The following is a 111037-nucleotide window of genomic DNA, read 5'->3' on the forward strand; positions in this document are numbered from 1 at the left end:
GGGGGCGGGGGGGCCCCGGGCGGGGGCGGCCGGCGGGCGCCCGGGGGGGGGCCCCCGCCGCCAACCCCCCCCGGGGGGGGGGGGGGGGCCCCGGGGGCCCCCCCCCCCGCCACCCGTCCGTCAGATGCCGAACGGCGCCGGGTAGCGGACCGTACCGGCGGGCAGCGGGAAGCGGGCAGCGGGTGGTCGGCGTCGAGGGCGGCCCGGACGGCGGCCGAGCCGGGAACTTCGCGGGCCGGCGCGATCGCTCAGGCCGGCGGCAGGCCGGGCGCGGTGGACTCCGGGCGGCGGTCGGTGGGGCGGGCCGGCGGGATGACCGGGGCGCGGAAGTCGCGCGGGCCGGTCCACAGGGCGGGGACGGCGTCGCCGCGGCGGGCCAGTTCGTAGGCCAGGGCCTCGTAGTTGACCCGCCAGCCGCGGAAGTGCCGCCAGGCGTCCTCGACCGGGCGTTCGCGCGGGAAGCCCGCCGCGGTGATCATCGCGACGGCGCCCAGGTACTCGGCGTAGCTGAGGCGGATCGGGGTGTCCGGGGCCGGGTCGGCGTCGAAGTCGATCCGCAGCGAGCGGCCGATGTCGCGCATCGCGGTGAAGCCGGCCCGGATCACCAGCCGGGCCTCGGGCGGGGCGGACTGCGGGCAGAGGGCGAGGTGGAGGGCGGCGGCGTCCATCACCGCGATCAGCCCGACCACCCAGCTGCGGTTGGGCTGGGGGGAGCGGAAGGCCAGCAGCACCGGGTAGTTGGAGTGGCTCTCGCCGATGTCGGCGGCCAGCCGCTCCCAGTCGCGGTAGAGCTGGGGGAGGGCGGTCTCGGTGTCGACCAGGGACTGCCGGGCGAGCAGCTCCGGGCCCCAGGCGGGTTCGCCGGCCCGGGACTGCAGCAGCGTCACCTCGGTCTCGCGCCGCTGGTAGGCCGCGTACAGGGTGGGCAGGTAGGCGATCTGCAGGGCGATCACCAGCGGGCCGCTGGCGGCGGCCATGAAGTCGATCGCGGACAGCTGGAGGCGCTCGCCGCTCGCGTAGCCGAGGGTGAAGAGGCTGGAGCCGGCCTCCCGGATGGAGATCGACCAGCTGAGCTCCGAGGTGCCGTGCAGCAGCAGGGTGTAGGCGAGCAGCATCCCGCTGAGCCAGACCGTGAGCATGCCGAGCAGCACCAGCGGGGCGAGCCAGGTCAGGGCGCGGTCCTGGGCCCGGTAGGTGCCGAAGGGGGTGGCCCACAGCCGCAGTACGGTGCGCAGCAGTGCCCAGAGCCGGAACACCAGGGCCGAGTAGAGCCCGCGGGGGACGACCAGGGTGCGCAGGATGCTGCCCACGACGAGCAGGAGCAGCAGCACGCCGATCAGGGTGTGGATCAACCTCATGGCGCCATTGTGGCGGTAGGCCGCCTGGGGTGCGGTGCGGAGCCCCCGGTCAGGGCGCGGATCTTCCGGGTGCGGTTCGGTTCCCCCGCCCGATATGAACATGATCACACCGATCTCGCCCGTCCAAAGGACGGCCGCTTCGGCATCTAACGGGGTGGAGGGGGCCGCCCCAGGAGATCGGAGACCGGATGCGCGCACAGCAGGGTGGGGAAGCCGAGGAGGAGAGGACCGGACGCCGGAGGTGGCGCCCGCTGCGGCGGATCGACTACCCGCGCCGCGGTCGGCGCGGGGTCCGGCGCTGGCTCCCCTCCTGGCGGCAGCTGCTCCTGACGACCGGTCTCGGGGCGGCGGTGCTGACCGGCCTGGCGGGCTGGTTCTACGCCACCACCCACGTCCCGGAGGACCTCAACGCCTTCGCCACCCAGCAGAGCAACGTCTACTACTGGGCGGACGGCACCGAGATGGCCCGGGTCGGCGAGACCAACCGGCAGGAGGTGCCGCTGAGCCAGGTGCCCGAGTCGGTCCAGTGGGCGGCGCTCTCCGCCGAGAACGAGACCTTCTACTCGGACCCGGGGGTCTCGCTCAGCGGCATCGGCCGCGCCGTCTACGAGATGGCCACGGGCGGCGACACCCAGGGCGGCTCGACCATCACCCAGCAGTACGTCAAGAACATCTACCTGAACCAGCGCCAGGACGTCTCCCGCAAACTCAGCGAGATGGTCATCGCGGTCAAGCTGGGCCGGCGGATGAGCAAGCAGGACATCCTGGCCGGCTATCTGAACACCAGCTGGTTCGGGCGCGGCAGTTACGGTATCGAGCGGGCCGCGGCCGCGTACTACGGCAAGGACGTGTCGCAGCTCGACCCCAGCGAAGGGGCCTTCCTGGCCGCCCTGTTGAAGGGCGCCGGGCAGTACGACCCGGCAGTGAGCGCGGAGAACCACGCGCGGGCCGTGGAGCGGTGGTCCTGGATCCTGGACCGGATGGTCGACACGGGCAAGCTCTCCGCCGCCGAGCGGGCCCGGTACACGGTCTTCCCCGAGCCGCGGACACCGCCCAGGGCGGCCGGGCTCGGCGGCCAGATCGGCTACCTGGTCGACCTGTCCAGGGGCTTCGTGGAGAGCCACAGCGACATCACCCCGGCCCAGTTCGACCTCGGCGGCTACCAGATCCGCACCACCTTCGACCGGGCGAAGGTCAACGCCCTGGCCGCGGCCGTGCAGGAGGCCACCAAGGGCCTCGACCCGGACCACCGCGAGGCCGACAAACTGCTCAAGGTCGGCGCCGCCTCGGTCGCCCTCGACGGGCGGATCGTCGCCCTCTACGGCGGCCCCGACTACCGCAAGCAGGGCTTCAACAACGCCAACACCTCGACCGTGCCGATGGGTTCGGCCTTCACCCCGCTGGTGTACGCGGCCGGGCTCGACCAGGGCGTGCAGCGCCGACGTGACGGCGGCCGGTCCCCGGTGACACCCGGCACCACGTACGACGGCGACAACGGCGTCAACGTGATGACCCCGGAGGGGCCGTACTGGGGGCGGGACGGGAAGATCGTGAAGACCGCCAACGACGGCAGGCGGAACTGGGGCCCGGTCAGCCTGCGCAGCGCGGTCGAGCAGTCCGTCAACGGGCCGATGATGCAGCTCGGCATGGACGTCGGCCTCGACCGGGTGCAGCAGACCGCGGCGGCCCTCGGCCTGCTCCCCGAGAGCCTGGGCGAGCTCGTCCCCGCCTTCGGCGTCGGCAACTCCACCCCGAGCGCGATCCGCGCCGCCGACGCCTACGCCGCCTTCGGATCCGGCGGCAGCCACACCGACCCGTACTCCGTGCTGGGCGTCACCCGCAACGGCGCGCCCGTCGACCTGCGGCTGCCCACCGCCGCCCGGGTGCTGCCCGCGGCCGTGGCGGCCGACGTGGACACCGCCCTCAAGGGCGCCGTCCGCAGCGGCAGCGCCCAGGCGCTGGCGGGCGCGGGCGCCGGCCTGGCGGCGAAGCCCGGCACCACCCCGGACCGCACCGCGGGGTGGACGGTCGGCTACAACGGGCAGCTGTCGACGGCGGTCACGGTCTTCCGGGCGGACCTCAAGGACATGAAGCTGCAGTCCCTGGAGGGGGTCGGCGGGGCCGCGCCGGACACCCCGGACTCGGAGCTGCCGGGGCGGATCTGGACGGCGTTCATGAAGACCGCCGGGCAGTAGCGGACGCCGTCGTCCACCCCGCCCACGGGCGGAGCTTCTCCGGGTTGCGGACCACCCAGATCCGGGACACCCGGCCGTCCGCGACGTCGAACGCGGCCACCGTCAGCACGACGCCGGCGCGCCGGGCCACCAGGCCCGGTGCGCCGTTGACCGAGCACTCCAGCAGTTCCATGCCCGGGGCCCGGTCGGCGACGGCCAGCATGTACTGGGCGATCAGCGCGCCGCCCGCCACCGGGCGCAGCACGGTGCCCACCAGGCCGCCGCCGTCGGCGGTCATCACGGCGGCCGGGTCGAGGACGGCGACCAGGGCGGCGATGTCCCGGCTCTGCCAGGCCTCCTTGACCCGCCGTACGGTGTCGGCCCGCGCGATCGGGGCGGCCTGGGCCGGGGCCGGGTCGATCCGGCGGCGGGCGGCGGAGGCCAGCTGCTTGCAGGCCGCCGGGGTGCGGTCGAGGACGGCCGCGATCTCGGCGAAGGGGTAGCGGAAGACGTCGTGCAGCACGAAGGCGACCCGCTCGGCCGGGGTCATCGACTCCAGGACGACCAGGAAGGCCATCTCCACCGACTCGTCCAGCACCACCTGGTCGGCGAGGTCGGGGTGAGCGCCGTGACCGGGCAGCGGTTCGGGCAGCCAGGCGCCGACGTAGCGCTCCCGCCGGGCCCGGGCCGAGCCCAGCACGTCCAGACAGATCCGGCCGGTGACGGTGGTCAGCCAGGCGCCGGGGGCCCGTACCTCCCGGCGCCGGTCGGGCGGCAGGGCGTACCAGCGCGCGTACGCCTCCTGCACGGCGTCCTCGGCCTCGGTCAGCGAGCCGAGCAACCGGTAGGCGACGTTGATCAGTTGGCCTCGCTCGCCGACCGTGCCGTCGGTGCCCGCCCCCGCTGCCGCCATGCGCTCGCCTTACCTTTCGTGGGCCCGCGTCGTCGGGCTTGGTGAGACCCTACCGAGCCACCGCCCCCGGGCGGAGAAGAGGACCGCGACATGGCCACCCCGACGACGACCGCGCCGCACGGATTCCCTTTCCTGCGGGCCGCGATCGCCCTGCAGACCCTGACCATCCTGCTCCAGGCCGTCTCCGCCGGACTGCTGCTGGCCACCTCCTACGGGGAGACGCTGCACAGCGCCGGCGCCCGGGTGATGTACGGGGCGTCGATGCTCTACCTGCTCGCGGCGGTGCTGGCGTGGAAGCCGGGCGGCGGAGCGGTGCGACCGGTGTGGGAGGCCTCCGGCTTCCTGGCGCTCACCTCGGTGCAGGTGGTGCTCGGTATTGCGCACGTCCCGGCGGTCCATCTGCCGCTGGGGGTGCTGATGTTCGGGCTGAGCCTGCTGGCGCTGGCCCGGCGGTGAGGGCGGGCGGCCTTCCCCGGGCGACGGAACGTCACTTCACCAGGCGGGACCAGTCGCCCGGCTGGCCGGGGTCGAGTTGGCGGAGCCTGTCGAGGACCTTCGGGTCCTGGGCGTCCAGCCAGTCGGCGACCTGGCGGAAGGAGACGCAGCGGACGCCGTCCTGGTGGCAGACGTTCTTCACCACGTCCTCGACGGCGTCCATGTAGATGCCGCCGTTCCAGTCCTCGAAGTGGTTGCCGATGAACAGCGGGGCGCGACTGCCGTTGTAGACCCGGTTGAAGCCGGCCAGGTAGCTGTCCCGGGCCTCCTTCTCCCAGTCGGCGAACTTCTTCGGGTCTCCCTTGGTGGTGTTGCCGGACTGGCCGGCCAGGAAGTTGAAGTCCATCGACAGGCCCTGGGAGGACCTGGCCGGGAAGGGCAGCAGCTGGAGCGGGAAGTTCCAGATGCCGCCCTGCTTGGTCGGCCAGACCTGGAACTCGCCCGGGGAGCTGGCGTCGTAGCGGAAGCCCGCGGCCTTCTCGGCCGGGAGCAGGTTCTTCTGCCCCTCCAGGCACGGCGCGCGGCCGCCGACCAGCTCCTTGGTGTAGTCGAAGGGCAGCGGCGGCAGGTTCTTGAAGCCGGTGTTGGTCTTCCAGTTGGTGACGAAGGAGACCGCCTGGTCGAGCTCGCTCCGCCACTCCTCGGTGCTCCACTCGCCCCCGCCCTTGGTGCCGCAGAAGTGCCCGTTGAAGTGGGTGCCGATCTCGTTGCCGTCCAGCCAGGCGAGGCGCAGCTGCTCCAGGGTGTCCTTGATGTGGGGGTCGGTCGCGTAGTCGATGGACGCGTCGCCCGGGTTGTGCCGGGGTGGGTGGTAGAGCGCGCGCTTGGACTTGGGCAGGGTGTAGAGGCCGCTCAGGAAGTACGTCATCTGGGCGTTGTTGTCCGCGCCCAGCTTGCGGAAGCGGGAGAACAGGTGGTCGTCGCCCTCCAGGGCGCCGTCCCAGGAGAAGACGACGAACTGCGGCGGCTTCTCACCCGGTTTCAGCTTCTCCGGCTTGGACTGCTTGGGCTGCGGGCCGGTGTAGGAGGTGGAGCCGTCCCCGAGCAGGTGGACCTGGCCGTCCCAGGTGGGCGTCGGGGTCGGGGCGGGCGCGGGCGCCGGGTCGGTGGGGCTCGCCTCCGGTGCGGTCGGGTCGGGATCGGGGGCGGCGGCGTTCGGTCTGCCCTCGGAGAAGGAGTCCCCCGTGGTGAGCGTGAGGGACGCGACGACCCCCACGGCCAACAGGACGACCGCACCGCGAGCAGTCCGCACGGATTCCCTTTCCTTCGGCCGACATCTTCGATCACACAGGGTTCTCCCTTGATCGATGACCGGAGCCGTCGGAAACGTTGCACGGGAGGTCGTACGAGTTTTCGGACGGGTATCCGGACGGCCGGCGGGCCTACTCCGCGGCGGGGTGCGGGCCGGCCGGTGCGGCGCCGCTGACGGCGGCCTCGTACAGGTTCTCGACGGCCGGGCCGAAGGCGGCGCTGTAGGAGACCTGGGGGGTGTTGCCGCCGGTGTGGTAGCCGCCGATCACGCCGATCACCGCCCAGCCGCCCGGCCACGGCACCAGCATCGGCCCGCCCGAGGTGCCGCCGGTGAAGGCGTCGCAGGCGATGCGCAGGAAGGTGCCCGGGTCGGCGGGGTCGTCGCTGGGCCAGCGGGTGGTCCGGCTGAGGCACTCCAGCGGCTGCTGCGAGCCGCCCGGGTAGCCGATCATCCGGACCCACGGGTGGACGTACCCCGTGCCGGTCAGCAGGCGCACCGCGCCCGCCGCGTCCTCCAGGCGCTGCCCGGCCTGGTTGGGCTCCGTCACCGCGAAGCCGAAGTCGTAGGCTGCGCCCGCGTGTTCGCCCCGGTCGTAGTACTCCTGGGCGACGTAGACGCCGTCGGCCCGGACCGGGAAGACGCCGAAGGGCGTGAGCCCGTCGTGGTACTGCGGCACGAACGCCAGGTGCCGCTTCGGGGCCCGGCCCGCGTACCCCTTGAGGCAGTGCCCCGCGCTCAGGGCCAGGTCGCGGCCCGGGCTGTGCACCACGGAGCCGCTGCAGGTGCGTCCGGTGCCGTCGGCGTCCGTCCAGAAGAACGCGCCGGCCTGGGGGATGCCGTCGAAGCTGTGGCTCGGCGGGATGAACTCGCCGGGCCGGGGCCCGTCCCCGGTGCCCGGGGCGGCGGGATCGGTGCGCTGGGGGAGTGCGGCCGCCAGGCGGGCCGGTGTCCAGTAGGCGCTCGACCCCCCGGGCTCCGGTGTCGCGGCGGAGGCGGCCGGGACGAGGCCGGCGCCCAGTGACAGCAGGGCGGTCGCGAGTGTCGCCGCCCGCCTGACGGCTTTCGTCCCGTACGCCATGGGGTCGTCCCTCTCTCGTCCGTGTGACGCCGTATCCGTCGGCACCTGGATTGAATTGTCGCGAACCCGTCAGCAGGTGGGGCCGGAACGGCGGCATTCAGCCCAGGCCCGGGCCGGGTGCCATTGACACGGGAGCGCCTCCCCTGAATGCTAAGCAAGCGCTTAGTCAACCTCCGTCGTCCCCGAGGAGCCGCCCGATGCCGCCGACCCCCGCCGACCCGCCCGGCCTGGACCTGGCCCGCCTCCGCGCCCACCTGGACCGGGAACTGCCCGGCACCGTCCGGGGCCCGCTGCGGGCCGAACTCATCGAGGGGGGCCGCTCCAACCTGACGTACGCGCTCACCGACGGCACCGGTCGCTGGGTGCTGCGCCGGCCGCCGCTGGGGCACGTGCTGGCGACCGCGCACGACATGGGGCGCGAGCACCGGGTGATGTCCGCGCTGCGGGACAGTGAGGTGCCCGTCCCGGGCATGCTGCTGATCGACCACGGCACCGAGGTGCTCGGCGCGCCCTGGTACCTGATGGAGCACGTCACCGGCGTCGCCCACCGGGACCGCAGGACCCTGGCCGGCCTCGGCGAGCAGCGGACGGCGGCGCTCGGCCGCCGCCTGGTCGAGACCCTCGCCGCCCTGCACCGGATCGACCCGGCCGCCGTCGGCCTCGGCGACTTCGGCCGGCCCGAGGGCTACCTGGAACGCCAGCTGCGCCGCTGGTCCACCCAGCTGGAGAAGTCCCGCAGCCGGGACCTCCCCGAGCTCGACCGGCTGCACGCCCTGCTCGCCGAGCGGCTCCCCGCCTCGCCCGCGCCCGCCCTGGTGCACGGCGACTACCGGCTCGACAACGTCCTGGTCGACGACGCCGACGCGATCACCGCCGTCCTCGACTGGGAGATGTCCACCCTCGGCGATCCGCTCACCGACATCGGCCTGCTGGTGATGTACACCGAGCTGGCCGGCGTCGGCGGCGGCATCATCCCCGACGCCATGACCGCCCCCGGCTTCCCCGCGGCCGACGGGATCGTCTCGTACTACGCCGAGCTGACCGGCCGCCAGGCCGCCGACCTGGACTGGTACGTGGCCTTCGCCTCGTTCAAGCTGGCCGCCGTCGCCGAGGGCATCCACTACCGCTTCCAGCAGGGCCGCACCCTGGGGGCGGGCTTCGAGCGCGCGGGCGAGATGGCCCCGATCCTCGCCCGGCACGGACTGACCACCCTCAAGGAGGGCTGAGCACCATGGACTTCGCCTACGACGCCCGGACGAACGAGCTCCGCGAGCAGCTGCTCGCCTTCATGGCCGAGCACGTCCACCCCGCCGAGCCCGTCCTCGCGCAGCAGTTGGCCGACCCCGACCGCGAACCCTGGAGCGTCCCGCCCGTCGTCGCCGACCTCCAGACGCAGGCCCGCAAGCAGGGCCTGTGGAACCTGTTCATCCCGGGGGAGCACGGGGCCGGGCTCACCAACCTCCAGTACGCCCCGCTCGCCGAGATCACCGGCCGCAGCATCCAGCTGGCCCCGCCCGCCCTCAACTGCGCCGCCCCCGACACCGGCAACATGGAACTCCTCGCCCAGTTCGGCAGCGCCGAGCAGCAGGAGCGCTGGCTGCGGCCGCTGCTGGACGGCGCGATCCGCTCCGCGTTCGCGATGACCGAGCCCGAGGTGGCCTCCTCGGACGCCACCAACATCGCCACCCGGATCGAGCGCGACGGCGACGAGTACGTGATCAACGGCCGCAAGTGGTACATCACCGGCGCGATGAACCCGGACTGCAAGGTCTTCATCGTGATGGGCAAGACCGATCCGGCCGCCGCCGCGCACCGCCAGCAGAGCATGGTGCTGGTGCCGCGCGACACCCCGGGCCTCACCGTCAAGCGCGGCATGACCGTCTTCGGCTACGACGACGCCGACCACGGCGGCCACGCCGAGGTGCTGTTCGAGGACGTCCGGGTGCCCGTCGAGAACCTGATCGGCGAGGAGGGCGGCGGCTTCGCCATCGCCCAGGCCCGGCTCGGCCCGGGCCGGATCCACCACTGCATGCGGGCCATCGGCCTCGCCGAGCGCGCGCTGGAGCTGATGTGCCGCCGGGCGAGCGAGCGGGTGGCCTTCGGCCGGCCGCTCGCCGAGCAGGGCGTGGTGCAGGACTGGATCGCCGAATCCCGGGTCCGCATCGAGCAGCTGCGGCTGCTGGTGCTCAAGACGGCCTGGCTGATGGACACCGTCGGCAACCGCGGCGCGCACACCGAGATCCAGGCCATCAAGATCGCCACCCCGCGCACGGTCGAGTGGATCCTCGACAAGGCCGTCCAGACCTACGGCGCCGCGGGCGTCAGCCAGGACACCCCGCTCGCCCAACTCTGGGCCGGCAACCGCACCCTGCGCCTGGCGGACGGCCCGGACGAGGTGCACAAGCGCTCGCTGGCCCGGCGGGAGCTCAAGCAGTACCGCTGAGCACCCGGTACGGACCCGGTCGGGCACCTCGGGCGACAGGACCCTGGGTCGCCCCGCCTGGCCCGTAAGGGTGTCATACCGGGGTAGTCAGGGGGACTTGGCTCCCCGGTATGACGGCTCCGCCGCGCCCCGCCCGTAGCGTCTGCCCTGTGACCGATCGGGACGAGGAGACTGGCATGGGCAGGCGGGGACGGGCCGTGGCGGCGGTGCTGTTGGCGGCGTCGGCGACACTCGGGGTGACGGGCGCGCCGGGCGCGGTGGCGGCGCCGGCGGTGGACGACGGGGGCGCTCGGCAGGCCACGGCCTGGCTGCCGCAGCCGACCGGGCCGTACCCGATCGGGACGACCTCGCTGCGGCTGACCGACGCCGGGCGGCAGGACCCCTGGAAGCCGGGCCGCGGGCGCGAGTTGATGGTCAGCCTGTGGTACCCGACCGCCCGCCCGGCCACCGGCGGGGAGCGCGTCCGCTACATGCAGCCGGCCGCCGGGGCGCACTTCGGCGGCGACACCGGGGTCGGTGAACTCAACTACCATGTGCGGCCCGGCAGTACGGACTGGTCGGGGATCCTCACCCACGCCCGCCGGGACGCCCCCGCCCGGCCCGGCGGCCCCCGCCCGGTGGTGCTGTACTCGCCCGGGCTGGGCGACCCGCGCACCTGGGGGACGGCCCTGGTGGAGGACCTCGCCTCGCGCGGCTACGTGGTCGTCACCGTCGACCACACCTACGAGGCCTCCGAAGTCGCCTTCCCCGACGGGGACCTGGCCACCTCGGTGTTCCCCGCCATGCTGCAACAGCCCGGTCTGGACGTCGGCGCCGTGCTGCGCAAGTCCCTGGCCGCCCGGGTGGCGGACACCCGCTTCGTCCTGGACGAACTCTCCGGGCTGCGCCGGGCCCCGGGCCTGCCGGCCGGCGTCGCCGCCTCGCTGGACCTGGACCGGATCGCCATGGTCGGCCACTCGGCGGGCGGCTTCACCGCCCTCCAGGCCATGCACGACGACCCGCGGATCGCCGCCGCGGTCAACCTGGACGGCCAACTGCACTTCCCCGGCCCCGACGGCCAGACCGGCGTCTTCCTGCCCGACTTCGTCGAGGACGGCCTGGACCGCCCGTTCCTGCTGATGGGCACCCGCAGCGAGGACTCCGGCAGCTACCGCGGCCAGCCGGGCTGGAACGCCCTGTGGCAGCACAGCACCGGCTGGCACGCCGACCTCACCCTGGAGGGCTCCCGGCACGGCTCCTACACCGACGCGCAGTCCCTGCTGCCGCAGCTCGCCCGCCAGGGCGCCGTCACCCCGGAGGTGCTGGCCGGGGACGTCGGCGACGTCCGCCCCGACCGGGCCGAGCTCGCCACCCGCTCCTACGTGGCGTCCTTCCTCGACCGATGGCTGCGCGGCCACGACGACCACCTGCTGGACGGCCCCTCGGCCCGCTTCCCGGAGATGACGTACGAGCGGTAGCCCGTGCCACGACACCTCGCCTCAGGAATGCAGGTGCGCCGCGACGTACGGAACGGCGATCTGGTCCACCCCGCGCGTGCGGCCGAAGGCCGGGTGGACGTTGACCTCGAAGACCACGCCGCCGCTCTCGGCGGCGAGGTCGACGCCGGCCAGCGGCAGGCCCAGGGACTTGGTCGCCTGGATCGCCAACTCGGCGAGACCCGGGGGGATTTCGTCGACCTCCAGCAGGGTGGAGACGGCGCCCCGGCACTCGTTGCACGGCGCATCCGGGTCCGCCTGGACGTGCTCCGTCGCGCGGACCACCCGGCCGCCGAGGACGACCACCCGGTACTGGTGGCGCCGCCCGTCGGCGGTGAAGTTCCGGGCGTCCCGGGCGATCAGCCAGGCTTCGTCGAGATCCGCGTAGTGTCGTGCGGCGGCGGCGAGTTGGGCGTGGGTGGTGACGTGGAAGACGTCGTCGCCGCCCATGCCGACGCACGGCCGGGCCCAGACGTCGCCGCCGAGCCGCTCGAAGGCCTCGACGGCGGCCTCCGGGCTCGGCCGGGAGAGCGTGATCGTCGGCATGTGCGCCACACCGTCGCGGGTGAAGCGCTCGACCGTGAGGTTCTTCTCGGTCGCCGCGCGCCAGGCCTCGACGTCGGTGCCGAGCGAGCGGACGCCGGCCGCGCGCAACTGCCGCTGGCAGTGGGCGAAGGCGGGGCGCCGGTGCGGCGGGATCTCGTAGACGACCACCGCGTCCGTGGTCACGACACGCCCTTCGGCCTCCAGCCGGACGGTACCGTGGCCCACGGCTTCGATCCGGCCGGTGGCGTCTCGGGAGCCATCCGTCATGAAGTGCCGCGCGTCCAGCAGGACGGGCTCGCGACCGGTCAGCCGCCGGGCGGCGGTGGCCATCGCGTCCCGGGTGCCCTCGGTCGAGCTGTGATCGGTCAGAAGAACGAGGTCTCGTCGGCCCATGGGGCCATCGAATCGGTGGGCGGCCGTCCCGGACAAGGACGCCTTGCGAGCCACCGGGTGTGGCGCTCTGGCCGAAACCGCCCCGTGCCGCCGTCGGTCGACGGTGAGCACCAGCTTGCCGACCGTCATGGAACCGAAGCAATGGCTTACCGAGTTGCGTTTTTAACCAGGTAACGATTTCATGGGTGGCATGAATCGGACAGTCATTCCTCCCGTGCTCGTCACCGGCGCGACGGGTCGGATCGGCCGCATCGTCGTCGACCGACTCCTCGAAGCGGGCGTGCCGGTCCGCGCCCTGACCCATCGCTCCGAGGCGGCGGCGCCACTGCCGGCGAAGGTCGAGGTCTTCGCCGGTGACCTGACCGTGCCCGAGTCGCTCGACCCGGCGCTGAAGGGCGCCGGTGCGGTCTTCCTGGTCTGGACCGCCCCGCCGCAGAGCGCCGCGGCTGTCATCGAGCGGCTGGCGGCCAACGTGCGGCGGGTCGTCTTCCTCTCCTCTCCGCATCAGACCCCGCACCCCTTCTTCCAGCAGCCCAATCCCATGGCGGCGCTGCACGCCGACATCGAGCGGCTCATCGCGGCCACCGGACTCGAGTCGTCGATCATCCGGCCGGGGATGCTCGCGTCGAACTCGCTGGCCTGGTGGGCGCCCGCGATCCGGCGCGGCGAGGTCGTCCGATGGCCTTACGGCGCCGCGCGGACGGCACCGGTCGACGACCGCGACGTGGCAGCCGTCGCGGCCCGGACACTCCACCAGGACGGGTACGCCGGAGGCGACTACGTCCTCACGGGCCCCGAGTCGCTGAGCCAGGCCGCACAGGTGGACGCCATCGGTGCCGCCCTGGGGCGCCGGATCGCGTTCGAGGAGATGACGCCGGACGAGTTTCGGAGCCTGTCGGAGGGCACGGCGCCCCGGCCGGTCGTCGAGATGCTGCTCGCCGCCTGGGCCGCCGCGGTCGGACCGCCCGCACACGTCACCACCGCGGTGGCCGACATCCTCGGGACGGCCCCGCGAACGTTCCGTCAGTGGGCCGCCGACCACGCCACCGCGTTCGCGCCGGGTTCGTGACCACCTCGACCGCGGCCGGCCGCGTCGTGCTTCGCTAGCGGATCTCCGAGCCGGGGTTGGCGTCGTCCCACTCCTGCCGGGAGGTGAGGATCGCGTCGTGGTGGTCGTACGACCAGTCGACCATCGCCCGCACCAGGTGGGTGAGGCTGTGGCCGAGCGGGGTCAGCTCGTACTCGACCTGTGGGGGGACGGTCGGGTGGACGGTCCGGGAGACCAGGCCGTCGCGCTCCAGCCGGCGCACCGTCAGGGTCAGCATCCGCTGCGAGATCCCCGGCAGGGCGCGCTGGAGTTCGCGGAACCGCCGTACGCCCTGGGCGAGTTCGACCACGGCGAGGACGGACCACTTGTCGCCGAGCCGGGTCAGCAGGTCGCGGATGCCGCAGTCGACGCCGTCGTCGCACCAGACCACCGGACGGGGGGTGGTTACCGCGGTGTGCCCTACTGACATGGAAGTGCCTCCTTACGCCGGACGCCCAGGCTACCGAGGATGGTCACGTCTTCAACGACCAGCCATCTGGAGGAGAAACATGCTGCTCGTCACCGGTGTCAACGGAGGTCTCGGCGCCCTCGTCCTGGAGCGCCTCGCTGGCCGTGCGGATGTCGTCGCCGGGAGCCGGACGCCCGAGAAGGTGCCGGGCGGTCAGCCCGTCCGCCTGGTGGACTTCGACCGGCCGGAGACCCTGGCCGAGGCCTTCGACGGGGTACGGACGCTGCTGCTGATCTCGGCGGGGGCCGCCGAGGACGACGTGGTGATCGCCCGGCACGGCGCGGCGATCGAGGCGGCCGAGAAGGCGGGCGTCGAGCACGTCGTCTACACCAGCCTCTCCGGCGACGGCGACCACCTGCCGTACGCGCTGGCGCACCGCTGGACGGAGCGGCGGCTGCGCGAGTCCGGCACGCTGCGTTGGACGGTGCTGCGCAACGGCCTCTACGCGGAGCTGCTGGCCGCGATCGCCGCGCCCGGTCCGGACGGGGTGATCACCGCGCCGCTGGGGGCGGGGAGGCTGGCGGCCGTGGCCCGGGCGGACCTGGCCGAGGTGGCGGTGAAGGTGGCGCTGGCGCCCGCCGGGCACGCGGGGCGGACGTACGAGCTGGTCGGGGAGCGGGCGGTGGGCGGCGCGGAGGTGGCGGAGGTGCTGGGCGCCGAGTACCGCCCGGGCGGGCTCGCGGAGGTCCGGACGGCGCTGGCGGCCTCGGACGCGCTGCGCGACTTCCAGGTGCCGATGACGGTGGGCACCTACTCGGCGATCGCGCACGGCTTCCTGGCCGGGCCGGGTGGGCCGGGCGACCTGGCGGCGCTGCTGGGCCGCCCGCCGCGCCCGGCGCTGGAGGTCATCGCGGGGCGTTAGGGGGCCTGCGGGGCCCGGTCGGCGGCGCGCTGGGCGTCGATCCGGGCGTGGGCGTCCGGCCAGGCGATCGGCAGCCGCTCGACCGGGGTGTCCCAGAAGGTGAAGGTGGACTCCCGCATGGTGGAGCGCAGCCCGGTCATGGTGCTGCGGTGGGGTTCGGCGGCGGCGAAGGCGTTCAGCGCCTCGCGGCTCTCCCAGGCGGAGAGCGTCCAGAAGGTCCGCCGGAGCGGCCGGGCGATCAGCGAGGCGCCCAACGCGCCCGGGGTGTTGCGGAGTTGGCGCCAGACGGCGAGCGAGCGGAGGAAGAACCGCGGGACGTCGGCGAGCGAGCGGACCTCGAAGCGGGAGGCCATCACGACCGCCCGGGTGCCGGGGGTGGGGGGATTCGGGGCGATCCAGGGCAGTGTGGGCACGGCTGAACTCTCCTCGTCGGCGGAGGGCGCCACATTGGGGAGCGGCACCAGGTGCTCGGGCTGGTGCTCGGGGCCCGGCCGGTGGACGAGGACGCCCCGGAACCCGAACCGGCGCCCGGCGCCGCCGAGGTGGACGCGCTGATCGACGCCCTCGGCTGGGAGGTCTCCGAGCACGCCCCCGCCCGGGCCGTGCTCGGCGAGACCCTGGAGACCCTGCGCTCGCTCGGCGCCGCACTCGACCCCGCCACCCTGCGCGGCTACGCCGAACTGGCCGAGCGGACCGCCGTCCTCGACCTCGACCAGCTCGACCCGGCCGCGGACCCGCTGGAACAGGCCGAGCGGGCCCTGCTGCGGACCGTCCTCCTGGAGCCGGCGTTGCTCGCGCTGCGGCGGCTGGCCCAGGAGAACGAGTCCGCCCGGCGCGGAGGTTGAGCCACCTGCGGTCGGACCGCCCGCCGTCGAGCTGCCCGCCGTCGGGGGCTACTCGCCCAGGACGGCGATCCGCCCGGTGCTGCGCCCGTCGGCCACCAGCTGCACGGCCGCCGCGGCCTCGGCCAGCGGGACCCGGGCGCTGACCAGCGGCCGGACCACGCCGTGCTCGGCGAGCTCGGTCAGCGCGTCGTGGGCGGCGCGCACGGCCCGCGGGTCGTGGGTGTTGTACAGGCCCCAGTGCAGGCCGAGGATCGAGTAGTTCTTCACCAGGGCGTGGTTCAGCGCCGGGGCCGGGATCTGCCCGGCGGCGAAGCCCACCACCACGATCCGGCCCTCGAAGGCCACGCACTTGGTGGAGCCGGTGTAGGCCTCCCCGCCGACCGGGTCGAAGACCACGTCCGCGCCGCGCCCGCCGGTGAACTCCTTGACGGCGGCGACGAAGTCCCCGGCCGGGCCGTCGGCCGTCCGGTCCACCACCAGGTCGGCGCCGAGCGCCCGGGCCGCCTCGGCCTTGGCCGGGCCGCCGACCACGGCGACCACCCGGGCCCCGGCGGCCCGGCCGAGCTGGACGGCCGCACTGCCGACCCCGCCCGCCGCGGCGTGCACCAGCAGGGTCTCGCCGGCCCGCAGCCGGGCCCGGCGGTGCAGGGCGAACCAGGCGGTCTGGTAGCCGATGTGCAGCGCCGCCGCCTCGGCGTCGTCCAGCGCCTCGGGCGCCGGGAACGCGGCGGCGGCGTCCAGCAGCGCGTACTCGGCGAAGGCGCCGTGCGGCAGTACCGGGTTGCCGATCAGCCGCTCGCCGCGCCGGGCGCCGTCCGCGACCTCGCCGCACAGCTCCACGCCCGGGGTGAACGGCAGCGGCGGGCGGACCTGGTACTGCCCCCGCACCATCAGCGCGTCCGGGAAGTTCACCGCCGCCGCCCGGACCCGGACCAGCAACTGCCCCGGGCCCGGCACCGGCCGGGCGGCGTCCTCGGCGAGCCGTAGCACCGCGGCCGGCTCGCCGAGCTCGGTGACCTGCCAGGCCCTCACAGCGCTCCACCCTTCTCCAGCCCCTGCTGGAGCCGGTTCACCCCGGCGAGCCAGCGGTCCGGCTCGGTGGCCCGGACGCGGTAGTACTCGGCGACCTCGGGGTGCGGCAGGATCAGGAAGCGGTCCTGGCGCAGCCCGTCCAGCGTCGCCTCGGCGACGTCCTCCGGATCCAGCGCGGTCGGCACCAGCAGCGCCTCGCCGACCGCGCCGGTGGAGGCCAGCATGTCGGTGCGCACCCCCTGGGGGCAGAGCGCGTGCACCCGGACACCGCGGTGGCGGTAGGTGGCGGAGAGCCACTCGGCGAAGGCGAGCGCGCCGTGCTTGCTGACCGCGTACGGGGCCGAGCCGAGCATGGTGAGCAGCCCGGCGGCCGAGACGGTGGCCAGGAAGCGGCCGTGGCCGCGCTCCAGCCAGCGGGGGAGCAGCAGGTCGGCGGCCCGTACGTGGGCCAGTACGTTGACCTCCCAGGCGCTCGCCCAGGCCGCCGCGGGGGCGTCGGCGCCGCCGATCGGGGCGACGCCCGCGTTGGCGCACCACACGTCGACCTCGCCGAGCTCCGCGCGGGCCCGGTCGACCAGGGCGGCGAGGCCCTCGGCGGAGGCGGCGTCCCCGGGGACGGCGGTGCCGCCGCACTCCTTCGCGACCGCGCGGGCGGCGTCGGCGTCCAGGTCGTTGACCACCACCCGGGCGCCGGCCGCGGCGAAGGCCCGGGCCAGGGCGGCGCCGATGCCCCGGCCGGCGCCGGTCACCACGACGCCCTGGCCGGTCAGGTCGCTGCCCGGGCCGGTCGGTGCGTTGAGCCCGTCCGCTGCGTTGAGCCCGTCCGGTCCGCCGAGCCCGGTCGGCGCGTCCGGCCCGCCGGTCACAGCCCACCGCCGAGGGTGACTCCGCCGTCCACCACCAGGGTCTGGCCGGTGATCCAGCCGGCCTCCGGGGAGAGCAGGAAGGCCACCGCGCCCGCGACGTCCTCGGGGACGCCGAGCCGGCCCAGCGGATAGGCCTTGACGACCTTCTCCTCGCGGCCCTCGTACAGCGCCTCGGCGAACTTGGTCTTCACCACGGCGGGGGCGACGGCGTTGACCCGGATGCCCTGCGGGCCCAGCTCGGCGCCGAGTTCGGTGGTGAGCCGGATCAGCGCGGCCTTGCTGACGCCGTACATGCCGATCCCGAGCGAGGAGCGGATGCCCGCGACGGAGGCGACGTTGACCACCGAGCCGCCGTGCTCGCCCATCCAGGCGGCGTGCGCCCGGCGGGTCCAGGCCAGCGGGCCGAGCACGTTGACGGCGAAGATCTTGGCGGCCGCGTCGGGGTCGGTGTCCAGGATCGGCCCGTAGATCGGGTTGATGCCGGTGTTGTTGACCAGGTGGTCGAGCCGTCCGAAGGCCTCCAGGGTGCGGGCGACCGCCTCCTCCTGGTGGGCCGGGTCGTCGGCCTTGCCGGCGACCGCGATCGCGTTGTCCGGGCCGCCCAGGTCGCGGACCGCCTCGGCGAGCGGCTCGGGGTTGCGGGCGGTGAGGCAGACCTTGGCGCCGCGGTCGACCAGTTCGCGGGCGATGCCGAGGCCGATGCCCCGGCTCGATCCGGTCACGACGGCCACCCGGCCCTTGAAGGAGTGCACCACGGAGGGTCCTGCCTTTCGGGTCTGCTCTACAGTGCTGACTAAGCGCTTGCTCAGCATGCTGTCGGTGCGAGAGCCTGTCAACAGTCCGGCGGCCGCAGCGGAGCGGCCGGCGGGAATGCCTGTACGACTCTCTGGGAGGATGGCGCCATGACCAGCACGCCCATCGCCGACCTCTGGCCGACCCTGCCCGGCGCCGACACCCGCCCCGAGGCGGCGTACCGGCTGCTCCAGGCGGCCGTCGAGTCGTTCGCGGAGCGCGGCTTCCACGCCACCACCACCCGGGACATCGCCACCGCGGCGGGCATGAGCCCCGCCGCGCTGTACATCCACTACCAGTCCAAGGCCGCCCTGCTCGCCGAGATCAGCCGGGCGGGACACGCCGCCACCCTCACCCTGGTCCGGGAGGCGGCGGCCGGGGAGGGCGGCCCGGCCGAGCGGATGCGCCGCGTGGTCGAGCAGTTCACCGCCTGGCACGCCCGGGCCCGGACGGTCGGCCGGGTGGTCAACTACGAGCTGCACGCCCTGCCCGAGGACGCCTACGCCGAGGTCGCGGCGCTGCGCCTGGACATCGAGCGCGAGGTCAGCGCGCTGATCGAGGCGGGGGTGGCGGCCGGGGAGTTCGAGGTCTCGGAGGTGCGCACGGCGGCCCGCGCGGTCACCTCGCTGGGCATCGACGTCTCCCGCTGGTACACCGAGCGCTCCTCCGGTACGCCCGAGGAACTCGGCCGCCGTTACGGCGAGTTGGTGCTGCGGATGCTCGGCGCCCGGGTCTGACCGGAGCGCCCCCGGGTGCCTTGCCCGCTCAGGACCCGTCGGCGTCCGCTCAGGGCCCGTCGGCGCCGTAGAAGCCGTCGAGGGGCGGCTCCGGCATCCCGTCCAGCAGGCGGTCCAGGCCGGTCAGCATCTCGGCCCGGTCGTCGAAGTCGGCGAAGCGGGGGACCAGCGCGCGCAGTCGCGGGTAGTCGGCCGCGGGCAGCCGGTGCAGGCCGAGGCGCAGCACCGGGTCCGGCTCGTCCGGGTTGTCGACCACCTGGCGCTTGTCCACCAGCAGGAAGCCCAGGTTCCAGGCCACGAAGGTGCGGTAGATCGTCAGCGCGGTGGTGTCGTCGAAACCGGCCCGGGCGAGCACCGACAGGATGTGCTCGGTGAGGGCGAGGGCCGGTGCCGGGCGGCGGGACACCGGGACGGCCAGCGGGCGGGTGGCGACCAGCGGCAGGATCTCGGGGTGGGCGTGCGCCACGACGGCGAAGGCCTGGGCGATTCGGCGCAGCTCCGTCCGCCAGCCGTTCTCGTGGCCGCTGCCGAGGCCGGTGCGCAGTTGGGTGTTGATCTCGGTGAAGTAGGCCTCGGTCAGGCCGTCCAGCAGGGCTTCCTTGCCGGGGGTGTAGCGGTACAGGGCCATCGACTCGACGCCGAGCTCCGCCGCCAGCCTGCGCATGGTCAGCGCGCCGAGCCCCTCGCGGTCCACCAGGGCGACGGCGGCGTCCAGCACCAGGGGGCGACTCAGGCGCCCGCGCTTCTCGGGGCCGTCCCGCTCAGCCATGTCCGCACTCCTCCGAGTCGGTGCCGGTGGGCCGTCGGCCGTGCCCGGGCGGCGGGGTCGGACGGGGGCCGGGGCCGGGCAGGTCGCAGGTTACGCAGCGGATACAGAACCAGGATACAAGGGACGAATACCCGGAAAACAGGCCTCGGCCGTGCCCCGCTCGGTCACGGAGCGCAACCAGTGTCCGGGTGCGGCCAGCTGTGGCCGGGTGGGGCGAGGGCGCGGCCGGGTGCGGCCGGGTGGGGCGAGGGCGCGGCCGGGGCGGGTCAGGGCAGCAGCCGGACGGCCAGCCAGCCCACCAGCGCGGCCGAGCCGAGGGCGGTCCACCGGCGGCCGCGGGTGCCGGCCAGGGTCCGGCCGAGCAGGGCGCCGCCGAGGGCCAGCAGCAGTTGCCAGCTCGCCGAGGCGGCGAACACGGCGAGGGGGAAGACGGTGCGGGCGAGCGGGCCCGCCGGGCTGCCGGGGCCGTCGCCCAGGATCAGAGCGGCGAAGTACAGCACCGTGAGCGGGTTGAGCAGGGTGATCCCGAGCAGGGTCAGGAAGGCCCGGCCAGGGCCGGGCGGGGTCGGCGCCGCGAGGGCGGCCGGGGTGCCGGGGGCGCGCAGGGCGGTGACGGCGGTGCGGACGGCCAGGGCGAGCAGCACGAGGGCGGAGGCGATCCGCAGCGGCGTGGCCACCGGCACCAGCAGGGGCGCGAGGCCGCTGCCGCCGAGGGTGGCCGGCACGGCGTACAGCCCGTCCGCGGCGGCCACGCCGAGGGCGGCGCAGGCCCCGGTGCGCAGCGAGGTCCGCGCGGTGAGCGCCACCAGGTAGGCCCCGACGGCCCCCACCGGCACGGCGACGCCCCACCCGGCGAGCAGCCCCGCGACCAGCGCGGCCCTCATGCGAGGGCGCGGTCGGGCCTCCGGGGGCGGCCGGGCTGCTGCTGACCGGCGGCCGGGCGGGCGGCGGCGGTCACGGGCAGCGGGCGGGCGGGTGCCGAGGTCATGGGTCGATGGTGGCGGGTGGGCACCGGGGGGTGCCAGTGGTTTCTCCCGTGCGGGCGGGTAGCGTGGGACACTCCGTGGACACTGTGTCGAGGAGCACCCCGATGAGCAGTCAGAACGACCACGTGCGCGAGCTGTTGGCCGAGGCCTGGCGGTCCTGGGCGGAACGCGGGGCGGCTCTCGGAGCCGCGGACTGGGACCGGCCGACCCGGCTGACCGAGTGGACCGTACGGGACCTGTACGCGCACGTGGCGCCGGTGCCGGAGATGTTCACCGGACTGCGCACGGCCGTCCTGGACGGACCGGCCGAACTGACCTGCGGGGCGGACGTCCTGCGGACCTTCAACCGGCCGGGCGGGCTCGCCCACACCGCCGCCGGACAGGTCGCCGAACTGGCCAGGGAGGCGGCCAGGGCGAGCGAACCGGCGGCGCTCATCGCCCGGTTCGGCACCGAGGGCCCGGAGGCCCTGGCCGGGCTCGCCGACCTGCCGTCGAGCACCGTGGTGGCGCACCCGCTGCTCGGCAGCGTCACGGTCGGGGCACTCGGCGAGGTGGCGCTGATGGAGGCGACCGTCCACCTGCTGGACCTGGTCGCGGCCGTCGGCGGCCCCGCGCCGGCCGAGCGGGCGCTGCGGTTCACCAGCGCGCTGCTGGCGGAGGTCGCCGACCCGGTGGCCTTCATCGAGGCGGCCTCGGGCCGCAGTTCGGAGCCGGTGCTGCCGGTCATCCGCTGACCCCGCCGGGGCGTTCGCGCTGGTCAGGCGTATGATCTGGCCCTAGGACGGATCAACTGGGGGGCGTTGATGGACAATCTGTGGAACCTGTGGTGGCTGCTGCCCATGGTGATCTACGGTGGCTCGGACCTGGCCCGCAAGGCGTTGAAGACCCGGCACAAGCGCAAGCTGGAGGTGCTGGAGGCGACCGAGCGGCAGCGGGTCGCCCTGGAGGCGGCCGGCCGCCCGCCCGAGCCGGTCTGCGGCTGCACCCACCACCTGGCCAAGCACGACAGGCAGGGCCGCTGCCACGAGGTGGTCGAGGCGCCCACCGCCTGGGACGCCGACCGGCGCCCGGTGAGTTACGAGCCGCGGCCCTGCAACTGCCAGCAGTACGTGGGTCCGGAACCGCTGGGCACGGTGTACGCGCCGGAGCTCACCGACCGCTGATGCCGCTGATGCGAGGCGGATCGGCGACCAGGGGCTCGGTGTCCGGGGGTTCGGCGACCGGGGGTTCGGTGTCCGGGAAGGGCTGCTCCGCCCAGATGACCTTGCCTTCGCGGACGTAGCGGGTGCCCCAGCGGTGAGCGAGCTGAGCGACCAGGAACAGTCCGCGCCCGCCTTCGTCGGTACTGGCGGCACGGCGCAGTCTCGGTGAGGTGCTGCTGCCGTCGGTGACCTCGCAGATCAGCGCGAGACTGCGAAGCCGTCGTACCTGGATGGGCGGCCCGCCGTAGCGAATGGCGTTGGTGGCCAGCTCACTGATGATCAGTTCGGTGGAGAACGACAGCTCCTCCAACCCCCAGTCGGCTAGCTGTCGTGCGACCGCGGCGCGGAGGCCGGCGACGGCCGCAGGGTCGGCGGGCAGGTCCCACTGCGCCACCTGTCCGCCGTCGAGCGAGCGGGTGCGGGCGACGAGCAGGGCGACATCGTCCCGCGGCTTGGCCGGGAGCAGGGCTTCGAGCAGGGTGCGGCACAGCTCCTCCGGGGTCCCCGCGGCGCGGGTGCGTGCGTCACGCACCGCGGCGAGCACGACCTCGGGGTCCTGAGAACCGTCGTGGACCAGGCCGTTGGTGAAGAGCACCAGTTCACTGCCCTCCTCGAGTTGGAGCTCGAGGGTCTCGAACGGTTGCCAGCCCAGTCCGAGCGGCGGCCCGGTCGGGACATCCGGGAGGTCGACCCGGCCGTCAGGCCGGACCAGTACGGGCGGTGGGTGGCCGGCGCTGGCGAGGGTGAGGTGCCGCGAGACCGGGTCGTACACGGCGTACAGACAGGTGGCGCCAGCAATCGTGTTCCCGGCGGGGGTACGCGCCTGCTGCTCGTGGTCCAGGCGTTCGACGAGGTCGTCGAGATGGGCCAGGACCTCCTCGACCGGCAGGTCGAGGTCAGAGAAGTTCCGTACCGCGGTGCAGAGCCGCCCCATCGTGGCGGACGCCTGCACTCCGCGACCGACCACGTCGCCCACCACGAGCGCCACCCGGGCGCCCGAGAGCGGGATCACGTCGAACCAGTCGCCGCCGGCGCCGCCGCGGGCAGGCACATAGCGGTGCGCGGCCTCGACGGCGTTCTGATCGGGCAGGTCGTGGGGCAGCAGGCTGGTCTGCAGAGCAAGGGCGGTGGCGTACTCCCGGGTGTAGCGCCGGGCGTTGTCGATGCTCACGGCCGCGCGACTGACGAGTTCCTCGGCGAGCAGCAGGTCGTCCTCCTCGAACGGAGGCGACTGCCCGGACCGGTAGAGGACGACGACGCCCAGGACGATGCCACGGGCGCGCAGGGGCACCGCGATGAGCGAGTGGATGCCTTCCGCACGAATCCGCTCGGTGCGGTCCGGATCCTGGGCGATCCACCCGGCCGCCGTGTAAAGGTCCTGCTCGAGGACCGACTCCTCCGAGGCCAGGCAGATCGCCTGCGGGGTGGACCGGCCGTACAGAATCGGCTCACCCACCTCGTACAGGTGCGGGGACGGCCGGATCCCGCTGAGCGCGACGCGGCGGACCGGCTCGCCGAGGCCTGGTGGCTCCTCGCCGCTGAGCACGGCGTCCGGGATGTCCACGGCGGCGAAGTCGGCGAACTTCGGGACCGCGACCTCGGTCAGGTCCTCGGCCGTGCGCGTCACGTCGAGGCTGGATCCGAGGCGCCCGGCATCACTCAGCAAGGACAGGCGCTGCCGGGAGAGCAGTGCCAGCCGTCCCACGCCCGGCTCCCCGATGGCGACCAGCCACGGCGGGGACTGAGGCGGTGGCGACGGCGCCGCGCTGAGGGTGGCCGCCGAAGGCGGCGACCGCCGCGCGGGGGGCTCCTGGCCCGGTCCTGAACCGTTGCCGTGCCCGATGATCGTCTCGGTGGCTCGCATCGCCGCGGAGTCCAGACAGCGCAGCGCACCGTCGGGCAGCACGGCCTCGACCGCGAACCCGGCAGGGCCGACCCCGTCATCCACCAGGCGGCAGAGCAGGGTCGCGACGCGATCCACAACACCGCGATCAACGGCGAGACGGCGACCGTCAAGTTCACCGGTACCGGCCTCCGTGTCCTCGGTGAACTCAACTCCGACCAGGGCCAGTTGGCCGTCACGCTGGACGGCGCCCCCGCCGGCACCGTCGACACCTCCACCTCCGGCCCCCGACCCGTCGCTCGTCTACTCCGGCAGCTGGTCCTACCTCACCGGCCGCGGCTACGGCGACTTCAACGACGACGTCCACTCCACCACCACCGACGGCGACTCGGTCACCGCGACCTTCAACGGCACCGGCGCCGACGTGGTCACCGAGACCAACAGCGACGAGGGCACCATGGACGTCTACGTCGACGGTCAGCCGCGCGGCAGCGTCAACGCCAACACCCCCACCCGCAACGCCCAGCAGCGGGTCTACACGATCGACGGGCTGCCCTACGGGGTGCACACCCTGAAACTGGTCAAGATCAGCGGCAGCTACCTGCTGGTCGACCGCCTCACCTACCGGTAGCGGAGTGCGCCATGGCTGTGCCGCCGCGGCCTGCGGCGGCACAGCCGTGTCCTCCCTGGAGCCGGCCGGTAGCCCTCGGCACCGGTCACCGCCGAGCGGAATGCCGTCCTTGCTGGTCGAGTTCGTGGCCCTGGCCGTCCTGGCCGCCTTGGCCGGACGGATCACCGGCCTCGGCGGCGGCCGGGGCCGCGACCCGGCGCGTTCCACCGCCGACCGGGAGGAGCCTCGGCCGTCGGCGTGCCGCCAGGTCCTCGATCCAGCCGAACAGCAGCACGGCCGCCAAGGTCCAGAGGAGCGTGCCCAGCAGCAGGACGGCATCGTTGACCGGGGCGGTGTCCAGCCCGACTTCGGCGAGCAGCAGGCCGGTGAAGAAGATGCCGGGGTTGTGCCAGAGGTAGATCGTGACCGCCCGGGCGTTGAGCAGGGAGACCAACCGGTCCAGCGCCGGAATCCGGCTCGGTGAGGACATCTTCGGCTGCCACCGCAGCAACAGCAGCACGAAGGCGAACGACCAGTAGGTGTTGGCCATGGGATCCGCGGTGAGATCGAAATTCGATTCCGCCCGATTGGTCCAGGCCAGCCAGCCGCCGACCACGAAGGCGGCCAGGGCGACCGGCACCACCAACCGCCACCTGAGCCGGCGCAGGGTGCCGTCGTGGTGGGCGAAACCGAGCAGCCAGCAGGCCAGGTAGCTGCAGAGATCGGTGATCGGCCCGGTGATCTCGTCGCTCATCCCGTACGAATTCAGACTGAACAGGTACACCAGCAGGAACGGCAGGGCGAGCATGACCACCGGGAGGCGGCGGAACAGCGGAAGCAGCACCGGCGACAGCAGTACCAACCACAGGTAGGTGCTGATGTACCACAGGACTCCGACGAATTCCTGGCCCCAGTCGCTGGCCGGTGGGGAATTCAGCGGAACAATCCAGAACAGCATTCTGGGGTCGGTCGCCGCCGTCCGGTCGTCCACCGTCCAGCCGTGGATCAGCATGACCGAGACGGCCACCGCACCGAGCACCCAGAACGACGGCAGCAGGCGGCGGAGACGGCGGCCGACCGTCACCAGCCCCGACTTGTCCATCGACGCGGCCATCAGGGAGCCGGCGAGGGCGAACATGATGCCCATCGACGGAAAGACGATCGTGAGCCAGCCCAGGTTCAATGCGTGATAGACGATCACCCGCACAATGGCCAGTGCACGAATCGTATCGATGTAGCGGTCCCGAATTGCTGTCACGGGGTGGTCTTCTCCGATCCGATGGGAGACGTGGTGGGGCGGGGAAGGCCCTCGTCGTCGGCGGTGCCAGGGGGGACCACTGTAGACATGGTTTCCACCCGCGCCGAAGCAACGGATTTCGCCGATGCGTGATGCCGGGTGACCTCATCAAAACCTCAGGATTGCCCTGAAAGAATCCCCGTCGGCAGCCGCACATTCGATCCGACCGGAATGGAAGGGAAACCGCCGTGCTCTCCGAGCCCCCGACGCCTGCGGAGTCCGCGGGGTCCGCGGAGTCCGCCACCGGCGCCGCCCGGCCGCGTGCGGAATCCGGACCCGCGCCGAGCCCTCGTCGGCGCCGCCGGCTCGCCGTGGTGCTCGACGTGGTCGTGGGTGCCGTCGTGGTCGCCGCGGCCACCGCCCTGATGCTCTCGCAGCGGAGCGGGCAGGCCGCTGGGACTCCGGCGGCCGGCCCGTCCGGCACCTGGATCGTCGGGCTCGCCGAGATCCCCCGTACGACGGACCGGGAGGAACGGGACCAGCAGGTCGCCGAGCTCCAGGAGCGAGTGCCCGGCGCTTCGCTCGTCGACAGCGACACCTGGGCCTCCCTGCCTCCGGACGCCTGGGTCGTCCGTGCGCCGGGGGAGTTCGCCGACGGCTTCGAGGCCCTCGCCTACTGCGACCGGCTCGGCTCCGACGAGTGCAGCGCCCGCTACCTCAGCCATGACGAGGACGACCAGGGCTACGTGTGCGAGGCGGCGCCCGCACCCGACCCGGAGGCCTGTCGCCACCCCGGTGACCGGACGGAGTCCGCACCCCGTTGAGCCGCTGTCAGGTGCGCCCGGAATCCTGATCCGCCGACGGCCGTCGACGGCCGTCGAGGGCCGTCAAGTCCGCCGGGAGCTCGGCTTCGTGACGTCCGTCGTACCTGGACGGCGGGCGGGCCCCGGCCGGTGCCCGGGGGAGGGGTGACCGGTCGGGGCCCGCAGGTCAGGGATGGTTCAGGAGGAGGCGGCGACGTGTTCGGCGGCCTGCTGCTCGGTCAGGTACTCCTCGCGGATCTCCTTGGGGCCGAAGGGCCACACCTTCTCGACGCGGGACCAGACCAGGTAGACGACGCCGCCGAGGGCGACCCAGCCGATGGACCACTCGATGGGGTGGATACCGGGGTTGGCCTTGTCGGCGTATCCGTAGATGGCCAGCCAGCCGATGCCGGCGATGACGCTCGGCAGGGGGTAGAGCAGCATCTTGTACGGGCGGGCCAGGTTCGGTTGCCGCTTCCGCAGTACGGTCACGGCGGCGATCTGGGCGAGCGCCTGGATGATCACCATGACCGTGGTCAGCAGGGTGATCAGGATGGTCAGGGGCGGGTGGTCGGCGGAGGTCCCGATGTGGCGGGCCAGGAGGTAGCCGGCGGTGGTGATGACGCCCATGGTGAGCAGGCCGGCGGTGGGGAAGTTGTGCCTGGGGTGGAGCTTGGCGAAGGAGCGGAAGAAGAGGCGGTCGCGGGCGGCGTCGTAGGGGACGCGGGAACCGCCGAGCAGGCCGGTGAAGACCGAGGCGAAGGCGGTGACGAGGATGAGGACGGTGATGATGTTGGCGGGGGTCTTGCCCAGGGTCTGTTCGAGGACGAGGGAGACCACCGACTGGGAGGCTTGGCTGTTGGGGTCGAGCATGTCCTTCCAGGGCACGACGCCGAGGACGCCGATTTGCAGCAGCAGGTAGATGAACATGACGCCGAGCACGGAGTAGACGATGGAGCGGGGGAGCACGCGGCCGGGGTTCTTGACCTCGGCGCCCATGTAGGCGGCGGTGTTGTACCCGAGGTAGTCGTAGATGCCGATGGTCAGGCCCGAGGCGAACCCGAGCCAGAAGGTGCCGCTGCCGAGCTCGATGGCGTGCTCGGGCCAGCTGAAGGCCATCGACGGGTGGAAGTGGGTGAAGGAGGCGAGGATCACGGCGGCCACGGAGACGAGCATCACGATCCACATGACGACCGTGACCTTGCCGATGTTCTCGACCTTGCGCCACAGCAGGAGGACCACCAGCGCGACGACGCCGACACCGACGAGGTCCCCTTGACCGGTGCTCATGTCGGGCCACAGGTAGCCGAGGTACTGGACCAGCCCCTGGACGCCGGTCGACATGATCAGCGGGATGAAGAGCATCGCCGTCCAGACGAACAGGAACGGCATCAGACGCCCGGTGCGGTACTGGAACGCCTCGCGGAGATAGACGTAGGTACCGCCGGAACCCGGGAGCGAGGCGCCCAGTTCGGCCCAGACGAGGCCGTCGACCAAGGCCAGGAGTGCGCCGGCGATCCAGCCGATGACGGCCTGGGGGCCACCGAAGGCAGCGACCATGAGGGGGATGGTCACGAACGGACCGCAGCCGACCATCTGGCTCATGTTGATGGCGGTGGCTTGGAACAGGCCGACCCGTCTGATGAGACCGGGGCCTTGCTGGGTGGTCAAAGGGTGCCTCCTGGGGGCTAGAGGTGGCGGTGTGGGAAAAGTAAAATTCCTTAACAGGATCGCGGTCAAGAGCGGAGCAGGTCACGGATCGGGTTCACTTCGGGACGCCGGTCTGGCGAGGGGCCGTGCGGTGAGGACCTCGGGTCCGGCGCGGCGATCGGCGGCGCGAACGGCGTCGGTGGCAGGAGGGGTGCGGTGCCACCGCGCGGTGACGGGCCTCTTCGGCGGATCGGTGGTGTGCCAGCGTTGTGGTGTCCCGGCGTTCTCGTGCGGCACCACCGCCCGCGCGGTTCAACTGTGCCCGGACTGCACGGAACCGGGCGGCCGGTCCGCTCGGAACCGGGGTACGGCGGACCCTGGTGCGGGTCCGCGGGGTCGGCCGTCGCCAGGTGGTCGGCCTTCGAACGACCGTACTCCGCCGACCGACCCGGACGGAACCCTCGAACCGCGTGGCAGCACGCGGGCCGCCGCTACTCCTCGAGCGGTTCCTGGGCGCGCTGCCACTTCTCGAAGACCAGCTCCCGCGTGATCTCCACCCCCATGGCCACCGCGCCGTGCAGCACGGCGCCGTCGCCGAGCTCCGAGGCCGCCAGGTTCAGCCGCAGCGGTGTGATGCGCGGCAGGGCCGCGCGGATCAGCGGGATCAGCAGGTCCGCGCTGCTACCGATGCCGCCGCCGAGGACCACGAGCTCCGGGTCGATGACCGCGGCGACCGAGGCGATGCCGTGGGCGAGGCGCTGCGCCTCCTCCGCGACGACGCTGCGGGCGAGTTCGTCGCCCGCCCGGGCCGCGTCGAACACCTGCTTCGCGGTGGTGACGTCCAGCAGGCCCTTGGCGTGGGCCATGGCGACCACGGCCCCGCCGGCGGCGGACTCCTCCAGGAGGGCGTGCCGGGTCCCGCCGGCCGAGCCCTCTCCCGTCGCGCTGCAGCACGGCAGGTAGCCGAGTTCGCCGGCGGCGCCGTGGGCACCGGGGAAGAGCTTCCCGTCGACCACGATGCCGCCGCCCACGCCGGCGCCGACCAGGAGGTACATGAACAGTCGCCGCCCCTGCCCGACGCCGCCCGCGTACTCGCCGAGCGCCGCGAGGTTGGCGTCGTTCACCAGGGTCAGGCCGGTGCCCAGCTCCGTCCGGAGGCGGTTGACGATGCCCGGCATTCCCCAGCCCGGGAGGCCCACCGCGTACCGGACCGCGTCGTGCTCGTCGACGGCGCCGGGCCCGCCGATGACCGTGTGGAGGACGCTCTCCGGGGGCACGTCCGCCTCGGCGGTGACCCTGCGGGCCAGGGCGATCACCTTGGACACCGCGCCGTGGGCGTCGCCGGAGTCGTTCGGCTCGTCATGACGGGCCAGGATCCGGCCGTCCAGGTCGGTCAGCGCCACGCGGACCCACCGGCGGCCGACGTGCACCCCCAGCCCGTGTCCGGCGCTCGGATCGGCCTCGTAGAGCACCGGGGAGCGGCCGCGGCCGGGCACGACGACCTTGCCCAGCTCGCGGACCAGGCCCGCGGACTGCAGGCGGCTCAGCGCGGTGGAGACGGTCGGCTTGGACAGCCCGGTGATCCGGGCGAGCTCGGCCCGGGAGGTGGCACCGTCGGTGCGGAGCCGATCGAGGAGGAGCCGCTCGTTGTTGGTTCGCAAGACGCTGCGGTTCCATGCGGCTTCCACGGTGGTCGGCGCTTCCTTTCGGCCGGGCGTTCGGGTGCGGAGGGTCTCGGGCGTCACCTGAGCCTATACGGTCGCGACCGGCGCCGACCGTCCGATGTGCGCCGATGTGCCAGGCCCGGCACGGCCGGTCGGCGCCCTGTCCGTGGCATTCGGATCCCTGCCCACGACATAGAGAACGGACCGTGACGGCGGGGTCACGGTCCGCGTGAGTCGTGCGAGGCCGCGTGGCGGGGTGTGGGCGGCGGCGGGGCGCAAAGTCGGTTCGGGTGGGCGTCTCATCTCCCCTTCGTGGGGCCGGACGCGGCCTCGATGGCGCCCTGGAGGAGGCGGGCGGAGGTGAGGGTCGGCCACGGGCAGTTCCAGCGGCGCCGCGCCGTGCAGCGCGGACCGGGAATGGCGATGTGCCAGCCGGTGGAGAGGACCAGGTGGCGGGAGCCGGTCGAGGAGCAGCTGCCGGGGGCGACGAGCCACAGGTGGGAGCCGTCCAGGAGGTCCTCGATGTAGCTGGTCTCGTGCCGTCCGAGGGCGGTGCGCACGGAGTGGGCCAGCGGCTGGGGGACCTTCACGGCGTCGAAGTCGACGCCGAGGGCGACCAGTCGCAGGCCGTACGGGTCGTCCGGGAGCCAGGGTTGGAGCGTGGCCGGCGGTGGATCCGTCCGAGGTGTCGGTGAGTTGAGGAACATGTGCGTCCTTCACGGCGGGCCGGCGCGGTGCCGCCCGTGGATCGATGGCCTCCTCGCGGGGCGGCGGTGGCGACGGTGGTGACGGTGGTGACGGTGGTGCGCGCCTTGGTAAAGGAGGTTTTCGTAAAAGAGATTTCTCATAGTGTGCACCCGTGGGAGCGTCCGTCAAGAGTTCGTGAAGGCGCCCGGCAAATGCTCCCGGCTCGGCCGGGCCCGTACGTGCCGCTGTGACCGGCCCGGGCGGCCGGGCCGGTCACAGCGGTGGAGCGGGGCAGCGGGTCAGCGGGTGCCGCGGGTTCCGCGGTCAGGAGGTGGGCTTGGCCGCGACGTTGCCGGTGGGGATGTTCCAGCCGGAGACGCGCAGGTTCGGGGTGGCGCCGTTGAGGTCGGAGGTGCGGACGGTGGCGGTCAGGGTGGTGGATTCGCCGGGCCAGAGGCTGACCTGGTTGTCGGACCAGGTCACCGGCAGCACGGGCTTGTCCTGGCCGTCGACGAGGTGGACGTCGGTGAGCAGGGCGGGGGTTTGGCCGGTGCCGGTGTTGGTGAGCGTGACGGTGACCTCGGTGGTGTCGCCCTTGCTCTTGCTGGTGGCCGTGGCGGAGACCTGGGCCTTGTCCTTGGCCAGCTGGTTCAGGCCGTCCAGCGACCCGTAGGACGTGGTGGGGTTGTTCGGCCAGTTGTAGTCGCCGACGACGTCCGGCTCGGTGGACAGCCAGTAGACGTTGCGGCTGACCTCCTTGCCGTCGGAGTCGGTGAGGGTCAGCTTGGCGAGGTAGGTGGTGTCCAGGTTCGGGATGTCCTTGGGGATTTCCTTGAGGGCGATGGCCTTGCCGCCGTCGCCGGGGACGGTGGGCACGTCGGAGTCCCGGTGGAACCGCTGGGTGCCGTCGATGTTGTAGAGGTCGACGTGAGCGGTGAGTCCCGGGGCGGCGTCGGTGCGCCGGTTGACCACGACGACGGAGCGGTTGTCGTAGGAGTACTGGATGTGGACGTCCTCGTTGGCCTTCTTGGCCCCGAAGTACGCGCCGCCCTGGTCGGAGTAGCGGTCGAAGAGCTGCCAGTGGAGGGACGTCCAGGGGGAGTTGAGCAGGAAGTAGATCTGGCCGGTGGAGGGGTTCTTCTCGTCGGTGAAGTTGCGGCCGTACGCCTCGAACTGGGCCCGCACCGCCTCGTACTGGGCGAGTTGGGCCTTGCGGACGTAGTCCTCGAGGCCGGTGAGCTTGCCGTAGCGCGCGGACAGCGCCGTGTTGAAGTCCTTCAGGGTCGAGAAGGACGTGTCCGGAGCCCGGTGGTACAGCACCGCCGAGGGGTCCGTCCACATGGACGTGAGTTCCTCGTCCTTCATCATCCGCTTGAGGGTGTCCATGGTGGGGATGCTCGCGCCGGCGCTCGTCTCGGAGTTGAAGCCCTCGGCACCCCCGTCCTTCTTGAGGTACCAGTACACCGGCGGCACCCACTCGTAGGGGCCGGTCATCTTCATGCCGCTCTCGTAGTCGAGGACGCTGTCCCGGTTGATGTCGCTGAGGACCGGAAGCGTCCAGTCCGCCGCGTTCAGGGCCTCCTTGTAGTCCGACGCCGACTCCGGCGTCGGGGCCTTGTCACTGCCGATGAGGAACGAGATCACGCTGGGGTTGTTGCGCAGGCGGGCCGCCACGGCGGCCATCGAGGCGCGGTTGATCTCGTGCTCGTGTGCGGTGTACGGGCCGGAGTCCTGGTCCTGCCACTTGTTGCAGCACTCCCAGCCCGGCAGCAGGAGCATGCCCGCCTTGTCGGCCATCTCGTAGTACTCGTCCGGTTCCAGGTGCCCTTCCAGCCGGATCGCGTTGATGCCCAGGTTGCGGGCGTAGGCGAACCGGTCGGAGACCTCCTGCGCGTTCCAGCGCCAGAGCAGGTCGGTCGAGTCGTTGGCACCCCTGATCAGGAGGGGGTGGCCGTTGATGATGTACGAGCGCGCCCCGTCCTGGTTCAGGGGGGCCTGGACGTCCCGGATGCCGAAGCTCTTGTGTGCCGTGTCCGTGACGGCGCCGTCGGTCCTCGCCGTCAGCTGGAGGTCGTACAGCGCCTGGTCGCCCATGCCGGCCGGCCACCAGATCCGCGGGTTGTCGATCTTGAGCTGCGAGGTGTCGTCAGGAGTGAACATGACCGGCTTGGAGGTGCGGGGGCCGAGCGTGAGGTCCTTGGCGAACGTCAGGTCGCCGATGCTGCCGGTGACGGTGGAGGTGACGGTGCGGTCGGTGTCGTTGCGCGCCGTGGCCTTGACGGTGACCCGGGCGGAGCTGAGGGAGGGCATGTCCACCGAGGTGATCACATGGGTGTCGGTCAGGGACACCGCGCCGGCGCGCCGGACGCTGATGTCGTAGACCAGGCCCATGTTGTTGTCCGGCGGGGCGGGGTTCCAGTCGATCCAGCCGGAGGTGAAGTCCTTCTTGGGGTCGTTCTGCCGGATCAGGAAGGCGACGGCATTGGGCCCCTGGCGGACCTGGTCCGTGATGTCCAGCTCGTGCGCGGTGTACATGCCCGCGATCTGGTCGGCGGTGGCGACCAGGGTGCCGTTGACGTACACGTCGGCGGCGGAGACGACACCGGTGACGTTCAGGTAGGTCCGGGCGGAGGTGTCGTTGACGGTGAACTCGGAGCGGTACCACCAGGGCACCTGGAACTGCTCCTTCGGAACCGCCTTCATGTTCTCGGAGTAGAACGGGTCCTTGTAGGTGCCGTCGGCCACGAGTGCGGCGAACACCGTGGAGCGGGAGCCGGCCGCGTGCCAGCCGGCCGGACGGTAGTCGGGGCTGGAGATGGCCTCACCGCTGTCCGGCACGTCGGCCGAGGACTCGATGGCGAAGCCCTTGAGGGCGGTGGACGAGCCGGGCGCGTCGGTGACGGTGGTGCTCGCGACCGCGGGCACGGCCGGGGTGGCCGCCCTCGCGTGCAGGGGCGGCCCTCCCACGGCCGCCGCGGCGACCATGATCCCCGCGACGAGCACGGCACTGCCGCGTCGCGTGAGTGCACTGGTCAAGGACATTGGAACCTCCTGGGATGTCAGGTGGGGGGCAGACTTCGCGGCTCCAACCGGACTGACGGGTCGGATGGCGGCACCGGTGCGGTCGTACGGATGGTGACCGGTGCTCCGGATCCGGTCCGGGTGTCGGTGGCCGGTCGAGGGTGGTGATCGACCGGGCTGGTGGGGCGGGTCCGACCCGCCCCGGGGAGGCGTCGTGGGGGACGCCGGGCCTCAGGACGTGTCGGGCCTCAGGGCGCGTCGGGGTCGTCGGCTAGGCCGGGGTGGGCTCCCCGTGCGCGCAGGTCGTCCAGGGCGAGGACGATCGCGCCGTGCAGGGAGGCGTCCCGGCGGAACCGGGCGACCTTGAGCTCGGTGGGGAAGGGCAGGGCGTCGGCCAGCAGGCGCTCGAGTGCGGGGAGGATCTCGGCGGCGGCGGACATCATTCCGCCGCCGAGGACGATGCGGGCGGGGTCGACGAGGGCGGCCATGTTGGCGAGCGCCGTCGCGAGGACGGTGAGTGTCCGGTGGGCCAGCGCCCGCGCGGCGGGGTCGGTGCTGCGGAAGAGGTCGCCGCCGGTGGCGGCCTCGCCGAGGAGTTCCTTGGCGCGTTCGGCCAGTTGCCTGCCGCCGAGGAGTTCTTCGAGCGGGGCGCGGCCGGTGGCGACGGCGTTCAGCGGTGCGTCGCCGGGGTTGACGTAGGCGATCTCGCCGGCCGCCTGGTTGGCGCCGTACACGATGCGTCCGCCGACGGCGAGCGCGGCGGCGAGGCCGGTGCCGAGGTTGATGTAGAGGCCGGGGTCGACGTCGCGCAGTTCGCCGAGGCGAAGCTCGGCGAGCGCGCCGGCCCGGACGTCGTTGGCGACGGGGACGGTCGGGACACCGAACTCCTCGGCGAGGCGCGCGGACAGGGCGAGCTCCTCCCAGCCGGGCAGGTTGGGGGTGAGCAGGATGCGGTGGGACTGGATGATGCCCGGTGCGACGGCGGCGTGGGCGGTGACCGGTGCGTCGAAGCGGGTCTCGGATTCGAGGGCCAGTTGCCGGACGGCCTCGGCGGCGCGCACGAGGGCCTGGTCGGGTCCTTGCTCGGCGAGTGTCGCCAGCCGCTTGCGGACGAGGATCGTCCCGTGCGGGTCGGCGAGGGCGAGTTCGGTCTTGGTGCCACCGAAGTCGACGCCGATGACCGTGTGGGCCGGTCGGGCGTCGGCCGTCCCGGGTGCCGGGCGGTGGTGGGTGTGGGGGTGCAACGGCGTCTCTGTCAGCATCCGAGGGGTTCTCTCGTGCGGGGCTCCGGGTCGGCTGCGGGCTGGCAGGCCGACCGAACCCGCTGTCCGGGGGCAGGAGGGGGCACCGAGGGTTCGGCTCGGGCCCAATAAGTTAAATTCCTTTATTCCATCGGGTCAAGGCCTGGCGCGGAGCCGGGTGATGCCTGCATGATGATGCTCATACCTGCTCTGATGCATTAGGAAATGCGCAAGTATGAGCAACCCTCCTCGACCGCCCATGGAGGCCGTCATGAGTCATGTCCAGCAGGAGATCGCCAGCCAGCCCGAGCACTGGCGCACGGCACTGGAGGCGAACACCGCCGACCTGCCGCTGGCGGGGGAGCGGGTGGCGGTGATCGGCTGCGGCACCTCGCTCTACATCGCCCAGGCCTACGCCTCGCTGCGCGAGACGGCCGGGCTCGGTGAGACCGATGCCTTCGCGGCCTCCGAGTACCCGGCCGCACGCCGGTACGACCGGGTGGTCGCCATCACCCGCTCCGGCACGACGACCGAGGTGCTCAGCGCCCTCGGCCGCGCCGACGGTGTGGCCACCGTCGCGATCACCGGGGACGTCGCCACGCCGATCAGCACGGCCGCCCGGTCGGTGGTGGACCTGGGGTTCGCCGACGAGAAGTCGGTGGTGCAGACCCGGTTCGCCACCACCGTGCTCGCCCTGCTCCGCGGCCACCTCGAGCTCGCCCCCGCCGATCTGCCCGCCAGCGGCGAGCGGGCGCTGGCCGAGCCGCTGCCGGAGGGCGCCGCCGACGCGACCCAGTTCACCTTCCTCGGTGCCGGCTGGACCGTCGGGCTCGCCCACGAGGCAGCGCTCAAGCTCCGTGAGGCATCAGGGAGTTGGACCGAGTCCTACCCCGCGATGGAGTACCGGCACGGTCCGATCAGCGTCACGGGGCCGGACAGTCTGGTGTGGTTCTTCGGCCGGCCCCCGGCCGGGCTCGTGGACCAGGTGCGCCGCACCGGCGCCCGGGTCTCGGTCAGCACCCTGGACCCGATGGCCGACCTGATCCGGGCCCAACGCCTCGCCGTCGAACTGGCCGGGCTGCGCGGTCTCGACCCCGACCGGCCGCGCAACCTCACCCGCTCGATCGTGCTGGCCCAGCCGTGACCGAGCCGGCCGGCCGGCGAGCCGTGCGTCCACCGGGCGGAAGGGGTCCGTCGTGATCCTCACCGTCACCCTCAACGCGGCGCTGGACGTCACCTACCACCTCGACCGGCTGCGCCCGCACCGGAGCAACCGGGTGTGTTCGGTGGTCCAGCGCGCCGGCGGCAAGGGGGTCAACGTCTCCCGCGTGCTGCACGCCCTGGGGCAGCCCACGGCCGTCACCGGCCTGGCCGGCGGTCCGACCGGCGAGGCGCTGCGCAGCGAGCTCGTATCGGCGGGTCTGGCCGACCGGTTGGTGTCGATCGCGGACGAGAGTCGCCGGACGGTGACGGTCGTGGACGAGCTGGCCGGTGACGCGACGGTCCTGCTCGAACCCGGGCCGCTGGTCAGCACGGGGGAGTGGGGCCGGTTCCTGGACCGGCTCGACACCCTGCTGCCCGCGGCGCGGGCGGTGGTGTTCTCCGGCAGTCTCCCCAGGGGAGTGCCGGCCGACGCCTACGCCGAGCTGGTCCTGCTCGCCCACACCCACGGTGTGCCGGCCGTGGTGGACGCGGACGGACCAGCCCTGCGGTCCTCGCTGGCGGCGAAGCCGGCGCTGGTCAAGCCCAACGCGGACGAACTCGCGGCGGTGACGGGGCTGCGGGATCCCGTCCGCGCCGCCCACGCCCTGCAGGGCGCGGGCGCGAAGTCGGTGGTCGCCTCGCTCGGGCCCGACGGCCTCGTCGCCGTGACACCGGACGGAAGTTGGCAGGCCCGCGTACCTGAGCGGCTGTTCGGGAACCCGACCGGGGCCGGGGACGCGGCCGTGGCCGCGCTCAGCGTCGGCCTGGTGACCGGCGCGTCCTGGCCGGACCGGTTGGCGGAGGCCGTCGCGCTCTCCGCCGCCGCCGTCGCCGCCCCGTTGGCCGGCGACTTCGACCCTGTCGTCCGCGCGGGTCTGCTACCGCTCGTGGAGATCCAACCCCTGAGGAGCCTGCTATGCCCCTGACCCCGACCGGTGACATCGTCGCGGCCGCGGTGTCCGCGAACCAGGGTGTCGGAGCGTTCAACGTCATCCAGCTCGAACACGCCGAGGCCATCGTTTTGGGTGCCGAGGAGGCCGGTTGCCCGGTGGTCCTCCAGCTCAGTGAGAACGCCGTCCGCTATCACGGGGCACTGGCCCCGGTGGGTGCCGCGGTCCTGGCGGTGGCCCGGGCGGCCGCCGTCCCGGTCGCGGTGCACCTGGACCATGCGACGGCGCCCGAACTGGTCGAGGAGGCCGTCCGGCTCGGTTTCACCTCCGTGATGTTCGATGCCTCGGTGCTGGAGTACGAGGAGAACGTCCGGGCCACGGCGGAGGTGGTGTCGCGCTGCCACGCGGTCGACGTCTGGGTGGAGGCGGAGCTGGGCGAGGTCGGCGGCAAGGACGGTGTGCACGCGCCGGGTGCGCGGACCGAACCCGGCGAAGCGGCCGCGTTCGTGGCCGCGACCGGCATCGACGCGCTCGCGGTCGCGGTCGGCACCTCGCACGCCATGGCCACCCGGGACGCCGAGCTCGACTTCGCCCTGATCGCCGAACTGCGCGCCGCCGTCCCGGTGCCGCTGGTGCTGCACGGCTCCTCCGGAGTGGCCGACGAGCACCTGACCCGCGCCGTCGAGTGCGGCATGACGAAGATCAACATCGCCACCCACCTCAACCAGGTCTTCACCGCTGCCGTCCGGCAGGCCCTCGCGGGGAGCGGCGAACTGGTCGATACCCGCCGCTACCTCGGCCCCGGCCGGGCGGCGACGGCCGCCGAGGTCGCCCGGCTGCTCCAGGTGTTGAAGGCCCCGGCGCTGACGGTCTAGACCATCAGGTGGTCGCTGCGTACGGGCAGCGGCCGGAGGGTTGACTTTCCATCATGCTCAAAGCTGATCGCGTGGTCCGGATCCTGTCGCACGTCACCGAGGCCGGGAGCGCGGATGTGCACGCGCTCTCGGAACTGCTCGAAGTCTCCGCCTCGACGATCCGCCGGGACCTCCAGGGGCTGCACGACCGGGGCCTGCTCCACCGCACCCGCGGTGGCGCGTTCACGGGGACGGTGACCCTCGAACGGTCGCTGCGGCAGCGGAGCGAGCACCGGCAGGAGGAGAAGCGGCGGATCGGCCTCGCGGCCGCCGAACTGGTTCCCGAGGGCGCGGTGGTCGGTCTGACGGGTGGGACCACCACGATCGAGCTGGCCCGTGCCCTGGCCGACCGCACCGGGATCACCGTGGTCACCAACGCCGTGAACATCGCCGCCGAACTGATCGTGCGCCCGGCGATCCGCCTGGTGGTCATCGGGGGCCTCGCCCGATCGGCGAGCTACGAGCTGGTCGGTCCGGCGGCGGACCGCATGCTCTCGCACTACCACCTCGACCTGTCGTTCATCGGGGTGGACGGCCTGACCGCCCAGGAGGGATGCACGACCCACGACGAGATGGAGGCCGAGGCCGACCGGGCGCTGCTCCGGAGGAGCCGGCGCTCGGTCGTCCTCGCGGACAGCACCAAGATCGGCAGGGTGACCTTCGCCTCGATCTGCCCGTTGTCCGAGGTCCACGCGCTGGTGACGGACGACGGGTTGGACGCCGACCGGGCGGGGGCCGTCGCGGGCTGCGGAGTGGAGATCATCCGCGCCTGACGGGCCGCCTGGGGCCGCCTGACGGGGCGCCTGACGGGACGTCCGCAGGCCGCTCCGGTGCGGCTCCCGGTGCCGCTCGCCAGACCACCGGACGCCCGGCGCCTGCCCGGCCGGTCCGCGGACGATCGACGCCGGCGCTCATCAGAACCTCAGGTTCTCCGTGGCACCCTGAGCGCGTGCGTGCCGTACGGCTCGCACCGGAGGGCGGGCTCCGGCGTGGGGCCCGGCCCACGGGCTGGCGCCGGTGCCGGTGGCAACGCTGCCGGCGCCACTGGGCGCGGACGGCCGTCCTACCGGTACCGGCCCGGACCGGGCGCCCCCTCCTGACCATTCGGACAGTGTGCGGAAGACGGGCAAGACCATGGCGGCGGATCAACGGCAGCAACTCCAGCGTGGGTACTTCCTCCAGGAGGCCGCGGCACTCCAGCGCGCCAACGCCGGCGGCAGCCGGTACCTGGCACGGATCGCCTTCCCCTCCGCCGAGGACTCGGACGGAGCCCCCCTCGCCCTGGTCACCACGGTGAGCCCGAAGGCGGGAGCGCCGGTGCTGCTGCCGACCACGGCGACCCGGCACGACCTGCATGTGGCCCTCGCCCGTGAAGGCGGATGGGCCGCCCCGGACCCGAGGCCGCTGACCCGGTTCCCGGTGACCGGGGAGGCGCCACCACTGCTGGTCTACGCCGACCTGCTCGAGGACATCGGCGACCTCCTGTTCACGCTCACCGGCTACCCCAGCGATGTCGGCCGCCCGGACGTGGTGGCCCGCCTGGATGCCGTCGGTCTCATCGGTGAGACCACCGCGGTGGTCGAGGTGTCCGCCCTCGGCGCGGTCCACCGGGTCAGCATCCCGCTGGACTCCGGAATCCCGTTGGTGGCCGTGCCGTTGGAGATCGCCGAGCACCTGCTGACGGTTGATCCGTCCGTCGACGGGGCTCCCGCCGTCGAGTGGGAGTACCCCGTCGGCTGATGCCGACGGGGTACGGACGTTCCCCGGGCGCGTCAGCCCGAGAAGTCCTGGGTCATCCAGACCCTTCCGGAGCCGTCCGGACGATTGAGATGCCGACGTGACGGAACGAGCAGTCGAGGATGTTCCGGCGGTGTCCGTCCTCGGGCGCCTTCTCGGCGAGCATGGCGTTCGTCAGGCCGACGGCCATCCCGCCGATCGTTCCCGGTGCGTCGGCCACCGGTCCGCCGCTGCCGATGTTCTCGCCGGTCGCCGGCCCGCGGGCGCCGAGGTGCGGCTCGCCCGGGCCGGCGCGGTCCACACCAGGAACACCGAGGGGATCGCCGTCTCCGACTCCGCCTTCGAGGAGGTGGGCCGCAACGGCGTCTTCCTGGACGGCTACAACAAGGGCGACGTGATCACCCGCAACCGGTTCAGCCGGTCGGGCGCCAGCGACGTACAGGTCGTCGGCTCCCGCAACGCCGTGCGCGATCCCTCCACCTGGTCCTCGATGGTCAATCCGCCCACCGACCTCAGCCCCGGACCGAAGAGCGAGGACTATCCGCGCGACATCACGGTCAGCTACAACAGCATGGCCGACATGGGCCGCTTCGAGAAGCAGAGTGCCGGCGTCAACATCTGCATGAGCAGTCGGGTCACCGTCTCGCACAACACCGTCCACGGCAGCCCGCGCTCCGGCGTGAACGTCAACGACGGCACCTGGGGCGGCCACCTCATCGAGTACAACGACGTCTTCGACTGCGTGAAGGAGACCTCGGACCACGGGCCGGTCAACGCCTGGGGCCGTGACCGCTACTGGCCCATCGCCGGGCCCAACCTCAATCCGGACGCCGGCTCCGACGCGTACCAGAGGCAGCTCTCCCAGCTCGACGTCGTCCAGCCGATCACCATCAGCAACAACCGGATCTGGCACAACAGTGAGTGGGCCGTCGACCTCGACGACGGCTCCACCAGACCAACACCGACGAGGGCCGGATCGACATCTCGATCGACGGGGTCTTCCGGAAGACCGTCGATGCCTACAGCGGCAGCCGCAGGTACCAGCAGACGGTCCACTCCGTCGGTGGCCTGACCCCGGGCCGGCACACGATCACGGGGGTGATGAGGAGCGGCGGCTACATGATCGTCGACGGGTTCACCGCCATCCCCTGATCCGCCGGGCGCGTCGCCCCCCGTCGGTGCCACCGGCGGGGGGTACCCGGCGCGCCGGTCAGCCGAGGGCCGAGCCCGCCGCGCCCAGGGTGCCGCGCAGCCACTGCTCGACCCCGCCGATGTGGACCGTCGTCCAGGCCTGGGCGAGGTCGGGCCGGCGTGCGGCGATGGCGTCGAGGATCGCCCGGTGCTGTTGGCGGGTGCGTTCGACGGCGCCCTCCTCCGTCAGGCCGCGCCAGATCCGGGCCCGCGCGGTCGGCCCGGAGATGCCGTCGAGGAGTGAGCCGAGCACCGCGTTCCCGGAGCCGGCCGCGAGCCTGCGGTGGAACTCCAGGTCGTTCTCGATCAGCTCGTCGAGCGAGGCGTCGTCGCTCAGGCTCGCCAGCACGGTGCCGAGCTCGGCGATGTCCTCGTCCGACATCGCGCGCGCGGCCATGGCCGCGGCCGCCGGTTCCAGGATGCGGCGGACCTCCAGGAACTCCAGCACCGTGTCGTCCTGGTGGAAGTCGACGACGAAGCCCAGGGCGTCCAGGAGCAGGTCGGGTGCCAGGCTCGTGACGTACGTGCCGTCGCCCTGGCGGACGTCGAGCACCCTGATCAGCGAGAGCGCCTTGACGGCCTCCCGCAGGGAGTTGCGCGAGAGGCCGAGCCGCTCGGCGAGGTCGGCCTCCTTCGGGAGCCTGGCGCCCGGGCTCAGCTCCCCGCTGACGATCATGGCCTTGATCTTCTCGATCGCCTCGTCGGTGACTGGCACAGCTCCGCCCCTCAAGTGGTCCGATGTCTCACCAGAATAGACCTGCCCCCGTTCGACGGGGCGGGTCGGTGGCTGCTCAGAGGCCGTAGACGCGGGCCGCGTTGTCGTGGAACACCGCCTGCTGCTCGGCGGGGGACAGTTCGCCCGTGAGGCGGTCGGCGATCCGCACGACCTCCGGGTAGCCGGCTTCCAGGGTGCACACCGGCCAGTCGGAGCCGAAGAGCAGCCGCTGCGGGCCGAAGGCGTCCAGGGCGGTGTCGGCGTAGGGCCTCAGGTCCTCGGTCCGCCAGCGCCCCGGGGCCGCCTCGGTGACCAGGCCGGAGAGCTTGCAGACGGTGTTCGGGAGGGCGGCCAGGCGGCGCAGGTCCGCGGCCCAGGGGGCGACCGCGCCGGTGGCGATCGGAGGTTTGCCGAGATGGTCGAGGACGAAGGTCAGACCGGTGAGGCCGGCGGCAGCGAGTACGGCGGCCGGCAGCTGGTGCGGCCTGAGCACGAGGTCGTAGGCGAGGCCGGCGGCGGCGACGGCGAGCAGGCCCCGGCGTACGTCCGGTCGGAGCAGCCAGCGGGGATCGGGCTCCTCCTGGACCTGGTGGCGGATGCCGACCAGCCGGTCGCCGCCCGGGAGCGCACGCAGCGCGGCGAGGGCGTCGGCGACGTCCGGGGCGGTGAGGTCGGTCCAGCCGACGACCCCGGCCACCAGGCCGCTGCCGGCAGCGAGGGCGAGCAGCTCGGGCGTCTCCTCGGGGACGCAGACGGTCTGGACGACGACGGTGCCGGCCACCCCGGCGGCGCGGGCCTCGGCGGCGAGGTCGTCCGCGGTGAAGGAGCGGGCGAGCGGAGCGAGGTCCTCGCCGGTGATCCAGGGCTGCGGTCGCACCGTCAGGTCCCAGACGTGGTGGTGCGCGTCGATGATCCGTGCGGGCGTCACAGCTCCCACACCACCGGGAGCCCGGCCTCGGCCCCGGTCGCCGAGTAGTCGTGGACGACGTCGAGGAGCTCGGCCATCCTCGCCTGCCAGGCGATGTTGACCGGGAGGTGTTCGAGTGCGGCGAGCAGGCGGGGGTAGTCCTCGCACTCGACGAGGTGGAACAGCTCGCAGCCGCTGCGCCAGATGCTCCAGGACGTGGCACCGGCTGCCCGGATGGCCGTGGTGAGCTCGGCCGGAACCTCGCGGTGGGCGGCCTCGTACTCCGCGATCCGGTCCTCGCGGACGCGGGTGTGCAGGGCGATCCTCATGGCTGCTCCGAACGGTCGGGGTGGGCGGAGTCGACGATGATGACGTCCAGGGTGCGGGGACCGTGGACTCCCTCCACCCGGTCGAGTTCGATGTCGCTGGTGGCGGACGGTCCCGAGATGAAGGTCAGGGGGAGGGCGGGGTCGAGGCGGGCGAGGGCGTCGGGGACGTCCTGGGCGATCTGCTCGGCGCGGATGACGCACAGGTGGTAGTCCGGGACGAGGCTGAGGGCGCGCCGGCCCTGGCCGGGGCCGGTGTCGAGGACGACCGTCCCGGTGACGGCGATCCCGACGGCGGCGAGTGTGATCGCGCCGTCCAGCGCGTCGAGGGCGGGGACGTCCAGCGGTTCCCGGTGCCACTCCCAGCCGCCGCTCGGCAGCGACTCGCTGGGGAAGCCGTCCGGCAGGGCCAGGCGCACGGCGCCGCGCCGGGTGAGGGCGAGGGCGATGGCGTCGCGCAGCCCGGCCCGGTCCGTGCGGGTGACGGTGGCGCGGTAGTCGGCGACCCGTCCGGCGAAGAGGGCGACGGTGTCCTGACCGGGCTCGACGTGGCTGAGGCGGTAGTTCCGCGGGACGGGCACGTCGGTCGGGAGCTCGTCGGCCGGTACGTCGGCGAGGGCGCCGCGGATGCGGCCGAGGATGGCGTCGCGGCTGCTCATCGGTCACCTTCCTTGTTCTTGCGCCACCAGGTACGGAAGGACTCGGCGGGCGGGGCCGGGGTGTCGCGGGTGTCGGACCAGCCGTGCAGCGGCCCGGGCAGGCGGCGGATGCGGCCGCCCCGGGCGAGGGCGCGGCCGCCGAGCGACCCGGCCTGCTGGGCGGCGGAGAGCAACCGCGGGGAGTCGAGTACGGCGGCCGCGGCCTTCATCGCCACCGCCTCGGCGGTGGGCAGGCGTTTCGCGGCCCGCTCGGCCTCGACGGCCTCGGCCCGTAGGTGGAGCAGCAGTTCAGGGATGTCGATCTTGACCGGGCAGGCGTCGTAGCAGGCCCCGCACAGGGTGGAGGCGAACGGCAGGGAGGCCGCCTGCCCGACTCCGACCAGCTGCGGGGTGAGGACGGCGCCGATCGGGCCGGGGTAGACGGAGCCGTAGGCGTGGCCGCCGGTGCGCTCGAAGACCGGGCAGACGTTGAGGCAGGCGGAGCAGCGGATGCAGGCGAGGGCCTGGCGGCCGACGGTGTCGGCGAGGGTGTCGGTCCGGCCGTTGTCGAGGAGCACCAGGTGGAACTCTGAGGGGCCGTCCCCGTCGGTCGTACCGGTCCAGGTGGAGGTGTAGGGGTTCATCCGCTCGCCGGTGGAGGAGCGGGGTAGCAGCTGGAGGAACACCTCGAGGTCGGACCAGGTGGGGACGACCTTCTCGATGCCCATCACGGTGATCAGGGTCTGCGGGAGGGTCAGGCACATCCGGCCGTTGCCCTCGGATTCGACGACGACGACCGTGCCGGTGTCGGCGACGGCGAAGTTGGCGCCGGAGACCGCGACCTTGGCGTTGAGGAACTTCTCCCGCAGGTGGCGGCGGGCCGCCTCGGCGAGCTCGTGCGGGTCGTCACGGAGCCCGTCGGGAGCCGGTCGGCCCCAGTCGCCCATCCGGGCGACGAACAGGTCGCGGATCTCGGTGCGGTTGCGGTGGATCGCGGGGACCAGGATGTGCGAGGGGCGGTCGTCGCCGAGCTGGACGATGAGCTCGGCGAGGTCGGTCTCGTACGCCGCGATCCCGGCTTCGGCGAGGTGTTCGTTGAGCCCGATCTCCTGGGTCGCCATGGACTTGACCTTCACCACCTCCCGCTCGCCGGTGGCCCGGACGAGTGCGGTGACGATGCGGTTGGCCTCGGCGGCGTCGGCGGCCCAGTGGACGGTGCCGCCTGCGGCGGTGACGGACCGCTCCAACTGCAGCAGGTACCGGTCGAGATGGCGCGAGGTGCGGGTCTTGATCGCGGCAGCCGCCGTCCGCAGCTCCTCCCAGTCGTCGAGCTCCGCGGCGACGGTGAGGCGCTTGTCGCGGATGGTGCCGGTGGCCCGTTTCAGGTTGGCGCGCAGCTGGGTGTCCTTGAGCGCGCTGCGGGCCGCGTCGGGGAAGGCGGGGGAGCCGAGCCACACGACGCCGCGGTCGGCGGGGTTGCGAGGGTGCGGGTCGCTCATCGCAGGGTCCCTTCGGTGGTGGCGAGGATCTCGGCCAGGTGCACGGTGCGCACCGTACTGCCTCGGCGGGAGAGTCCGCCGCCGATGTGCATCAGGCAGGAGTTGTCGGCCGCGCACAGCACCTCGGCGCCGGTCTCCAGGACGCCTGCGGCCTTGTCGGCGAGCATGGCGCCGGAGGTCTCGGCGTTCTTGACGGCGAAGGTGCCGCCGAAGCCGCAGCAGGAGTCGGCGGCCGGGAGGTCGACCAGGTCGATGTCCTGGACCGCGCGCAGCAGTCGCAGGGGGCGGTCGCCGAGCCGCAGTCCGCGCAGGGAGTGGCAGGTGGGGTGGTAGGTGACCCGGTGCGGGAAGCGGGCGCCGACGTCCGTGACGCCCAGGACGTCGGTCAGGAACTCGGTGAACTCGTGGACCCGGGGCACGAGTTCGGCCACCGTCCGGCGCAGGTCGGGGCGCCCGTACCGCTCGGCCAGCAGCGGGTGGTTGTCCCGGATCATGCCGGTGCAGGAGGCGGACGGGGTGACCACGGCGTCGTACTCGGCGAAGGTCCGCGCGAAGCGGGCGACGAGCGGGACGGCGTCCGGGCGGTAGCCGGTGTTGAAGTGCAGCTGTCCGCAGCAGGTCTGTTCCTGGGGGAACTCCACGGTGTGGCCGAGCCGTTCCAGGACGGTCACCACGGCCCGGCCGGTGTCGGGGAACATGGTGTCGGCGACGCAGGTGACGAACAGGGCGACGCGCATCAGCCCTCCTTCTCGGGTGTCGGGACGTCGACCGGGAGCAGTCCCCGTTCCTTGAGGTCCGCCCAGAGCGCGTCCGGGACGGGGTGGTCGAGCATAGTGGCGGCGTCCTCGACCTCGGCGGCGCTGCGGGTGCCGACCAGGACGCTCGTGACGCTCGGGTGCCCGAACGGGAAGCGCAGGGCGGCGGCCCGCAGCGGCACCCCGTGCCGCCCGCACGCCTCCTTCAACTGCAGGGCTCGACCGAGGAGTTCCGCGGACGCGGCGCGGTAGTCGAAGGTCGCGCCGGGTTTCGGGTCGGCGAGCAGGCCGGAGTTGAAGACGCCGCCGACCACCACGGCGACCTGCCGTTCCTCGGCCAGCGGCAGGAGTTCGACGAGTCCCCGTTGGTCGAGCAGGCTGTACCGGCCGGCCAGCAGCACCACGTCGAGGTCGGTGTCGCGGACGAAGCGGGCCGGCAGTTCGGTCTGGTTCATGCCGATGCCGATCGCGTGGAGCACGCCTTCGGCGCGCAGGCGTTCGAGTTCCGGGTAGGCCTGGTCAAGCGCCTGTTCGGCGTGGTCGTCGGGGTCGTGCAGGTAGGCGATGTCGATCCGGTCGAGGCCGAGCCGGTTCAGGCTGTCCTCGATCGAGCGGCGGACGCCCTCGGCGGTGAAGTCCCAGCGGCGCCGGTGGTCGGCGGGGACGGCGAAGCCGTTGGCGAGGTCGTCGCCGGCGGTGGGAACCGGGTCCAGCAGGCGGCCGACCTTGGTGGACAGCACGTACTCGTGCCGGGGGAGGCCGCGCAGTGCGTCGCCCAGGCGTCGTTCGGAGAGGCCGAGGCCGTAGTGCGGGGCGGTGTCGAAGTACCGGACGCCGCAGGCCCAGGCGGCGGCCACGGCCTCGGCGGCCTGCTCGTCGCCCACCGGTGTGAACAGGTTGCCGATCCCGGCGGCACCGAAGGCGAGCCGGCCGACTCGGACCGCCGTACGGCCGAGCGGGTGGAGGTTCACGCGGGGGGCTCCGGTCGCAGGCGCAGACCGGCCATGCCGCCGTCGACCGCGAGGGCGGTGCCGGTGACGCTGGCGGCGGCCGGGGAGGCGAGGTAGGCGATGGCGGCGGCGACCTCCTCGGCGGTGACCAGCCGTCCGGTGGGCTGGCGGGCGTTCAGGGCGGCGCGTTCGGCGGCCGGGTCGGCGGCCGCGTCGAGCAGTCGGCCGACCCAGGGGGTGTCGACGGTGCCGGGGTTGACGCAGTTGACCCGGATGCCCTCGCGGACGTGGTCGGCGGCCATGGCCAGGGTGAGCGACAGGACGGCGCCCTTGCTGGCGGAGTAGAGCGCGCGCTGCGGAAGCCCGGCGGTGGCGGCGATGGAACAGGTGTTGACCACCGAGGCGTGGGCGGAGCGGCGCAGGTGGGGCAGGGCGGCGCGGGTGGTGCGGACGATGCCGAGGACGTTGACGTCCAGGACGCGGTGCCACTGCTCGTCCGGGTTGTCCTCGACGGTTCCGGCGGCGCCGATGCCGGCGTTGTTGACCAGGATGTCGATCCCGCCGAGCGTCTCGGCCGCCGCCCGGACGGCCTCGCGTACGGAGCGGTCGTCGGCGACGTCGGCGGTGAAGCCGTGCAGCGGGGCGCGGGCGCCGCCGGGGTCGAGGTCGAGGACGGCGACGTCGGCGCCGAGTTCGCTGAGCAGTTGGGCGGTGGCGAGTCCGATGCCGGAGGCGCCCCCGGTGACCAGGGCGGTGAGCCCGTCGAGGTCGGTCGTCATGCGTCCTCCTCCGTGTCCGGTCCGGCCAGGTCGGCCGCCCAGAAGGTGCCGTCGGGGTAGCGGTAGGTGTCGAGGGCGGCCTGGTGCATCGCGGCGGAGAAGCCGGGTGCGGTGGGCGCGCGGTAGTGGCCGTCGGTGATGACCACCGGGTCGAGGAAGTGCTGGTGGAGGTGGTCGACGTACTCGATGACGCGGTCCTCGGTGGTGCCGGTGAGCGCCACGTAGTCGAACATGGACAGGTGCTGGACGAGTTCGCACAGGCCCACGCCGCCGGCGTGCGGGCAGACCGGGACGCCGAACTTGGCGGCGAGCAGCAGGATGGCGAGGTTCTCGTTGACGCCGCCGACCCGCGCCGAGTCCAGCTGGAGGACGTCGATGGCGCCGGCCTGGAGCAACTGCTTGAAGACGATGCGGTTCTGCACGTGCTCGCCGGTGGCGACCTTGACCGGGTGGACGCCGCGCCGGACGGTGGCGTGGCCGAGGACGTCGTCGGGGCTGGTGGGCTCCTCGATCCAGTAGGGGTCGAACTCGGCGAGGGCCTTGGTCCACTCGATGGCCTCGGCGACGTTCCAGCGCTGGTTGGCGTCGATGGCCATCCGGACGTCCGGGCCCACGGCCTCCCGGGCCGCGCGGCAGCGGCGGATGTCGTCCGCCAGGTCGGCGCCGACCTTCAGCTTGATCTGGGTGAAACCGTCGGCGACGGCCTGCTGGGCGAGCCGGGTGAGCTTCTCGTCGGAGTAGCCCAGCCAGCCGGGGGAGGTGGTGTACGCGGGGTAGCCGCGGTGCAGCAGTTCGGCCGCCCGCCCGACGGCCCCCTGCTTGCCCTTGGTCAGCAGTTCCAGGGCCTCGTCGGGCGTCAGCGCGTCCGTGAGGTAGCGGAAGTCGACCTGGGAGACCAGCCAGGCGGGGTCGGCGTCGGCGAGGAGCCGCCAGAGCGGCTTGCCCTCCCGCTTGGCCGTGAGGTCCCAGACGGCGTTGACGACGGCACCGATGGCCATGTGCATCACGCCCTTCTCGGGGCCCAGCCAGCGCAGTTGGCTGTCGCCGACGAGGTCGCGGGAGAGCGAGCCGGGGTCGGCGCACAGCTCGGCGACCGGACGTCCGAGGATGTGCGGTCGCAGCGCGTCGATGGCGGCCACCTGGACCTCGTTGCCGCGGCCGATGGTGAAGGTGAAGCCGTGGCCCTGGTGGCCGCCCGCGGAGGTCCGCAGGACGACGTAGGCGGCGGAGTAGTCGGGGTCGGGATTCATGGCGTCGGACCCGTCCAGCTCCCGGGAGGTGGGGAAGCGGATGTCGTAGGTGTCGACGGCGGTGATCCGCGCGGCGGTTGCGGACAACGAAGTGCCTTTCACGCGTTGACGAAGGTCTGACGCTGGGTGCCGAGGCCGTCGATGGACAGCTCGACGGTGTCGCCCGCGCGCAGATAGGGGGTGCCGGGCAGGCCCAGGGCCACGCCGGCCGGGGTGCCGGTGTTGATGACGTCGCCGGGGCGCAGCACCATGTACTGGCTCAGGTACCAGACGACGTACCCGACGTCGAAGATCATGTTCTTGGTGTTGCCGCGCTGGCGGGTCTCGCCGTTGACGGCGAGGCGCAGGCCCAGTGCCCGGGGATCGCCGGCCTCGTCCGGGGTGACCAGCCACGGCCCCAGCGGGTTGAAGGTCTCGCAGGACTTGCCGAGGTCCCACTGGGCGGAGTACTCCAGCTGGAACTCCCGCTCGGAGACGTCGTTGCTGATCGCGTACCCCGCGATGCACTCCGGGGCCTGCGCCGGGTCGGCGAGGTAGCGGGCCTCCCGGCCGATGACGACGGCGAGTTCCACCTCCCAGTCGGTCTTCACCGAACCGCGCGGGATCAGCACCGGGTCGTCGGGGCCGACCACGGTGGACGGGTCCTTCATGAAGACCACCGGGCGCTCGGGGACGGCGGCCCCGGTCTCCTCGGCGTGGTCGCGGTAGTTGAGGCCGATGCACACCACCTTGCCCGGCCGGGCGACGGGCGGACCGATCCGCCGGCCGGTCGGGTCGATGAACGGCAGCGCACCCGCGGCCAGTGCCTCCCGGACCCGGTCGAGTCCGCCGGAGGCGAGGAAGGGTCCGTCGATGTCGTCGGTCAGTTCCGAGAGGGCGTAGGCCTCGCCGTCCTCGCCGAGGACCGCCGGGACTTCCGCCCCCGGAGCGCCGATGCGCAGTAGCTTCATGCCGGGTCTCCTGTCGTCATTCCGGAGGTCGTCGCCCTCCACCGGCAATACATCGGATGAATCTGCCGGGCTCCGACCATACGAGCGGGAGTGGCGTCATCGCAAGGAGTCATCGGGCGCCGGTCGCGGCGCCGAGCCGCCAGCTCTGGCATATGTGCAGGTCAGAGTGCAGGTCACAGATCTTTTCCCTGCGGGTTGGAAACCTTGATGTTACGGTTCGGAATCATCCGAGGTCTTCTCTTGTCAGCCTGATGACAGCCTCGTAAGGTCCTCACTACCGCAAGCCATCCGATGACTGCGGGAGGTGTGATCCGCTCCTCCGTCGCGGACCGAACCGGTTTCCGCCCAGTCCCCAGGACGCCGGCATCCCAGCCAAGGAGATCAGCACCATGAAGCTTCGCTCCTCCAGAATCGCGGCCACGGCCGCCACCGTGGTCGTCCTGGCGGGGTTCGCCACGGCCTGCAACCGCGGCAGCGACGGGACTTCGTCCGCCTCGGGCGGCGGAAAGCCGGCGATCGGCGTCGACCTGCCCCGTGCGGACTCCGACTTCTGGAACTCCTACGCCCAGTACGTCAAGCAGGACGCCTCCTCCCAGGGCCTGAACACCCTGCCGGTCAGCAACTCGCAGAACGACGTGACCAAGCTGGTCGCCAACGTCCAGGTCTTCCAGAACACCGGCGCCAAGGCCGTCGTGATGGCACCGCAGGACACCGGGGCGATCGCCTCCACCCTCGAGCAGCTGTCCGCCAAGAAGATCCCGGTGGTCAGCGTCGACACCCGCCCCGACAAGGGCAACGTCTACATGGTGGTGCGCGCCGACAACAAGGCCTACGGCACCAAGGCGTGCGAGTTCCTGGGCAAGCAGCTCGGCGGCAAGGGCAAGGTGGCCGAACTGCAGGGCGCGCTGAGCTCCGTCAACGGGCGCGACCGCTCCGAGGCGTTCTCCGCCTGCATGAAGGAGAAGTTCCCCGGCATCGAGGTGATCGAGCTGGCCACCGAGTGGAAGGGGGACGTCGCCTCGGCGAAGCTCCAGTCCACGCTGGCCGCCAACGCCGACCTCGGCGGCATCTACCTGCAGGCCGGCGGAGTCTTCCTGCAGCCGACCCTGGCGCTGCTCCAGCAGAAGGGCCTGCTCAAGCCGGCCGGCCAGCCGGGCCACATCGCCATCATCTCCAACGACGGCATCCCGCAGGAGTTCGACGCCATCCGCAAGGGCGACATCGACGCGACCGTCTCCCAGCCCGCCGACCTCTACGCCAAGTACGCGCTGTTCTACGCGCAGGCCGGCGCCGAGGGCAAGACCTTCCAGCCCGGCCCGACCGACCACCAGTCCACCGTCATCCAGCTGCCCAACGGCCTCGAGGACCAACTGCCCGCGCCCCTCGTCACCAAGGACAACGTCGACGACAAGAGCCTCTGGGGCAACAGCGTCAGCAAGTAGTCCCCCGGACCCCGTTGAGCGGCGGCCGGCACGGTTCCCGAGCCGCCACTCCCGGACATCCCCCAGCGGAAAGGACCTCCCCCATGGCGGACGCCAGCCCCGTCCGGGGCCCCGTCGTCGAGGCCGACGGGATCAGCAAGCGCTTCGGCGCCACCGTAGCCCTCAGCGACGCGCGCATCTCGGTCGCGCCCGGCGAGTCGCACGCCCTCGTCGGCCGGAACGGCGCGGGCAAGTCCACCCTCGTGTCGATCCTCACCGGCCTGCAGAACCCCGACACCGGCACCCTGCGGTTCAACGGCGAACCGGCGCCGGCCCCCGGCGACACCGACGCCTGGCGCTCCAGGGTCGCCTGCGTCTACCAGCGCTCCATGATCATTCCCGCGCTGACCGTCGCCGAGAACCTGTTCTTGAACAGGCACAGCCTGAACAGGCTGGGCGGCTCCGCGCTGCGCCCGATCAGCTGGAAGCAGCTGCGCCACCGCGCCGCCGAACTGCTCGCCGAGTACGGCGTGGACGTCGACCCCACCGCGCGTGCCGAGGAACTGACCGTCGAGCAGCGCCAGTTCGTCGAGATCGCCCGGGCCCTGTCCTTCGGGGCCCGCTTCATCATCCTGGACGAGCCCACCGCCAAGCTGGACGCCCGCGGCATCGAGCGGCTCTTCGACAAGCTGCGCGCACTGCAGGAGCAGGGCGTCGCCTTCCTGTTCATCTCCCACCACCTCCAGGAGGTCTACGACCTCTGCGCCACCGTCACGGTCTACCGCGACGCCCGGCACATCACCACCGCACCGGTCGCCGAACTGGACCAGCAGGCACTGGTGGAGGCGATGACGGGCGAGCGGGCGGGCGGCACCGAACCCGCGTGGTCGGTGCAGGGGCGGAGGCGCCCGGACGTCGACCCGCTGCCGGCCGTCGACCCGCTGCTGGACGTCTCCGGCCTCACCCTGGCCGGCGCCTACGCGGACTTCTCCCTGACCGCGCACCCCGGAGAGGTCGTGGGGCTGGCCGGTGCGGCCGCGAGCGGCAACGTCCAACTCGGTGAGACCCTCGCCGGCCTGCACCGGCCCGCCAGCGGCACGGTCACCGTCGCAGGCCGTCCGGTCCGCACCGGGCGGGTCCACGCGGCCCTCGCGGCCGGCATCGGCTTCGTCCCCGAGGACCGGCACGTCCAGGGCATCATCCCCCAGCGCAGCGTCGCCGAGAACGCCACCCTGACCGTCACCGACCAGCTCGGCCCCTTCGGCACGGTACTGCCCGCACGCACCCGGGCGTTCGCCGAGCGGATGATCAGGGACCTGGACATCAAGACGCCCGGCGCCTCCGCCCCGGTGTCGGCCCTGTCCGGCGGCAACCAGCAGAAGGTCGTCATCGCCCGGGCGCTGGCCACCCAACCGCACGTCCTGGTCGCGATCCGGCCCACCAACGGCGTCGACATCAAGTCCAAGGAGTCCCTGCTCGGCACCGTGCGCGAGGTCGCCGAGGCCGGCAGGACCGCCCTGATCGTGTCCGACGAACTCGACGACCTGCGGGTCTGCGACCGGGTCCTGGCCATGTTCCACGGCCGCGTCGTCGCCGAGTTCGAGCACGGTTGGAGCGACGAACAGCTGGTCGCAGCCATGGAGGGCGTGTCCGGCCCGACCGATACGAAGGAACCCCATGCCTCCCACCACTGAGGTCCGCCCCCACGCGGCCACCGCCGTCGCCGGTGGCGCCGAGCGCCGATTCCAGCTCGCCCGCTACCGCGACCTCTCCCTGGTGCCGGTCCTGCTCGTGCTGGGCGTCATCGGCTTCATCGTCTCGCCCGCGTTCCTGACCTCCGACAACCTCCTCGGCGTCGGCCAGCAGGCCACCGAACTGAGCCTGCTGGTCCTCGCCGAGGCGCTCATCCTGATCGCCGGACGGATGGACCTCTCCCTGGAGTCCACCATCGGCGTCGCCCCGGTGATCGCCGTCTGGCTCGTCCTGCCCGACCACGGCGCCCGCTTCAACGGCCTCGGGCTGTTTCCCGAATGGACCGCCATCCCGCTGTGCCTGCTGGTCGGCGCGCTCATCGGCGCGATCAACGGCTTCCTGATCCTCAAGCTGCGCCTCAACGGCTTCATCGTCACCCTCGGCGCGCTCACCCTGCTGCGCGGCCTCCAAGTCGCCGTCTCCCAGGGCCAGTCCATCGTCAACGTGCCCGACTCCTTCCGCTACCTCGGCAGCGCGAGCTGGCTCGGCGTCCCGGCCGCGATCTGGATCTGCGCCCTGCTCTTCCTCGCCGGCGGCAGCGCGCTCGCCTGGCTGCGCCACGGCCGCGCCCTCTACGCGATCGGCGGCAACGCGGAGGCGGCCCGGGCGGCGGGCATCCGCGTCGACCGGATCGTCTGGGCCGTGCTGATCCTCGGCGGCCTGCTCGCGGCATTCGCCGGCATCCTCTACACCGGCCACTACGGCTCCATCTCCGCCGACCAGGGCAACGGCTGGATCTTCCAGGTCTTCGCCGCCACCGTCATCGGCGGCGTCAGCCTCAACGGCGGCCGCGGCACCCTCTTCGGCGCCCTCACCGGTGTCCTCACCCTCCAGCTGGTGGTCAACGTCATGACCCTCGCCGGCGTGCCACCCCTGTGGAACCAGTTCCTCAACGGCGCGATCATCATCATCGCGCTGATCATCTCCCGCTACGCCTCCGGCGAGAAGCAGGAGTGACCGGTCCCACGACCTGAACCGCCGGAGCGGCGCCACCAGTCCATCGGGGAACTGGTCGCGCCGCTCCGGTCTTTCTCTCCCCAGCCCGGGCCCGACCACTTCGGTGGCGTGCCGGAGCCCCGTCCGCGTCGGAATCGGCACGGGAAGACATGCTCTTGACGGTCCGTCAGCTATCGATGAGGTCGGACTCCTCCGCAGGGCCGACGGAGGTGCTGCCGGCGACCAGCGGCGAGGCGCCCGCCTCGGTCGCCGACACGATCCGGTGGTCGGCGTGGGCGCGCAGGCTGACCACGCGGTTGCTGACGTCGGCCGCGAAGACGTGCAGCGCGGGTGCCGCGCAGGCCGGCGGGAGCGCGCTCCCGGAGGGCAGGTGGCCGCGAGTCCGGTGACCCGCCGGTGGAGACCGACTTCGGCGATGGCGGCGTTGGCGCGGGAGTCGGTGGTGCCCACCGACCCGTCCTGCGTCCGCGGCAGCCACGGCCGCCTCCCGGACGACCCGCAGGACGCCTCCGTCCTGCTGTGCTCCAGCCGCGAGCACGCCCGTGACCGCTTCCACGCCACCCAGGTGAAGCGGTTCCTGCTCTCCTGCCTGGGGGTCGGGGGTTGAGGGCCCGGTGGGTGCCGCTCGTTGTGCGGAACGAGTGGCACCCACCGGACCGGTCGATGGGTCGGGCCATCCGCCGTCGGAGGCCGACCAGGGGGAGCCGCGGCTTCCTCGTAATGAAGATTAACTATATCTGGGTGCGAGGGCAACCGCCCAGCGGAGGCGGGCGGCGGGGCGGCGGGGTCGCGGGCAGGGGCGGGGCGGGACGGTTCATCAGATCCTCAGGGTCCCCGTGGCACTGTGAGTGGCTGGCCGGGGTGCGGCGGAGAACCCCCCGGCGACATCCAGGAGCAAGGAGCGGCGCGTGCCATCGCCTGTAGTGCTGGGCTTCGACATCAGCGGGACCCGGATCGCCGTCGCCGCGACCGACACGGGCGGTGTCCGGCTCGGGTCGGACGTGGTGCCGACGCACACCGAGCCGAGCCCCGCAGGCTGCCTGGCCCGGGCCGTGGGTGCCGCGAGGGTCCTGCTGGAGCGGGTGGCGCCCGGCCGGGCGACGATCGGGGTCGGGGTCTCGATGCTCGGCGTCCTGGGCGAACGGGCGGGCGCCGCCCCGCCGACCGATCAGGACTGGAGCAGCCCGGCCGTGCGCCGCGAACTCGCGTCCGCGTTCGGGGGCGCCCGGGTCCGGGTCGCCACCGACGTGATGGGCGCCGCCCGGGTGGAGGCCGAGTACGGTTCCCTGGCCGGCGCCGACCCGGCGGTCTACCTGAACCTGGGTACCGGCCTGGCCGTCGCCATCGTGGTCGGCGGCGAGGTCGTCCTCGGCCGCAACGGCACCGCCGGCGGGATCGGCCGCAACCTGCGCCGGATCGCCGACGTGGGGCAGCCGACCGAGGACCGGATCCTGCTGGAGGAGGCCGTCAGCGGCAAGGCACTCCTGAAAGAGGCCCTCACCGTGCTCCCGGGCCTGGACAACGCGTGCCACGCCCTCGCCGATGCTGCCCGACACCCGCAACTGGCCGGTCTTCTGGCCGAGTTCACCGCCGAGCTGGCCTTCCACCTCACGAACCTGGCCATCGCGGTCGATCCGGAGCGCATCGCGGTGGGCGGCAGCATGGCGCGGGCCTGGGACGTCCTGCACCCGCCGCTGAGCAGGGCCCTCGCCGCCGCCGTGCCCCACCCGCCGGACCTCGTCCTGGCGGACTTCCCCCTCAACACCCCGTTCCTGGGCGCCCTGGCGCTCGGGCAGGCGGCAGCCCGCGACGCACTGGCGGCTGCCGCACCCGGGTGAGAGCCGGCTTCCGAAGGTCCGGGGCAACAGACGGCCAGGTCAGGAAGCGAACGGGGTTGGGTTCAGAGGCCTTTGGAGGGACGGACCACGGTGCTGAGGAGGGGGACAGCCTCTGGGTTCGACGTCGAAGTCGAACCCCTGATGTGCCAGGATCTGTCGCTGTGATCAGCGACCCTCTTGCCGGCCTGGACGATGTGCCCTGGGCTGAACTGCGGCACTCCTACGGCAGGGCGGACGACGTTCCCGGACACCTCAGGGCGATGCAGGCGGGGGACCGGGAGGGCGATTACCCGCCGAGTGTGCAGCTCGCGAACCACATCGTGCACCAGGGCACGCGATCGCAGGCTGCGGTGTACACCGTTCCGTTTCTTGTGCGGATGGCGCTCGATCCGAGGCTGGTCGACAGGCACCGGTTCGTTGCTCTGCTGGTCGCCATCGCGATCGGGTTGGACAACAACCACCTGCCGGACGGCTACGACCCCCGGGAGGACCGCGACCAGCTGGCAACGCTGCGAGGTGAGGCCGACGACCGGGCCAGGTGGATCGCCGAAGCCCCGGACGACGAGCAGCGCCAGTGGCGCGAGGCGAGCTGCGAGCAGGTGCTCATCGACGCCGAAGCGATCGTGTCCTCCTACAACGCCGTTCGGGAGGCACTTCCCGCACTCGCCGTCCTGCTGACCTCGGACAGCCCTGAGCTGCGCGCCGAGACGGCGAACCTGTTCGCGTGGTTCCCCGAGTCCGCTTCGACGTCGATCCCGTTGCTGAAGGCGCTCGTCGCCGATGAGGCCTCGCCCGGCGTCGCGGCGACGGGCCTGGTCGCCCTCGGGCTGCTCGGCGATCCGGCGGCCGTCCCCTTCGTCGAAAGTTACCTCGACAGCCCTGTCGTCGAGCTGCGCTGGGCCTCCGCCTTCGCGCTGACACGGCTCGGCATCGCCGACCCGGCCGTCGTCGACGTGCTGATCCGGGTCATCGCCAGGCCGCCGGAGAGGACCGAGACCATGCCTTTCCTGAGCGGCTCCTACCGAAGCCTCGCAGTGCTGGCCCTGGCCGAGACGTCCGAGGCCACGACGCCCCGGGCGGTCGAGGCCATGCTTGTCGGCCTGGCCGACTGCATGGGCGTCGACTGGCACCCCGACAGGTACTACACGGCACACGGGCTGTTCACGCTGGTCTTCCCGGGCGAGCCCGCCGAAGTGCCGCAGTCCTTCGGAGATCTGAGCGACGTGCAGCAGCGGGTCGTACGGTTCCTCGCCGACCAGGACGACGTCGGCTGGCCGCACCACGTGGCGGACGCTCTGAACCGGTGGAAGGTGCCGACCGGGCGCTCCGACCTACGCGTATACGTCGGGAGTGTCCAGACCAGCCGCCAGGCCGACATCTGACGTCGGGTGCCGGTGAGGCCGAATCGGGCACCTCCGCGATGAGCCTGCGCCCGTCGCGGGCGGGGCGGGAGCGTCAGCGCTTCTGGACGGGCAGCCGCAGGAGGAACCTGGTCCCGCCCCGGTCGCTGGTGGCGACGGTGAGCGAACCACCGTGGGCGTGGGCGACCCAGGCGGCGATCGACAGGCCGAGGCCGCTGGAACCCTTTCCGCTGCGGAACCGCTCGAAGAGGCACTCGGCCAGCTCGGGTGGGATACCGGGACCGGCGTCGTCCACCGCGACGGTGCCGTCCGAGGCGACGGTGATCTCGATGTCGGCCGGCTGCCCCGGGGCGTGGCCGTGGGTGAGTGCGTTGCCCAGGAGGTTGGCGACGGCGCGGCGCAGCAGGCCCGCGTCGGCGAGCACGACCACCGCCTCGGTCCGGACGGTCACCCGGTGCCCGTCCGTCGGGGTGTCGGCGACGACGGTGTCGACGAGCTGGTCGAGCCGCAGCGGCTCCCGGTCCAGCTGTACGGCACCGGCCCGCAGCCGGGCGCGGGTGAGCAGGTCGTCGACCAGCTCGCTCATCCGGGTGGACTGGCGCAGCGTGCGGCGCATGACCTCGGTGCTGTCGGCCTCCCCACGCAGCCCCGTCTCGGCGAGTACGCGCAACGAGGCGACGGGGGTGCGCAGGTCGTGCGCGGCGTCCGCGAAGAACGCCTCCTGCTGGTCGAGTGCCGCCAGGGCCGGCCGTACGGCCCGTCCGGCGAGCCAGCGGCCCGCCGCGGCCGAGGCGGCCACCAGGACCGCGCAGGCGATGGTGAGGAGCAGGGTCAGCCGTTGGTGGTCGTCCACGTTGCCCGAGATGTCGACCGCGGCGACCGCGACGGCCCCGGAGTCGTTCGCGCCCGGACCGGGGAACGGCTGGGCGTACAGGTGGAGGCGGTGGCCGTCCGGTGTCGTCGTGGTGCTCTCGGCGGTGTCCTGCTCGTGTCCGGCCTCGTCGGCGACGGCCTGCAGGTCGTCGGCGGGGACGACCAGGCAGGGCCGGTGCGGAGCGGCGATCGGGGAGACCTGACCGCCGGACTCCTTGAACAGGGTCACCGGGGGGCAGTCGTAGTCGCCCTCCTTCGGGTCGGGGTAGGTGAGGTCGCCGTCCTCGTCGTAGTGCAGGTTCGCGACGATCTCGCTGGTCCGGAGCCTGAGCTCGGTGTCGACCTGGGCGCGCCAGGACCGGTCGTCCCCCTGCACGGCGATGATCGCCATGCCGACCAGGCCGAGCGCGCTGACCAGGCCGAAGAGCAGGGCGATGCGGCGTCGCAGCCGCCGGATCCGGCCCTTCGGCGTGGGCGGGGTCCGGCGGCGGCGCGGGCGGCGGATGCGGTCGGCCAGGGCCGGACGGCTCACGCCTGCGACTCCAGGCGGTAGCCGACCCCGCGCACGGTGTGGATCAGCGGCGGGTCTCCCAGCTTGCGGCGGAGCTGGGAGACCAGGACCTCGACCACGTTCGAGTTGGGCTCGGTCAGCTCGTCCCAGCAGCGTTCGATGAGTTCGGTGCGGCGGACCGCCTCGCCGGGCCGGGCGGCGAGGGTCTCCAGAAGGGCGAACTCCTTGATCGTGAGAGCCAGGAGGACTCCGTCGCGGTGCACCGTGCGGCCGGCCGTGTCGATCTCCAGGCCGCCGCAGCGGACCACCGGCGGGCGGGTGACGGCGGTGCGCCGGCACAGGTTGCGGACCCGGGCCACCAGTTCCGGCACGGCGAAGGGTTTCACCAGGTAGTCGTCGCCGCCGGTGGCGAAGCCCTCGACCCGGTCGGCGACGGTGTCACGCGCGGTGAGGAAGAGCACCGGCAGGGTCTGGCCTTCGGACCTTATTCGGCGCACGTAGTCCGCCGAGTCACCGGCAGGCAGCATCCGGTCGAACACGACGCAGTCGTAGGCGGTGACGAACAACGCCTCGTCGGCCTCGGGCAGGTCGGCGGCCTCATCCACCGCCAGGCCGTTGCCGCGCAGCGCGGCCGCTACGGCGAACCGCAGGTCCTCGTCGTCCTCGACCACCAGTACTCGCATGTCGTTCAGGGTAATGACGCCCGATGACGGAGGCGTCGGCGGACGGGGGCGGAGCTCCCGATGCGGGGCGGCTGTGCCGAAGAGGGCCGTGCACCTCCCCGTGCCCGGGGGGATTCGACACCTGGGAGGTGCACAGCCAGTCGCCGGTCCGCGGCCGCCGCTAGGGCAACGGACCGGCGTTGTCCACGGCTGCCTCCCCCTCCGCGTGAACCGGGAAGGCGTCGCCGCCGACGTCGAGGATCATCGCAGCAGGAACCTGAGGATTCGATGAGCGTCGGTACGGCCTCCGGTCGCCGACTTGATCCCTGCCACGAAGCGGGCCGAGTTGCCCCGGCAGTGGCGAGCGGCGATCCGGTGCTGCCCGGTCGCTGCGGCCTGCCGACAGACCGTCTTCGGGGAAACCGCGCTCGGGCTCGCCGTCGTCCTCAGCGCGGCCTCCGCTGCCAGGAGCGCCGCCAGCACGACCGCCACCAAGCAGGCCCGCCGGAGGAGTGATCCGGCCCGCGCCGGTAGCCGGCGCCAGTGCCGGACGACCTGCCGCCGGGCGGCGACCAAGGCGAAGGTGCAGCGCTTCCGTACCGCCCGGACCAGGGAGGCCGTCCCGGGCCGAGCGCTCGGATGGCGGGCCTTCCGGTCGTTCCGTATGGACTCCTGCATGGCTCTGCTCCGTCCTGCGTCCACCGTCGGTACGTGGCGACAGCCTGGCTGGGAGCAGCTGAGGATTCGGTGAGCATGGACCGGGTCGGTCGGCGGCGCCGGTGACGGGCTCACCGGCAGCGGCTTCGGTCCGTCACAGGACGTTCACGGTGCGCTGTGCGGCCTACCGCCGGTGCGCCCGGTGGAGTGCCTCCTCGACCAGCCCGACCTGCTCGCGGACGGCCTTCGCCCAGGTCTGCTCGCGGAGGTAGGCCTCGATGGTCTCCGTGTCGTCGGCGCGCCGCGGCGCGCCGAGCAGGGCCGTTCGCAGCGCCCGCAGGCCCGCCTGCACGGCGAGGATCTCGGCATCCAGGTGGAGCCGGACCAGGTGGGCCAGGTGCAGCGGATTGCGGTGGAACACCTGCTCGTGTCGCCAGCGCGCCGGGGCCAGGTCGAACAGCCAGTCCGTTGCGGACCGTTCGAACTCCCTCGTGCCGGGCCTGCGGACCGAACCGGGCCATCGAATCGACGGCGGACGCACCGCTCCGGGCGCGGAATATGCGCCGGAAGCCGGGATGTTGGTCATGGTTCATCACCCTGATTCCATGGAACATGGAGCCACTGACCCGCTCGGCGGCGCCGGCCCCGGCAGTGGACGCGAGCAGGGGGACTGCCGGTCGTTCGCACATCTTCGGGGGCCGCGTGGCCGGAACACTTCGGGTGCGATGAGTCTCGGGGCGCGCGACCGGACCTGTCAAGGCTCGCCCAGGGGCGCGTCCCATGGGGCCGCGCGCGGGGTTGGAACGGGGTAGCGGCCCCGCTCCGGCCCATGACCCGGCTCAGTCGAGGCCGAGTACCGCGAGGGCGGTGGTCCAGTCGGTGGCGATGGCGTGCTGGGCGGGGTCCAGGTTCACCTGGTGGTTGCAGACCGCGCGGTAGAGCTTGTACTCGACCTTGTCCTTGTCCCCAATCTTCGCCACGACTGGAACCTCGACTCGGCGCGGGTCACCGTCCTGGTACCGGAACGTCCGGCCGAGCTGGCCCGCTCCTACGGTGCGTCCACGCCGCCCACCACCGTGCTGATCGGCGCCGACGGACAGGTGCTGAACCGTTGGCCCGGCACTGTCGCCCACGCCCAGGACATCGCCCCGCTTCTGCAGTCCCTCTCCAACTCCACTCCACCGACATCGAGTTGAATCGGAACGGCCTGTCCGGGTGGGCCGTCCGGGCAAGGAGCTGACCGTGGGCCCCTCATCCAAAACTCATGCGCGCGCTGCGACGATCGACGTGCGTCAACTTCCGGAGGGGAGAGGGGCGGGGCCGGCCGCGCGCTTGGGCCGAGGCGGCGATGTGGCACGATGCATAAAAGTCGACATTCACCGGAATGCCGACCGTCCCGAGAACGAGGTAGCTCCATGCCCGAGACCGCCGCCAGGACCCCCGGTGAACCGACCTTCCGCCCCGCGACCCTCGACGACGTCCCGGCGCTGGTCGAGCTGGTCGAGTCCGCCTACCGGGGTGAGGCCAGCAAGGCCGGCTGGACCACCGAGGCGGACCTGCTGGGCGGGCAGCGCACCGACGCCGAGGGGGTGGCGGAGGCCGTCGGCCACAGCGACGGGCTGGTGCTGCTGGCCGAGCGCGACGGCGAGCTGCTGGCCTGCTGCCAGTTGGAACGGCGGGGCGAGCGGGCGTACTTCGGCATGTTCTCGGTGCGCCCCGGCCTCCAGGGCGGCGGGATCGGGCGGCTGGTGCTCGCCGAGGCGGAGCGGCTGGCCGGCGAGGAGTGGGGGGTCGGCGCGATGGAGATGACGGTCATCGAGCAGCGCGCGGAGCTGATCGCCTGGTACGAGCGCCGCGGTTTCCGCCGTACCGGCGTGTACAGCCCGTTCCCGTACGGCGACGAGCGGTTCGGTGTCCCGCGCCGTCCGGACCTCCGGTTCGAGCAGCTGGTCAAGGAGCTGTAGGGGCGCGGGGGTGTCGGGGTGGGTGCGGGGAGGGTGCCGGGGTGGGTGCGGGGCGGGTAAGGGCGAGGGTCCGGGCGAGGGGCGGATTCGTTGATCGTTTGACGGTCTGTCGTCCTACTGATGCGACGTCAAGTCGCTGAACAGGGGCGATGCGGAGATGTCACACCTCGTTCATGATTGGTCCAGACCAATGTGAGAGGCTGAGGACGTACGGCGAAGTTCCGTCCGATGCCCAGGGGGGCCATTTCCGCATGCCCGTACTCCATGGCACCGCCATGTCCGCGCCCGACACCGGTCCGCGCCGGACGCCCGCGGACCCCGACCTCCGACTCCCCAGCCCGCCCGACGACCAGGAGCTCTACTGGTACTTCGGCCCGCAGCGCCGCTGGGTGCTGCTCTGCGCCACCCTCTCCTACGCGGGAGCCACCGCCACCCTCGGCCTGTTCGCCCTCAGCAAGCCGCTGCTCTGGCCGTTCCTGGTGCTCACCGTGCTCAACGCCGCCACCTGGCTGCTCTCGCTCACCGACGGCCAGCGGGCCCGCCGCTTCACCCGCGATTCGCACGACCTGCTGCTGCGCGCCTGGAGCCCCGCCCGCCACCCGAGCGTGGACCTGCTGCTGCCGACCGCCGGCGAACCGCTCGCCGTCCTCGACAACGCCTACCGGCACACCGCCGCCGTCCAGTGGCCCGGCGAGCTGACCGTCCTGGTCCTCGACGACGCCGACCGCCCAGAGGTGCGCGAACTCGCCCGCTCCTACGGCTTCCAGTACCGCGCCCGCCCCGACCGCGGCCGCTTCAAGAAGGCCGGCAACCTCAACCACGGCCTGGCCGAGGGCACCGGCGAGGTCATCGCCGTCCTCGACGCCGACTTCTGCCCCCGCCCCGACTTCCTGCACCACCTGGTGCCCTACCTTGACAACCCCGAGGTCGGCATCGTGCAGAGCCCGCAGTGCTTCGACACGGACGCCGACATGTCCTGGCTCGAACGCGCCGCCGGAGCGACCCAGGAGATCTTCTACCGCTGGATCCAGCCCTCCCGGGACGCCCAGGACGGCACCGTCTGCTGCGGCACCAACGCGCTCTACCGACGCGCCGCCCTGCGACGGATCGGCGGCTTCGCCGAGATCGACCACAGCGAGGACCTCTACACCGGCCTCGCCCTCGCCCGGGCCGGCTGGAGCACCCGGTACGTCCCCGCGCTGGTCGCCAAGGGCATGTCGCCCACCGGCCTGCCCGCCTTCATCAGCCAGCAGTACCGCTGGTGCCTCGGCTCGCTCGCCCTCGTCCGCGACCCGGACTTCCGCGGCGGCCCGCTGCCCCGGTCGGCCCGACTGTGCTTCTGGAACGGCATCCTCGGCTACGTCACCAGCGCGGTGAACGTGTTCGCCGTGCCGCTGCCCGCGCTGATCATGCTGTTCTTCGCGCCCGAGGAGATCCAGCCCTGGCAGGTCCTGCCCTTCCTGCCGCCGATCTGGGTCGCCCTGGTGCTGCTGCCCGCGATGTCCCGCACCCGCTGGCGCTTCGAGGTCACCCGGGTCCAACTCCTGGGCGGGCTCTGCCATGTGATCGCCATCGCGCACGCGCTGCGCCGCCGCTCCGCCGACTGGGTGCCCACCGGTGCCGTCTCCGGCGGGACCGCCCTGGCCCGCGGCGTCGCCCGCCTCGGCGTCGGCTGGCTCGGCCTCGTCGTCCTCGCGGGCGCGGCCGGCCTGGTGCGCGCCGGGCTGGAGTACGGCTGGCGACCCTTCTGGGCGCTCGCCGCGCTGCTCGGGCTCACCGCGTACACCATGATCCCGCTGATCAGGTCGCTGTGGCCGCTGCTCGGCGCGGGCCGGGCCGTGCGGGCCGCGGACGGTGGCAAGGGCGCCGCCGTCGGAGAGGTCGCCGCACCGGCGCGGCGCCGCACCGGGCTCGGACCCGACCTCGGCTTCGGCCGGGCGGAAGCCGTCGCCGTCACCGCGGTGCTGCTGCTCTGCGGGGTGCTCGCCTCCGGCTGGGCCGACCCGCTGATCTTCTGAGCGGCTGGTCGGCCGACCAGACGGTCGGTCGACCTGTTGACCTGTTGACTAGTTGACCTGTTGAACCGCTCGTTCTTCCCCGCTGCGTTTCCTTGCGCGTCGCCCCACCGGCGCGGACCCCCGCCGCCCGGCCGCCCCATCGGCCCGGCGGGCCCGACCATCGCCGCCAGCCCAGCAAGGAGCACCGCCGTGCCAACGGCCGTACCACCACCGACGTCGTCCACGTCCTCCGAAGAACTGCTGCCCGGAGTCGTCCGGGTGGACCGGCAGGCCGCTGCCGCCGGAACCACCTCCGCCTCCGCCCCGGGCACCTCCTCCGCCTCCGGCATCGTCGCGTCGACGGGTGAGCCCCGCCGCCGCGCCGCCTTCCGTCCCGACATCGAGGGACTGCGCGGCATCGCCGTGCTCTCCGTCCTCGCCTACCACGCGGCCGTCCCCGGCCCGACCGGCGGCTTCGTCGGCGTCGACGTCTTCTTCGTCATCTCCGGCTTCCTGATCACCGGTCTGCTCACCGGCCGCCCGATCGGCCTGTGGGACTTCGCCGCCCGCCGCGCCCGCCGCATCCTGCCCGCCGCCGCCACCGTCCTGGTCGCCACCGCCGCCGCCGGCGGCGCCCTGCTCGACCCGCTGCGCGGCACCGACCTCGCCCACGACCTGATCGCCGCCGCCGGCCAGTTCGCCAACTGGCGCTTCGTCGGCCAACAGACCGACTACCTCGCCGCCGAACACGACCCCAGCCCGCTCCAGCACTTCTGGTCCCTCGGCGTGGAGAACCAGTTCTACCTGCTCTGGGGTGTCCTGCTGCTCGGCCTCGCCCGCTACCTGCACGGGCGCCGCCGGACCCTGGCGATCACCCTCGCCACCCTGGCCGTCGGCGGGGCCTCGCTGGCGCTCTGCCTGCGCTGGACGGCGACCTCGGCGCCGCTCGCCTACTTCTCCACCGGCAGCCGGCTCTGGGAGTTCGCCGCCGGGGCCTGCGCCGCCCTGCTGGGCAGCGCCCTCGCCGCCCGTACCGCTGCCGGTACCGTCGCCCGCACCGCCGGCCGTTCTGGCGCCCGTGACCTCGCCCCCGCCCCCGTCGCCGGGCGCGGCTCCGGACGGGCCACGACCTGGGTGCTGCGGCTGCTCGGTTGGGCGGGCCTGGCGGCCGTGCTCGGCTCGGTCCTCCGGTACGACCGCACCACCCCCTTCCCCGGCGCGGCCGCCCTGCTGCCCGTCCTCGGCACCGCGGCCCTGCTGCTCGCCGCCCCCGCCGACCGGATCCTCGGCGGCGTCCTCGCCGGTCGCCCGCTGCGCGCCGCCGGGCGCCTCTCGTACGCCTGGTACCTGTGGCACTGGCCGGTGCTGACCATCGCCCAGGCCCGGTACGGCCAGCTGACCTGGCCGGTGCTGCTCGCCCTGACCGCCGCCAGCGCGCTGCCCGCCTGGCTCACCCTGCGGCTCGTCGAACAGCCCCTGCGGTACGGCAGCAGCCCGGCACCCCGGCGCGGCCTCGCCGTCGGCGCCAGCGCGCTCGTCATCCCGCTGATCGCCGCACTCACCCTCGGCGGCGGCACCGTCCGCGCGCTCGGCGGCACCGCGGACGCCCGGACCGTCGCCCCCGCCGGGGCCGTCGACGGCCCCGCGCTGCTCGCGCCCGGCACCCGGGTGCTCGGCCTCACCCCCTCGCTCGCCCGCGCCCGGGAGGACTTCCCGCCCGGCAAGGGCTGCGAGATCCCGCTCAACGCCGACAGCAGCCCCCGCTGCCTCTTCGGCAACCAGGACAGCCCCGACCGGATCGTGCTGCTCGGCGACTCGCACGCCGGGCAGTGGATCTCCGCCGGGCTCGCCCTCGCCGAGCAGCGGCACTGGGCCCTGGAAGTGCTGGTCAAGCCCGGCTGCCCGCTGGCCACCCTGACCGTGCGCAACAACGTCCTCGGCCGCACCTTCGACGAGTGCGACCGCTGGCGCGAGAACACCCTCACCCGGCTCACCTCCGGGCCCAAGCCCCGGCTGGTTCTGTTCTCCGGCCTCAACCGCTACGGCAGCCAGGAGGAGCGCACCGAGGGCTGGACCCGCACCCTCGACCGCCTCACCGCCCTCGGCGCCCCGCTCGCCTACCTCGGCGACACCCCGATGCCGGGCAAGGACATCCCCACCTGCCTGGCCGCCTCCGACGGCCGCTCCGACGCCTGCTTCTTCCCCCGCGACACCGCCTTCGAGCCCGACCCGATGCTCGACGGCGGCCTCGCGGCCCGCTACGGCGTCCGCACCCTCGACCTCGGGCCGCTGCTCTGCCCGGGCAGCGGGGCGAGCTGCCCGGCCGTGCTGGAGGGCGTGGTGCTCTACCGGGACACCGGGCACATCACGGACACCCTGGCGCGGGTGCTGGCGCCGCGGATCGACAAGGGGGTGCTGGGCGCGCAGTGAGCACCCGGTGGGCGTGACGGACTCCGCGCGGCCCCGCGCCGCCCCCGCCTCCCCTCGCCGACCCGCCGCCCCGCGCTGCCCCGCGGGCTCAGATCAGCACCGGCTCGCGGGGCAGCTCCTCCAGGCGGGAGTCCGCCCCGACGATCCGGAACACCCCGGGCCCCACCTCCTCGGAGCGGCTGCGGATGTCCATGTAGAGGTGGGCGGGCCACTCCGTCCGCAGCGACCAGCTGACGCCGATCAGATCGGCGCCGTCCAGCCGGGCGCCGGTCAGGTCCGCGTCGGTCAGATCGGCGTGGGCCAGGCCGGCGCCCGTGAAGTTCCCGTCGACCAGGACGGCGGCCGCTAGGCAGGCATGGTCCAGGGTCGCGCGGGACAGGTCGGCGCCGGTGAGGTCCGCCGAGGTGACGTACGCCTGGCTCAGGTCGGCCCTGGCCAGGGCCCCGCCGCGCAGCGTCGCCCCGGCCAGCACCGCCCCGCACAGCTGGGCCCGGCGCAGGTCCGCCCCGTCCATGGCGGCGCCGGTGAGCAGGGCGTAGCGCAGATCGGACTCCGGCAGCCGGGTGTCGCGGAGCCGGGCGCCCGCCAGGTGGGCGTTGAAGAGCTGGGCCCGCACCAGGGTGGCGCCGGACAGGTCGGCGGCGTACAGGTTCGCGTCGTCCAGCGTCGCGTCCGACAGGTCGGCGCGCCACAGTTCGGCCTGGCAGAGGTTGATGTCGGTCATGATCGCCGAGCTCAGGTCCACGTCGTGCAGGCGCGCGCCGGCCAGGCTCGCGCCCGTCAGGTCCGCCGCCCGCAGGTCCGCCCCGGACAGGTCGGCTCCGGCCAGCTCGGCGTTGTGGAGCACCGCGCCCGGGCCGGGCACCCGGAGCGGCTCGAAGGCCAGCGCGGCCCGCAGCCAGGTCCGGAAGCCCTCCCTCGGCGGCTCCGCGGGCCGGGCCGCCGCCGACCCCCGTCCGTCCCGTACGGAATCACCGGCCACGACGCCTCCTCCGCTGGTCGGCCCCGTCGGCGGGGCCGTACCTGACGCCCATCCTGGCGTTCACCCGGTCGTTCACCCGGTTGTTCACCCTGTCGTCCACCCGGGGCACGATCGGGGTCCGGCGCGGTCCGGGCCGTGGCTCGGCACCGGTCCGGGGCGGCGAGGGGAGCTCCGGACGTGACGGGCCGCGCGCGAACATCTGCTGCAGGATCTGCGGCGCCGCGATGCCGATCGCCAACGCCCCCACCGGGCCTGCCACCTGGTTCGAGGCGGTGGACGCCGCCGTCACGATCACCCCGACGCTCAGCCGGATCGCCACCGCCACCACGTACGGGGCCAGCTTCATCTGCCCCCGGTACGTCCACGGGAAGCCGCCCACGGAGTTGATCCGCTCGTGGAGGGTTCACGCCTCGATGGCAGCCGCGCCACCGAACCCCCACAGGCATGCAGCCAGCATCTGCATCCGAGCAACTCCTCGCACCCACCGCACCGTTGATTCCCGACGGCCCTCTCGCCGACCATGCTGGTGCACCGGGCCGTGCACTGCCGGGCCCGGCACCCCGCAGGGCACCGATCCTCGGGAAACACCGGCGTTCCGGGGGCGGGGGCGGGCTCGCCGTGGTATAGCGATCGGGCCCTGGGCGTGGGCGTGGGTGTGGGTGCGGGTGCGGGCGTGGAGGTCGGTGTTGGCGCGGGCGCCGGTGTCGGTGCGGGCGTCGGTGTCGGTGCGGGCGTCGGCGTTCCGGTCAGCCGTAGACGCCGCGGCAGATCCGCGCCTGCTCGGAACCGGCCGGCCAGCGGCCCACCCGCTCCGCCTGGTCGCAGATCGTCCCCGGGCCGAGCGAGGGCAGCCCCGGCGTACCCGGGCCCGCGTTCGGTGCCGGGCGGCCGGACGGGCTCGGCCGCGGGCTGCGGCCCGCCTTGGTGTGCGGTGAGGCCGAGGCGTGCTGGGCCCCCGTCTGCTCCGCCCCGCTGCCCGGGGCGGCCGCCGCGGCCGGGTCGCCGCCGCCCGGCAGGGCCGGGGTGCCTGCCAGCGTGGGGGAGGGGCCGGGGGACGGCGAGGGCGTGCCGGCCGGCGGAGCGAGCGGCAACAGGCCGGACGGCGTGGCCGACGGCGAGGCCTCCGGCAGGGCCACCACCCGGACGTCGTCGCCCGACCCCGGACCGCACATCACCAGCAATGCGGCCAGCACCACCAGCGTCCCGCCGGCCGCCACCGCCCGGGCCTTCCGCGACCGGCGCCGCGGCGGGGGTGTGCCGCCGGGCGGCGGCTCCGCCTGCGACGGCCCGGCCTGCGGGGGCGCCGTGCGGAACGGCTCCGCCTGCGACGGGATCGGGAGGGGTACGGGAGGTGGTTGCCAGGCGTTCGACGGCCACTGCCACTGTCCTCCGGTGGGCTGCCCAGTCATGTGCTCGTCCTTCCAGCGCCGCCCCCGCCGTTTCTACCGTGCTCAACGAGCGCGCCGACCACGGGACATGACCCGGAAGAGGGGCCTGGACGGGCGCTGATTGCCGCCGACCCACATGCTGGGGTCATGGAGACCAACAGCACGTCCGCACACCTGGTCGAGGTGGCCGAGTTCCGGACCGACAGTCGCTACCGCCTCGTCCACCTCGAAGGCCACGGCTGGGAGCCCCTCGCCCCCGAGGAGTTCGAACCCCGCCTCCACCAGGTCTTCCCCGACCTCGACCCGCACGACCCCGTCAAGGTGCACTGGGCCGACCGCCCCTGGGAGTGGCCGAGTTGGCACCCCGGCGAAGCCTGAGTCAGTGATCGCCCCGACGACGGGTTCGCTACGCTTTCCGGGTGAGCGTGGATCACTTCTGGCGCCGCCTGCCAGGTCAGGCCGTGGACGCCTGCTCGCCCGAGGAACTCGGCGAACTCGTGCCCCGGAGCCGCGACGTCCGCTACGACCGGCTGGTCGCCGCCGGACTCGCCCTCGGCGTACGGCGGACCGCCGTCCTGATGGAACTCGCCCTCACCGAGAACGGCCTCCACCCCGACCCGGCCGCCCGGCTCCCCGTCTACGGCGGCACCCGCCGTGACATCGGGGTCGGGATGCCGGTGCTGCGGCCCGACCAGGTGGCCGCCGCCTTCACCTTCCTGCGCGACTCGGCGCTCGGCGAACTCGTCCGCCAGCAGGACACGGTGCTCGCCCGGCGGGTCGCCCAGCTCGACCTCGAACCGCCCTGGTCCGAGTCCTGGGCCGCCCGCGTCGTCAACGACCTGCGCGAACTGCGGGACTTCTTCGCCGGCGCGGCCGCTGCGGGGGATGCCGTCGTCGTCCGGGAATCCGTATGAGGGAACCGATGCGCTCCACTGAACCGATACGCCCTGCCGATCCGATAGGGCCCGCCGACCCGATAGGGCCCGCCGACCCGACGCGCCTGGTGGGCCCGGAGCGCACGGCGGACCCGGAGCGCCCGCCGGGGACGGTCGGCTACGGCGAGGCGGCGGAACAACTCGCCGTCCAGTACGAGAGCGTGGACTTCGCCGAGGTCCACCGCTCCCTGCTGCACCTCTATCCGGCCGCGCCCGCCGCCGTCCTCGACATCGGCGCCGGCACCGGCCGCGACGCGGCCGCCCTCGCCGCCCTCGGCCACCGGGTCACCGCCGTCGAGCCGACCCCCGAACTGCGTGCCGTCGGTGCCCGCCTGCACCCCCGGGCGGGCATCCGCTGGATCGCCGACGCCCTGCCCGACCTGCCCGAGCTGACCGCACGCGGCGAGCAGTACGACCTCGTCCTGGTCACCGCCGTGTGGATGCACCTCGCCCCCGCCGAACGCCCGCCCGCCATGCGGGCTGTGGCCCGCCTCCTCGCCCCCGGCGCCCGCCTCGCCCTCACCCTGCGCCACGGCCCCGTCCCGCCCGGCCGCCGGATGTTCGACCTCCCGCCCGACCGCACCACCGCCCTCGCGGAAGCCCACGGCCTCCACCTCCTCCACCAGGGCGAGCGGTCCGACCTGCACGCCCGCGCGGACGTGAGCTGGACCGAGCTGGTCTTCCAGCGCGGCCACCGACCTCCGCCGCCGTTGCTCTGACAGCGGTCCCCGCCGTCGCGGGGACGGCCTTCACCGCCGCCGGGGTGCTGCTGGTCATCGCCGTCCGCTGGGGACACCTCGGCGAAATCCGGTGACACGTGCGTGCCGTACGGGGAGACTGGCGGCGCACACGAACCGGCAAGGGGAAGGGCAGCACGTGGCACTGGTGAAGAAGGGGTCCCGTCGTATCGTGGTCGACGGCGTCGAGTACCGCTGGCGGATGAGCAGGAAGCACTGGTGCTGTGACATCGACGCCAGCACCCTCGGCTACGTGGTGGAGGACGCCGCCCGACCCGGCACGACCCTCGTCGTGGAGACCGGACGGCCGGAGCAGCCCGAACCCCAACTGATGCCCGCCGAGGTCGTCCTGCCGGCCGAGGTCGCCGCCGGCATCCGGGCCGCACGGTCGCAGGGCTGGACGCCCACCGCCGCCGGCTCGCCGTTCCAGCTGCGCCACTCCGCCGTCCGCCACGAGCCGAACGAACCGCAGGGAGCCGCCGGGCACCGGGACCGATGACCTTGACGAACCGCCCGGCCGGGACCCGGCCGCCGCCCACCGCGCCGTCGAGAACCTGATCCGCTACCAGGACGGCACCCCGCGCACCCTGTCACCGTCCCTGGCCGACCGGGGTAGCCGCCACCTGCTACGCCCCGGCCTGCTGGTAGAGCGTCACCAGGAGGCCGTGCACAGGCTCGCCCTCCGGGTCCTCCTCGGCCTCGTCGACCAGTGCGGCCAGCGCCTCGGCCAGCTTCGCCGCCTTGGCCGGGCTGAGCCGCAGGTGACGCAGCGTCATGAGGTGGTCGACGGGTGAGCGGTCCAGTTCCTGGGCGACGGCCCCGAACAGCGCGGCCGTGCCCTCGGCCCGAGGTTCGGCGACGAGGAGCCGTTCGGCGGTCCGCCGGTAGTACTTCTCGGTGCCGCCGCGTACCCGCCGCGTTCCCGCGTCCTGGACCAGCCCCGCCTCGCACAGCACCCTGAGGTGGTGGGAGACGCTGCCCTTGTTCGCTCCCAGCTGCGCGGCGAGTCGGCTGATCGTCGACGGCCGGGTGCTGAGGGCGAACAGCAGGCGCTGGCGCATGGGGTGGGCGAGCGCGGTGTGCTGGAGCGGCGTGGTGATCCGCTGCACGTCTTCGCTTTCGACTTCGTCCTGTTGATGGCTCACCCGATCAAGCGTTAAGTACGGTTGACGCTTTTGCAAGTCGCTGGTCTACTCCCTCCCATGACCTCCACACCTTCCCCCACGTCGCTGCCCACGTCGCTGCCCGAGTCGCTGTCCGAGTCGCTGTCCGTGCCGCTGGACGCCGTCACCGTCGTCGAGTCGATCGCCGACCTGGTCGGCGAGAACTACGTCTTCCCCGACGCCGCCCGGCAGTTGGCGGACCTGCTGCGCCGCCGCAACGCCGAGGGCTGCTACCGGTCCCTGAACATCGAGGACTTGGCCGACGCGGTCACCACTGACCTGCGGTCCGTCAACGGCGACCTGCACCTGGCCCTTAAGCACCACGCCGTGCCGGTGCCGCCGGAGCGCGGCGCGGCCGTACTCGCAGCGATGCGGCGGGACTTCGACTCCTCCCTGGGTGGTGTGCCGCGGGTGGAACTCCTCGACGGCGGCGTCGCCGTCCTGGAGATCGGGCCCAAGATGTTCCCGCTGGACTGGGCGGCACAGCCGCTGGCCGCGGCGCTCTCGCTGGTGGCCCCCGCCCGCGCCCTCGTCCTGGACCTGCGCCGCAACACCGGCGGCGACCCGGACACGGTCGCCTTCGCCTGCGGCTACCTGCTCGACCGCCGTACGCACCTCAACACCCTGCTCTCGCGGCAGGGCGAGGTGGCCGAGCAGTCCTGGACGCCCCCGTTCGTGCCCGGCGCCCGCTTCGGCGGCAGCAAGCCGCTCTACGTACTGACCAGCGGGAACACCTTCTCGGCGGGCGAGGAACTCGCCTACGACCTCCAGCAGCTCGGCCGCGCCGAGGTCGTCGGGGAGGCCACCCGGGGCGGCGCGCACCCGCGCGAGGGCTGGACGGTGCACCCGAACCTGGAGCTCAGCGTGCCGGTCGCCCGCGCGCTCAACCCGGTCTCGGGCACCAACTGGGAGGGCACCGGCGTCCGTCCCGACGTGCCGTGCGACCCCGATGCGGCGCTCGACCGCGCACTGGCCCTGGCCGTGGCGCGTCTCGCGTAGGAGGACCGGATCGACGGACTCCGCCACGGCTCTTGCCCGAAATCGGGGACTCGCCCCGCCCTTGCACCTCGCCGCCAGCGACATCATCAAGGACTTGACCGGCGAGGACTGGAGGCGGATCCGGCACCGCAAGGCTGGCGGCAGCGCATGTCCGGGCTGACCGTCGGCCCTCAGCGGCGGGTCTCGATCCGCAGGCCGCCCGTGGTCACCCGGCGGATGTGGTCGCTCGCCAGCAGGTCGTGTGGCTGGCCGAGCTCGATCGCGCTTGCCGCGTCCAGGCGGGCCAGCTGGGCGGCCGTGAACTCGACCTCCAGGGCGCCCAGGTTCTCCTCCAGTTGGGCGGGGCTGCGCGCCCCGATCAGCGTGGTCGCCACGCCCGGGTTCCGCAAGGTCCAGGCCAGCGCGACCTGGGCCAGGGTGCGGCCCAGCTCGGCGGCGACCTCCCGGGCGGCCCCGGCCACGGCAAGATTGCGCTCGGTGAGCGTGCCCAGGGCGAGGTTGACGCCCCTGCGGGTGCCGTCGCCGGCGGCGGCACCCGTCGCGCTCAGGTCGTCCCGGCCGTACTTGCCGCTGAGCACCCCGCCGCCCAGCGGCGAGTACGGGACCACGCCCAGGCCCAGTTCCCGGGCCATCGGGATCAGGTCGCGCTCCGCAGTGCGTTCGAGCAGGCTGTACTCGACCTGCAGTGCGACCAGCGGCGACCAGCCGCGCAGGTCGGCGATCGCCTGCATCCGGGACACCTGCCAGGCTGGGGTGTTGGAGATCGCCACGTACAGCACCTTGCCCTGCCGGACCAGGTCGTCCAGGCCGCGCAGGACCTCCTCGACCGGCGTCCGGAAGTCCCAGACGTGCAGGTACAGCAGGTCGAGGTAGTCGGTGTCCAGCCGCCGAAGGCTCCCCTCCACCGAACCGAACAGGGCCTTACGATGACCGCCCCCGGAGTTGGGGTCGCCGGGGCGGCGCAGCGTCGAGTACTTGGTCGCCAGCACCAGACGTTCGCGCTCCTCGCGGGCGAACTCGCCCAGCAGTCGCTCGGAGCTGCCGTCGGTGTAGGTGTCGGCGGTGTCGAGGAGGTTGCCGCCGAGCCCGACGTAGTGGTCGAACAGCTTGCGCGCCTCGGCCCGTTCGGCGCCCCAGCCCCACTCGGTGCCGAAGGTCGCCGTACCCAGGGCCAGCGGTGAGACCCGCAGTCCCGAGCGGCCCAGCAGCCGGTAGGCGTCGAGGGTCAGTGCCATCAGGTCCTCCTGTGCTCGTGGTCCGTTGCCGGGACCGAGTCTGTGGCGGCGGCGGTCCGGAGGTAAGGGACGGCACTTCCTGGGAAGGCCGGTCCCACCCTGGCGGTTGGACCGGTCATGACGACCCGAACCATGGACACCACCCAGGAGCTGGCCGCCTTCCTGCGGAGTAGGCGCGAACGCCTCGACCCCGACCGGATGGGCCTGCCGTCGCACCGGCGGGCCCGGCGGACGCCGGGGCTGCGCCGGGAGGAGGTCGCCGAACTGGCCGGGGTCAGCACCGACTACGTGGTCCGGCTGGAGCAGGGTCGCGGGCTGCGGCCCTCGGCAGAGGTGCTGGCGGCGCTGGCCCGTGCCCTGTGCCTGGACCCGAGCGAACGCGACTACCTCTTCGACCTCGCCGGACACCGCCGTCCCGGCACCACCGGTGGGCCGGCCGCCGGTGCGGCGCCGTCGCTGGCCCGCCTGGTGGATGACCTCTCGCCGCTGCCGGCCATGCTGCTGGACCACCGTTACGACATCCTCGCCTGGAACCCCGAAATGGCCCGGCTGCTACCGGACTTCGATGCTGTGCCGCCGTCACGGCGCAACGCGATGTGGCTGTGCCTGCTGCACCCGGCGATGCGCGGCTTCTACGTCGACCGGGAGCAGGCGCTGCGGGACGGGATCGCCCACCTGCGCGCGGCATGGGCCGCGCATCCGCAGGACCGGGAACTGTCCGGCCTCATCGCCGAATTCGCCACGCAGGACGAGGACTTCGCCCGCCTGTGGTCGGAGCGGGAGGTCGGCGTCAACGGACGCGGCCGGAAGTTGCTGCGGCATCCGGTCGCCGGTGCGATCACCGTCGACTTCGAAGTCCTGCTGCCGCTCCAGGACCCGGAGCTGCGCCTGCTGGTCTACCGCGCCGCGGACGAGGAGAGCCGCGCGGCCCTGGACCGGCTGTGCACGCGGTGACTGGGCCAAGCTGTGGGCCTGCCCCCGAGCATTGGAATGGCGCCCACGAGCAACTGAGGAACCGGGCCGCTGTCGGAACCTGGGAGAGGATCTCCACCGCCCTGCTCGCTCAGGCCGATACCGAAGGCGATCTCGGCAGGGTCGTGGCGGTTGACTCCAGCATCCTCCGCGAGCCAACGCCAACCGTTCTTCGGAGCCGGATCCGGCAACAGCGGCTCGATCCCGGCTCATTGGGCATCTCGCGACGGCACACCTCAACCGATGATTCAGGCAGTCCACTTGCGGCGGGTGGGTGTGAGGCGCACCGGAAGTCGGGTGGGTCGACTTCCGGTGCGGGGCGGGGTGGCTATCGGGTGCCGAAGGCGTCGTGGACGAGGCGGTCGGCCCAGTGGTGGAGGGCGGGGGTGAGGGGCGGGTGGGTGAGGCCGGCGGCGGTGATGAGGTGGTCGGCGGAGGTGGTGTCGTAGCGGTCCTCGGAGAGGAAGCTGAGGGTCTCCGGGTCGGCGCCGGTGAGGGCGCGGGGGAGGCGGCGAACGAGGGGGACGGGGATCAGGCCGCGGGGTGGGCGCACGCCGAGGTGGGCGGCGAGGAGGGCGACCAGGTCGGGGAGGGCGGGGGTGGTCGGGTCGAGGACGGTGTGGGCGGCGCTCGGCGCGCTGTCGTGTGCCGGGACGGCGGCCAGGAAGCGGGTCAGGTGGTCGACGGTGACGACGGGGACGAAGGTGCGGCGGGTGCCCGGCAGCAGGGGGAGGCGGCCGCGGTGCAGTTGGTGGACCAGTTGGGCGAGGCCGAGGTACTGGCCGGCCTCGCCGGTGGCCGAGTGGCCGATGACGCTGCTCGGGTTGACGGTGGTGAGCGGGACGCCGAGCCGGGGTGCGGTGACGCGGACGGCGGCGTCGGCGAGTTGCTTGGAGGCCTCGTAGGCGCCGAGGCGGGCGTAGAGGGCGGCGGTGGCGCCCTGGTCGAGCGGGTGGCGGGGGTGGGGGTCGCGGCCGACGCGGTAGCCGGAGAGGTGGACCAGGCGGCGCAGCCGGGGTCGGGTCGCGGACCAGTGCAGTGCGTGGAGGGCGCCGTGGAGGTTGGCGGGTTCGGCCTGGGCGCGGGTGAGGCCGAACTGGTAGCGGGCGGCGAGGTTGTGGACGTCGCGGACCTCGGCGAGGCGGGCGTCGTCCTCGGGGGAGAGGCCGAGGCCGGGGCGGGTGAGGTCGGCGGTGACGGTGGTCAGCGGGGCCGGGTCGGTGTCGTGCTCGCGCAGCCAGGCGCGGAGGGCGGTGCCGCTCCCGGTGGTGCGGACGGCGGCGGCCACGGGCTCGCCGCGGCCGAGGAGTTCGAGGATCAGCCAGCGGCCGAGGAAGCCGCCGGCGCCGAGGACGAGGGCCTGCGGGAGCGGGGGAGCGGATGGCATGGGTGTTCCCTGCTTTCTGTGGACCGGTCGGCATATTTCTGTAGACCGATCTGCATAATTTCTGGTCATGGCGGGGCGGGGCGAGGGAGTGGACGGGGGAGGGGGAGGGGGAGGGGGAGGCGTTGGTGGGATGGAAGGCACAGTTGGCCTGTAGACCGGTCTGCATATTCTTGGGCGAGCGGTCGGCGCGGCAACCGGCCGGCCACGGCTACAGATACGGCTACGGAATCGGCCACGGGGTGCCCCCGCGACGGCTACGAGCGGTCGGACGCCTTCGCACCGAGGAGGTGGAGGACGGCGTGCCGGGCGTCGTCCAGGGGCTCGCGGCTGCGTCGGACCGAGGCCAGCAGCACCGCGCCCTCCAGCAGGGCCAGGGCCTGGCCGGCGGCCACCGCAGCCTCGGCCGGGCGGAAGCCGCCGGCGGTCAGCTGCTCGGCCAGGATGCGCTGCCAGCCCTCGTACACCTCGGCGCACACGGCGCGCAGTGCCTCGTTGGTGCCGGCGACCTCCAGGGCGACGGTGGCGATGGGGCAGCCCTTGGTGTAGTCGGAGCGGGCCAGGCGGTCCGCGAACACCTCGGTGAGGTGCCGGCTGAGCGCTGCGGCGTCGGCTCCGTCGGCGGCGAGTCCGGTCAGCAGGTCGGCGACCTCCTGGCCGGACTGCAGCAGTGCGGCCGCGACCAGTTGGTCCTTGCCGCCGGGGAAGTGGAAGTAGAGGGAGCCGCGCGGTGCGCCGGTGACGGCCAGGACCTGGTTGAGGCCCGTGCCGGAGTACCCGTGCTGCTCGATCAGTTCCCGGGTGCCGGCGATCAGCCGGGCCCGGGTCTCCTCGCCCTTTGCTCCCATGGCTGGAGACTGTAGACCGGTCTGCATATTCCTGTCGACCACATTTCTGGTGGCCGCATTCCCGGCGGCCGCATGCCTGTCGACCGGCCCGTCCGCCCTCGTGCCGACGCGCCGGCCCGGGCGGAGGACTCGCGACGGCTGCTCAGCGGCGGCTGCTCAGGCCCGCAGCTCGGGCGGGAAGCCCGTCCAACGCAGTTCCTCGGGCAGGTGGGACTGGTCGTTCAGGAGGAGGACGGCGGAGGGACGGCCGGGAGCGAAGCGGAGCACGGTGAGCGCCGCGTTGGCCGCGTTGAGGCCGAGCCAGCGCCAGGCGGGGGCACCCAGGGTGTGGCGGACCAGCCAGCCGATCAGGAAGGCGTGGGTGACGACCAGTTCGTGCCGGTCCTCGGGGCCGTCGACCGGTCCGGTGAAGCGGTCGACGGCCCGGCGGGCCAGTTCCGGCCCGCGGGAGAGCTCCTCGGCGGAGGCTCCGGCCAGGAAGCGCAGCAGGAACTCTGCGCTGTCGGGCGGCAGTTCGTCGGCCGACGGCGCGTACGGGACGTAGTCTCCGGCCTCCTCACAGGCCGACACCGGTACCCCGCCGAGCTGATCCCCGATCAGCCGGGCGGTCTGCGCGGCCCGGGGCAGCGGGCCGTGGTGGACGGCCGCGAGGGGGCGCTCCGCCAGGCGGCGGCCGAGCAGGACGGCCTGCCGACGGCCGGTGGGGGTGAGTCCGCCGCCCTCCGACTCGCCCTTCGACTCGCGCCCTGGCTCGCTCTCCGACTCGCCCTTCGACTCGCGCCCTGGCTCGCGCCCCGACTCCCTGTCGGTGGGGCTGTGGTGGGCGGCCTCGCCGTGGCGGGCGAGGTAGAGGTAGCGGGTGGCGCTGTCGGGCACGGGCGGGCTCCGGGGATCGTTCGGTGCGACGGTCTGGCCCCGGAGTGACGCCCGTTCGGTCGGTGGTGGTTCCCGGTCAGCCGGTGTGGGCCCGGTTCAGCAGGGCGAGTTCCTCGGCCGTCAGCCGCAGGGCGCCGGCCGCGAGGTTGTCCTCCAGGTGCGCCACGTCGCCGGTGCCCGGGATGGCGAGCACGTGCGGGCCCCGGTGGAGCGTCCACGCGAGCCGGACCTGGGCCGTGCTGACGCCGCGCGCCTCGGCAACCGTCCGGACCTCGCCGGGTTCCGTCCCGCCGGCGCCGCCCTCCCGCCCGGCACCGGCGATGGCGTAGAACGGGACGAAGGCGATGCCCTGCTCGCCGCAGAGCCGCAGCACCTCGTCCTGGGCGGCCGAGGCGCCGATCCCGTACGGGTTCTGTACGCAGGTGACCGGGGCGATGGCCTGGGCCTCGGTGAGCTGGTGCGGGTGGACGTTGGAGAGGCCGAGCTGCCGGATCAGTCCGGCCTGCCGCAACTCGGCGAGTGCGCCGAAGCGCTCGGCGATCGAGTCGGTGCCCAGGATGCGCAGGTTGACCAGGTCGAGGTGGTCGCGGCCGAGCTGTCGCAGGTTCTCCTCGACCTGGGCGCGCAGGGCCTCGGGGGTGCGGGCGTGGTCGATCCACTGGCCGTCGGTGCCACGGGCCGGGCCGACCTTGGTGGCGATCACCAGGTCGTCGGAGTACGGGGCGAGGGCGCTGTTGATCAGCTCGTTGGCGGAGCGCAGCGGGGAGAAGTAGAAGGCAGCGGTGTCGATGTGGTTGACGCCCAGTTCGACCGCGCGGCGCAGCACCCGCAGGGCCTGGTCGCGGTCGCGCGGTACGGCGTCCGGTACGAGCGCCGGTCCGGTCTGCGGCAGGCGCATGGTGCCGAAGCCGATCCGGTGGACGGTGCGGTCGCCGAGCTGCCAGGTGCCGGAGGAGGCGGCGGACACGGAGGGGGTGGTCAGAGTGGTGTCGGAAGTCATGCTGGTCATGATCGCTATTGAACTAACCTGATCGCCACTGATTCGGACATGCGTGAATCCACGGGGGCGGGCGTTGGCGGAACTGCTGTTCACGGCGGGTGACCTGGCCCGGATGCGGTTCGTGGTCGCACCGATGTGGGAGGTCGGGCCGAGCCTGCGCCTGCTGCGCTCGGGAGTGCCGCACGCCGTCCACGGCCCCTGGGTGGAGCAGGTCCGGCCCCGGCTGGCGGCGCTCGGCCCGGCGTACGGGCTGCTCGCCGAACTCGTGCCGCCCACCGGCTACGTGCCGGACTTCCTCAACCCGGCCCCGACCGGCCCCGCGCCGACCCTGGCCGGGGAACTCGCCGCGATCCGGGCCACCCCCGCCGCGCAGGTCCGGCGCGACCTGGACCGGCTGGCGGTGGACCAGGCGGATCAGGCGGACCGGGCGCACCGCCCGCACCGGACGGACCGGACAAACCGGGCGCACAGGGCGCACCCCGCGGACCAGGGCGGGCTCGGCCCGAGGCTGCGGGCCCTGCACGCCGACCCGGAGGCCGGGCTGGCCCGGCTCGCCGAGGCGGTTGAGGCCTACTGGGAGCTGGCCCTCGCGCCGTACTGGGCGCGGATCCGCGCCGTGCTCGACGCCGACGTGTTGTACCGGGCCCGGCAGGCCGCCGAGCACGGCGCCGAGCGGGTGCTGAACGACCTGCACGCCGAACTGCGCTGGACCGACGGCGCCCTACGGCTGAGCCACCGCTCCCGCCCGATGCCCCGCCGCACCGCCGGGCCGGGCCTGCTGCTGATCCCCTCCGCGTTCACCGGCCCCGGCCTGTTCACCCTGCTCGCCCCGCCGGCCCCACCCCAACTCGCCTACCCGGCACGGGGGATCGGCCGTCTCTGGACCGCGGAGGCACCGGCCCGCGGCACGGCGGCCCTGGCCGCGGTGCTCGGCCGCTCCCGCGCCCTGCTGCTCGCCGAACTCACCGCCCCCGCCTCGACCACCGATCTCGCCCACCGCACCGGCCTGTCCCCCTCGGCCGTCTCCCAGTACCTGACGGCGCTGCGGGACGCCCGCCTGGTCAGCGCCCACCGCGCCGGCCGCTGGGTGCTGTACGCCCGGACGGCCACCGCCGAGGCGCTGCTCGCCCCGGACGGCTGAGCGGCGCGGCCGCTCTCTCGGCCGCTGTTCCCCCGGCCACCTGGCCAGGGCCACGAATCCGGTCCGCCGGTCATGTGCCCTCGGGCCGGGGGGAGTTCGGCGCGGAACCGCAAATGGATAGGCTGCCCGGCATGGAGCAGGAACACCCCGTGAACGAGTCGCCGGGCCCGCTGACCGCCTTCGACGGCCGCATCGTCCTCGACCTGACCACCCGGATCGCCACCGTGGACGGCCGGGAGGTCCCGCTCACCCACCAGGACACCCGGGCGCTGCGCGCCCTGATCGAGCTCGGCGAGGGGATGCACGACCTGCTGGACATCCAACAGCACGGCTGGGACGGCCTGTTCGACCCCCGGGAGCTGCGCCACCCGATGGCCGTCCTGCGGGCCAAGCTCGGCGAGCCCCCGTGGATCGTCCGGGAACAGGAACACGAACAGGATCGGGAATGGAACCGAGACCGGGACCGCTACGGCCTGCGGCCCCCCGGTCCGCCGCCGTCTGGGAAGCTGCGGGCATGACGTTTCCGCTCCTTCGCTGCGCCGTCCTGGACGACTTCCAGGGCGTCGCCGCCAGCTCCGCCGACTGGACCCCGGTCGCCGACCGGGTCGAGGTGACCGCCTTCCGCGAGCACCACGCCTCGGAGGCGGAACTGGCCGCCGCGCTCGCCGGGTTCGACATCGTGGTCACCCTGCGCGAGCGGGTGCCGTTCCCCGCCACGCTGTTCGCCCGGCTGCCCCGCCTCAAGCTGCTGATCGCCTCCGGCATGCGCAACTCGGTGATCGACCTCCCGGCCGCCGCGGCGCACGGCGTCACCGTCTGCGGTACGGCCAGCTCCGGCACCCCGCCGGTCGAGCTGACCTGGGCGCTGCTGCTGGGTCTGGCCCGCGGCATCGTCCAGGAGAACACCGCGCTGCGCGAGGGCGGGCCCTGGCAGAGCACCGTCGGGGCCGATCTGCACGGCCGGACGCTCGGAGTGCTCGGCCTCGGCCGGGTCGGCGGCGCCGTGGCCCGGGTCGGGCTGGCCTTCGGCATGGAGGTGCTCGCCTGGAGCCGGAGCCTGACCGACGAACGGGCGGCCGCGGCCGGTGTGCGCCGGGCCGCCTCGAAGGAGCAACTGCTCGGGGAGAGCGACTTCGTGTCGATCCACCTCGCGTCCGACGCGGGCACCCGGGGGCTGATCGGCGCCGCCGAGCTCGCCCTGATGAAGCCGGAGGCCTACCTGGTGAACACCTCCCGGGCGGCGATCGTCGACCAGGACGCGCTGCTCGCCGCCCTCACCGGCGGCCGGATCGCGGGGGCCGCCGTGGACGTCTTCGACGTCGAGCCGCTGCCCGCCGACCACCCGATGCGCCGCGCGCCCCGGCTGCTGGCCACCCCGCACCTGGGGTACGTCTCGCAGGAGAACTACCGGCGGTACTTCACCGAGGCGGTGGAGGACATCGCGGCGTTCCTGGCGGGTGAGCCGATCCGCCGTCTGGGCTGACGCCCGCGCCCCGGCCCGGCCGCCGGTCGCATACTGACGGCATGACGAGCGGAGACGGTGGCCGGGGTACGGGCCGACGCGGGGTGCTGCGGGCGGGTGCGGCGGCGGTGCTGCTGGGCGCGGTGGGGTGTACGAGCGGAGCGAAGTCCGCCGTGGCCCCAGCGAGTTCGCCGCCGACCCCGCACTCGACCGACCGGCCCACCCCAACTCCCACGACGGCCCCGACCACGACAGAGCCCCCTACCCAGCCCCCGACCCCGCTGCCCACCCCGCCGCTCTGGCAGCCCGGCCCCGGCGAGATCCAGCCCGACGTCAAGCGCCGCGCCGTCGAGCTGGTCGCCGCGCTCGGCGCCTGGCCGCCCGGCGGCCAGGCGCCCGGGGCGGCCCGGGCCCGGGTGGCCGCGCTGGGCCTGCCGCCGGGCCTGGCGGACGGGGCCGGGCGGCTCGCCCCGGCGGCGCCGGAGGCGGCCCTGGAGGTGATCGACGCCCAGTACGGCGGGATCCTCGCCGACTCGGCGAGCGTGCTGGTGGTCTGCCGCCAGTGGACCAGGCGGCCGGACGGCTCGGTGGCGGCGGGCGGCATCACGGTGGACGTCCGGCTGAGCCGGGCGGCGCCGCGCTGGACGGTCACCGCCGTGAACCCGGGGGACCCGGGCCCGGCCACCGCCTCACCCGCCCCCGCGGTGGCGAAGGTGCTGGCCGAGCCGAGGATCGAACTGCCGCCCGAGGCCGCCGCCGACCTGCTCAGCGGCACCGTCCACGACACCGTCCTGACGGCGATGCTGCGGCTGGCCGGCCCGTACGCGCTGTCGGTGAGCGTGGTGCGCACCGGCCACCCCCTGGACGTCTTCGGGACGACCCGGCCCAGCGACCATCCGCTGGGCCGGGCCTTCGACGTCTGGCGGATCGACGGCCGGGCGGTGGTGGACCCGGCCACGCCCCGGCAGCTGATCGAGTCCTTCATGCGGGACGCGGCGGCGGCCGGTTCGTACAACGTGGGCGGGCCGGTGGCGATCGCGGGCGTCGGCAACCAGTTCTTCACCGACGACACCCATCACGACCACGTCCACGTCGGGTTCAACAGCTGATCTCCGCACACTGGTTGACGCATCAGTTGACGCATTACTTGTGACGCACTGCTTGACGCATCAGTTGACGCTGACGGCGCTCCAGGCCGCAGCGACCGCGTTGTACTCGGTGCTGCCCGCGCCGTAGAGGTCGCGGGCGGCGTTGAGCGAGGCGGCGCGGGCGCCCTTGTAGTTGGTGGTGGAGGTCATGTAGACGGTCAGCGCGCGGTACCAGATCTTGGCGACCTTCTGGTTGCCGATGCCGGTGACCGTGGACTTGTTGCAGGTGGGGCTGTTGTAGGCGACCCCGTTGACGGTCTTGCTGCCGCTGCCCTCGCTGGCGAGGTAGAACCAGTGGTTGCCGACGCCGGAGGAGTTGTGGACGTCCAGCTTGCCGACCGAACTGCTCCAGCAGTCGGCCGACTTGCCGTCCAGCGAGGGCTTGTCGAAGCGGCGCAGCCACGGCGGGGTGGACTGGTCGCTGAACAGGTAGTCGCCGGTGTCGATCCTGTTGTTGGCGTACCACTCGACCATGGTGCCGAAGATGTCGCTGGTCGACTCGTTGAGGCCGCCGGACTCGCCGCTGTAGCGCAGGTTGGCGGTGGCGCTGGTGACGCCGTGGGTCATCTCGTGGCCCATGGTGTCGAGGTCGACCTGCTCGGGGTCGGTGGTGCCGTCGCCGTCGCCGGTCATCATGCAGAAGCAGCTGTCGGACCACTGGGCGTTGTCCCAGTTGGTGCCGACGTGCACGAAGACGGTGGCGCCCTTGCCGTCGTTCTTGATGCCGTTCCGGCCGTGCACGTTCTTGTAGTAGTCGTACGTCCAGGCGGTGTTGGCGTGGGCGTCGACGGCGGCGGTGGCACGGTTGGTGGAGAACTTCCTCCCGTCGCCCCAGACGTTGGTGGTGCTGGTGAACGGGGTGCCGGAGCTCGCCTTGATCGAGCTCGCGGACAGGTTGCCGGCGTCCTTGGTGACGTGGCCGCGGACCGGGTCGGTGAGGGTGTAGCCGCCGTTGGCCGGGGTGGTGTCGACGGTGACCTGGCCGGTGTACTCGGAGTTCCCGGTGCCGGCGGCCTGGTGCTCGGCGTCGTAGGACTCGATCTGCTCGCCGGTGGTGGCGTCGGTGACGACGACCTTGCCGGCCGGCTGGCCGTGCTCGCCGGTGCCCTCGACGACGGTGCGCCAGGCCAGTCGCGGGGTGCCGTCGGCGGCCCAGACGACCAGTTCGGGGCTGCTGGTGGCGTCCCGGACACCGGGGGCGGCGGAGAGCGCGTCGGCGGCGCCGGCCTGGGCGGGGACCTTGGGGACGGTGGTCTTCACGGCGGCGTCGTGGGCGGCCGCCCGGGAGGAGTCCTTGAGCCTGCCGCGGGCGTCCTGGTGGACGACCAGGTCGCCGCCGACCACGGGAAGTCCCTGGTAGGTGCGGTCGAAGCGGATGTGCGAGGTGCCGTCGGGGTCGAGGACGACGTCCTTGAGGACGAGGTCCTGGCCCGCGCCGTAGCCGAACACCCCGGGGTTGTGGGTGACGTTGGCGCGGGCCTGGGCGATCGCGGCCTCGCGGCCGACCGGGGCGGCGGAGGCCGTGGTGGGGACGGCCACGGCGGCGAGGGCGGCGACGACGGCTATCGCTCCGGCCGTGCGGGCACGACGGGAGGAGGAGTTGGGGCTCACTCTGACTCCAGTGGGGGTGGGGTGCAGGAAAAGGGGCTGCAAAGAGCTGCGACCGAGATTGACGGCGATCAGTCAGATCGGGCTAGAGGAAAAGTCATAACTTTGCCAAGTTGTGTCCTGGTCCAGTCAAAAATGATCGGAACTTAACAAGCCGTCCACACTGCCGTCGTGACGGTCGACTACCGAGGCGGGGCCCGTCGGCGCTGCGACGCCCTATGCTTCCGCTCCATGGACGGATGGGTGGGGGCCTGGACCGGCGGGCGGGCGGCGGTGCACCTGGGCAACGTCGCGGACTTCAACGCCCAGTTCTTCGCCCCGGGCATGGACGCCGCCCAGCGGGCGCGGCGGCTGCGGCAGGCGCACCACTACGCCTGTCTGGCCGTCGGCTACAGCCCGGAACCGGCCGTGCTGGTGCTGCCCGCCGAGGTCGACCGGGCCTGGACCGACTGGCTGGGCCGCGAACTCGCCTGGGGGCCGGTCGAGGTGCACACCGGGGTGGCCGCCGACCGGACGCTCGCCGAGGCGCTCGCCGCCCGCCCCGCACTTGCCGCCAGGATCGCCGACTCCGGCCGTCCGGTGGTCAGTTGGGGCCGCACCACCGCGCAGGGCGAGGGGCCCGAGCTGGCCGCCGTACGCCGCTACGAGTCCAAGGCCGCCGCGCACGGGCTGTTCACCGCCCTCGCCCCCGAGCACCCCGGGATCGTCGTCCCCGCCCAGGAGCGCGCGGAGAGCCGTCGTCGCGCGGCGCGCAGACTCACCGTCCGTGCGGTCCGGGGCCTGACCACCGTCCTCAAGAGCCCGTACGGCGTGGGCGGTTACGGCACCGTCGTGGTCGAGCCCGCCGAACTGTTCGCCGCCGGCGGCGGAGGCGCCCTGCTGCGCCGCCTGGTGCGCTCCGAACTCCTGCCGCCGGACGGCGAGTTGCTGTTGGAGGAGTACGTGGACCCGGGCCCGGCCGCCCGGCTGCGGGACGTCACCTACGATGCCGTGATCGGCCCGGACGGCACCGTGCACCCGGTCGGGGCCGGCGCCATGGAGGTGGCCGGCACCCGCTACCAGGGCGTCACCGTCGGCCCCGGCACCGTGCCGCGGGCCGCCGCCGACACGGCCCGCGGCTTCGCCCTGGCGGTGGGGGAGCGGCTGGCCGCCGAGGGCTACCGTGGCTGGTACGACGTCGACTTCGTCACCGACCGGCAGCGCCGCCTCGCCCCCACCGAGATCAACCTGCGGCTCACCGGCCCCGCCGTCGCCTTCGTGCTACGCGAGCGGTTGGACCAGGTACGCGGCCCGGGCCACCTGGTCCGCACCCTGGACGCGCTGCCGCTCGGCGCCCGGCTCGCCCCCGAGGCGCTGCACGAGCACCTCGACCGACTGCGCCCGCGCTGCGCCCGGCTCGGCGTCACCCTGCTGCCGCTGATCCCGACGGCCGCCCACGACCCGGAGCCCGCCGTCGGACTTGCCCTGGCCGGGCCCGACGCCGAGGCGCTGGACGCCGCGCAGGCACTGGTCGCGGCGGCCAACCACGCCCTGACCGGAATGTTCGAGGCCCTACGCTGACGAACTGCGCTGCGAACTGCGCTGCGAACTGCGCTGACGAACCGTCAGTTCACCTTCCGTGGAGCGGGTTTGCGCAGCAGGAAGATCACCACGATCACCGCGGCCAGCATCAGCGGGATGTTGAACACGTACACCATCGTGGTCTCGCGCGGCCAGTCGTCGGCCGCGGTCAGCCGGTAGAGGTTGTCCTGCGGCCACCAGTTGGCGAGCAGCCAGAACACGGACAGGTAGGTGAGCACCGACAGCCCGGGCGAGCGGCCCAGCCGCAGCACCGACGGGAGGCCGAGGACCAGGAAGGCCAGCCCGGCGCCGAACGCGGCGCACTCGCAGAAGTAGAGCAGGCCGAACCAGAAGTGGTACGCGCCGGGCACCCCCGAGAGGTCCGTCGACCCGGGGAAGAAGGTGTCCGTGAGGGCCCGGGAGACGATGGTGGCGGTCACCGTGAGGAAGAGGGCCAGGCAGCCCGCCGCGTCCTTGGCGCCCGCCCCGCCCCCGGCCTTCCCGCCGCCCTTGCGGCTGCCGCCCGCCTTGGCCGAGCGCGGCGCGGTGTGCTCCGGCGGGGCCGGCAGCGGCAGCTCGGCGCGGTCCAGCTTCCCGGCCCGGGTGCGCGGCAGCTCCGGGACGACGACCACCGCGGCCGGCGCCGAGAAGCCCTTGAGCTCGGTCAGCAGGTACTGGGTGAGCGACCAGCCGTCCACCCCCTCCGGACCGCCCTGGGTGGGCACCGCGTAGCCGACCAGCACCGGTTTCCCCGGTGTGGGCCGCACCTCGACCACGGCGGCCTCCCGGACCGACGGATGGGCGCGCAGCGCGCCCTCGGCGCGGGCCGCCGCCTTGACCCGGGTGGTCACCGTGGTCGCCCGGTCCGTGCCGAGCGGGCCGACCACGGTGGTGGCCCGGCCGACGAACTCCAGTACGCCGTCCGCCCGCAGCCGCCCGAGGTCGCCGGTGAGCAGCACCTTTCCGTCCGGGTCGTAGTCGGCGCGCACGAAGCGCCGGGCGGTGTCCAGCGGCCGGTTGAGGTAGCCGCGGGTCAGGCCCGAGCCCGCGATCGCGATCTCACCGACCCGCCCGGGCGCCACCGGGGTGGCCTGGGGGCCCAGCACGTACACCCGGGTGCCGGGGAAGGGCCGGCCGACCAGCGAGACCCGCTCCGCGCCCTCGGCGGCGGCCGCGCCGCGCACCTCGAACCAGGTGCTGTCGACGGTGGCCTCGGCCAGGCCGTAGACGTTCAGCACCCTGGTGTCCCCGCCGAGCAGCCGTTGCAGGCCCAACTGCTCGTCCAGGTACCACTTCTCGGCGCCGACGGTGAGCAGCCGCACCCCGGGCAGCCCGGCGCCGGTCGCGGCCAGCAGGTCGGTGAGGCGGCGCGCCGTGCGGACGTTCAGTTCCATGACCGTGATCCGCTCCTGCGCCACCAGCGCGGGCAGCGCGGCGAGGTCGGCGGTGCGGTCCAGGGTGAGGTTGAAGGCGGTGACCACCAGGGTCGCGCCGGTGCCCAGGGCGCGCACCCAGTCGGCGGTGAAGACGTCGAACTCCAGGCTCGCCGTCTGCAGGATCCGGTCGGCGGGCGTCAGCCCGTACACCTCGCGCCAACCGGCGTACGCGGCCAGCAGGTTGCGGTGCTCGACCAGGGCGCCGGTGGGCAGGCCGGTGGAGCCGGAGGTGTAGAAGACGCAGGCGACGTCCTCGGGGGAGACCTCCGGCGGCACGAACTCCCGCTCAGGCAGGTCCAGTTCGTCCAGGCAGACGGGCTCCGCAGGGCCCGCGTCGGCCAGCCGGACCAGATGGCGGCGCTCCGTCAGCAGCAACGCGGGCGCGGCGTCGCCCAGGACGTGCCGTAGCAGGGCGTCGGGCGCGGTCGGCTCCAGCGGCACGAACGCGGCGCCGGTCTTCAACACCGCCAGCAGGGCGACGTACACCCCGGTGCCCCGGCCCAGCGCGACGGCCGCCCGGGCGCCCGGGCCGAGCCCGCGCCCCGCCAGGTGGGCGGCCAGCCGCACCGCCCGCTCGTCCAGTTCCCGGTACGTCAGCTCCTCGCCGCCGCACCGCACCGCCACCGCCTCCGGCGCCCGGCGGGCCTGCCGTTCGACCAGCTCGTGCAGCGTGGCGGCGGCGCGCTCCCCGTCCGTCGCCCTCGGATCCACAGTCATCGTCGGACCTCCCCCTGTCCCCCTCGGAAGGATCCAATCCTCCTCCCAACTCACCCCGGACGACAGGGTTCTGGTGATTCCGCCCCCGGCCGTCGCGGTCCACCCCTCGGATGCCGCGGGGCCGCCCCGGGCCGACGGTTGTACTGTGCACGCGGACGGTCGGCGCCGGGCCGGTCCGGTGCGGCGCCGACCACCCCCTTGACCGGCACCGTGATCGGAGAACCGCACCATGGCCCCGTCCTTCGACGGCCCGCTGCTGCGCACCCAGGACGTGGACGTCGTGCGCGACGGCCGGCACCTGCTGCGCGGCATCACCCTGGAGATCCAGCCCGGCGAGCACTGGGCACTGCTCGGTCCCAACGGGGCGGGCAAGTCCACCCTGCTCGCCCTGCTCGGCGCGGTCTCCCACCCCACCCGCGGCACGGTGGACGTGCTCGGCCGCCGGCTCGGCCGGGTCGACATCCGTGAACTGCGTGCCCACCTCGGGCACGTCAACCCGCGCCACCCGCTGCGCTCGCCGCTGAGCGTGCGCGAGGTGGTGCTCACCGGCCACACCAACACCATCGAGCCGGAGTGGCACCGCAAGCCCGCCCCCGAGGCGGTGGAGCGGGCCGAGCAGCTGATCGAGACCCTCGGCATGGCCGCGATGGCGGACGCCCCGTGGACCACGCTCTCCCAGGGCGAGCGCGGCCGGGCCCTGATCGCCCGCGCGCTGATGCCCAGCCCCCGCCTGCTGCTGCTCGACGAGCCCGCCACCGGTCTCGACCTGACCGCCCGCGAGCTGCTGCTGGACAGCCTGGACCTGCTGCGCCACCAGCACCCCGAACTGGCCAGCGTGCTGGTCACCCACCACCTGGAGGAGCTGCCGGAGAGCACCACCCACGCGCTGCTGCTGCGCGAGGGCGAGTGCCTGGCGGCCGGTCCGGTGGACGAGGTGATGACCACGGAGCTGATCAGCGCGACCTTCGGCCACCCGATCCGGATCACCCGCCAGGAGGGCCGCTGGACGGCCCGCGCCGCCGCCCGCCGCGCGCCCGGGAGGTAACGGTTCGGGCAGGGCAGGGGGCCGGGTGTCGACGGTAAAGACTTCTTACGTAAGGTATGCCTTAGCTAAATCAGGAGGCACCGGCCCGGCCGGTGCTTTACCCGGCCTTGGCACCCCCATGCCCTTTTCCGTTGGAGCCCCCATGTCCGCCCGCCGCCGTTCCACCGCAGCCGCGCTGCTCAGCCTCGCCGTGGCCACCGCCGCCCTGGCGGGCTGCGCGTCGAAGAAGGACGACAAGGCGGGCGGGTCGGACGCGGTCAAGGTCAACGCCACCGACACCGCCTGCGAGGTGTCCAGGACCAGCTTCCCGGCCGGTCACGTGGTGATCGACATCAGCAACAAGGGCTCCAAGACCACCGAGGTCTACGTCTACGCCGCCGGCGACAAGATCGTCACCGAGCGGGAGAACATCGGCCCCGGCACCAAGGCCAGCATCAACGCCGAGATCAAGGCGGGCAGCTACGAGGTCGCCTGCAAGCCCGGCATGGTCGGCGACGGCATCCGCCAGAAGATCACCGTGACCGGCGACAGCGGCAGCGCCGCCCCCGCCGACCCGCGCCTGGCCGCCGCCGTCGACGCCTACCGCAAGTACGCCCAGGAGCAGGCCGACGCCACCGTCCCGGCGGTCGAGGCCTTCGCCGCCGCGATCAAGGGCGGCGACCTGGAGAAGGCCAAGTCGCTGTACGCCCCCTCGCGCACCGGCTGGGAGCGCACCGAGCCGGTCGCCGAGAGCTTCGGCGACGTCGACCCCAAGACCGACACCCGCGAGGACAAGCTGGAGCAGGGCCAGGCCTGGACCGGCTGGCACCGCCTGGAGAAGGCCCTCTGGGCCGACGCCAGGATCGGCGACGAGGAGAAGACCCTCGCCGACCAGCTGGTCACCGACCTCAAGGACTGGCAGAAGAAGATCCCCGAGGCGGAGATCACCGCGACCAGCATGGCCAACGGCGCCAAGGAACTGCTCGACGAGGTCGCCACCAACAAGATCACCGGTGAGGAGGACCGCTACAGCCACACCGACCTCGCGGACTTCCAGGCCAACGTCGAGGGCGCCCAGAAGGCCTACGAGCTGTTGAAGCCGGTCGCCGCCGAGAAGGACCCGGAGCTGTCGAAGACCCTCGACGCCGAGTTCACCGCCATCAACGCCCTGCTCGCCAAGTACAAGCAGGCCGACGGCACCTTCACCCCGTACGACAAGGTCACCGAGGCCGAGCGCAAGACCTTCTCCGACGCGGTCAACTCGCTGGGCGAGCCGCTGTCGAAGCTGGCCGCCGCCGTGGTCGTCAAGTAGCCGACCGGCACCGGGAGTCCGGCACCGCCGGCAGCTCCAGCGCTTCCGGACTTCCAGCATCTCCAGCAGTTCCAGCACCTCTAGTAGTTCCAGTAGTTCAGCAAGAGTGAGAAGGGCCCGCCCGCCGATGGACGCCGAGAAAGAGCAGCAGCAGGGTGCCCCGGCCGCTGCCGCCACCCCCACCCCGGGCGCGGTCAGCCGCCGCGCCGTCATCGGCTGGGCCGGTGCGGGCGTCGCGCTCGGCGCCGCGGCCGTCGGCTCGGTCGCGGCGGCGAGCCGCCAGGACGACGACCCCGTCCCGGCGGCCGGCGCGACGGTCGCGGCGGAGGTCCCGTTCTACGGCGACCACCAGGCCGGTATCGCCACCCCCGTCCAGGACCGGCTGCACTTCGCGGCCTTCGACGTCTCCGAGAAGGCGACGCGGGAATCCCTGGTCAAGCTGCTCAAGGAGTGGACCAAGGCGGCCGCCGCGATGGCCGGCGGCCGCGAGGTCGGCACCGGCGCCGTCCCGGCCTCCGCGGAGGCCCCGCCGGACGACACCGGCGAGGCCCTCGGCCTGCCCGCCTCCCGGCTCACCCTCACCATCGGCTTCGGCCCCGGCCTGTTCGAGAAGGACGGCGTCGACCGCTTCGGCCTCAGGGCCCAGCGCCCCGAGGCCCTGATCGAGCTGCCCACCTTCAAGGGCGACAAGCTCGACCCGCTGCGCAGCGGCGGCGACCTCTGCGTCCAGGCCTGCGCCGACGACCCGCAGGTCGCGGTGCACGCGATCCGCAACCTGGCCCGGATCGGCATGGGCACCGTCAACATCCGCTGGTCCCAGCTCGGCTTCGGCAAGACCTCCTCGACCACCCCGGACCAGCAGACCCCGCGCAACCTGATGGGGTTCAAGGACGGCACCCACAACATCGCGGGCAGCGACGGCGCCAACCTCGCCGAGCACGTCTGGGCCGCCCCCGGCGACGGCCCGGAGTGGATGACCGGCGGCTCCTACCTGGTCGCCCGGCGGATCCGGATGCACATCGAGACCTGGGACCGCGCCCCGCTCAAGGACCAGGAGGACACCTTCGGCCGCACCAAGGGCGAGGGCGCCCCGTACGGCAAGGCCAAGGAGCACGACGCCCCCGACCTCAAGGCGATGCCCGCGACCTCGCACGTCGCCCTGGCCCACCCGGACGCCAACAACGGCCTGATGATCCTGCGCCGCGGCTTCTCCTTCACCGACGGCACCGACGGCCTCGGCCGCCTGGACGCCGGACTGTTCTTCCTCGCCTACCAGCGCGACACCCGCAAGGCCTTCGTCCCGCTCCAGCAGCGGCTCGCGGCCTCGGACAAGCTCAACGAGTACATCCAGCACGTCGGCTCCGCCCACTTCGCCTGCCCGGCGGGTGTCCGCAAGCCGGGGGAGTGGTGGGGCCAGGCCCTGTTCGGCTGATCCTTCCCACCCCCAACACCCCGAGGAGTCAGCCGTGTTCGGCAACTACCTGATCGGCCTGCGCGAAGGCCTCGAGGCCAGCCTGGTCGTCTGCATCCTGATCGCCTACCTGGTCAAGACCGACCGCCGGGACAAGCTGCCGCCGGTGTGGCTCGGCGTCACCGCGGCCGTGGTGCTCTCCATGGTCTTCGGCGCGGTCCTCCAGTTCGGTTCCTCGCAGCTGACCTTCGAGGCCCAGGAGGCGCTCGGCGGCTCGCTGTCGATCATCTCGGTCGGGCTGGTGACCTGGATGGTGTTCTGGATGCGGCGCACCGCCCGGCACCTCAAGACCGAGCTGCACGGCAAGCTGGACGCGGCGATCGCGATGGGCACCACGGCGCTGGTGGTCACCTCCTTCCTGGCGGTCGGCCGCGAGGGCCTGGAGACCGCGCTGTTCATCTGGTCCGCGGTGCAGGCCACCGACGACGGCTGGAACCCGCTGATCGGCGCCGCGCTCGGCCTGCTCACCTCGGTGGTGCTCGGCTGGCTGTTCTACCGCGGGGCGTTGAAGATCAACCTGGCGAAGTTCTTCACCTGGACCGGCGCGATGCTGGTCGTGGTCGCGGCCGGCGTGCTCGCCTACGGCGTCCACGACCTCCAGGAGGCCGGCTGGCTGCCCGGCCTGCACGCCACGGCCTTCGACATCTCCAGCACCATCCCCAAGGACAGCTGGTACGGCACCCTGCTCAAGGGCGTGTTCAACTTCCAGCCGGACCCGACCGTGCTCCAGCTGGTGGTCTGGCTGGCGTACCTGCTGCCGACGCTGGCCGTGTTCTTCAACCTGTTCGGGAACCGGGCGAAGCCCGTCGCCGCCAAGCCGGCCGCCTGACCCGGTCGTTCACCGCACACCCGCCGCACAGCACCGCACCGCCCTGCTTGGCACCCGCCGGGCGGGGCGGTGTCGTCAGCCGGAGGGGCCCATGGGGACCAAAGTCCCGGCCCGTCACTCCACCGCGACGCCGAAGGCCGTCGCCAGCCCCGTCAGACCGTTCGTCACCGCCCGCGCCGAGGGCTCGAACTGCCAGCCCGTGGACGCCCGTCGGAAGCTCCCGAGCAGCATCGCCGAGTCCGGCATGCCGCCGTTCGCCCCCGGCCACCGGGCCGGACCGGCCGCCCCCGGCCCGTACTCCGCCGCGACGGCCAGCCCGTACACGTGACCGAGCGGCAGCGTCGGGTGCTCCTCCTCCTCGGTGGACACCGCCAGCACCACCTCGTCCACGGCGGCCGGCAGCCGGTGCAGGTCCAGGCTCAGCCGGGCCGCCCGGGCCGGCTCGCCCGGCACCGAGTGGGTGGGGTGCAGCCGGACGGCGCCGTCCGGGTCCTGCGGGTTGTTGAAGAACACGAAGTGCTCGTCGCTCAGCACCCGGCCGCGGGCGCACAGGAACGCCGTGACGTCCAGCTCCACGGGCTCCCCGCCGGCCGTCCGGCTCTGCCAGCTCACCGTGACCTTGCTGTGCGGGGCGTCCGGCTCCTGCCGTCCCGCCGCCGGGCCGCCCGCGTCGTCGGTCCCGCTGCGGGTGCTGCCGCCCGTGCCGTCGCTGCCGTCCGTACCGTCGGCGCCGCCCCCGGCGCCAGCGCCGCCCGTACCGGCCCCCGTGCCGCCGCCGAGCCGCCCGCGCAGCCCCTGGTCGGCCAGCAGCTCCACCAGCTCCGGCCCGCTCACCAGGGTCAGCGGCTTGCCCTCGATGTAGCTGTACGAGCCCTTGCCGAAGCCCGCCGTGGTCACCAGGATGCCCTTGATCGCGCCGTGGTGGCGCACGGTGGACTCCAGGTCGCGCACGGCCGTCGGCGGGACGGTCTTCCGGTACCGCTTTGCCTGGATCACGATCTTGCCGCCGGTCACCGGGTCCAAGTCCTCGGCGACCACGTCCACCCCGACGTCACCGCTGCGGGCCGTCGTCATCACCCGGAAACCGCGCAAGCGGAACAACTCGGCGATCAGGTCCTCGAAGTCCAGCGGATCCATCTCGAAGAGGTCCGGCTCCTCGTCGCCGAAGCGCCCGGCCATGCTGCCGCCCACCGACTCCGGCAGCCGGTCCGGCTTCACCTCGTCCAGCCGCTCCGGCCGCGCCGACAGCTTGCCGCCCAGCCCCTGGAAGCACTCCACCGGGGCCACCCGGTCCAGTGCCAGCCCCGAGAACTCGGCCCGGGTCGCGGTCAGCGTGGACAGGAAGCGCTCGGCTTCCCGGCCCGTCGCCGGATCGATCCCCAGCACGAAGCCGTTCACCACCACCGAGTCCAGCATCCCGTCCCGGTCCGCCCGGAACAGCTCGGCCGCCACCCGCAGCGCCGACTGCGCCAGCACCTCCCGGTACAGCGCCTTGCGCTCGGTCGCCGGCCGGGCCACCTCCGCCTCGCGGTCGTCCGCCTTCACGTACCGCACCCGCGCGGCGGCCGGCACCACGTCCGGGCCGGGCAGCTCCCAGTTCACCACCAGCTGACGGCTCGACACCTCCCAGGCCGCCACCAGCCGGTGCGGGAAGCCCTCCGGCCAGGCCGCCGAGGCGTACAGCCCCGCCGTGAAGTACTCCTGCACGGCCTCCGGTTCGCCCGCCCGCAGCCGCCGCAGCAACTCCTCCGTCCCGGTGCTGCGCTCCTCCTCCTGCCGGCGGAAGCCCTCCGCCCACCTCAGGTACTCCTGGTGGTACGCGGCCAGCCGGGACTGCCGGTCCGCCTCCCGGGCCTGGGCGGCGTACCAGTCCTGCTCGAACCGGGCCCGGGCCTGCGCCAGGTACTGCTCGTACTGGCGGCGCACCCCGGCGTTGCGGGCCTGCGCCGTGTCCGGCGGCGGCACGTGGTAGGCGGCGGACGTCTGGTCCGGCATCGGCACCGGCACGCCCAGCGGCCCCGGATCGAACGGCGGCACCGGGCGCGGCGCCAGCAGGGCCTGCGGCCCGAACGCCGGCGCGGCCAGGCCGGCCGTCAACAGCCCGCGCAACTCCTCCACCCGGGCGTCCAGTTCCGCCGTCCGCCGGGCCGCCTCCGCCTCCCGCGACTGCTGGTACGCGCGCTGCGCCTCCCGCTCGTCCCGGGCGGCCGCCCGCTGCGCCTCGCGCTGGGCCCGTTCGTGCCGGCGCAACTCCGCCGCCTCGGCACGCCACCGGGCCTCCTCCCGGCGCTGCTGCTGCCGCTGCGCCTCCGCCCAGACCGCCAGCACCCCGCTGTTCCGCCGCCCCGCCACCAGCCACCCCTTCGCGCTCACACCGACCCGGCCGCCCCGCGCCACCTCCGGGCACCACCGCCGACCGCGCCCGCCAGAATAGAACGTGGACGCCCCGCCCGGCCAAGCCCCCGCGACCAGGGCGGCTGTCGGTCGCCCGGACCGGTGGGGGCGACCCGCCGGGCGGCGGGGGTACGGGCCTTGCGGGGCCCGGCCGTCGGGGCCGCCGGGGCCATCGTGCGTGTCGCCGGGTGGGTGCCGTGGAACTGGACAGCGGGGGCGGTGGACAGCCGGGGCGGTCGGGCGGATCATCGTCAGGAAGCCGACCCAGGGGGAGAGTTCATGAGCATCAGCAGTGCCGTCCGCGCCGCCGCGCTGGCCGCCGTCGTCGGGTTCGCCGTGCTGGCGGCCGGTGCGGGGCCGGCCGCCGCGACAGGGGCTCCGGACACGGGCAACACCTACCCCGCCTTCGTGGTGCAGGCCGGGGATCCGGTCTCCGGTCAGGCCGCCGGTGAGGCCGCCGGTGAGGCCGCCGGTCAGGCCGCCGGTCAGGTCGGCGCGCCCGTCCGGTAGCCCGTCGAACCGACGCACCCCCGCGCCGGCCCGTCAGTCGCGCGGTTCCGCGTACCAGCGCCAGTCGGTGCGGAGGGGGCGGTCGGGGAGGGTGGCGCGGCCGGTGGCCCACAGGAGGGTGGGCCAGGGGGCGGCGGTGCGGGGGACGTCCGGGAACAGGCGGTCCAGGGTGCGGGTGCAGAGCTCGGCCGGCGGGTCCCAGCGGAGGCCGAGGCCCTGGGTGACGTCGTGCAGGTGGACCAGGGTCTCGACCAGGCTCATGGCGACGAAGCCGCTCGGGTCGGCGAGCCCCCAGGGGTGGTACGCGCGGGCCTGCGGCGGGGCGACCCGGGCGATCGCGACCATCAACCCGCCACTGGCGTCCAGGACTTCGAGCAGCCCCGGGACGCCGTCGGCCGGATCGGCGCGGACGAAGTTGTTCGGGCCGCCCGGGGCGCGGCGGGTCGCCACGAAGGGCACGTAGCGGTCGCGGGGCGGTCGGGCGGGGCCCAGCTGGGCGGCGTAGGCGAGGAGGTCGTCGGCCAGGTGCTCGACGGTCTCCCAGCAGCTCCAGTCGAGGGCGCCGGCGGGCCGGGACCAGTCCGCGTCCGCCGGGGCGCCCGCGAGGGCGTCCACGGCGAGGCGGAGGGCGAGGGCCAGGTCGTCCGGGGTCGGTGAGTCGATCATGGGCGGGACGCTAGCAGCGGCTGCGGGGCGGCGGCCACGGAAGGCGCGGCGTAGGTCGTCGGTGTCCGAGTCGTTCACGGCTTTCGGCCCGCAGGACGCGACTGTCAGTGGCAGCGGGTAGCCTCACCTGATCGAAGAGCTCCAGGGAGGGATGCCCGTGACGGTCCCCGCACCGCAGCACCCGGACCGGCCCGCCGGCTGGGTCTCCACCGGCCTGAGCTGGCACGAAGGCCGGGCCCTGCTCTGCGCCGTGCGCGGCGCCCGGGTGCACGAGCGCGCCGTGGCGCCCGGTACGGAGGTCGGCTGGCTGCTCGGCGGCCCGCGCCGCTGTGTGGGCGCCTGGCTGGCCGGGGCGACGGAGCGCACGCCCTGCCCGCACCACGCGGTGGTCGACCCGGGCGGCAGCGCCACCCAGTGCCCGGCCTGCCAGAGCGTGGACCGCGGCCTGGCGCTCGCCCGGGACCAGATCCTCGACGACGGCCGCACCTACCTGCTCTACCTCGCCTGGTTCGGCGAGGGCCTGTTGAAGGTCGGTCTCACCGCCGAGCAGCGTGGCGACAGCCGGCTGCTGGAACAGGGCGCGCTGGCCTACGCGTTCACCGCGCGCGGCGGCCTGCCCGCGGTCCGCCGCGCCGAACTCACCGTCGCCGCCTCGGGCCTGGCGCGCGAGCGGTACAAGTCCCGGCTCAAGACCGACCACTGGTGGTCGCACGGCGACGCCCCGTACCGCCGCGCCGTGCTGACGGAGGCCCGCGCCCGGGCGCACCGGCTGCTGGACGGGCACGCCGTGGAGCTGCTCGCGGACCGCCCGGTGGTGGACCACGTGGAGCGCTACGGCCTGGCCGGGGGCGCCCCGGAGGCCTACCGGGAGGTCACCGGACTGGCCGCGGGCGCGGTGATCGCCGGTACGCTGCGCCCGCCGGTGGGGCGCCACCTCTTCCTGGACCAGCCGGACGGCTCCGGCCCGCTGCTGCTGGACACCCGGCGGCTGACCGGCTGGACGCTCACGCCGGTGGCCGGCCGGGCCTCGGCAGGGCTGGTGCTGGAGGAGCGGGTCCGCCCGCCGGAACCGGACACCCAGGAGGCGCTGTTCTGAGCACGCGCGCCGGCGGCACTTCGCCTGCGGTACCTGACGGGGCCCTCGGAGGAGCGGCTCAGCCCAGCTTGCCGCGCACCCCGCCCGGACCGGAGCGCGCCCGCCGGGACAGCGGCGGACGGGACGGGCGGACGTCGGCGCGCCCGGCGGAGACCGGCTCGGCGGCCTCGGCGGCGCGCCGGGCCAGCGCGGCCCGGGCGGCGGCCAGCGCGACCCGGGCGAGCAGCGGGTCCTCCCGGAGGCCCGCCGCGCGCTTGGACGTCTGACAGGAGGAGCACCAGACCGGCGAGGCCGGCCCGTCCGGATAGACCATGCCCTCCGGCGGCAGGTAGTGCCCACCGCACTCGACGCACTCGAAGCACAACCTCATCCGACGATCACCGTCCCGGATCCGTGGCACCGACCGCACGGCGACCAGAAGGTGTGAACGCTGGGCACCATGCTTCCTTCCTCGTCCAGTTCGACCGTTGCCTCGGTCTTCTGGGTCCCCCCGGACCCGCCGCAGCCGGAGCAGGACTGAACCTCGGGCATATGCCGTCCTTCCCTCGCGGAGCACCACCGTAGCGCGATTTTCCGTCAGGAAGCACCGAGCGCGGCGTTCCACCACTCGTTCGGGGAGCGCGAACTGCCCTCGCACGCCCCGGAGAAGGGCGTCCCCCCGTGGAACGGGAGCGTCGGGGAGCGGGATCGTGGTAGCACGGCGTCGGCCCCTCGCCTGAGCACCAGAGCGAGGGGCCGACCGTCTCGGGGGAGGGGCGTCAGCCGCGGGCGGCCCGCAGGAACTCCCGGTTCATGGCCGCGATGCTGGGCAGCGGGATGCCCTTGGGGCAGGCGGTGGCGCACTCGCCGGTGTTGGTGCAGCCGCCGAAGCCCTCGGCGTCCATCGCCGCGACCATGTTCCGCACCCGGGCGGAACGCTCCGGCGCGCCCTGCGGCAGCACGTTGAGGTGCACCACCTTGGCGGAGGTGAACAGCATCGCCGAGCCGTTCGGGCAGGCGGCCACGCAGGCGCCGCAGCCGATGCACTCGGCGTGCTCGAAGGCGGTGTCGGCGGCCTCCTTGGGGACGGGCGTGGCGTGCGCGTCGGGGGCACTGCCGGTGGGGGCGGTGATGTAGCCGCCGGAGCCGATGATCCGGTCGAAGGCGGAGCGGTCCACCACGAGGTCCTTGACCACCGGGAAGGCCGAGGCCCGCCAGGGTTCCACGTCGATGGTGTCGCCGTCCCGGAAGTGCCGCATGTGCAACTGGCAGGTGGTGGTGCGCTCGGGGCCGTGCGCCTGGCCGTTGATGACCATGCCGCAGGCCCCGCAGATGCCCTCGCGGCAGTCGTGGTCGAAGGCGACCGGCTGGTCGCCGCGGGTGATCAGTTCCTCGTTGAGGGTGTCGAGCATCTCCAGGAAGGACATGTCCGGGCTGATGCCGCTGACCTGGTAGGTGGTCATCGAGCCGGGTGCGTCCGGGCCCGCCTGGCGCCAGATGCGCAGGGTGAGGTTCATGCGTAGCTCCGCTGGGTGGGGTGGACGTGTTCGAACTCGAGGTGCTCGCGGTGGAGGACGGGCGCCTCGCCGGTGGCGGTGAACTCCCAGGCGGCGGCGTAGCTGAAGTCCTCGTCGCGCCGGGCGGCCTCGCCGTCGGGGGTCTGGCTCTCGGTGCGGAAGTGGCCGCCGCAGGACTCGGCGCGGTGCAGCGCGTCCAGGCACATCAGCTCGGCGAGCTCGAAGTAGTCGACCAGCCGGTTGGCCTTCTCCAGCGACTGGTTGAGCTCCTGGCCGCTGCCGGGCACCTTGATCCGGCGCCAGAACTCCTCGCGCAGCTGCGGGATCCGGGCCAGGGCGCGCCTGAGGCCGGCCTCGTCGCGGGCCATCCCGCACTCGTCCCAGAGCAGTTCGCCGAGTTCGCGGTGGAAGGAGTCCGGGGTGCGGTCGCCGTCGACGGAGAGGATCAGGTTGAGCCGGTCCTCGACCTCCGCCTCGACCTCGGTGAGCACCGGGTGGTCGGCGGGGACGGCGGCGACCGGGTTGCGGGCCAGGTAGTCGTTGATGGTGGGCGGCAGTACGAAGTAGCCGTCGGCCAGGCCCTGCATCAGCGCGCTGGCGCCGAGCCGGTTGGCGCCGTGGTCGGAGAAGTTGGCCTCGCCGATCGCGAACAGGCCCGGGACGCTGGTCTGCAGGTCGTAGTCGACCCAGAGCCCGCCCATCGTGTAGTGGATCGCCGGGTAGATCCGCATCGGCACCCGGTACGGGTCCTCGGCGGTGATCCGCTCGTACATGTCGAAGAGGTTGCCGTACTTGGCCTCGACGGCCTCCCGGCCCATCCGGCGGATCGCGTCGGCGAAGTCCAGGTACACGCCCTGGCCGCCGGGGCCGACGCCGCGGCCCTCGTCGCAGACGTTCTTGGCGGCCCGGGAGGCGATGTCGCGGGGCACCAGGTTGCCGAAGGAGGGGTAGATCCGCTCCAGGTAGTAGTCCCGCTCCTCCTCCGGGATCTGCCCGGGCGGGCGGGTGTCGCCCTTGGCCTTGGGCACCCAGATCCGGCCGTCGTTGCGCAGCGACTCGCTCATCAGGGTGAGCTTGGACTGGTGGTCGCCGGAGCGCGGGATGCAGGTGGGGTGGATCTGGGTGAAGCACGGGTTGGCGAAGTAGGCGCCGCGCCGGTGGGCCCGCCAGACGGCGGTGGCGTTGGAGTTCTTGGCGTTGGTGGAGAGGTAGAAGACGTTGCCGTAGCCGCCGGTGGCGAGGACGACCGCGTCCGCGGTGTAGGAGCGGATCTCCCCGGTGACCAGGTCCCGGGCGACGATGCCGCGGGCCCGGCCGTCGACCACCAGCAGGTCCAGCATCTCGGTGCGCGGGTGCATCTCCACGTTCCCGGCGGCGATCTGCCGGGAGAGCGCCTGGTAGGCGCCGAGCAGCAGCTGCTGGCCGGTCTGGCCGCGGGCGTAGAAGGTACGGGAGACCTGCACGCCGCCGAAGGAGCGGGTGTCCAGCAGGCCCCCGTACTCGCGGGCGAAGGGGACGCCCTGGGCGACGCACTGGTCGATGATCTCCACCGACACCTGGGCGAGCCGGTGCACATTGGACTCGCGGGCGCGGAAGTCGCCGCCCTTGACGGTGTCGTAGAACAGCCGGCGGACGGAGTCGCCGTCGTTGCGGTAGTTCTTGGCCGCGTTGATGCCGCCCTGGGCGGCGATCGAGTGGGCCCGTCGCGGGGAGTCCTGGAAGCAGAACTGGACGACGTGGTAGCCCTGTTCGGCGAGGGTGGCGCCGGCCGCGCCGCCGGCCAGGCCGGTGCCGACCACGATCACGGTGTGCTTGCGCCGGTTCGCCGGGTTGACCAGCTTGGCGTCGAACCGCCGCTGGTCCCAGCGCTGTTCGATCGGCCCGGCGGGGGCCTTGGTGTCGGCGATCGGCTCGCCGACGGTGTAGTCGACGTACGTGCTGCTCACTTCACCACTCCGAACATCACGGCGAGGGGGACGGACAGGAAGCCGACGGTCAGCAGGAGCGCCAGGCCGTTCGCGCTCAGCTTGAGCGCCTTGTCGCGGCGGGCGTTGTTGGCGCCGAGGGTCTGCGCGGCGCTCCAGAAGCCGTGCCGGATGTGGAAGCCGAGGGCCACCACCGCGAGGATGTAGAACACGTCGCTGTACCAACGGCCGAAGGTGCCCACGACGTTCTGGTAGACGTGGCCGTGCTCGGCGACCGGGTTCACGGTGAGCGTGGTGAGGTCCAGGATGTGCCACACGATGAACAGCCCGAGGATCACCCCGCCCCAGCGCATGGTGCGGGTCGCGTAGCTGGCCCGGCGGCGCTGGTGCACGTACTTGCTCGGGCGGGCGGCGAGGTCCCGGCGGCTGAGCTGGTACGCGGAGACGCCGTGCAGGACGACGGCGGCGACCAGGCCGACCCGGGCGATCCACAGGAACCACTCGTGGCCGAGGAAGGGCTGGCCGATGGTGCGCAGCCAGGCCGCGTAGCCGTTGATGTCGTCGGGGCCGAAGAAGACCTTGAGGTTGCCCAGCATGTGCGCGACCAGGTACAGCAGCATCGCCAGTCCGGTGACGGCCATGACCGCCTTCTTGCCGACGGTCGACCGCCACAGGGTCACCAGGGTGGACGGATGCCGGGCCGTCCGAGTCGCGGTTGTCATGGCAGCAACGGTAGGGACGGTCGCCAGGGTGCGTCCAAGACATGCTGCGGCTGGTGACGATAGCCGGGGCCTATCGTCGCGGCTTACCCTGGCCGTGTGCAGCTCCAGCAACTCCGCTACTTCCTGGCCGTCGCCGAGACCCGGCACTTCACCCGGGCCGCCGAGGCCGAACATGTCGCCCAGCCCTCGCTCTCCCAGCAGATCCGTTCGCTGGAACGGGAGTTGGGCGCCGAACTGTTCCACCGCACCCGGGGCAACATCGCCCTCACCGACGCCGGGGACGCCCTGCTGCCGCTCGCCCGGCGCATCCTCGCGGACACCGAGAGCGCCCGCCTCGCCGTCCAGGAGACGGTCCAGCTGCGCCGCGGCCGGGTCCGGCTGGGCGCCCCGCCGAGCCTGTGCACCAGCCTGGTGCCGGACGTGCTGCGGGTCTTCCGGGACCGCTACCCGGGCGTCGCGCTCGGGGTGCGCGAGGGCGGCTCGCGCGACCTGGTGCGCTGGCTGGCCGCGGGGGAGCTGGACCTCGCGCTGATCATCACCCCGACCAGCGGGGAGGCCGCGCCCGCCCTGGCCGTCACCGAGCTGCTGCACGAGGCGCTGGTGCTGGTCTCGGCCGACCGTCCGGGCGGCGAGCGTCCGGGCGGCGAGCGGCGCCGCCGGCGCACCGTGCGGGTGGCCGAGCTGGACGGGCGGCCGCTGGTGATGTTCCGGGAGGGTTACGACGTCCGGGAGGCGGCCCTGGCGGCCTGCCGGGCGGCGGGCTTCGAGCCGGAGTTCGCCGTGGAGGGCGGCGAGATGGACGCGGTACTGGGCTTCGTCCGGGCCGGGCTCGGGCCCGCGATCGTCCCAGGCATGGTGGCGGCCCGCTCGGGGCTGACCGTCACGCCCTTCGCCGGACCGGGCCTGGGCCGCACCATCGCCGTAGCGCACGGCCACGAGGTGCCGCTCACCCGCGCCGCCGAGGCCCTGCGCGCCACCCTCCTGGCACACCTGCGCGACGCCGCCCGCTCCGGCGAACTCCCTCCCGGCACACGGCTGTTGCTGCCGTGAGGTCCGAGTCCGTACTCCTGGGCGAGGATCGACGAGAGCAGCGAGGCGAGGCGTTGGGCCGGACACCGTGGAGGGAGCGGCACACCGGGGCTCCGCGAACCAGGTGACGTCCGGTACCAGCATCAGCGGCCGGTGTGGCAGGGTGGGCGGCGCGGCGGAGGCCTCGGGCCGCATCCCGGCGATCCGGTCCGGTGCGGGCCGGTCCATGACCTGGTGGTCCGGAAGCATTTGCCGCTCGGTGAGTTCTCCGAGCGACGCGGCGCCCGAGCGCTCCGTTCGTCAGGTCATGGCTGTTTCCTCGAAGGGATGGGTTCGGTGGGCTTGAAGCTGGGCGTGGCGGTGCTGACCATGGGCACGCGGCCGAAGGAACTGGCCGAGCTGCTGGCCTCGGTGGAGATGCAGACCGTCCCGGCCGCGAAGGTCGTGGTGGTCGCCCAGGGCTGCCCGTTGCCGGAGCTGCCGGTGTGGGTGGAGGGCGTGGAGCTGGCCGAGAACCTCGGGGTGACCGGCGGCCGGAACGTGGCGCTGGAGCAGCTGCGGGACGTGGACGTGGTGATCGACCTGGACGACGACGGCCTGCTGGTCGCCGACGACGTGTTCGCGAGGATCGAGTCCCAGTACGAGGCCGACCCCCGGCTGGGCGTGGTGTCCTTCCGGATCGCCGACGAGACCGGGCTGACCCAGCGCCGCCACGTTCCCCGGCTGCGGGCCGGTGATCCGATGCGCGGTGGCGAGGTGACCAGCTTCCTCGGCGGCGGCCATGCGCTGTCGACGAGGATGCTGCGACAGGTCGGGGGCTGGCCGGACGCGTTCTTCTTCGCGCACGAGGAGACCGACCTGGCCTGGCGGGCGCTCGACGCGGGCTGGCGGGTGCTGTACGTCCCGGAGCTGCTGCTGCAGCACCCGCGGACCAGCCCGACCCGGCACGCGTTCTTCTACCGGGTGAACGCCCGCAACCGGGTGTACCTCGCGCGCCGTCACCTGCCCGCGTTGCTGGTCCCGGTCTACCTCGGCGTGTGGGTGGCGCTCACCGTCGCCCGTACCAGGAACGCGAGCGGGTTGAAGGCGTGGTTCTCGGGCTTCGCCGAGGGCTGGCGCACCCCGTGCGGTCGGCGCAGGCCGATGCGCTGGCGCACGGTGTGGACCATGACCCGACTCGGCCGGCCCCCGATCATTTAGGGCCTGTCCGACAAGCCCTGTGCCGCAGCCGCCCGGCCGGGCCGGGTACGGAACGACGGACCGGCCCCGGGGCGGGTGCCCGGGGCCGGTCCGTCAGGTGTGTGGTCAGGCCGGCAGCACGGCCTCGATCGCGGCGATCAGCTCGGCCGACTCCGGCTCGGTCCGCGGCCGGATCCGGGCGGCCACGGTGCCGTCCGGCGAGATCAGGAACTTCTCGAAGTTCCAGCTGACGTCACCGGCCGCGCCCTCGGCGTCGGCGACCTCGGTCAGCTGCTGGTACAGCGGGTGCCGGTCGTCGCCGTTGACGTCGATCTTCTCGAACAGCGGGAAGCTCACGCCGTAGGTGGTGGAGCAGAAGCTCTGGATCTCCTCGGCGCTGCCCGGCTCCTGCCCGGCGAACTGGTTGCACGGGAAGCCCAGCACGGTGAACCCGCGCTCGGCGTACCGCTTCTGGAGGTTCTCCAGCCCGGTGTACTGCGGGGTCAGCCCGCACTTGGACGCGACGTTGACGAGCAGCAGCGCCTTGCCCTTGAAGTCGCCCAGCGAGGTGGGCTCGCCGGCCAGGGTGCGCAGCGGGATGTCGTACAGGCTCACGGTGGTGGTCCTTTCGGCGGGTTGGCAGCGGGGGTCTCGCCCGGGCACACCGTAGCGGCCCCGGACGGCTCAACCGTGCCGGCGCCGCCGGTGTTCCGCGGGGGCGGGGGCGTACGGAGCGGCTCGGACGCCCCCGCCCCCCACGGGGTCAGAGCGCCAGCGGCCTGATCGCGGTCGGCGCGTGCTCGGGGAGGGTGGCCAGTTCCTCGAATTCGTTGACCTTGTCGATGTCGTTGCCGCTCATCGAGATGTTGGTGACCCGCTCCAGGATCGCCTCGACCACGACCGGGACGCGGAACTCGGCGGCCAGCTTCTTGGCCTCCTCGAAGGCCGGCAGCAGGCCCTCCGGCTCGGTGACCCGGATCGCCTTGCAGCCCAGGCCCTCGGCGACCTTGACGTGGTCGACGCCGTAGACGCCCAGCTCCGGCGCGTTGATGTTCTCGAACTCCAGCTTGACCTGGAAGTCGATGTCGAAGCCCCGCTGCGCCTGGCGGATCAGGCCCAGGTAGGAGTTGTTCACCAGGACGTGGACGTACGGGATCCGGTGCTGGGCGCCGACCGCCAGCTCCTCGATCATGAACTGGAAGTCGTAGTCGCCGGAGAGCGCGACGATCTGGCCCTCGGGGTCGGCGGTGGCGACGCCCAGCGCGGCCGGGATGGTCCAGCCCAGCGGCCCGGCCTGGCCGCAGTTGATCCAGTGCCGCGGCTTGTAGACGTGCAGCATCTGCGCGCCGGCGATCTGGGACAGGCCGATGGTGGTGACGTACCGGGTCTCCGGTCCGAAGGCCCGGTTCATCTCCTCGTAGACGCGCTGCGGCTTGAGCGGCACGTTGTCGAAGTGGGTGCGGCGCTGGAGCTGCGCCTTGCGCTCCTGGGTGGAGGCGGCCCAGGTGCTGCGGTCCTTGAGGGTGCCGGCGGCCTTGAGCTCCTTGGCGACCTGGACGAACAGCTCCAGCGCGGCCTTGGCGTCGGAGGCGATGCCGAGGTCGGGGGCGAAGATCTTGCCGATCTGGGTGGGCTCGACGTCGACGTGGACGAACTTGCGGCCCGCGGTGTAGACGTCCAGGCCGCCGGTGTGGCGGTTGGCCCAGCGGTTGCCGATGCCGAGGACGAAGTCGGAGGCGAGGAAGTTCTCGTTGCCGTAGCGGTGCGAGGTCTGCAGGCCGACCATGCCGGCGTTCAGCTCGTGGTCGTCCGGGACGATGCCCCAGCCCATCAGGGTCGGGATGACCGGGACGCCGGTCAGCTCGGCGAACTCCAGCAGCAGGTCGGCCGCGTCGGCGTTGATGACGCCGCCGCCGGCCACGATCAGCGGGCGCTCGGACTCCTGGAGCAGCGCGATGGCCTTCTCGATCTGGATCCGGTTGGCGGTCGGCTTGTAGACCGGCAGCGGCTGGTAGGCCTCGGGGTCGAAGTCGATCTCGGTCAGCTGGACGTCGATCGGCAGGTCGATCAGGACCGGGCCGGGGCGGCCGGAGCGCATCAGGTGGAAGGCCTGCTGGAACACGCCGGGGACCTGCGCGGCCTCCAGGACGGTGGTGGCGGCCTTGGTGACCGGCTTGGCGATCGAGGCGATGTCGACGGCCTGGAAGTCCTCCTTGTGGAGGCGGGCGACCGGGGCCTGGCCGGTGATGCACAGGATCGGGATGGAGTCGGCGATCGCCGAGTAGAGGCCGGTGATCATGTCGGTGCCGGCCGGGCCCGAGGTGCCGATGCACACGCCGATGTTGCCGGCCTTGGCGCGGGTGTAGCCCTCGGCCATGTGCGAGGCGCCCTCGACGTGCCGGGCCAGGGTGTGCCTGATCCCGCCGGAGGCCTTGAGGGCGGCGTAGAAGGGGTTGATGGCGGCACCCGGGACACCGAAGGCGACATCGACGCCTTCGAGCTTGAGGATCTCCACGGCCGCGCGGGCGGCTGTCATACGAGGCATCGGGTCTCTCCTGCGTCGGCCCGCAGTGGCTCGGAGGGCTCATCTCCCGAGTTCCACCATACGGAAGAACGGTTTCTGTATGTGGAAACACGGTAGGGTCGGGCCCGGCGGGGCGTCAAGGGGACTTCAACAGAATGTGCAAGCCGGCGCGGGGGAGCCGTTCGGACAAGTGCACAGCTCTCGCGCTGGTGTGCCCGGGGAGGCGGAGGCTCCGCGCCGGATCGCGCAGCCGGCGTGCAGTGCCGGTGAAGGGATGGTGCCGGGTGTCGGGCCGCCCCGTCGGCCTGGGTACCGTCGGTGGCACGCCGGGCCCGGCACATCCGACCCGGCCACGGCAGGGGGCGCGCGCTGCGACTGCGGCGGTCCGACCACCGCCTCGCCTCCGCTCCGTACGTCTTCCTCGGCCCGCCCTCCCGTCGGCCTGTCCCGCCCCGCCGGCGCGCCCGTCCGGCCCGCCTCTCCCCGCCGGTTCCCTCCGCCCCGCCTCGCACCGCCGGTTCGCCTCGCCGCGCACCGCCGGCCCGCCCGTCGCCTGTGGCAGTCCCCTCCCACCCTCCCCGGTCCGTTACGGCGCGCCCCCGCAACGGTGGGCGCGCGGAAGGAGCGCAGCCATGCGCCGCACCCCTGCCCGGCCCCCGGCGGTGACCGGATGAGCCCGCCGTCCCGCCGCCGCTCCCCGCTCGCCGGGCTGCGCGCCGTCCCCTGGCGGCACGACCTGCCCGCCTCGCTGGTGGTGTTCCTGGTCGCCCTCCCGCTCTGCGTCGGGGTCGCCGTCGCCTCCGGCGTCCCGGCCGAGCTGGGGCTGGTCACCGGCGTCGTCGGCGGCCTGGCCGTCGGCCTGCTCCCCGGTAGCAGCCTCCAGGTCAGCGGGCCCGCCGCCGGGCTGACCGTGCTGGTCGCCGACGCCGTCCAGCGCTTCGGCCTCGCCGCCCTCGGCCCGCTGGTGCTCGCCACCGGCCTGCTCCAGCTCGGGATGGGCGCGCTGCGGCTCGGCCGCTGGTTCCGGGCGATGTCCGCCTCGGTGGTGCACGGCATGCTGGCGGGCATCGGGCTGACCCTGGTGTTCGGCCAGCTGTACGCCCTCGCTGACCGGACCGCCCCCGGCACCGGCCCGCAGAAGCTCGCCGGACTGCCCGCCCTGCTCGCCGACGCGGCCACCGCGGCCGCCACCCCCGCCGCGGTGGCGCTGGGCCTGGGCACCCTGCTGGTGCTCGTCGGCTGGAAGCACCTGCCGGGCCGCGCCGCCCGTACCGTCCCCGCGCCGCTGGCCGCGGTCGGCCTGGCCGCCGCCGTCACCGCGGCGGCCGACCTGCCGGTGGCCCGGGTACGGGTGGCCGGGCTGCTCGACGTCCTCCGACTGCCCGACCCGGCCGCGCTCGGCGGCCTGGCCGGTGCCGCGGGCATCGGCACCGTCGTCGCCTTCACGCTGATCGCTTCCGCCGAGACGCTGTTCAGCGCCGCCGCCGTCGACCGGATGCACCACGGCCCGCGCACCGACTACGACCGCGAACTCACCGCCCAGGGCGTCGGCAACATCGTCTGCGGACTGCTCGGCGCCCTGCCGATGACCGCGGTGATCGTGCGCAGCGCGGCCAACGTCCAGGCGGGCGCCCGCACCAGGGCCGCGCGCTTCCTGCACGGGCTGTGGCTGCTGCTGTTCACCGCCCTGCTCCCCGGGGTGCTCGGGCTGGTCCCGCTCACCGCGCTGGCCGCCGTCCTGGTGCACGCCGGGGCCAAGTTGGTGCCGCTGCGCCGGATCGCCGCGCTGTGCCGGGGTGACCGGGGCGAGGCGGTGGTGCTCGTCACGACGGCGCTCGCCGTGGTCGCCACCGACCTGTTCGAGGGGGTGCTGATCGGGGTCGGCCTGGCCGTGGCCAAGTCCGCCTGGCAGACCTCGCACCTGCAGATCGCGGTCGAGGAGGTGGTACTGACGGACGGTCGGCCGCTGCACCGGGTCCGCCTCAGCGGCAACGCCACCTTCCTGCGGCTGCCCCGGCTGCTGGACGCGCTGGAACGGCTGCCCGCCGACCGTCCGGTGGAACTCGACTGGTCCGGCCTGCGCCACCTGGACCACGCCTGCACCCTGGCCCTCACCTCCTGGGCCGACCAGCACCGCGCCCGCGCCAGCGCCCCGCTCGCCGTCGAACCACCGCTGCCGACCGTCGTCTGACGGTCCCTCCGGCGAGCCGGTGAGCCGGTGAGTACCCGGGCGAGCCCGGCGGCCCCGGTTGGCCTGGCGGCCCCGGTTAGCCTGGTCGCGGCCCGGAGTGGTCCGGGCCGCGACCAGGTGTCGTCGGACGTCAAGGAGCGCAGACCGTGATCGCAGCTTTTTCGGTGACCCCGCTGGGGATCGGCGAGGATGTGGGGGAGGCGGTGGCCGCGGCCGTGCGGGTGGTGCGGGCGAGTGGGCTGCCGAACCGGACGGACGCGATGTTCACGAGCATCGAGGGGGAGTGGGACGAGGTGATGCCGGTGATCAAGGCGGCGATCGAGGCGGTGAAGGCGCACAGCGACCGGGTGAGCACGGTCATCAAGATCGACGACCGGGCCGGGGTCACCGACGGCCTCACCGCCAAGGTCGCCTCGGTCGAGCGGTACCTCGCGGAGGGCTGAGGCTCAGCCGGTCGAGGTGGGCTGGGGGCTGGGCTCGGCGGCCGGCCTGCGGGCGGCGAGCAGCCGGTCCAGGGAGTACGGGCCGGAGCCGAGCACCGCGATGGCCAGGAAGGCCCAGCAGAACATCACCGAGGGCTCGCCCCCGTTCTGCAGCGGCAGCAGGGCCTGTTCCTGGTGGACGGTGAAGTAGGCGTAGGCCATCGAGCCGGAGCAGAGCAGGGCGGCCGTCCTGGTGCCGCTGCCGAGCAGCACCAGGGCGCCGCCGACGAGTTGGATCAGTGCGGCCCACCAGCCGGGCCACTGGCCGGGCGGGATGCTGCCGCCGCCCTTGGCGCCACCGAGGACGCCGAAGAGTGCGGCGGCGCCGTGGCAGGCGAAGAGCAGGCCGACGACGATCCGGAAGACCGTCAGGACGAGCGGTCGCGCGGCCTCGGCGGCCTGTTGGGGGATTGGGGGGATGAGTGCGGGCATGCCGGAACGCCTCCTGTGGGGGAGAAGGAGGGATGGGGCGGTAAGGCTAGGCTTGGTCTAGTCCACTTGGCAATGCTCCGTCAGATAACGGTCTGGACCACTCTCCGCCCTTTCTTGACCGATCGGTCTTGAAAGGGCTACTGTTCCGGTCATGGCGCGGACCAAGGAATTCGACCCGGACACGGCGCTCCAGGCAGCTCTCGAACTGTTCTGGCGGCGCGGCTACGAGGCCACCTCGATGGCCGACCTGGTCGAAGGGCTGGGCATCGCCCGGGCCAGCATCTACGCGACCTTCGGCAGCAAGCACGAGCTCTACCTGCGGGCGCTGGAACGCTACAACGAACAGCACAACCCCGGCCTGCTGGCCGAGCTGTCCCAGCCCGGCCCGGTGCTGCCGGCCGTTCGCGCCCTGGTGCGTCGATATGCGGGGATGGGGGCCGAGGATCGCAGGCGAGGCTGCTTCATCACCAACACGGCCGTCGAACTCGCCCCGCACGACGAGGCGGCGGCCCGCCGGGTGGAGGTCAGTTACGACCACTTGGAGACGGCGCTGACCGCCGCCCTGCTGCGCGCCGAGGCCCAGGGCGAACTGCCCGCCGGGCGGGAGCCGCGGGCGCTGGCCCGGATGCTGGTGGTGCTGCTGCAGGGGATCCGGGTGGTGGGCAAGACCGCCGAGGGCGAGCCCCGGGTGCGCGACGCCGCCGAGCAGGCGCTGACGCTGCTGGACTGAGGCCAGGCCCGAACCGGCGGCCCACGGGGGTGTCTCCGGCTCGGTCGGCCTGGCGTCCTTCGCCGTCTCGTGCCGTCTTCTGCCGTCCTGATTCTGGACCGAACGTTCTTAAATTTGATGTGGGGGGGAGTCCATGAGTGTCACCACGAACGCCCGGGGGAGCTTCGCGCTGCTCGGTGTCGTCCAGGCGGTGCTGATCTTCACGATCATGATCCTCACCGTGCCGCTGCCCCTGGTCGCCCGGGAGCTCGGCCTCGGCCCGTCCGACGTCCTGCTGCTCAGCGCCGCGTACGGGCTCTCCTTCGCCGCCCTGCTGCTGCTCGGCGGGCGACTGACGGACCGTCACGGCGGCCGCCGGACGCTCAGGTGGGGCCTGGCGCTGCTCGCCGCCTCCTCGGTCGCCTGCGCCCTCGCACCGGACTACCCCGTCCTGCTGGCGAGCCGCTTCGTCCAGGGCGCGGGCGCGGCCCTCACCGCCCCGGCGGCGGTTGCCGTGGTCCGCCGGCTGTACCCCGAACCCGCCGCCTACCGGCGGGCGATGGCCACCTGGGGCGGACTCTCGGTGCTCGGCGCGACGGCCGGCAGCGTGGTGTCGGGCCCGGTCGCCGCCGTGGTCTCCTGGCGCTGGCTGTTCGCGGTGCCCGTCCTGGTCGCGCTGGCGGGGCTGCTCCGCTCGGGCACCCTGCCCGAGCCCGACGCCGCTCCCGACCCCGACCGGGAGCCCGCTCCCGCGAGCCGCCGCCCGGCGCTCGACCTGCGCGGCGCACTGCTCGCCACCACCGGTGTCTGCGCGGCGAGTTACGCCCTGGTGGCGTCCACCGAGCACGGCTGGAGCAGCCCCGGAGTGCTCGCGCCGTTCGCCGTCGGCCTGGCGCTGCTGCTCGCCTTCGCCGCCGCCGAACGCCGCACCGCCGACCCGCTGCTGCCGCCCGGCTTCCTCGCCGACCGCCGCCGGGCCACCGCCCTGGTCGCCGTGATGGCGACCTCCGCCGGCACCGCCCTGGCCTTCGTGCTGCTCTCGCTCTACCTCCAGCAACTGCGCGGTTGGAGCGCGGCCGACACCTCCGCCGCGTTCGTGCCGTACGCGGTCGCCCTGCTGCTGTCCGGACGGCTGGCCGGGCCGCTGATCGCCCGGTACGGTCCGGTGCCGGTCACCGCCGCCGGCCTCGCCCTGGAGGCGGCCGGACTCGCCCTGCTGGCCGGGCTCGACCCCGCCAGCGGCTACCCCACCGGGCTGCTGCCCGGACTGCTCCTGCTGCCCGCCGGCGCCGCCGCGTCCTTCGCCGGGGCGGCCGTGCTCGCCACCGGCGGCGTGGCGCCCGAACGCACCGGCCTGGCGGCGGGCGTCTTCAACACCGCCATGGAGCTCGGCCCCACCGCCGGGCTGGCCGCCCTGATGGCCCTCGCCGCCACCCGCCCGACCGTCGTCGGCGGTTACGCGGCGGCCTTCGCCGCGGCCGCCGCCGGGCTGGCCCTGACCGCCGTCGCGGTCGCGGTCCTGCCCCGGGGTGGCACCACCAAGAGCACCACCATGACCACTACCAACGCACCTGAACGCACCACTCGGATCAAGGAGTTCACCTCATGAGCACGCGTTTCGCCGACAAGTCCGTCCTGATCACCGGCGGCGGCAGCGGCATCGGGCGGGGGATCGCGCTCGCCTTCGCCGCGGAGGGCGCCCGGGTCGCGGTCGCCGGGCGCAGCCTCGGCCCGCTGGCCGAGACCGTCGAGCTGATCGAGCGGGCCGGCGGCAAGGCCGTCGCGCTGACCGGCGACG

107 protein-coding genes (1 of these 107 only partly in view) are annotated in these 111037 nt (G+C 73.3%); 52 read left to right on the forward strand and 55 right to left on the reverse strand.

Annotation, left to right across the window (positions count from 1 at the left end):
- Window positions 1-248: 248 nt before the first annotated feature.
- Window positions 249-1358, reverse strand: coding sequence for a hypothetical protein (locus AB0F71_RS10055; protein WP_360230526.1), 1110 nt, complete (start codon window positions 1356-1358; stop codon window positions 249-251).
- A gap of 188 nt (window positions 1359-1546) precedes the next feature.
- On the opposite strand from AB0F71_RS10055, the gene AB0F71_RS10060 reads away from it, so the two are divergent.
- The gene (locus tag AB0F71_RS10060) at window positions 1547-3553 is read left to right on the forward strand and encodes a transglycosylase domain-containing protein (protein ID WP_360230528.1); all 2007 of its coding nucleotides are present in this window, start codon (window positions 1547-1549) and stop codon (window positions 3551-3553) included.
- Here AB0F71_RS10060 and sigJ read toward each other — a convergent pair.
- The gene (gene sigJ / locus AB0F71_RS10065; protein WP_360230530.1) at window positions 3531-4445 is read right to left on the reverse strand and encodes an RNA polymerase sigma factor SigJ; all 915 of its coding nucleotides are present in this window, start codon (window positions 4443-4445) and stop codon (window positions 3531-3533) included. The genes AB0F71_RS10060 and sigJ overlap by 23 nt on opposite strands.
- A gap of 90 nt (window positions 4446-4535) precedes the next feature.
- Between sigJ and AB0F71_RS10070 the strand changes: the two genes are divergently transcribed.
- Window positions 4536-4901: a hypothetical protein gene (locus AB0F71_RS10070; RefSeq protein WP_360230532.1), complete on the forward strand. Its 366-nt coding sequence runs from the start codon at window positions 4536-4538 to the stop codon at window positions 4899-4901.
- 31 nt (window positions 4902-4932) lie between these two features.
- On the opposite strand, the gene AB0F71_RS10075 is transcribed toward AB0F71_RS10070, so the two are convergent.
- Window positions 4933-6192, reverse strand: coding sequence for a hypothetical protein (locus AB0F71_RS10075; protein ID WP_360230534.1), 1260 nt, complete (start codon window positions 6190-6192; stop codon window positions 4933-4935).
- A 130-nt stretch (window positions 6193-6322) separates the two neighbouring features.
- Window positions 6323-7270, reverse strand: coding sequence for a hypothetical protein (locus AB0F71_RS10080; RefSeq protein WP_360230536.1), 948 nt, complete (start codon window positions 7268-7270; stop codon window positions 6323-6325).
- Between the two features lie 197 nt (window positions 7271-7467).
- Between AB0F71_RS10080 and AB0F71_RS10085 the strand changes: the two genes are divergently transcribed.
- The 3 genes from AB0F71_RS10085 (at window position 7468) to AB0F71_RS10095 (ending at window position 11170) form a co-directional block, all read left to right on the forward strand.
- Complete coding sequence (locus AB0F71_RS10085; RefSeq protein ID WP_360230538.1) at window positions 7468-8496, forward strand: phosphotransferase family protein; 1029 nt, start codon at window positions 7468-7470, stop codon at window positions 8494-8496.
- Window positions 8497-8501: 5 nt separating this feature from the next.
- Window positions 8502-9713, forward strand: a complete 1212-nt coding sequence (locus AB0F71_RS10090; protein WP_360230540.1) for an acyl-CoA dehydrogenase family protein — start codon at window positions 8502-8504, stop codon at window positions 9711-9713.
- A 176-nt stretch (window positions 9714-9889) separates the two neighbouring features.
- Window positions 9890-11170, forward strand: a complete 1281-nt coding sequence (locus AB0F71_RS10095) for an esterase (protein WP_360230542.1) — start codon at window positions 9890-9892, stop codon at window positions 11168-11170.
- Between the two features lie 21 nt (window positions 11171-11191).
- Here AB0F71_RS10095 and AB0F71_RS10100 read toward each other — a convergent pair whose 3' ends face one another.
- A complete protein-coding gene (locus AB0F71_RS10100; RefSeq protein WP_360230544.1) occupies window positions 11192-12127 on the reverse strand; it encodes an alpha-L-glutamate ligase in 936 nt (311 codons plus the stop codon).
- A 190-nt stretch (window positions 12128-12317) separates the two neighbouring features.
- Here AB0F71_RS10100 and AB0F71_RS10105 point away from each other — a divergent pair, with 190 nt between their 5' ends.
- Window positions 12318-13196 carry an NAD(P)H-binding protein gene (locus AB0F71_RS10105; RefSeq protein WP_360230546.1) on the forward strand — a complete coding sequence of 293 codons (879 nt, stop codon included), beginning with the start codon at window positions 12318-12320 and terminating at the stop codon, window positions 13194-13196.
- A gap of 34 nt (window positions 13197-13230) precedes the next feature.
- On the opposite strand, the gene AB0F71_RS10110 is transcribed toward AB0F71_RS10105, so the two are convergent.
- Complete coding sequence (locus tag AB0F71_RS10110; protein WP_360230548.1) at window positions 13231-13644, reverse strand: helix-turn-helix domain-containing protein; 414 nt, start codon at window positions 13642-13644, stop codon at window positions 13231-13233.
- Window positions 13645-13723: 79 nt separating this feature from the next.
- Between AB0F71_RS10110 and AB0F71_RS10115 the strand changes: the two genes are divergently transcribed.
- Entirely contained in the window at window positions 13724-14545 is an 822-nt protein-coding gene (locus AB0F71_RS10115; RefSeq protein ID WP_360230550.1) for an NAD(P)H-binding protein, read from the forward strand.
- Here AB0F71_RS10115 and AB0F71_RS10120 read toward each other — a convergent pair.
- Window positions 14542-14958: a DUF3291 domain-containing protein gene (locus AB0F71_RS10120; RefSeq protein ID WP_360230552.1), complete on the reverse strand. Its 417-nt coding sequence runs from the start codon at window positions 14956-14958 to the stop codon at window positions 14542-14544. The genes AB0F71_RS10115 and AB0F71_RS10120 overlap by 4 nt on opposite strands.
- 51 nt (window positions 14959-15009) lie before the next feature.
- Between AB0F71_RS10120 and AB0F71_RS10125 the strand changes: the two genes are divergently transcribed.
- The gene (locus AB0F71_RS10125; RefSeq protein ID WP_360230554.1) at window positions 15010-15390 is read left to right on the forward strand and encodes a hypothetical protein; all 381 of its coding nucleotides are present in this window, start codon (window positions 15010-15012) and stop codon (window positions 15388-15390) included.
- Window positions 15391-15438: 48 nt separating this feature from the next.
- Here AB0F71_RS10125 and AB0F71_RS10130 read toward each other — a convergent pair whose 3' ends face one another.
- The 3 genes from AB0F71_RS10130 to AB0F71_RS10140 all read right to left on the reverse strand — a co-directional run bounded on the left by AB0F71_RS10130 (window position 15439) and on the right by AB0F71_RS10140 (window position 18043).
- Window positions 15439-16422 (reverse strand): NADPH:quinone oxidoreductase family protein, encoded by a 984-nt coding sequence (locus AB0F71_RS10130; RefSeq protein ID WP_360230556.1) that lies wholly within the window; start codon window positions 16420-16422, stop codon window positions 15439-15441.
- Window positions 16419-17192: an SDR family NAD(P)-dependent oxidoreductase gene (locus AB0F71_RS10135; protein ID WP_360230827.1), complete on the reverse strand. Its 774-nt coding sequence runs from the start codon at window positions 17190-17192 to the stop codon at window positions 16419-16421. Before AB0F71_RS10135 ends, AB0F71_RS10130 begins: the two co-directional genes overlap by 4 nt.
- 92 nt (window positions 17193-17284) lie before the next feature.
- Complete coding sequence (locus AB0F71_RS10140) at window positions 17285-18043, reverse strand: SDR family oxidoreductase (RefSeq protein WP_360230558.1); 759 nt, start codon at window positions 18041-18043, stop codon at window positions 17285-17287.
- 147 nt (window positions 18044-18190) lie between these two features.
- On the opposite strand from AB0F71_RS10140, the gene AB0F71_RS10145 reads away from it, so the two are divergent.
- Window positions 18191-18817 carry a TetR/AcrR family transcriptional regulator gene (locus AB0F71_RS10145; RefSeq protein WP_360230560.1) on the forward strand — a complete coding sequence of 209 codons (627 nt, stop codon included), beginning with the start codon at window positions 18191-18193 and terminating at the stop codon, window positions 18815-18817.
- Window positions 18818-18866: 49 nt separating this feature from the next.
- Here AB0F71_RS10145 and AB0F71_RS10150 read toward each other — a convergent pair whose 3' ends face one another.
- Complete coding sequence (locus AB0F71_RS10150) at window positions 18867-19586, reverse strand: TetR/AcrR family transcriptional regulator (protein WP_360230562.1); 720 nt, start codon at window positions 19584-19586, stop codon at window positions 18867-18869.
- A 266-nt stretch (window positions 19587-19852) separates the two neighbouring features.
- Entirely contained in the window at window positions 19853-20470 is a 618-nt protein-coding gene (locus AB0F71_RS10155) for a LysE family transporter (protein ID WP_360230564.1), read from the reverse strand.
- Window positions 20471-20676: 206 nt separating this feature from the next.
- Here AB0F71_RS10155 and AB0F71_RS10160 point away from each other — a divergent pair, with 206 nt between their 5' ends.
- Both AB0F71_RS10160 and AB0F71_RS10165 read left to right on the forward strand, forming a co-directional pair.
- Complete coding sequence (locus AB0F71_RS10160) at window positions 20677-21306, forward strand: maleylpyruvate isomerase N-terminal domain-containing protein (RefSeq protein ID WP_360230566.1); 630 nt, start codon at window positions 20677-20679, stop codon at window positions 21304-21306.
- A 105-nt stretch (window positions 21307-21411) separates the two neighbouring features.
- Window positions 21412-21735: a hypothetical protein gene (locus AB0F71_RS10165; RefSeq protein WP_360230829.1), complete on the forward strand. Its 324-nt coding sequence runs from the start codon at window positions 21412-21414 to the stop codon at window positions 21733-21735.
- On the opposite strand, the gene AB0F71_RS10170 is transcribed toward AB0F71_RS10165, so the two are convergent.
- Window positions 21722-23755 carry a SpoIIE family protein phosphatase gene (locus tag AB0F71_RS10170; RefSeq protein ID WP_360230568.1) on the reverse strand — a complete coding sequence of 678 codons (2034 nt, stop codon included), beginning with the start codon at window positions 23753-23755 and terminating at the stop codon, window positions 21722-21724. The two genes, AB0F71_RS10165 and AB0F71_RS10170, sit on opposite strands and share 14 nt — an antisense overlap.
- A 64-nt stretch (window positions 23756-23819) precedes the next feature.
- Between AB0F71_RS10170 and AB0F71_RS10175 the strand changes: the two genes are divergently transcribed.
- Window positions 23820-24248, forward strand: a complete 429-nt coding sequence (locus AB0F71_RS10175; protein ID WP_360230570.1) for a hypothetical protein — start codon at window positions 23820-23822, stop codon at window positions 24246-24248.
- Window positions 24249-24333: 85 nt separating this feature from the next.
- Here the strand turns inward: AB0F71_RS10175 and AB0F71_RS10180 are convergent, their stop codons facing one another.
- On the reverse strand, window positions 24334-25485 hold the full coding sequence (locus AB0F71_RS10180; protein WP_360230572.1) for an acyltransferase: 1152 nt from the start codon (window positions 25483-25485) through the stop codon (window positions 24334-24336).
- Between the two features lie 227 nt (window positions 25486-25712).
- Between AB0F71_RS10180 and AB0F71_RS10185 the strand changes: the two genes are divergently transcribed.
- Window positions 25713-26288 carry a hypothetical protein gene (locus AB0F71_RS10185; RefSeq protein WP_360230574.1) on the forward strand — a complete coding sequence of 192 codons (576 nt, stop codon included), beginning with the start codon at window positions 25713-25715 and terminating at the stop codon, window positions 26286-26288.
- 177 nt (window positions 26289-26465) lie between these two features.
- Here the strand turns inward: AB0F71_RS10185 and AB0F71_RS10190 are convergent, their stop codons facing one another.
- The 5 genes from AB0F71_RS10190 to AB0F71_RS10210 all read right to left on the reverse strand — a co-directional run bounded on the left by AB0F71_RS10190 (window position 26466) and on the right by AB0F71_RS10210 (window position 34551).
- Entirely contained in the window at window positions 26466-27938 is a 1473-nt protein-coding gene (locus AB0F71_RS10190) for an APC family permease (protein ID WP_360230576.1), read from the reverse strand.
- A gap of 470 nt (window positions 27939-28408) precedes the next feature.
- The gene (locus AB0F71_RS10195) at window positions 28409-29578 is read right to left on the reverse strand and encodes an ROK family protein (protein WP_360230578.1); all 1170 of its coding nucleotides are present in this window, start codon (window positions 29576-29578) and stop codon (window positions 28409-28411) included.
- 302 nt (window positions 29579-29880) lie between these two features.
- Complete coding sequence (locus AB0F71_RS10200) at window positions 29881-30288, reverse strand: hypothetical protein (protein ID WP_360230580.1); 408 nt, start codon at window positions 30286-30288, stop codon at window positions 29881-29883.
- 304 nt (window positions 30289-30592) lie between these two features.
- Window positions 30593-33310 (reverse strand): exo-beta-D-glucosaminidase, encoded by a 2718-nt coding sequence (locus AB0F71_RS10205; RefSeq protein WP_360230582.1) that lies wholly within the window; start codon window positions 33308-33310, stop codon window positions 30593-30595.
- 227 nt (window positions 33311-33537) lie between these two features.
- A complete protein-coding gene (locus AB0F71_RS10210) occupies window positions 33538-34551 on the reverse strand; it encodes an ROK family protein (protein ID WP_360230584.1) in 1014 nt (337 codons plus the stop codon).
- Between the two features lie 250 nt (window positions 34552-34801).
- Between AB0F71_RS10210 and AB0F71_RS10215 the strand changes: the two genes are divergently transcribed.
- The 5 genes from AB0F71_RS10215 (at window position 34802) to AB0F71_RS10235 (ending at window position 39277) form a co-directional block, all read left to right on the forward strand.
- The gene (locus AB0F71_RS10215) at window positions 34802-35674 is read left to right on the forward strand and encodes an SIS domain-containing protein (RefSeq protein ID WP_360230586.1); all 873 of its coding nucleotides are present in this window, start codon (window positions 34802-34804) and stop codon (window positions 35672-35674) included.
- A gap of 52 nt (window positions 35675-35726) precedes the next feature.
- The gene (locus AB0F71_RS10220) at window positions 35727-36659 is read left to right on the forward strand and encodes a 1-phosphofructokinase family hexose kinase (RefSeq protein ID WP_360230588.1); all 933 of its coding nucleotides are present in this window, start codon (window positions 35727-35729) and stop codon (window positions 36657-36659) included.
- Window positions 36650-37498: a class II fructose-bisphosphate aldolase gene (locus AB0F71_RS10225; RefSeq protein ID WP_360230590.1), complete on the forward strand. Its 849-nt coding sequence runs from the start codon at window positions 36650-36652 to the stop codon at window positions 37496-37498. The genes AB0F71_RS10220 and AB0F71_RS10225 overlap by 10 nt, the downstream gene beginning before the upstream one ends.
- 53 nt (window positions 37499-37551) lie before the next feature.
- A complete protein-coding gene (locus tag AB0F71_RS10230; protein ID WP_360230592.1) occupies window positions 37552-38310 on the forward strand; it encodes a DeoR/GlpR family DNA-binding transcription regulator in 759 nt (252 codons plus the stop codon).
- Between the two features lie 340 nt (window positions 38311-38650).
- Entirely contained in the window at window positions 38651-39277 is a 627-nt protein-coding gene (locus AB0F71_RS10235) for a hypothetical protein (protein WP_360230594.1), read from the forward strand.
- A gap of 52 nt (window positions 39278-39329) precedes the next feature.
- Here the strand turns inward: AB0F71_RS10235 and AB0F71_RS10240 are convergent, their stop codons facing one another.
- On the reverse strand, window positions 39330-39494 hold the full coding sequence (locus AB0F71_RS10240) for a hypothetical protein (protein ID WP_360230596.1): 165 nt from the start codon (window positions 39492-39494) through the stop codon (window positions 39330-39332).
- Window positions 39495-39545: 51 nt separating this feature from the next.
- On the opposite strand from AB0F71_RS10240, the gene AB0F71_RS10245 reads away from it, so the two are divergent.
- A complete protein-coding gene (locus AB0F71_RS10245) occupies window positions 39546-40346 on the forward strand; it encodes a right-handed parallel beta-helix repeat-containing protein (RefSeq protein ID WP_360230598.1) in 801 nt (266 codons plus the stop codon).
- 138 nt (window positions 40347-40484) lie between these two features.
- Here AB0F71_RS10245 and AB0F71_RS10250 read toward each other — a convergent pair whose 3' ends face one another.
- The 10 genes from AB0F71_RS10250 to AB0F71_RS10295 all read right to left on the reverse strand — a co-directional run bounded on the left by AB0F71_RS10250 (window position 40485) and on the right by AB0F71_RS10295 (window position 49234).
- Window positions 40485-41180: a FadR/GntR family transcriptional regulator gene (locus tag AB0F71_RS10250; RefSeq protein WP_360230600.1), complete on the reverse strand. Its 696-nt coding sequence runs from the start codon at window positions 41178-41180 to the stop codon at window positions 40485-40487.
- Between the two features lie 76 nt (window positions 41181-41256).
- Complete coding sequence (locus AB0F71_RS10255) at window positions 41257-42108, reverse strand: amidohydrolase family protein (RefSeq protein ID WP_360230602.1); 852 nt, start codon at window positions 42106-42108, stop codon at window positions 41257-41259.
- On the reverse strand, window positions 42105-42416 hold the full coding sequence (locus AB0F71_RS10260) for an L-rhamnose mutarotase (protein WP_360230604.1): 312 nt from the start codon (window positions 42414-42416) through the stop codon (window positions 42105-42107). Before AB0F71_RS10260 ends, AB0F71_RS10255 begins: the two co-directional genes overlap by 4 nt.
- Window positions 42413-43072: a lactate utilization protein C gene (locus AB0F71_RS10265; protein WP_360230606.1), complete on the reverse strand. Its 660-nt coding sequence runs from the start codon at window positions 43070-43072 to the stop codon at window positions 42413-42415. Before AB0F71_RS10265 ends, AB0F71_RS10260 begins: the two co-directional genes overlap by 4 nt.
- Window positions 43069-44550 carry a LutB/LldF family L-lactate oxidation iron-sulfur protein gene (locus AB0F71_RS10270; RefSeq protein WP_360230608.1) on the reverse strand — a complete coding sequence of 494 codons (1482 nt, stop codon included), beginning with the start codon at window positions 44548-44550 and terminating at the stop codon, window positions 43069-43071. Before AB0F71_RS10270 ends, AB0F71_RS10265 begins: the two co-directional genes overlap by 4 nt.
- Window positions 44547-45287 carry a (Fe-S)-binding protein gene (locus AB0F71_RS10275; RefSeq protein ID WP_360230610.1) on the reverse strand — a complete coding sequence of 247 codons (741 nt, stop codon included), beginning with the start codon at window positions 45285-45287 and terminating at the stop codon, window positions 44547-44549. Before AB0F71_RS10275 ends, AB0F71_RS10270 begins: the two co-directional genes overlap by 4 nt.
- Window positions 45287-46276, reverse strand: a complete 990-nt coding sequence (locus AB0F71_RS10280) for an aldo/keto reductase (RefSeq protein WP_360230612.1) — start codon at window positions 46274-46276, stop codon at window positions 45287-45289. Before AB0F71_RS10280 ends, AB0F71_RS10275 begins: the two co-directional genes overlap by 1 nt.
- Window positions 46273-47034: an SDR family oxidoreductase gene (locus AB0F71_RS10285; protein ID WP_360230614.1), complete on the reverse strand. Its 762-nt coding sequence runs from the start codon at window positions 47032-47034 to the stop codon at window positions 46273-46275. Before AB0F71_RS10285 ends, AB0F71_RS10280 begins: the two co-directional genes overlap by 4 nt.
- Entirely contained in the window at window positions 47031-48371 is a 1341-nt protein-coding gene (locus AB0F71_RS10290; RefSeq protein ID WP_360230616.1) for an L-fuconate dehydratase, read from the reverse strand. Before AB0F71_RS10290 ends, AB0F71_RS10285 begins: the two co-directional genes overlap by 4 nt.
- Window positions 48372-48382: 11 nt before the next feature.
- Complete coding sequence (locus AB0F71_RS10295; protein WP_360230617.1) at window positions 48383-49234, reverse strand: fumarylacetoacetate hydrolase family protein; 852 nt, start codon at window positions 49232-49234, stop codon at window positions 48383-48385.
- 389 nt (window positions 49235-49623) lie between these two features.
- Between AB0F71_RS10295 and AB0F71_RS10300 the strand changes: the two genes are divergently transcribed.
- The 3 genes from AB0F71_RS10300 (at window position 49624) to AB0F71_RS10310 (ending at window position 53364) form a co-directional block, all read left to right on the forward strand.
- Window positions 49624-50676, forward strand: a complete 1053-nt coding sequence (locus AB0F71_RS10300) for a sugar ABC transporter substrate-binding protein (RefSeq protein ID WP_360230619.1) — start codon at window positions 49624-49626, stop codon at window positions 50674-50676.
- A gap of 83 nt (window positions 50677-50759) precedes the next feature.
- On the forward strand, window positions 50760-52349 hold the full coding sequence (locus tag AB0F71_RS10305; RefSeq protein WP_360230621.1) for a sugar ABC transporter ATP-binding protein: 1590 nt from the start codon (window positions 50760-50762) through the stop codon (window positions 52347-52349).
- On the forward strand, window positions 52333-53364 hold the full coding sequence (locus AB0F71_RS10310; RefSeq protein WP_360230623.1) for an ABC transporter permease: 1032 nt from the start codon (window positions 52333-52335) through the stop codon (window positions 53362-53364). The genes AB0F71_RS10305 and AB0F71_RS10310 overlap by 17 nt, the downstream gene beginning before the upstream one ends.
- A gap of 166 nt (window positions 53365-53530) precedes the next feature.
- Here AB0F71_RS10310 and AB0F71_RS10315 read toward each other — a convergent pair whose 3' ends face one another.
- Complete coding sequence (locus AB0F71_RS10315) at window positions 53531-53656, reverse strand: hypothetical protein (protein ID WP_360230625.1); 126 nt, start codon at window positions 53654-53656, stop codon at window positions 53531-53533.
- Between the two features lie 123 nt (window positions 53657-53779).
- On the opposite strand from AB0F71_RS10315, the gene AB0F71_RS10320 reads away from it, so the two are divergent.
- The 3 genes from AB0F71_RS10320 (at window position 53780) to AB0F71_RS10330 (ending at window position 56584) form a co-directional block, all read left to right on the forward strand.
- The gene (locus AB0F71_RS10320) at window positions 53780-53971 is read left to right on the forward strand and encodes a hypothetical protein (RefSeq protein ID WP_360230627.1); all 192 of its coding nucleotides are present in this window, start codon (window positions 53780-53782) and stop codon (window positions 53969-53971) included.
- A 301-nt stretch (window positions 53972-54272) separates the two neighbouring features.
- Complete coding sequence (locus tag AB0F71_RS10325) at window positions 54273-55202, forward strand: ROK family protein (RefSeq protein ID WP_360230629.1); 930 nt, start codon at window positions 54273-54275, stop codon at window positions 55200-55202.
- 161 nt (window positions 55203-55363) lie between these two features.
- Entirely contained in the window at window positions 55364-56584 is a 1221-nt protein-coding gene (locus tag AB0F71_RS10330) for a HEAT repeat domain-containing protein (RefSeq protein ID WP_360230631.1), read from the forward strand.
- Between the two features lie 73 nt (window positions 56585-56657).
- Here the strand turns inward: AB0F71_RS10330 and AB0F71_RS10335 are convergent, their stop codons facing one another.
- From AB0F71_RS10335 to AB0F71_RS10350, 4 genes are all read right to left on the reverse strand, one after another.
- The gene (locus AB0F71_RS10335; protein ID WP_360230633.1) at window positions 56658-57968 is read right to left on the reverse strand and encodes a HAMP domain-containing sensor histidine kinase; all 1311 of its coding nucleotides are present in this window, start codon (window positions 57966-57968) and stop codon (window positions 56658-56660) included.
- Window positions 57965-58630, reverse strand: a complete 666-nt coding sequence (locus tag AB0F71_RS10340) for a response regulator transcription factor (RefSeq protein WP_360230635.1) — start codon at window positions 58628-58630, stop codon at window positions 57965-57967. The genes AB0F71_RS10335 and AB0F71_RS10340 overlap by 4 nt, the downstream gene beginning before the upstream one ends.
- A gap of 820 nt (window positions 58631-59450) precedes the next feature.
- On the reverse strand, window positions 59451-59852 hold the full coding sequence (locus tag AB0F71_RS10345) for a hypothetical protein (RefSeq protein WP_360230637.1): 402 nt from the start codon (window positions 59850-59852) through the stop codon (window positions 59451-59453).
- 253 nt (window positions 59853-60105) lie between these two features.
- On the reverse strand, window positions 60106-60246 hold the full coding sequence (locus tag AB0F71_RS10350; protein ID WP_360230639.1) for a hypothetical protein: 141 nt from the start codon (window positions 60244-60246) through the stop codon (window positions 60106-60108).
- A gap of 435 nt (window positions 60247-60681) precedes the next feature.
- Between AB0F71_RS10350 and AB0F71_RS10355 the strand changes: the two genes are divergently transcribed.
- From AB0F71_RS10355 to AB0F71_RS10365, 3 genes are all read left to right on the forward strand, one after another.
- The gene (locus AB0F71_RS10355) at window positions 60682-61230 is read left to right on the forward strand and encodes a GNAT family N-acetyltransferase (protein ID WP_360230641.1); all 549 of its coding nucleotides are present in this window, start codon (window positions 60682-60684) and stop codon (window positions 61228-61230) included.
- 251 nt (window positions 61231-61481) lie between these two features.
- Window positions 61482-63248, forward strand: a complete 1767-nt coding sequence (locus tag AB0F71_RS10360) for a cellulose synthase catalytic subunit (protein WP_360230643.1) — start codon at window positions 61482-61484, stop codon at window positions 63246-63248.
- Window positions 63249-63437: 189 nt separating this feature from the next.
- A complete protein-coding gene (locus tag AB0F71_RS10365; protein WP_360230645.1) occupies window positions 63438-65657 on the forward strand; it encodes an acyltransferase family protein in 2220 nt (739 codons plus the stop codon).
- Window positions 65658-65745: 88 nt separating this feature from the next.
- On the opposite strand, the gene AB0F71_RS10370 is transcribed toward AB0F71_RS10365, so the two are convergent.
- From AB0F71_RS10370 to AB0F71_RS10380, 3 genes are all read right to left on the reverse strand, one after another.
- Window positions 65746-66639 carry a pentapeptide repeat-containing protein gene (locus AB0F71_RS10370; protein ID WP_360230647.1) on the reverse strand — a complete coding sequence of 298 codons (894 nt, stop codon included), beginning with the start codon at window positions 66637-66639 and terminating at the stop codon, window positions 65746-65748.
- Complete coding sequence (locus tag AB0F71_RS10375) at window positions 66629-66985, reverse strand: hypothetical protein (RefSeq protein ID WP_360230649.1); 357 nt, start codon at window positions 66983-66985, stop codon at window positions 66629-66631. The genes AB0F71_RS10370 and AB0F71_RS10375 overlap by 11 nt, the downstream gene beginning before the upstream one ends.
- A 400-nt stretch (window positions 66986-67385) precedes the next feature.
- A complete protein-coding gene (locus AB0F71_RS10380; protein ID WP_360230651.1) occupies window positions 67386-68048 on the reverse strand; it encodes a hypothetical protein in 663 nt (220 codons plus the stop codon).
- 126 nt (window positions 68049-68174) lie between these two features.
- On the opposite strand from AB0F71_RS10380, the gene AB0F71_RS10385 reads away from it, so the two are divergent.
- From AB0F71_RS10385 to AB0F71_RS10400, 4 genes are all read left to right on the forward strand, one after another.
- Window positions 68175-68405 (forward strand): hypothetical protein, encoded by a 231-nt coding sequence (locus AB0F71_RS10385; protein ID WP_360230653.1) that lies wholly within the window; start codon window positions 68175-68177, stop codon window positions 68403-68405.
- A gap of 41 nt (window positions 68406-68446) precedes the next feature.
- Complete coding sequence (locus AB0F71_RS10390; protein ID WP_360230655.1) at window positions 68447-68941, forward strand: hypothetical protein; 495 nt, start codon at window positions 68447-68449, stop codon at window positions 68939-68941.
- Between the two features lie 8 nt (window positions 68942-68949).
- Complete coding sequence (locus AB0F71_RS10395; RefSeq protein ID WP_360230657.1) at window positions 68950-69681, forward strand: class I SAM-dependent methyltransferase; 732 nt, start codon at window positions 68950-68952, stop codon at window positions 69679-69681.
- A 157-nt stretch (window positions 69682-69838) separates the two neighbouring features.
- Complete coding sequence (locus AB0F71_RS10400) at window positions 69839-70198, forward strand: hypothetical protein (protein WP_360230659.1); 360 nt, start codon at window positions 69839-69841, stop codon at window positions 70196-70198.
- A 127-nt stretch (window positions 70199-70325) separates the two neighbouring features.
- Here the strand turns inward: AB0F71_RS10400 and AB0F71_RS10405 are convergent, their stop codons facing one another.
- On the reverse strand, window positions 70326-70844 hold the full coding sequence (locus AB0F71_RS10405) for a winged helix-turn-helix domain-containing protein (protein ID WP_360230661.1): 519 nt from the start codon (window positions 70842-70844) through the stop codon (window positions 70326-70328).
- Between the two features lie 57 nt (window positions 70845-70901).
- Here AB0F71_RS10405 and AB0F71_RS10410 point away from each other — a divergent pair, with 57 nt between their 5' ends.
- On the forward strand, window positions 70902-71861 hold the full coding sequence (locus tag AB0F71_RS10410; RefSeq protein ID WP_360230663.1) for a S41 family peptidase: 960 nt from the start codon (window positions 70902-70904) through the stop codon (window positions 71859-71861).
- Between the two features lie 170 nt (window positions 71862-72031).
- Here the strand turns inward: AB0F71_RS10410 and AB0F71_RS10415 are convergent, their stop codons facing one another.
- Complete coding sequence (locus AB0F71_RS10415; RefSeq protein ID WP_360230665.1) at window positions 72032-73096, reverse strand: aldo/keto reductase; 1065 nt, start codon at window positions 73094-73096, stop codon at window positions 72032-72034.
- Window positions 73097-73213: 117 nt separating this feature from the next.
- Here AB0F71_RS10415 and AB0F71_RS10420 point away from each other — a divergent pair, with 117 nt between their 5' ends.
- Window positions 73214-74050, forward strand: a complete 837-nt coding sequence (locus tag AB0F71_RS10420; RefSeq protein WP_360230667.1) for a helix-turn-helix transcriptional regulator — start codon at window positions 73214-73216, stop codon at window positions 74048-74050.
- A gap of 346 nt (window positions 74051-74396) precedes the next feature.
- Here AB0F71_RS10420 and AB0F71_RS10425 read toward each other — a convergent pair whose 3' ends face one another.
- The 4 genes from AB0F71_RS10425 to AB0F71_RS10440 all read right to left on the reverse strand — a co-directional run bounded on the left by AB0F71_RS10425 (window position 74397) and on the right by AB0F71_RS10440 (window position 78185).
- Window positions 74397-75455: an SDR family oxidoreductase gene (locus AB0F71_RS10425; RefSeq protein WP_360230668.1), complete on the reverse strand. Its 1059-nt coding sequence runs from the start codon at window positions 75453-75455 to the stop codon at window positions 74397-74399.
- A gap of 254 nt (window positions 75456-75709) precedes the next feature.
- On the reverse strand, window positions 75710-76300 hold the full coding sequence (locus AB0F71_RS10430; protein ID WP_360230670.1) for a TetR/AcrR family transcriptional regulator: 591 nt from the start codon (window positions 76298-76300) through the stop codon (window positions 75710-75712).
- Between the two features lie 156 nt (window positions 76301-76456).
- The gene (locus AB0F71_RS10435) at window positions 76457-77176 is read right to left on the reverse strand and encodes a histidine phosphatase family protein (protein ID WP_360230672.1); all 720 of its coding nucleotides are present in this window, start codon (window positions 77174-77176) and stop codon (window positions 76457-76459) included.
- Between the two features lie 76 nt (window positions 77177-77252).
- Window positions 77253-78185 carry an aldo/keto reductase gene (locus AB0F71_RS10440; protein ID WP_360230674.1) on the reverse strand — a complete coding sequence of 311 codons (933 nt, stop codon included), beginning with the start codon at window positions 78183-78185 and terminating at the stop codon, window positions 77253-77255.
- Between the two features lie 73 nt (window positions 78186-78258).
- Between AB0F71_RS10440 and AB0F71_RS10445 the strand changes: the two genes are divergently transcribed.
- From AB0F71_RS10445 to AB0F71_RS10460, 4 genes are all read left to right on the forward strand, one after another.
- Window positions 78259-79317: a DUF5937 family protein gene (locus tag AB0F71_RS10445; protein ID WP_360230831.1), complete on the forward strand. Its 1059-nt coding sequence runs from the start codon at window positions 78259-78261 to the stop codon at window positions 79315-79317.
- 131 nt (window positions 79318-79448) lie between these two features.
- Window positions 79449-79835 carry a hypothetical protein gene (locus tag AB0F71_RS10450; RefSeq protein ID WP_360230676.1) on the forward strand — a complete coding sequence of 129 codons (387 nt, stop codon included), beginning with the start codon at window positions 79449-79451 and terminating at the stop codon, window positions 79833-79835.
- Window positions 79832-80800: a D-2-hydroxyacid dehydrogenase family protein gene (locus AB0F71_RS10455; protein WP_360230678.1), complete on the forward strand. Its 969-nt coding sequence runs from the start codon at window positions 79832-79834 to the stop codon at window positions 80798-80800. Before AB0F71_RS10450 ends, AB0F71_RS10455 begins: the two co-directional genes overlap by 4 nt.
- Window positions 80801-80841: 41 nt before the next feature.
- On the forward strand, window positions 80842-81888 hold the full coding sequence (locus AB0F71_RS10460) for a hypothetical protein (RefSeq protein ID WP_360230680.1): 1047 nt from the start codon (window positions 80842-80844) through the stop codon (window positions 81886-81888).
- Between the two features lie 60 nt (window positions 81889-81948).
- Here AB0F71_RS10460 and AB0F71_RS10465 read toward each other — a convergent pair whose 3' ends face one another.
- Window positions 81949-83538 (reverse strand): M4 family metallopeptidase, encoded by a 1590-nt coding sequence (locus tag AB0F71_RS10465; RefSeq protein WP_360230682.1) that lies wholly within the window; start codon window positions 83536-83538, stop codon window positions 81949-81951.
- Between the two features lie 228 nt (window positions 83539-83766).
- Between AB0F71_RS10465 and AB0F71_RS10470 the strand changes: the two genes are divergently transcribed.
- On the forward strand, window positions 83767-85095 hold the full coding sequence (locus AB0F71_RS10470; protein WP_360230684.1) for a hypothetical protein: 1329 nt from the start codon (window positions 83767-83769) through the stop codon (window positions 85093-85095).
- A gap of 44 nt (window positions 85096-85139) precedes the next feature.
- On the opposite strand, the gene AB0F71_RS10475 is transcribed toward AB0F71_RS10470, so the two are convergent.
- Window positions 85140-87248 carry an amino acid adenylation domain-containing protein gene (locus tag AB0F71_RS10475; protein WP_360230686.1) on the reverse strand — a complete coding sequence of 703 codons (2109 nt, stop codon included), beginning with the start codon at window positions 87246-87248 and terminating at the stop codon, window positions 85140-85142.
- Window positions 87249-87477: 229 nt separating this feature from the next.
- Here AB0F71_RS10475 and AB0F71_RS10480 point away from each other — a divergent pair, with 229 nt between their 5' ends.
- The 4 genes from AB0F71_RS10480 (at window position 87478) to efeU (ending at window position 91884) form a co-directional block, all read left to right on the forward strand.
- On the forward strand, window positions 87478-88293 hold the full coding sequence (locus AB0F71_RS10480) for an ATP-binding cassette domain-containing protein (RefSeq protein ID WP_360230688.1): 816 nt from the start codon (window positions 87478-87480) through the stop codon (window positions 88291-88293).
- Window positions 88294-88435: 142 nt separating this feature from the next.
- Complete coding sequence (gene efeO, locus AB0F71_RS10485) at window positions 88436-89584, forward strand: iron uptake system protein EfeO (RefSeq protein WP_360230690.1); 1149 nt, start codon at window positions 88436-88438, stop codon at window positions 89582-89584.
- A 127-nt stretch (window positions 89585-89711) separates the two neighbouring features.
- The gene (efeB, locus tag AB0F71_RS10490; RefSeq protein ID WP_360230692.1) at window positions 89712-91016 is read left to right on the forward strand and encodes an iron uptake transporter deferrochelatase/peroxidase subunit; all 1305 of its coding nucleotides are present in this window, start codon (window positions 89712-89714) and stop codon (window positions 91014-91016) included.
- 34 nt (window positions 91017-91050) lie between these two features.
- Entirely contained in the window at window positions 91051-91884 is an 834-nt protein-coding gene (gene efeU / locus AB0F71_RS10495) for an iron uptake transporter permease EfeU (RefSeq protein ID WP_360230694.1), read from the forward strand.
- Between the two features lie 114 nt (window positions 91885-91998).
- On the opposite strand, the gene AB0F71_RS10500 is transcribed toward efeU, so the two are convergent.
- Window positions 91999-94257, reverse strand: coding sequence for a restriction endonuclease (locus tag AB0F71_RS10500; RefSeq protein WP_360230696.1), 2259 nt, complete (start codon window positions 94255-94257; stop codon window positions 91999-92001).
- A 300-nt stretch (window positions 94258-94557) separates the two neighbouring features.
- Here AB0F71_RS10500 and AB0F71_RS10505 point away from each other — a divergent pair, with 300 nt between their 5' ends.
- A complete protein-coding gene (locus AB0F71_RS10505) occupies window positions 94558-94788 on the forward strand; it encodes a hypothetical protein (protein WP_360230698.1) in 231 nt (76 codons plus the stop codon).
- 33 nt (window positions 94789-94821) lie between these two features.
- On the opposite strand, the gene AB0F71_RS10510 is transcribed toward AB0F71_RS10505, so the two are convergent.
- Window positions 94822-95454 (reverse strand): maleylpyruvate isomerase N-terminal domain-containing protein, encoded by a 633-nt coding sequence (locus AB0F71_RS10510; protein WP_360230700.1) that lies wholly within the window; start codon window positions 95452-95454, stop codon window positions 94822-94824.
- A gap of 157 nt (window positions 95455-95611) precedes the next feature.
- Here AB0F71_RS10510 and AB0F71_RS10515 point away from each other — a divergent pair, with 157 nt between their 5' ends.
- The gene (locus AB0F71_RS10515; RefSeq protein WP_360230702.1) at window positions 95612-96550 is read left to right on the forward strand and encodes a DUF2797 domain-containing protein; all 939 of its coding nucleotides are present in this window, start codon (window positions 95612-95614) and stop codon (window positions 96548-96550) included.
- Window positions 96551-96608: 58 nt separating this feature from the next.
- Here AB0F71_RS10515 and AB0F71_RS10520 read toward each other — a convergent pair whose 3' ends face one another.
- From AB0F71_RS10520 to AB0F71_RS10535, 4 genes are all read right to left on the reverse strand, one after another.
- On the reverse strand, window positions 96609-96920 hold the full coding sequence (locus tag AB0F71_RS10520; protein WP_360230704.1) for a hypothetical protein: 312 nt from the start codon (window positions 96918-96920) through the stop codon (window positions 96609-96611).
- Between the two features lie 388 nt (window positions 96921-97308).
- The gene (locus AB0F71_RS10525) at window positions 97309-98046 is read right to left on the reverse strand and encodes a succinate dehydrogenase/fumarate reductase iron-sulfur subunit (protein ID WP_360230706.1); all 738 of its coding nucleotides are present in this window, start codon (window positions 98044-98046) and stop codon (window positions 97309-97311) included.
- The gene (locus AB0F71_RS10530) at window positions 98043-99992 is read right to left on the reverse strand and encodes a fumarate reductase/succinate dehydrogenase flavoprotein subunit (RefSeq protein WP_360230708.1); all 1950 of its coding nucleotides are present in this window, start codon (window positions 99990-99992) and stop codon (window positions 98043-98045) included. The genes AB0F71_RS10525 and AB0F71_RS10530 overlap by 4 nt, the downstream gene beginning before the upstream one ends.
- On the reverse strand, window positions 99989-100693 hold the full coding sequence (locus tag AB0F71_RS10535) for a succinate dehydrogenase cytochrome b subunit (protein WP_360230710.1): 705 nt from the start codon (window positions 100691-100693) through the stop codon (window positions 99989-99991). The genes AB0F71_RS10530 and AB0F71_RS10535 overlap by 4 nt, the downstream gene beginning before the upstream one ends.
- 96 nt (window positions 100694-100789) lie before the next feature.
- On the opposite strand from AB0F71_RS10535, the gene AB0F71_RS10540 reads away from it, so the two are divergent.
- Window positions 100790-101743 carry a LysR substrate-binding domain-containing protein gene (locus AB0F71_RS10540; protein ID WP_360230712.1) on the forward strand — a complete coding sequence of 318 codons (954 nt, stop codon included), beginning with the start codon at window positions 100790-100792 and terminating at the stop codon, window positions 101741-101743.
- Window positions 101744-102049: 306 nt separating this feature from the next.
- Entirely contained in the window at window positions 102050-102922 is an 873-nt protein-coding gene (locus AB0F71_RS10545; RefSeq protein ID WP_360230714.1) for a glycosyltransferase family 2 protein, read from the forward strand.
- Window positions 102923-103027: 105 nt separating this feature from the next.
- Here AB0F71_RS10545 and AB0F71_RS10550 read toward each other — a convergent pair whose 3' ends face one another.
- Complete coding sequence (locus tag AB0F71_RS10550) at window positions 103028-103516, reverse strand: glutathione peroxidase (protein ID WP_360230716.1); 489 nt, start codon at window positions 103514-103516, stop codon at window positions 103028-103030.
- 148 nt (window positions 103517-103664) lie between these two features.
- The gene (gene gcl, locus AB0F71_RS10555) at window positions 103665-105446 is read right to left on the reverse strand and encodes a glyoxylate carboligase (protein ID WP_360230718.1); all 1782 of its coding nucleotides are present in this window, start codon (window positions 105444-105446) and stop codon (window positions 103665-103667) included.
- 649 nt (window positions 105447-106095) lie between these two features.
- Between gcl and AB0F71_RS10560 the strand changes: the two genes are divergently transcribed.
- Both AB0F71_RS10560 and AB0F71_RS10565 read left to right on the forward strand, forming a co-directional pair.
- Window positions 106096-107616: a SulP family inorganic anion transporter gene (locus AB0F71_RS10560; protein ID WP_360230720.1), complete on the forward strand. Its 1521-nt coding sequence runs from the start codon at window positions 106096-106098 to the stop codon at window positions 107614-107616.
- Window positions 107617-107762: 146 nt separating this feature from the next.
- Window positions 107763-108059, forward strand: a complete 297-nt coding sequence (locus tag AB0F71_RS10565) for an MTH1187 family thiamine-binding protein (RefSeq protein ID WP_360230722.1) — start codon at window positions 107763-107765, stop codon at window positions 108057-108059.
- 3 nt (window positions 108060-108062) lie between these two features.
- On the opposite strand, the gene AB0F71_RS10570 is transcribed toward AB0F71_RS10565, so the two are convergent.
- Complete coding sequence (locus AB0F71_RS10570) at window positions 108063-108530, reverse strand: DoxX family protein (protein WP_360230724.1); 468 nt, start codon at window positions 108528-108530, stop codon at window positions 108063-108065.
- A gap of 151 nt (window positions 108531-108681) precedes the next feature.
- Here AB0F71_RS10570 and AB0F71_RS10575 point away from each other — a divergent pair, with 151 nt between their 5' ends.
- From AB0F71_RS10575 to AB0F71_RS10585, 3 genes are all read left to right on the forward strand, one after another.
- Window positions 108682-109260 carry a TetR family transcriptional regulator gene (locus AB0F71_RS10575; RefSeq protein WP_360230726.1) on the forward strand — a complete coding sequence of 193 codons (579 nt, stop codon included), beginning with the start codon at window positions 108682-108684 and terminating at the stop codon, window positions 109258-109260.
- Window positions 109261-109393: 133 nt separating this feature from the next.
- Window positions 109394-110848: an MFS transporter gene (locus AB0F71_RS10580; RefSeq protein ID WP_360230727.1), complete on the forward strand. Its 1455-nt coding sequence runs from the start codon at window positions 109394-109396 to the stop codon at window positions 110846-110848.
- Window positions 110845-111037, forward strand: partial view of a glucose 1-dehydrogenase gene (locus AB0F71_RS10585; RefSeq protein WP_360230729.1) — the 5' end (the start) only. It continues 569 nt past the right edge of the window; the window shows 193 of its 762 coding nt (coding positions 1-193); it begins with the start codon at window positions 110845-110847; the stop codon falls past the right edge of the window. The genes AB0F71_RS10580 and AB0F71_RS10585 overlap by 4 nt, the downstream gene beginning before the upstream one ends.

It is taken from the genome of Kitasatospora sp. NPDC028055 (genome assembly GCF_040637885.1).
Classification (GTDB): Bacteria; Actinomycetota; Actinomycetes; order Streptomycetales; family Streptomycetaceae; genus Kitasatospora.

What these genes read in the sequence shown, in the direction of transcription:
- AB0F71_RS10095 (WP_360230542.1), top strand. Translation starts at nt 9,890, where the DNA reads ATGGGCAGGCGGGGACGGGCCGTGGCGGCGGTGCTGTTGGCGGCGTCG.
- AB0F71_RS10415 (WP_360230665.1), bottom strand. Translation starts at nt 73,096, where the DNA reads ATGGCACTGACCCTCGACGCCTACCGGCTGCTGGGCCGCTCGGGACTG.
- AB0F71_RS10215 (WP_360230586.1), top strand. Translation starts at nt 34,802, where the DNA reads ATGAGTCATGTCCAGCAGGAGATCGCCAGCCAGCCCGAGCACTGGCGC.
- AB0F71_RS10345 (WP_360230637.1), bottom strand. Translation starts at nt 59,852, where the DNA reads ATGACCAACATCCCGGCTTCCGGCGCATATTCCGCGCCCGGAGCGGTG.
- AB0F71_RS10155 (WP_360230564.1), bottom strand. Translation starts at nt 20,470, where the DNA reads ATGAGGGCCGCGCTGGTCGCGGGGCTGCTCGCCGGGTGGGGCGTCGCC.
- AB0F71_RS10475 (WP_360230686.1), bottom strand. Translation starts at nt 87,248, where the DNA reads ATGACTGTGGATCCGAGGGCGACGGACGGGGAGCGCGCCGCCGCCACG.
- AB0F71_RS10380 (WP_360230651.1), bottom strand. Translation starts at nt 68,048, where the DNA reads ATGACTGGGCAGCCCACCGGAGGACAGTGGCAGTGGCCGTCGAACGCC.
- AB0F71_RS10525 (WP_360230706.1), bottom strand. Translation starts at nt 98,046, where the DNA reads ATGAACCTCACCCTGCGCATCTGGCGCCAGGCGGGCCCGGACGCACCC.
- efeO (WP_360230690.1), top strand. Translation starts at nt 88,436, where the DNA reads ATGTCCGCCCGCCGCCGTTCCACCGCAGCCGCGCTGCTCAGCCTCGCC.
- AB0F71_RS10115 (WP_360230550.1), top strand. Translation starts at nt 13,724, where the DNA reads ATGCTGCTCGTCACCGGTGTCAACGGAGGTCTCGGCGCCCTCGTCCTG.
- AB0F71_RS10425 (WP_360230668.1), bottom strand. Translation starts at nt 75,455, where the DNA reads ATGCCATCCGCTCCCCCGCTCCCGCAGGCCCTCGTCCTCGGCGCCGGC.
- AB0F71_RS10375 (WP_360230649.1), bottom strand. Translation starts at nt 66,985, where the DNA reads ATGAAGCTGGCCCCGTACGTGGTGGCGGTGGCGATCCGGCTGAGCGTC.
- AB0F71_RS10410 (WP_360230663.1), top strand. Translation starts at nt 70,902, where the DNA reads ATGACCTCCACACCTTCCCCCACGTCGCTGCCCACGTCGCTGCCCGAG.
- AB0F71_RS10480 (WP_360230688.1), top strand. Translation starts at nt 87,478, where the DNA reads ATGGCCCCGTCCTTCGACGGCCCGCTGCTGCGCACCCAGGACGTGGAC.
- AB0F71_RS10060 (WP_360230528.1), top strand. Translation starts at nt 1,547, where the DNA reads ATGCGCGCACAGCAGGGTGGGGAAGCCGAGGAGGAGAGGACCGGACGC.
- AB0F71_RS10300 (WP_360230619.1), top strand. Translation starts at nt 49,624, where the DNA reads ATGAAGCTTCGCTCCTCCAGAATCGCGGCCACGGCCGCCACCGTGGTC.
- AB0F71_RS10395 (WP_360230657.1), top strand. Translation starts at nt 68,950, where the DNA reads ATGCGCTCCACTGAACCGATACGCCCTGCCGATCCGATAGGGCCCGCC.
- AB0F71_RS10105 (WP_360230546.1), top strand. Translation starts at nt 12,318, where the DNA reads ATGAATCGGACAGTCATTCCTCCCGTGCTCGTCACCGGCGCGACGGGT.
- AB0F71_RS10225 (WP_360230590.1), top strand. Translation starts at nt 36,650, where the DNA reads ATGCCCCTGACCCCGACCGGTGACATCGTCGCGGCCGCGGTGTCCGCG.
- AB0F71_RS10450 (WP_360230676.1), top strand. Translation starts at nt 79,449, where the DNA reads ATGGAGCAGGAACACCCCGTGAACGAGTCGCCGGGCCCGCTGACCGCC.
- AB0F71_RS10570 (WP_360230724.1), bottom strand. Translation starts at nt 108,530, where the DNA reads ATGCCCGCACTCATCCCCCCAATCCCCCAACAGGCCGCCGAGGCCGCG.
- AB0F71_RS10420 (WP_360230667.1), top strand. Translation starts at nt 73,214, where the DNA reads ATGACGACCCGAACCATGGACACCACCCAGGAGCTGGCCGCCTTCCTG.
- AB0F71_RS10295 (WP_360230617.1), bottom strand. Translation starts at nt 49,234, where the DNA reads ATGAAGCTACTGCGCATCGGCGCTCCGGGGGCGGAAGTCCCGGCGGTC.
- AB0F71_RS10265 (WP_360230606.1), bottom strand. Translation starts at nt 43,072, where the DNA reads ATGAGCAGCCGCGACGCCATCCTCGGCCGCATCCGCGGCGCCCTCGCC.
- AB0F71_RS10090 (WP_360230540.1), top strand. Translation starts at nt 8,502, where the DNA reads ATGGACTTCGCCTACGACGCCCGGACGAACGAGCTCCGCGAGCAGCTG.
- AB0F71_RS10320 (WP_360230627.1), top strand. Translation starts at nt 53,780, where the DNA reads ATGGCGGCGTTGGCGCGGGAGTCGGTGGTGCCCACCGACCCGTCCTGC.
- AB0F71_RS10310 (WP_360230623.1), top strand. Translation starts at nt 52,333, where the DNA reads ATGCCTCCCACCACTGAGGTCCGCCCCCACGCGGCCACCGCCGTCGCC.
- AB0F71_RS10560 (WP_360230720.1), top strand. Translation starts at nt 106,096, where the DNA reads ATGAGCCCGCCGTCCCGCCGCCGCTCCCCGCTCGCCGGGCTGCGCGCC.
- AB0F71_RS10055 (WP_360230526.1), bottom strand. Translation starts at nt 1,358, where the DNA reads ATGAGGTTGATCCACACCCTGATCGGCGTGCTGCTGCTCCTGCTCGTC.
- AB0F71_RS10355 (WP_360230641.1), top strand. Translation starts at nt 60,682, where the DNA reads ATGCCCGAGACCGCCGCCAGGACCCCCGGTGAACCGACCTTCCGCCCC.
- efeB (WP_360230692.1), top strand. Translation starts at nt 89,712, where the DNA reads ATGGACGCCGAGAAAGAGCAGCAGCAGGGTGCCCCGGCCGCTGCCGCC.
- AB0F71_RS10535 (WP_360230710.1), bottom strand. Translation starts at nt 100,693, where the DNA reads ATGACAACCGCGACTCGGACGGCCCGGCATCCGTCCACCCTGGTGACC.
- AB0F71_RS10360 (WP_360230643.1), top strand. Translation starts at nt 61,482, where the DNA reads ATGCCCGTACTCCATGGCACCGCCATGTCCGCGCCCGACACCGGTCCG.
- AB0F71_RS10145 (WP_360230560.1), top strand. Translation starts at nt 18,191, where the DNA reads ATGACCAGCACGCCCATCGCCGACCTCTGGCCGACCCTGCCCGGCGCC.
- AB0F71_RS10200 (WP_360230580.1), bottom strand. Translation starts at nt 30,288, where the DNA reads ATGTTCCTCAACTCACCGACACCTCGGACGGATCCACCGCCGGCCACG.
- AB0F71_RS10110 (WP_360230548.1), bottom strand. Translation starts at nt 13,644, where the DNA reads ATGTCAGTAGGGCACACCGCGGTAACCACCCCCCGTCCGGTGGTCTGG.
- AB0F71_RS10460 (WP_360230680.1), top strand. Translation starts at nt 80,842, where the DNA reads ATGACGAGCGGAGACGGTGGCCGGGGTACGGGCCGACGCGGGGTGCTG.
- AB0F71_RS10275 (WP_360230610.1), bottom strand. Translation starts at nt 45,287, where the DNA reads ATGCGCGTCGCCCTGTTCGTCACCTGCGTCGCCGACACCATGTTCCCC.
- AB0F71_RS10545 (WP_360230714.1), top strand. Translation starts at nt 102,050, where the DNA reads ATGGGTTCGGTGGGCTTGAAGCTGGGCGTGGCGGTGCTGACCATGGGC.
- AB0F71_RS10510 (WP_360230700.1), bottom strand. Translation starts at nt 95,454, where the DNA reads ATGATCGACTCACCGACCCCGGACGACCTGGCCCTCGCCCTCCGCCTC.
- AB0F71_RS10580 (WP_360230727.1), top strand. Translation starts at nt 109,394, where the DNA reads ATGAGTGTCACCACGAACGCCCGGGGGAGCTTCGCGCTGCTCGGTGTC.
- gcl (WP_360230718.1), bottom strand. Translation starts at nt 105,446, where the DNA reads ATGCCTCGTATGACAGCCGCCCGCGCGGCCGTGGAGATCCTCAAGCTC.
- AB0F71_RS10285 (WP_360230614.1), bottom strand. Translation starts at nt 47,034, where the DNA reads ATGACGACCGACCTCGACGGGCTCACCGCCCTGGTCACCGGGGGCGCC.
- AB0F71_RS10520 (WP_360230704.1), bottom strand. Translation starts at nt 96,920, where the DNA reads ATGAGGTTGTGCTTCGAGTGCGTCGAGTGCGGTGGGCACTACCTGCCG.
- AB0F71_RS10575 (WP_360230726.1), top strand. Translation starts at nt 108,682, where the DNA reads ATGGCGCGGACCAAGGAATTCGACCCGGACACGGCGCTCCAGGCAGCT.
- AB0F71_RS10100 (WP_360230544.1), bottom strand. Translation starts at nt 12,127, where the DNA reads ATGGGCCGACGAGACCTCGTTCTTCTGACCGATCACAGCTCGACCGAG.
- AB0F71_RS10260 (WP_360230604.1), bottom strand. Translation starts at nt 42,416, where the DNA reads ATGAGGATCGCCCTGCACACCCGCGTCCGCGAGGACCGGATCGCGGAG.
- AB0F71_RS10165 (WP_360230829.1), top strand. Translation starts at nt 21,412, where the DNA reads ATGGTGATCTACGGTGGCTCGGACCTGGCCCGCAAGGCGTTGAAGACC.
- AB0F71_RS10205 (WP_360230582.1), bottom strand. Translation starts at nt 33,310, where the DNA reads ATGTCCTTGACCAGTGCACTCACGCGACGCGGCAGTGCCGTGCTCGTC.
- AB0F71_RS10505 (WP_360230698.1), top strand. Translation starts at nt 94,558, where the DNA reads ATGAGCATCAGCAGTGCCGTCCGCGCCGCCGCGCTGGCCGCCGTCGTC.
- AB0F71_RS10455 (WP_360230678.1), top strand. Translation starts at nt 79,832, where the DNA reads ATGACGTTTCCGCTCCTTCGCTGCGCCGTCCTGGACGACTTCCAGGGC.
- sigJ (WP_360230530.1), bottom strand. Translation starts at nt 4,445, where the DNA reads ATGGCGGCAGCGGGGGCGGGCACCGACGGCACGGTCGGCGAGCGAGGC.
- AB0F71_RS10160 (WP_360230566.1), top strand. Translation starts at nt 20,677, where the DNA reads ATGAGCAGTCAGAACGACCACGTGCGCGAGCTGTTGGCCGAGGCCTGG.
- AB0F71_RS10270 (WP_360230608.1), bottom strand. Translation starts at nt 44,550, where the DNA reads ATGAGCGACCCGCACCCTCGCAACCCCGCCGACCGCGGCGTCGTGTGG.
- AB0F71_RS10440 (WP_360230674.1), bottom strand. Translation starts at nt 78,185, where the DNA reads ATGACCAGCATGACTTCCGACACCACTCTGACCACCCCCTCCGTGTCC.
- AB0F71_RS10385 (WP_360230653.1), top strand. Translation starts at nt 68,175, where the DNA reads ATGGAGACCAACAGCACGTCCGCACACCTGGTCGAGGTGGCCGAGTTC.
- AB0F71_RS10150 (WP_360230562.1), bottom strand. Translation starts at nt 19,586, where the DNA reads ATGGCTGAGCGGGACGGCCCCGAGAAGCGCGGGCGCCTGAGTCGCCCC.
- AB0F71_RS10210 (WP_360230584.1), bottom strand. Translation starts at nt 34,551, where the DNA reads ATGCTGACAGAGACGCCGTTGCACCCCCACACCCACCACCGCCCGGCA.
- AB0F71_RS10340 (WP_360230635.1), bottom strand. Translation starts at nt 58,630, where the DNA reads ATGCGAGTACTGGTGGTCGAGGACGACGAGGACCTGCGGTTCGCCGTA.
- AB0F71_RS10080 (WP_360230536.1), bottom strand. Translation starts at nt 7,270, where the DNA reads ATGGCGTACGGGACGAAAGCCGTCAGGCGGGCGGCGACACTCGCGACC.
- AB0F71_RS10305 (WP_360230621.1), top strand. Translation starts at nt 50,760, where the DNA reads ATGGCGGACGCCAGCCCCGTCCGGGGCCCCGTCGTCGAGGCCGACGGG.
- AB0F71_RS10470 (WP_360230684.1), top strand. Translation starts at nt 83,767, where the DNA reads ATGGACGGATGGGTGGGGGCCTGGACCGGCGGGCGGGCGGCGGTGCAC.
- AB0F71_RS10430 (WP_360230670.1), bottom strand. Translation starts at nt 76,300, where the DNA reads ATGGGAGCAAAGGGCGAGGAGACCCGGGCCCGGCTGATCGCCGGCACC.
- AB0F71_RS10070 (WP_360230532.1), top strand. Translation starts at nt 4,536, where the DNA reads ATGGCCACCCCGACGACGACCGCGCCGCACGGATTCCCTTTCCTGCGG.
- AB0F71_RS10085 (WP_360230538.1), top strand. Translation starts at nt 7,468, where the DNA reads ATGCCGCCGACCCCCGCCGACCCGCCCGGCCTGGACCTGGCCCGCCTC.
- AB0F71_RS10230 (WP_360230592.1), top strand. Translation starts at nt 37,552, where the DNA reads ATGCTCAAAGCTGATCGCGTGGTCCGGATCCTGTCGCACGTCACCGAG.